We start from the raw sequence: 112643 nt of genomic DNA on the forward strand, positions 1-112643 counted from the left end.
GTGAGCGCGACCGCGGACCACGCGGAGACGAGCCCTGCCGTGAGGCTGGGGTTCCAGCCCGAGCAGGTGGTCCAGGAGATCGGCTACGACGAGGACGTAGACCAGGAGCTCCGCGAGGCCATTGAGCAAGTGATCGGCAGCGACCTTGTGGACGAGGACTACGACGACGTCGCCGATGCCGTGGTGCTCTGGTTCCGCGACGAGGACGGCGACCTGACGGATGTGCTGGTGGATGCCATCACGTACATCGAAGAGGGTGGCTCGATCCTGTTGCTGACGCCGAAGACCGGCCGCGACGGCTACGTGGAGCCGAGCGACATCTCTGAAGCCGCGACCACGGCGGGGCTGTCCGCGTCCAAGAGTGTCAGCGTGGGCAAGGACTGGAGTGGCAGCCGGCTGGTGACGCCCAAGGCCGCCAAGTCCAAGAAGTAACCCGGCCTCGTCCCGAACGACGGACGGGCTGAATGAATTCACTCAGCCCGTCCGACGGCCCGCGGTGGACGCTGCATAGGGTGTTCTCACCACCCGAACAGCCCCATCGAAAGGGTTCTACGACGATGGCGATCCAGGTCGGCGACAAGGCCCCCGACTTCGAGCTCAAGGACAACCACGGGGCGACCGTGCGGCTGTCCGACTTCCGCGGCAACAAGAACGTGGTGCTGCTCTTCTACCCGTTCGCCTTCACCGGCGTGTGTACCGGTGAGCTGTGCGAGCTGCGCGACAACCTGCCGAAGTTCACCGACCGCGACACCCAACTGCTCGCCGTCTCCAATGACTCCATCCACACCCTGCGCGTCTTCGCCGAGCAGGAGGGCTTCGAGTACCCCCTGCTGTCCGACTTCTGGCCGCACGGCGAGACCTCGCGCGCGTACGGCGTGTTCGACGACGGCAAGGGCTGCGCGGTGCGCGGGACCTTCGTCATCGACAAGGAAGGCGTCATGCGGTGGACCGTTGTCAACGGCCTGCCCGACGCACGTGACCTGAACGAGTACGTGAAGGCGCTCGACACCCTGTGATTGTTAGGTTCCAGGGCCTGCGAGGTCCGGGAACCCGTCACTAGGATCGAGTCGTTGATCCGATACCAGCGCACAAATGGGGCTGACCGCCCCTGGACACCATTTTGGGAGGACTCGTGGGAGTCAGCCTCAGCAAGGGCGGCAACGTATCGCTGAGCAAGGAGGCACCTGGCCTCACCGCGGTCATCGTCGGTCTGGGGTGGGACGTCCGCACCACCACCGGCACCGACTTCGACCTGGACGCCAGCGCCATCCTGACGAACTCGGAGGGCAAGGTCAGCAGTGACGCCAACTTCGTGTTCTTCAACAACCTGAAGAGCCAGGACGGCTCGGTCGAACACACCGGTGACAACATCACCGGTGAGGGCGAGGGCGACGACGAGCAGATCAAGGTCAACCTCGCCACGGTCCCGGCCGACGTCGAGAAGATCGTCTTCCCGGTCTCGATCTACGACGCCGAGAACCGCCAGCAGTCCTTCGGCCAGGTCCGCAACGCGTTCATCCGCGTCGTGAACCAGGCCGGCGAGGCGGAGATCGCCCGGTACGACCTGTCCGAGGACGCCTCGACCGAGACCGCCATGGTCTTCGGCGAGCTGTACCGGCACGGTGCGGAGTGGAAGTTCCGCGCCATCGGCCAGGGCTACGCCTCGGGCCTGCGCGGCATCGCGCAGGACTTCGGAGTGAACGTCTGAGCCGGTCAGGCGACCTCACGCGCCCGGCGCCGCACCGTTTGCGTGCGGCGCCGGGCGCGCAGGACTCCGTACAACCGAACATGCATCACCGGGGAGGGACCAGCATCATGGGCGTCACGCTCGCCAAGGGAGGAAACGTCTCCCTGTCCAAGGCCGCACCGAACCTCACTCAGGTGTTGATCGGGCTCGGCTGGGACGCGCGCTCCACCACCGGAGCCCCCTTCGACCTCGACGCCAGTGCGCTGATGTGCAACAGCGGACGGGTCATGGGCGACGAGTGGTTCGTCTTCTACAACCAGCTCAAGAGCCCGGACGGCTCGGTGGAGCACACCGGCGACAACCTCACCGGTGAGGGCGAGGGCGACGACGAGTCGCTGCTGATCGACCTCTCCAAGGTGCCGGCCCAGTGCGACAAGATCGTTTTCCCGGTCTCGATCCATATGGCCGACGAGCGCGGCCAGACCTTCGGTCAGGTCAGCAACGCGTTCATCCGAGTGGTCAACCAGGCCGACGGCCAGGAACTCGCCCGCTACGACCTCAGTGAGGATGCCTCCACCGAAACCGCCATGATCTTCGGCGAGGTCTACCGCTACCAGGGAGAATGGAAGTTCCGAGCCGTGGGACAGGGGTACGCGTCAGGGCTGCGGGGCATCGCTCTAGACTTTGGAGTCAACGTTTCGTAAAGCCGGGTGCGGCGCGGGGGAGACCCGTACACCCCGTACACAAGGGATTGGGTAGCCAGTGGTTCTGAAAACCTTCGGCTGGTCGTTCGCGGTCACCGCGCTCGGCCTCGTCGCGGCGGTCTTCTACGGGGGGTGGACCGGCTTCGGTATCGTGGCGATCCTCTCCATCCTTGAGATCTCGCTGTCCTTCGACAACGCAGTGGTCAACGCCGGAATCCTGAAGAAGATGTCGCCTTTCTGGCAGAAGATCTTCCTCACGATCGGCGTGCTGATCGCCGTCTTCGGTATGCGGCTGATCTTTCCCGTCGTCATCGTCGCCGTCAGCGCCAGCATGGGTCCGATCGAGGCCGTCGACCTCGCGCTGAACGACAAGGACCGGTACGAGCAGCTCGTCACCGACGCCCACCCGTCGATCGCGGCCTTCGGTGGCATGTTCCTGCTGATGATCTTCCTCGACTTCATCTTCGAGGACCGCGACATCAAGTGGCTCGGTTGGCTCGAGCGGCCGCTGGCCAAGCTCGGCAAGATCGACATGCTGTCGGTCTGTATCGCGCTGATCGTCCTGATGGTCTCCGCCATGACCTTGGCAACCCAGGCCCATCTGCACGCCGGGCATGCGGACAAGGCGGAGACGGTACTGCTCGCCGGTGTCGCCGGTCTGATCACGTACATGATCGTCGGCGGTCTCTCCGGCTACTTCGAGGACAAACTCGAGGAAGAGGAGGAACGCGAGCACGAGGAGGAGGAAGAGGCCGCACGCAAGGGCAAGCAGCGCCCGGCGATCGTCATGGTCGGCAGGGCCGCGTTCTTCATGTTCCTCTACCTCGAGGTCCTGGACGCGTCCTTCTCCTTCGACGGCGTCATCGGCGCCTTCGCCATCACCAACGACATCGTCCTGATGGCCCTCGGCCTCGGTATCGGCGCCATGTACGTCCGGTCGCTCACGGTCTACCTGGTCCGCCAGGGCACCCTCGACGACTACGTCTACCTGGAGCACGGCGCCCACTACGCCATCGGGGCCCTCGCCGCGATCCTGCTGATCACCATCCGGTACGAGATCAACGAGGTCATCACCGGCCTCGTCGGCGTCGTCCTGATCGGCTGGTCCTTCTGGTCCTCCGTCCGTCGCAACCGCGCCATCGCGGCGGCCGAGGGAAAAGCCGCGGGCTCGGACGAGAAGACTGAGGTCTCGTCCGGGGTGTGACACCCCTGCGGGTGAGGAACGCTCTGTGCGGGGCGGTGTCGAGGACGACTCCTCGGTGCCGCCCCGCCGTACTGTGATGTGAAGGTGGGGGCGGGAATGGACTGGTTGGACGGACTGCTCTGGCGCGGCCGGCGCGAGGCCCGGTTCGACTCGGGCAGCGCCTCGAGCAACTCGATCGTGCTGACCAAGCGGCACAGTCAGGTCTCACTGACCAAGCAGGACGCGGCCACCGGTCATCTGCGGATCAATCTGAACTGGCGGATGCGGACCTCCGACATCTCCGGCTCGCAGCGGGAGAGCCTGCTGCGGCACCCCTTCAAGGCACTCAAGCCGCCGGAGGTGATGGGCCACAGTCAGAGCATGGTCAACGTCGACCTCGACCTGGGCTGCCTGTATGAGCTCATGGACGGCACCAAGGGCGTCGTCCAGCCGCTCGGCGGCTTCTTCGGCGACGTGAACGCCGCGCCGTACGTCAAGCTCAGCGGTGACGACCGGTTCGGTTCGGCGTCCGGCGAGACGATCTACGTCAACCTCGACCATCGCGAGGCCATCAAACGCATCCTGGTCTTCGTCTACATCTACGACCAGACGCCGGCCTTCGACCGTACCCATGCCATCGTCACCCTCTACCCCAGCAACGGCCCGCGGATCGAGATAGGCCTCGACGAACGCCACCCGCAGGCCCGCTCGTGCGCGGTCGTCATGCTGGAGAACGTCAAGGGGGAGATGATCGTCCGCCGTGAGGTGAAGTTCGTGTATGGCTTCCAGGCGGAGTTGGATCGGTTGTACGGGTGGGGATTGCAGTGGGGGCGCGGCTACAAGACCAAGGCGGAACGCTGACGGTGGGTTCTTGGCCGGTGCGCCTATGAGCTCGGGGCTTCAGGTGTATGCGCGGCCGCGGGCCCGTCGTGGCTGATCGCGCAGTTCCCCGCGCCCCTATCGGGGCGCCTGCCGTCGCCCGGCTGCGGGTGCCCCGCCCAGTTGCGGGCAGCCCCTCCCGCCCCAGCTGCGGGCATTCGTGCCGCCTAGGGCGGCACGGGTGGGCGCAGGCGGCACCCCGTAAGCGCCGGGCTGCGCGACGCCCCCCGCCCAGCCTCAACGCCAGCGGCAGGAAGCTACCGCCCGATGAACTGCGGCCCCTGCGGTGGCAGTCGGAAGTCGCTGTCCGGCATCGCCGTCATCGGCTGCGGGTACCCGTACGCAGGCTGACTGGTCGGGTGGGGATAGCCGTAGGCCGGCTGAGTTGCGGCGGCAGCCGGCTGCTGCTCCGGCGGATAGCCGTACGCAGGCTGCGCAGGCACCGCGGTCGGCTGCTCCGGAGGCAACGGCTGCGCCGAAGCCACGGCGGAGGCCTGGAGGGTCGCCGCGGCGGATGCCGCCGCCGCTTCTTCCGCCGCCTCCGACTCGTCCACCAAGATGCCGTAGTCCGAGGCCAGCCCCTTCAGCCCCTCCTCGTAGCCCTCGCCCAGCGCCCGGAACTTCCATCCCTCCCCGCGCCGGTACAGCTCACCGCAGATCATCGCGGTCTCCTCGCCGGTCTCGGGCTTGATGTCGAAGTGGGCCAGCGGCTCACCGTCGGCGACGGCGGCGTCGTACAGCGCGATGCGCAGCCCCCGTATGCGGTTGAAGGTGACCCCTTCGGCCGATGCGACCAGAAGAATCTGGCTGACGTCGGCCTCGACACCGGAGAGATCTGTCTGGATCGTGTCGGTCAGGCCCTCGGCACCCCGCTTCTTGCCGAGCCGCCAGACCTTTCCGGAGGGGTGCCGGGGCTGGTTGTAGAAGACAAAATCCTCGTCGGAACGCACACGTCCGTCGGGGCCGAGGAGCAGCGCCGAGGCGTCGACATCGGGGACCCCCTGCCCGGGCGCCCAGCGCACCACGGCACGTACCGTGGTGGCTTCGAGTGGGACGTTCGACCCCTTCAACATCGCGCGCGTCATGCGGTCATCCTGCCCTCTCGGTCCTGGTCACGACAATGCGGGGGTACCTGATTCCCTACCGGCTGTGTCAGCCCGCGTTACCTGAAATTCATGCCCGGCGGGAACCTATGACATGGGCCTCTACGTACTATTACCGGCCACCTTTCACAATCCACAGGTTGCTCAGCCGTAACGGGGGATTCCCTATGCATCATTTCGGGCACATCGCCCCGGAGGTCCGGCAGCGCCTCTTCCATCAGGAGCCGTGCGAGTTCACCGCCGACTCCTCGGCCCGGCTGCTCTCCGCGGCCCTGGGCGCCACCCTCTACAGCCCGGCCACCCGGCCGCGGCTCGCGGACGACATCGTCAAGCAGACCGGGCGCGGCGTGGTCTCGATGGTGCTGTGCCTGGAGGACTCGATCGACGACGCGGAGGTCCCGGACGCCGAGGAGAACCTCGTACGGCAGTTCACGGACCTGGCCGGCCGTGCCGGCGCGGATCTGCCCCTGCTCTTCATCCGGGTCCGCACCCCCGAGCAGATCCCCGACCTGGTACGACGCCTCGGCCCCGCCGCCCGGCTGCTGTCCGGATTCGTGATGCCGAAGTTCAACGAGGAGCGCGGCATCCCCTTCCTGGAGGCGCTGGACAGCGCCTCGGGTGCCAGCGGCCGGCGCCTGTTCGCCATGCCGGTGCTCGAATCGCCGGAGCTGCTGTACCGCGAGTCGCGGGTGGAGACCCTTGAGGGCATCTTCCGCGCGGTCGACAAGTACCGCGACCGCGTGCTCGCGCTGCGCCTCGGTGTGACCGACTTCTGCTCGTCGTACGGCCTGCGCAGAGCCCCCGACATGACGGCGTACGACGTCCAGATCGTCGCCTCCGTGATCGCCGACGTGGTGAACATGCTGGGGCGGGCCGACGGCACCGGGTTCACGGTGACCGGGCCGGTGTGGGAGTACTTCCGCGTACAGGAACGCATGTTCAAGCCCCAGCTGCGCCGCAGCCCCTTCCTGGAGGGACAGGCCGAGGAACTGCGCGAGGCGCTGCTCGAGCACTCCATGGACGGACTCCTGCGCGAGATCACCCTCGACCAGGCCAACGGCCTGCTCGGCAAGACCTGCATCCACCCCTCGCACGTGCTGCCCGTGCACGCACTCTCCGTGGTCAGCCATGAGGAGTTCAGTGACGCACAGGACATCCTCCGGCCCGAGCGGGGCGGCGGGGGGGTGCTCAGGTCGGCGTACACGAACAAAATGAATGAAGTGAAGCCGCATCGCGCATGGGCCGAGAGGACCATGCTGCGCGCCGAGGTCTTCGGTGTGGCGAACGAGGACATCGGCTTCGTCGAGCTGCTCGCCGCCGGGATCCCCGGCTGAACCGGGCCGGATCCCGCTGAACACCAAGGGACGCATGAACAAGGCAGTGAACAACGGGGGGCCGGACCAGGTGTGGACCGGCAGCTGGGTCGCCGAGCGGCTCGGCATCGAACTCGTCGGCGACGACGGGCTGACCGGTCTGCTGGGTCTCGCGCTGCGCCGCAACCCCAAACGGGCGCATCTGCTGGTCTCCAACGTGCTCGGCAAGCACGTACCGCAGTCACCCTCCGTGGTGTACGGCTCCGGCTTCGCGCTCGGCCGCCGGGTCCGCGAGCTGCTCGGCGACGACGAGGCCCGTGCCGCGGTGGTCCTCGGGTACGCCGAGACCGCCACCGGCCTCGGGCACTCCGTCGCCGACGGCCTGGCCCTCGCCCCCTACCTGCACTCCACCCGCCGCCCGGTCCCCGGCATCGCCCTCGCCGGCGGCTTCGAGGAGTCCCACTCCCACGCCACGTCTCATTTGTTGCTGCCGGAGGACCCGGAGCTGCTCGTCGGTGACGGTCCGCTGGTGCTGGTCGACGACGAGTTCTCGACGGGGAACACGGTGCTGAACACGATCCGTGACCTGCACGAACGCTATCCGCGCGGCCGGTACGTCGTGGTCGCCCTGGTCGACATGCGGTCGGCGGCCGATGCGGGGCGGCTGGAGGACTTCGCGAGGGAGATAGGCGCGAGGGTGGACCTGGTGGCGGCCGCCTCCGGGACCGTACGGCTGCCCGAGGGGGTGCTGGAGAAGGGGCAGGAGTTGGTGGCGCGGTACGAGGCGGAGAGTGCCGCGGGGGGTGCGTCGTCGTCTGCGGCATCGTCGGGGCTGGTCGCGCAGTTCCCCGCGCCCCTTAAGGGCGTTGCAGGGGCCGCAGGCCTTGAAGCAGACGGTCGGACCACCCACCCAGGGGCGCGGGGAACTGCGCGACCAGCCCCCACCGGCCCGCAGACACACCACGACCGAGTCACACGTGTGGACCTGCACTGGCCCCACGGCCTCCCCGACGGCGCCCGCCACGGCTTCACCCCGCAGCACCGAATACGGCTGGAGGGCGCCCTCCCCGCGATGGCGGCAAGACTCGCCGAGGCGCTGCCCGCAAACGCACACCGCGTGCACATCCTCGGCTTCGAGGAGCTGATGTACGCCCCGCTCAGGCTGGCCCGTGAGCTGGAGCAGATCGCGGACACCGAGGTCCGCTACTCCACCACCACCCGTTCACCCGTCCTCGCGGTCGACGACCCCGGCTACGCGATCCGCACCCGCCTGGTCTTCCCCGCCCACGACGCCCCGGCCGACGGCCCCGGCGAGCGCTACGCCTACAACGTGGCCGGCGCCGGTTTCGACGCCGTGATCGCGGTGGTCGACTCCACCGCCGACACCCCCGAACTGCACGCGCCCGACGGCCTGTTGGCCCGGCTCGCCGAGCACACCCCGCACGTCCTGCTCGCGGTCGTACCGTCGTACGTCCCCGAGCCGCTGCTCGTACCCGAAAGGCCAGCCATGCTGCCCGAGCCCCTTCGCGGCCCCGCCTTCTCCTCGTACGCGCCCGAGGAGGTCGGCTGGCTGCTCCAGGACCTCTCGGACGTGACGCTGGAGGCGCCGACGGAGGAGCGCGAGGAGGCGATCCAGAGCGGCGGTGCGCACTACGCGGAGTCGCTGCCGGTGGAGTACCAGCCGAGCGAGCAGTACCAGGAGCTGTTCCTCGCGGCGCTGGAGGTGTCCGCGGCGCGGATCGCGCAGGCGGTCGGCGCGGTGACGGAACTCGTGCTGGCCGACCGGTCGCCGCAGCCGGTGCTCGTCTCACTGGCCCGCGCGGGTACGCCCGTCGGTGTCCTGATGCGCCGCTGGGCCCAGCACCGGCACGGCCTCGACCTGCCGCACTACGCGGTGTCGATCGTGCGCGGCCGGGGCATCGACGCCAACGCGCTGCGCTGGCTGGCCGCCCACCACGACCCCGCCGACGTCGTGTTCGTCGACGGCTGGACAGGCAAGGGCGCCATCACCCGCGAACTCGCCGACGCCCTGCGGGAGTTCGAGGAGTCCGACGGAGTGTCCGGCTTCAACCCGGAGATCGCGGTGCTGGCCGACCCGGGCTCGTGCGTGCGGACGTACGGCACCCGCGAGGACTTCCTCATCCCCTCCGCCTGCCTCAACTCGACGGTGTCGGGCCTGATTTCACGTACGGTGCTGCGCGCCGACCTGGTCGGGCAGCACGACTACCACGGAGCGAAGTTCTACCGCGAACTCGCCGGTGCGGATGTGTCGGTGGACTTCCTGGACGCGGTGGCCGCGCGCTTCCCGGAGGCGGCGGACTCGGTGGACGCGCTCGCCAAGGAGCTGCTGTCGGCCGACCGTTCACCGACCTGGGAAGGCTGGGCGGCGGTCGAGCGGATCAGCGAGGAGTACGGCATCCACGACGTGAACCTCGTCAAGCCCGGCGTCGGCGAGACCACCCGCGTGCTGCTGCGCCGGGTGCCGTGGAAGATCCTGGCGCGGGCCGGGGCGGGCGCCGACCTCGACCACGTACGCCTGCTGGCCGAACAGAGAGGTGTCCCGGTGGAAGAGGTCGCCGAACTCCCGTACACCTGCGTGGGGTTGATCCACCCCAAGTACACGCGCGGTGCGACGGGCGCCGACGGCAGGGCGGTGACGGTCTGATGCCGGTGCTTGTCGCGAGCGACCTCGACCGCACGCTGATCTACTCCACGGGAGCCCTCGCCCTGACCATGCCGGACCCGCGGGCGCCCCGGCTGCTCTGCGTCGAGGTGCATGAGAGCAAGCCGCTGTCGTACATGACGGAGACGGCGGCCGGGCTGCTGACGGAACTGGGCGACGCGGCCGTGTTTGTGCCGACGACCACCCGGACCCGGAAGCAGTACGAGCGCATCAACCTGCCGGGCCCGGCGCCGAGGTACGCGATCTGCGCGAACGGCGGGCATCTGCTGGTGGACGGGGTCTCCGACCCGGACTGGTACGCGCAGGTCACGGCTCGTCTGGCGGACGAGTGCGCATCGCTGGCGGAGGTGCGGGAGCACCTGATGGAGACGGCCGATCCGCTGTGGGTGCGCAAGCACCGGATCGCCGAGGATCTCTTCGCGTACCTGGTCGTGGAGCGTGAGCTGCTCCCCGAGGATTGGGTGAAGGAGCTGGCGGTCTGGGCGGAGAACCGCGGCTGGACGGTGTCGCTCCAGGGCCGCAAGATCTACGCCGTCCCGAAACCGCTGACCAAGAGCGCGGCGATGCGGGAGCTGGCCCGCCGCACGGGCGCCGATCTGACCCTCGCGGCCGGCGACTCCCTGCTCGACGCCGACCTGCTCCTCGCGGCCGACCAGGGCTGGCGGCCGGGACACGGCGAACTGGCCGACAGCGGCTGGTCGGCGCCGGCGATCACCGCGCTGCCGGAGCGCGGGGTGCTGGCGGGGGAGCGGATCCTGCGGGAGTTCCTGGGGGCGGTGCGGGGGCCGAAGTAACGGCTGAGCGGCTCTGACGAAGCCGGCAGCGCCCCGAAGGGGCGCGGGGAACTGCGCGACCAGCCACGACGGCGCCGCAGCCGATCGACGGCCCATCGCGGCTATTCCCGCGGAGCGCATCGCGTCAGCCGCAGCAACCCCCGCCGCAGCACCCGCCGCCCGCTTGGGGCGCGGAGGCCGGTGATGCCGCCGTACCTCCCACCGCCACCGTCGACAGCAGCTTCACTGTGTCGTCGTGGCCCGAGGGACAGTCGGCCGGGGCGGAGGAGTCGGCCATCGGGCGGCTCAGTTCGAACGTGTCTCCGCAGGTGCGGCAGCGGTACTCGTAGCGAGGCATGCGCACAGGTTAACCGGCGGCCCCGGAGTGTCCCAGGGCGTCAGTGCCCCGCACCCCGCTCCTCCCGGATCTGCGCCACCACCCGAGCCACCGTCTGCCGCACCGCCTCCGTCTCCGTCAGGAAGTGCCAGTAGTCGGGGTGCCGGCCCTCCAGCGTGGTGATCGCGCGCTCCAGCCGGGCCACCGAGTCGTCCAGCGGGCGGGCGTGACGCGGATCGGGGGTGTTGCGGCCGGCCATGGCGAGCCGCTGGGCGTCGCGGATGGCGAAACGGGTGCGGTCGATCTCCTGCTGGGGGTCCTTCTGCACGGCGTTCAGCCGCCGCAGCCGGTCGCCGGCGGCGGAGACGGACTCATCGGTGGTGTTCAGCAGCGCCCGCACCGTCGACAGCAGGGCGGTCGCGTCCGGCCAGCGCTGTTCGTCCCGCGCGGTCTGCGCTTCCTTCAGCTTCAGCTCGGCCTGCCGTACGTTCTCGGTGGCCTCCGCGGGCACCTGCTGGAGGTCCTGCCAGCAGGCCGCCACGAAGCGCCGCCGCAACTCGCTCAGCACCGGGTTCACCTGACCGGACCGGGTGGTCAGCGCCTGTGCGCGGGTGCGCAGCGAGACCAGCCGGTGGTCGATCTCGGCCGCCCGCTCGGGGAGCCGCTCGGACTCCACCTTGATCGTTTCGGCCTCGCGGGCGACCCGCTCGGCGCGCTCCAGCGTCTGGGGGACGCCGTGCTGCCCGGCGCCCTGGTTGAGCTTCGTCAGGTCCGAGCCGAGGGCGGCGAGACGGGCGGCGAGGTCGTCCGCCTTCAGCCCTGATTCCCGTACCGCATCCAGCGCATTGGACGCGGCGAGCAGTCCCTGCCGGGCCCGCTCGACCGCGGGGGCGAGCCGGGCGAGCTGGGTCTCGGCCTTGCCGAGCAGCGGGCCGAGCCCGTCCGCGAACCGGTCCAGGTCCTGCTTGACCCGGCCCAACTCGTCCTTGGCGGCGGTCAGCTCGGCACGCGCGCGTGCCGCCACCGAGGCCTCCAGGTCGTCGCGGTCGAGGTCGTGGGCGTCGACGGCGTTGATGTACTGGTGGCTGGCCTCGTCGATGCGCCGGCCGAGCGCGTCGAAGTCGCCCACCGCACGCTGGGCGGCGGTGGAGTCGTCGACCGCGGTGATCGTCTCTATCGAGATCCGCAGATCGCGCTGGGCGGTGTCCAGTTCGTAGAACGCGGCGGCCGCGGCGTCCTTCGCGGCCTGCGCCTCCGCCCGCTGGTTCTCGGAGCGTCCGCCGAACCAGCGCCGGGTGCCGCCGCCCGCGAAGGCGGCGGGCAGCGCCAGCGCCGCGAGGAGGGGCAGGCTCACGAGAGTGAGTGCGTCACGCAGCGCGGAGGGCCTGAGCCGCGCTGGTGAAGTCGGCTGCGGGCCTGTAGACGAGCGACGGCCGATCTCTGCACTTCCCGCGGAGCGCTCGGCTCGGGGACGGCGAACAGGTTGTGCGCACGGCACCACCGGTGAATACGGCTGCGATGGTGTCGCCGTCACATCCCTCTCCCGTGCCGTGGTCCGCCTTGCCCGGTGTCCCCGTGTCATTCTCCCACCGGTTAAGGACGAACACACGGGCCGGTTAGTTCGCGCTGCGGACCGTGACTTTCCCGTCGCCGGTCTGCGCGGACACGACATGCGCGCTGGACTCGTCCCGGGGCACCGACACATCGACCCCGCCGTCGCCCGTCTCGGTCTTCACCTGGTACGTCGCCCGCGGCAGCACCATCGTGACGGAGCCGTCTCCCGTACGGGACTCCACCAGGTCCGGTACGGCGCCCAGTTCGAGGTGGACCGAGCCGTCGCCGGTCCGGGCGCGCACCCGCTGCGAGGTGACGTCCGCGCGGATGGATCCGTCGCCGGTGCGCAGGTCCAGCGGTCCGCTGCTGTCGCTGACCCGGACCGAGCCGTCGCCCGTACGAATACTCAGCGCGTCCTCGAAGCCACGCGCGCGTACGCTGCCGTCGCCCTCCTCGACCTTGACCGTGATCCCGCGCGGTACCTCGATACGGTGCTCGGACGCACAGTCGGCGACCACGCCGGAGCACTTCATCCGCAGCTTCAGCCGGTCGTCCTCCATGGACCAGGTCACCTTGGGATCGCTGCCGAAGGCGACGGAGCCCTGAAACCACCGGGTGACCTCGATCCGGCCCTCCGGGTTGTCGTCCGCGGCGACGATCTCCAGCGCCGAGTCGTCGGAGTCGATGGTGAGCGTGCTGCCCTTCAGGTCGAAGGACCGGCGGTCGGGATCCTTGTCGTCCCCGGCGGAGGCACCGCAGGCGGTGGCGCCCGCGACGAGAAGCGCCACGACGCCGGTGACGGCTGCCGCGCGGACAGGAACGGTACGGGCCATGACGGTCTCCCCCTGAGTCGGAGTACAAGGACTCTGTTACGACCCTTCGACCGTACGGAGCACGAACCCACCCGGGGATCCGGGCCGCTCCCGGATCTGTCCGGGGGTTAACCCCAGGATCCCCGTGAGGTAGGGGCCTCTTTGGCTCGCCCGGGTGTTCTTTCGTCGAATGTGTGACCTTTGCGGGTGGTGCTCGTTGGTGGGGTGACGGGATCTTCGGGGCGGGCAGGGGGTGACGGGGTGGGCGAGCTGCGGGCAATGGCCGAGCCGTTCGTCGCGACCGGCCCGAGTGGTGTGGCGGTCCGCACCCGCCTGGGGCGCCTGACCCCGCAGGACGAGAAGGTCCTTGAGCTGGTCGGCGCGCATCTGGGCTCGCTCGCCTCGAAGGATCTCAAGGCCCGTTGCGCGGATGGTCTGGAGCACTCCGCAGACACGTGGGCGGTGCGGAAGCGGGAGCTGACGGCGGTGTCGTCGTCGCGGTGGGCAGGCAGCATCACCAAGGCCACCCATGATCAGTGGGCGCTCGCCCGGCGTGGGCAGCTCGCGCACATCCAGAGCCTCGAAGCGGGCATCAAGACGATCACGCGGCGGCTGTCGCGCCCCGTGGGCGAGGAGGGCAACAAGAAGGCGCCGGGTGGCTACTGCTCCCGTCAGGAGTGGCACGCCAAGACCCGCCGCCTGCACGTCCTCCAAGACGACTGGAGCACGAGCGCGCTGACCGCGAGGCTGGAATCGTGCACGTGGTGCGCGGCGGCAAGCGCCTTGCCCGCACGCGTCACCACCTTGAGGCCGCCCAGCTCACCGAGGACCAGTGGCGCCGTCGCTGGGAAGCCGAACGCCGGCTCCTGCGGGCAGACGGCGAGTCGGCAAGCGATACGGCAACGAGACCATCCGCGTCAGCTCCGACGGCGAGGTGAGCATCAAGTTGCCGGCGCCGCTGGCAGACCTAGCGAACGCCAAGCACGGCCGCTATGTCCTCGCCGCGCGGGTTACGTTCTGGCACAGAGGGCCGGAGTGGGCCGACCGCATCGAGGCGAACCGGGCGGTCGCCTACCGTATCCACCTGGACGTGGCACGCGGCCGCTGGTACCTCACCGCCTCCTGGCAGTACCAGCCGACGCAGACGATCCCCCTCGAAGCCGCGCTCGCGCACGGCGTGATCGGTGTCGACACCAACGCCGACCACCTCGCCGCCTGGCGTCTGGACGTCCACGGAAACCCGACCGGCACCCCGCGCCGCTTCTTCTACGACTTGACCGGCACCCGCGAGCATCGCGACGCCCAGGTCCGGCACGCTCTCACGCGGCTGCTGAACTGGGCGAAGGTCTGCGGCGTCACAGCGATCGCGGTCGAGGATCTCGACTTCGGTGCGGAGAAGACCCGGGAGAAGCACGGACGCAAGAAGCGCTTCCGGCAGCTGATCTCCGGCATGCCCACAGACAGGCTTCGTGCCCGGCTGACCTCGATGGCCGACCAGACCGGTGTCGTGATCATCGCCGTGGACCCGGCCTATACCTCCCGATGGGGCGCACAGCACTGGCAGAAGCCCCTCACCTCGAAGAACCGCAAGACCACTCGCCATGACGCGGCAGCGGTGGCGATCGGACGGCGCGCCCAGGGATACCCGATCCGGCGACGGACGGCACCGCCCCACGACGACCGGAGTGATCGTCGTGGGCATCGGACGGTCCAGGCCAGGCCGGGCGCCTCTGGGCGTGAGGGAACCCGCCCCCGCATTCCCGGACCACGGACGCGATCCGCCGGCGCCGACTGCGGAGCGTATGCGGGGGACCAGCGTGCCCAACACCGCACGGGGCACGCGGCTGAGCATGCGTGCTGGCAGCAGGACGCACTCCCGCTCAGTCTCCAGGAATGGGGCTGACCTCCTGTCCGAGCCGAGATACCGGTTTGCGGGACAGGGCCCTGGACAATGTAGGCTGTCGCCTTGTCCCGGGTGCGTAGCTCAGTGGTAGAGCGCCTGCCTTACAAGCAGGATGTCGGCGGTTCGAAACCGTCCGCGCCCACCGATAGGTAAGGCCTGGCTCAGCCAGACTTGCGGCCCCTCGGAGTGATCTCCGAGGGGCCGTTTCCGTGATCGAAGTCCACAAAGAGTCCACTGATGGGCCGTGGCCCTGCCGTCACGGGCGGGCAGGGCCACGGTGTCGGGGATCAGTAGTTGGCGTTGGCGAGGATCTCGCCGTTCTTGTCGTACACGGTCACGAGGCCGTTGTCGGACTCGTAGCAGGACGTGAAGGCGGAGGCGATCAGCTTGCCCTCGCCTGCGTGCGGGCCGACCAGACCGCCGGTGAAGTCGGTGAAGACCTCGGGCGCGTCGAGAATGTCGTTGCGCTTGTCCGCGCCGGTCACCTTCGTGACGTGCTTGACCGCGGCCTTCTCCGTGTCCGTGCCGGACTTTGCGGCGCAGGCCTGGAAGTCCTCGGCCTGGGTCGTGGTCTCCTTGGCCGGCTCCTCCTTCGCCTCGCCCTCGGTCGCGTCGTCCTTGGCCGTGTCGTCCTTGGCGTTGCCGTCGGCGGTGACGGCTCTGTCCTTGCTGCTGGTGTCGTTGGAGTCGTCGCCTCCACCGCTGGTGGCGACGGCCGCGATGACGATGAGGGCGAGGACGCCTGCGCAACCGAGTCCGGCGATCTTCGCGAAGCCGCGCTTCTTCGGCGGTTGCGGCGGGGGCGGGTAGCCGTAGCCCGGCTGTTGGGGCGGGTACGGCTGATTCGGCTGCTGCGGGTGTTGCTGGCTCATGTCGTGCCCCCTGAAGGTGATTCATGGATTGCGGGTGTACGACTCGTGAAGTACTTGTGTAGTTGCCCCGGTTCGGGAAATTCACCCGAACGTGACGAACCGGCAGGCGACGGGGGCTGCCTGCGTGTTCTACAGCCTGGGCGCAGAGTTCGGCATGGACACCGACTGAGCGGAACTATGCGCTGGGGATCCTCGAATGACGCTCCGGTCTTCCCCTGCCGCAGCCCGCGCTGACCACGGAAGCAAGGTTCTCGACAGGTGCCCGTCCGTATGTGCGCCACATTGTGGGTGTCGGCCAGTGGGCCGTTCGACCACGAACGGAGCTCGGGTGACCCGTCCTTCGGCAGTCGCAGCGCAGCCGCACAACAGCGTCCTGAACCCAAGATCTGGCAGGGCCCACGGACCCAACCACTGGACAGTGGCGCCAAGTACGAAATGAGGGCACTGCGGAAGCCCAACTCCCTCTGTGAACATGCGTAATCGAGTGCCAACGCCCACACCAGGAGAAGGCCCCGGCCGATCCCGGCCGGGGTCTTCTTGTTGTGTCTCGGGGGCGCATGCCCGTTCAGGGCGTCTCGGCCTCCTCCGGGATCTCGTGGGCGTGCTTCAGCTCCATACGGGCGTCCACGCGCTCCGCTGCCGCGACCTCGGCCCAGAAGCGGTGGCCGCTGACGAACACCGCGAGCTCGTGTTCGCGCTGTCGGAGCTTCTCCACCTCGGCCTGTTCGTCGGCCGTCCAGCCGGGGGACGCGGGGCGCTCCACCTTGCGCCAGCCGCCCGTGTCACTGAAGCCGTCCAGGGGCTCGACCGACCAGGGCAGCCGCTTCAGCAGGGCCGACAGCTCGGCCCGGACCTGATGCAGCTCCTCCTGACCGGCGCGGAGGTCACTCGGAAAGTCATAGGTCGTAGCCACGCGGCAATGCTACGCCTGTTCGATTTTGGGTTGCGAGTCTCTTTGGGGGGTTCATACGGACGGGTGTGACGGCACAACATGGCGAGCGCTGAAGTCACATGGCGCACCATGGCTCACAGGGGGCGCCGGATCGGGCGCCTACGGGAAGAGGAACGGTGGGCGGAGATCAGTTGAAGGCGACGGTCGTGGAGATGCGGGAGGCCGTGCGCGCGTTGGTGTCCGTGCTGGAGCCGGAGCAGGTGCGCGAGCTGCGTGCGGGGCCCGCCCGGCTGGACGCGCCCGAACTGCGGGAATGGACGTATCTGCCGGGCCCGCGCCCCGGGCTGTGCACCGAGGGCCTCGGCGGCGAGCAGCGCGAGGCTGTCGACGCGCTGCTGGCCACGGCACACAGCGCACCCGGAGCGGAGCTGGCGCGCGGCGCGATCGAGGTGGAGCGGCACCGCCGCGCCGTGGTCGGCGCCACGGGTGCCGACCGCTACTGGGTGCGGCTGCTGGGCGACCCGGACGGCGACGGACCCTGGGGCTGGCGGATGAACGGTCACCACCTCGCCGTGCACATACTGATCACGGCGGCCGGGATGCGGGTGACGCCGCACTTCATCGGATCGGAGCCGGCGCGGATCGCGGACGGTCCGCAGGCCGGCCGCCGGCTGCTGGGGCCGGAGGAGGACCTGGCCCGGGAGCTGGTCACGGACCTGGACGCCGGCCGACGGGGGAAGGCGGTCTTCGCCGGCGCGCCGCCGGACGACATCCTGACCCGCGCCGACCCGTTCGCCGATCCGGACCTGCTGCCGGCCGGGCTGCCGTACGGGGACATGACGCCCGGTCAGCAGCGGCTGCTGGAGCGCCTGGTGCGCCGCTACCTCGACCGCGCGCCCGCCGCGTACGCGCAGGACTGCTGGTCCGATGCCGTGGCGCGAGGACTGGACGAGCTCGCCTTCGCCTGGGCCGGCGGTCTCGTTCCCGGGGACCGGCACTACTACTGTGTCCGGGCCCCGGACTTCCTCATCGAGTACGACAACACCCAGGACGACGGCAACCACGCCCACTCCGTCTGGCGGCACGTCCGCCACGACTGGGGCGCCGATCTGCTGCGCGGGCACTACACGGAGCAGCACCGGTAGCCTCCGGCCGAGCGGCTCGGCCAGTCCGACGATGATGGACATCGCCGGTCCGGCTCAGCGGCCGGGCCTCAGCCGAGCGAGCCGGCGGAGCAGCCCTCGTCGTGAGCGGCGAGGACGTGGGCGATGGGGACGGCGATCCTCCGTGCCGGCCTGACCGGCTTCGCCGGCGCCTCGCCTCCAGTGGCCGTCCGGCGACAGGAGCGGCGCCTTGCGCTCTGCTTGCGCTCGGATCTCGACGTAGGACTCGTGGGCAGTGATCCGGTACGCCTCTTCGAAGGAGGCCAGGGCTGCGCTCATGGCGGCACCTGCGAGGCCCCGGCGGCGAATGCGCCAGGCCAGCCAGGCGAAGGAACCCATGACCGCGGCAAGGCCGCCGACCAAGATCAGGAACGGTAAGAACGCGTCCACGGGCATGAGGCTAGCGGACGACCGTGATGCCCGAAGTGGCCAACCGGCGTACGGGCCGGGCCGGCTGGTCGCTACGCGGCCGGTGCGTCGATGATGTTGCCGTCCTTGTCGAGGGTGTGGGTGCGCCAGTAGACGTCCCACTTGTCGTCGACCTGCTGCGGCACCTTGCCCTCCGGATACCGCGTGTATCCCGCCGGGGGCTTTTCGCCGTCGGTCACACACGCCGAACCGGTGCCGTTCACGGTCAGGACGGGGTACTCGCCGCTGCCACAGGTGTTCTCCTGGTATCCGAGAGAGCATCCGGTGAGTGCCACGACCGCGGCCGCGCCGACGAGAGCAGCACCGGCGGCCCGGAACCTGCCGGGGCGGAACGCGGTGGTGGGTCCGCTGACCCTGCGGGACATGGGCACGATCGTCTCCTGTCGTTCGGTCTGTCTCCACTCTCGCCGCCGATGATCGCCGTGCCCTGAGTACGCGTACTCAGGAACGCCCGACGCGGATGCTCAACACCATCGATGAGTTTCCGCTGCGCGCCGGGTCTACGTTCCGGACAGCAGCGGCGTGCAGCCCTCGGTCTCCGGAGGAGATGGCATGAGCAAGGTAGTGATGCACAACGTCGTTTCCGTGGACGGCTTCATCGCCGACGCGGACGACCAGGTGGGCCCGCTGTTCGACTGGTACGGCAACGGCGACGTCCACCTCAGCGAGTTCGCGCAGATCTCGAAGGTCTCGGCCGAGTACGTCGAGCCGATGCTGGCGAGCATCGGGACACTGGTCGTCGGGCGGCATGTGTTCGACATGACCAATGGCTGGGAGGGCAAACCGCCGACCGGTGCACACATCGTCGTGGTCTCGCACCGGCCCAGGCCCGAGGGATGGCACCCGGAGGCGCCGTACCACTTCGTCGACGATGTGGCACAGGCGATCGAGCTGGCCAGGGAACTCGCGGGGGAGCGCAACGTCGGCGTCGCGGCGGGCGACGTGGGCGGGCAGGCGTTCGCCCTCGGCCTGGTGGACGAGGTGGCGATGGACGTCGTACCCGTGGTCTTCGGCTCGGGCAAGCGGTACTTCGGTTCGGTCGACGCCCAGCACCTGCTGGAGGACCCGCACACGGTGATCCAGGGCGACCGTGTGCTGCACCTGCGCTACCGCGTCCGCCGGTAGCGCGCGACCCGTACCGCCTACCCTCGCCGCATGGTGCAGAGCAAGGCGACCGACGTCGACGGCTACCTCGCCGAGGTCTCCGAGGACCGCGGGACGGGGTCGCCGAGATCGCCTTCGCCGGCCAGAAGCAGTACATCTCCTTCTATCTGATGCGCACCGACGTCCGCGCGGCCTTCGAGGAGCGGCTGGCCGGACAGGACATGGGCAAGGGGTGTCTGCGGTTCCGTAAGCCGGAGGCCGTCGACCTCACTCGGGCAGGTCGTCGAGCCAGGCCGTCAGACGGTGGTTGACCTCGTCGGGGCGTTCCTGCTGGATCCAGTGGCCGCAGCCCTCCAGCAGGTGTGAGCCGCGCAGGCCCGGGAGGGTCGTGGAGTACGCGTCGATCGCGTCGGCCAGCCAGGTCGTGGAGGCGTCGAGCGTGCCGCCCAGGAAGAGGGACGGCTGCGGGACGGGGGCGCCGGCGAAGGACTGGAGGTCCTCCCAGTCGCGGTCCATGCAGCGGTAGCGGTTCAGGGCGCCGCTCAGGCCCGTGCGCTCGAACTCCGCCGCGTAGACGTCGAGTTCGGCCTCGCTGAGCCAGGACGGCAGCCGGCCTGCGGGGAAGCGGTCGCGCAGGGTTTTGCCGGGGCTCACGAAGTGCGGGTCGGGGGCGCCCGGCGCGGGCATCGTGTCGGCGGAGAGGGCGGCGTAGAAGCCGGCGAGCCAGCCCCGTACGTCCGGTTCGATCTCGCGCTCGGCGTGGCCCGGTTCCTGGAAGTAGGAGACGTAGAACTCCTCCTCCCCGCCCATGCCCGCGAACACCTCGCTCGGCCTGGGGCCGCCGGGCGGGGTGTACGGGACGCTCAGCAGACCGACCGCGCGGAAGACGTCGGGGCGCAGCAGCGCGGAGTGCGCGGCGATCGTCGCGCCCCAGTCGTGCCCGACGATCACCGCGGACGTCTCGCCCAGCGCCTCCACCACGGCGACGTTGTCCTCCACCAGCTCGACCGTCCGGTACGCCTCCACCGCCTCCGGCCGCGACGAACGCCCGTAGCCGCGGACATCCACGGCGACCGCGCGGTATCCCGCCGCGGCCAGCGCCGGCAGCTGGCGGCGCCAGGAGTACCAGGACTCAGGGAAGCCGTGCACCAGCAGGACGAGCGGGCCGCTGCCCTGTTCTGCCAGGTGGATCCGGCCGGCGGGGGAGGGGACGAGTCGGTGCGTGACGTTCGGGAGCGTGTCCGGGTGGGGCATGGATCCGATCCTCCGTGCGTGGGGTGAATTGCGCTCGTACGGCGATCCTGCGGGGGCCGGGCGGACGCGGGCGAGACTTGTTGCCGGTTCGGCAAACAGCTGCGGAGACCGCGGCTCGGGGCGATGTCAGACCCGGGGCCTACTGTGATCGGTATGGATGCGGCGAGCGCGGAGACGGTGCGGCTGGTGCCCTGGGCCGAGGGGGACTTCTGGCTGCTGCGGAGGAACAACAGCCCTGAGATGACCGAGCACTTGGGCGGACCGGAGACGGAGGAGAAGCTGGTCGCCCGGCATCGGCGGTATGTCGATCTGGCGACCGGCGGGATGTTCCGGGTCGTTCTGGCGGACGGCGGCGAGAGCGTCGGGGCCATCGGGTTCTGGGAGCGGGAGTGGCAGGGGGAGACGGTGTGGGAGACGGGGTGGGCGGTGCTGCCCGAGTTCCAGGGGCGGGGGCTTGCGGCGGGGGCCGCCCGCGCAGTTGTCGAGACCGCGCGAGCGGCCGGCCGGAACCGATATCTGCACGCCTTTCCGAAGGCGGACCATGCCGCGTCGAACGGCGTCTGCCGAAGAGCCGGCTTCACGCTCGTCGGGCAGTCGCGGTTCGAGTACCCGAAGGGGCACTGGATCACGTCCAACGACTGGCGGGTGGACCTGGGGGAGGTCCTGGAGGGGCCCGGCTAGGCGCTCCGCGGGAAGTGCCGGGAGCGGCCGTCGGTCGGCTGCGGGTCCGTCGTGGCTGGTCGCGCAGTTCCCCGCGCCCCTTCGGGGCGCTGCCGAACCGCAGCCGACTTCGCCAGGGCCGCTCAGTGACCGGCGTCCCCCAACTCCCTTACCACTCTTGTCGCCACCGGCACCGGCACCTCGTGCCGCTCTGCCGCGCGCAGCAACGCACCGCCGATCGCGTCGAGTTCCAGCGGACGGCCCGCCTCGGCGTCGCGTTGCATCGACGACTTGGTCGGGGGCGGGAAGGCGTCGTAGAGGGCGAGTGACTGGGCCGGGTCGGCGGGGCCGCCGCAGGCGTGGCTGACCGCCGCCGTCTCCTCCACCAGGGCGGTCAACTCCTCGCGATGGCTGGTGCGTACGTCGCCGAGCGGGAGTCCGTAGCAGGTGGTCAGCAGGGCGAAGGGTGCCAGGAAGGACATCTTCGCCCAGAGGGTCGCCGTCTCGTCGGGCAGGACGCGGGTGGTCGGGCCCGCGGCGGTGAGCGCCGCGGCGAGCGTGTCGAGGCGGTCCGGGGGTACGTCGGTGCCGGTCAGGTCGATTTCGGCGAGGGGGCTGCCGTGCTCGATCTGCCCCGCTGCGACGCGTGTCGACTCCGTGCGGATGACGGCGGGGGCGACCCGGTCCGGGCGGTAGCGGGCGCGCAGGGTCGCGGGGTGGTCGACGCCGTTGAGGAACGGCACGAGCAGGGCATCGCCGAGTGCGGCGGGCGGGATGCGGTCGAGGGCTGCGTCAAGTGCCGTGTGCTTGACGGCGATCAGACAGGCGTCGACCGGTTCGCGCAGTTCGGTGTAGGCCTCGACGCGGGCCGTGAAGTCGCCGAACAGTCCGCTGCTGACCTGGATTCCGGCCGCGTTGAGCGTCTTGGCGGTGTCCTCTCCGGCCAGGCAGATCACCCGGTGCCCGGCACGGGACAGAAGCGCGCCGAGCAGGCCGCCGATGCCGCCCGGGCCGAGTACGGCCACGGTGAGTTCGTCGTTCGCCATGTGTGTCCCTTCATCGGTCGGCCCCGTAGCGGTGGCCGCCTCGGGGCGATCATCGCAGGCGCCACCCGTGCCACCCGCGCCATCAGAGGCTTGTGGTCATGAACTGCACAATCGGGAGGGGGAGAGCGGTATTCCCGGCGGATTCGCTGCGGATTCCCTGCCGGTCGTCCCGTGCGGGGTGAGACTGGGGTTATGTGCCGCAGTATCAAGACGCTTCGTCCGCCGTTGTTGGCCGAGGAGGCGACCGAGGAAGAGATCCGGGCCGCTGCCTTGCAGTATGTGCGGAAGGTGTCCGGGTTCCGGGCGCCGGCCGCCCACAACCAGGAGGTGTTCGACCGCGCCGTGGAGGTGATTGCCGAGGCAACGGCCGAGTTGCTGGACGGCTTGGAGATTCGGGGGGCGACGGCTCGACGGGCCGGATAGGGCCGGCTAAGCAGGTCGGCTGCGGTTCGGCAGCGCCCCGAAGGGGCGCGGGGAACTGCGCGACAAGCCCCCACCGGCCCGCGGCGAACGAACCGCAGATCCAACCGCATATCCAGCGGAGCGCTACGCCGGTCTTCGCCGCATCAGATACCCGGCGACCGCGCCCGCCGCGAACAGCGCCGCCACCGACACCGCCGTCGCCAGCCAGGTCGCGCCCAGCCAGTGCGCGCCGAAGTAGCCGAGGGCGACGCTGTAGGTGGCCCAGGAGAGGCCGGCCAGGGCGGACCAGGGGAGGAAGTCCCGGGCGCGGCGGTGGGCGGCGCCTGCGGTGAGGGAGACCACGGAGCGGCCGGCCGGGGCGAAGCGGGCCAGGACGACCAGGGCTCCGCCGCCGCGGGAGAGGGCGGTGCCGAGACGTTCCTGCGCGGTGCTCAGACGTCGGGAGCGGGCGATCGCGCGGTCCAGGCGAGGGCTGCCCGCCCAGGCCAGGCGGTAGGCGACGAGGTCGCCCAGCACGGATGCCGTCGTGGCGCACAGCGTCAGGGCCAGGATGTCGGGGACCTGGTGCGGTACGTCACCCGTCGCCGCGCTCGAACCCGCCGCGGCCGCCGTCGCCGCCGTGATGACCAGGACCCCGCTCGGCAGTAACGGGACGAAGACGTCCAGCAGGATGGAAAGGGCCACCACGGCATAAATCCATGGACTGGCCGTCAGCGACCCCACGCTCTCGAACACCGCTACTCCCGTGACTCCCCCGTTGGCCGGCCCAACCGTGCCGCGATGTCGCGGGGGAGCGGCAGGGGCGGCCTGTAACAGCCATACAGCGTACGCCGGGGGTGTGACAGGGGATTCACGGGGGGCTCGTGGGTTCGGCACGGCTTGTTCACCCGGGTGCCGCTTCCCGGGGGCGGCCCCGGCCGGTGTCCCGTAGCACGGACAGAGGGCAACACATCACTCTGAACGTGAGGAACGGTACACATCATGGTGGCAGGAATATGCGCGGGTGCCGTCGCCGCGGCCGTGCTCGCGGTGGCCGGCACCGGTGGCGCCGAGGTCTGCTCGATGCGGGAGGACGGGCGTTTCGTGCCGGCCTCCGCGGCTGTCGCGTCGCCGGCGGTGACGTACGACAAGAAGCTGGTGCCGGTCGGATCGTGGATCGAGATCGACCAGCAGACCAAGGAGAACACCGGCGCGACGACCGTGAAGCTGCGGGTCAAGGGCATGAAGCCCGGGCACGCGTACGGCGTCCATGTGCATCAGAAGCCCTGTGCCGCCGACCCCGCCGCGGCGGGCGGGCATTACCAGAACAAGGTGTCCACCGACCCGGCCGACGTCAACGCAGAGAACGAGGTCTGGCTGGACTTCACCGCCGACGCGCGCGGCTCCGGCCGGGCGACCGCCTGGCACTCCTGGGGATTCCGCGAGGGCGAGGCGAACTCGGTGGTGATCCACGACGTGCCCGGCCCGAGCGGGGCCCGCGTGGCCTGCTTCACGGCTCCCTTCAAGTAGGGCGCCGGTGCGGGCCTGACGGACGCAACGGCGCCTTCCCGCACGGGCGGGAAGGCGCCGTCGTACCGCTGGGGAAACCGCTACCGGTCAGGCGGCCACCGGCGTCTGCCGCGAGGCCGGCTGCTCCTTCTCCGCCGAGCGCTTCGCGAAGAGCTGGTCCAGGCCGAGCGCGCCGGAACCGGTGAAGACCAGCAGCAGGAGGGCCCAGCAGAACATCGCCGAGGCCTCGCCGCCGTTCTCCATCGGCCACAGGGCGCCGGGCTGGTGCACCTTGAAGTACGCGTACGCCATGGAGCCCGAGGCGATGAACGCGGCGGCGCGTGTGCCCAGGCCGAGCAGTACCAGGGCGCCGCCGACGAGCTGGATCACGGCCGCGTACCAGCCGGGCCAGGTGCCGGCCTCGATGGTGGAGCCGTCGGTGGCGGCCGCGCCGCCGAGCACGCCGAAGAGCGAGGCGGCGCCGTGGCAGGCGAAGAGCAGGCCGACGACTATGCGGAACAGGCCGAGGGCGTAGGGCTGAGCACTGTTGAGACGTGCGGTCAGTCCGGACATGTGGGGGGTACTCCTTCGGTCGGGCCGGTCCATGGGGCGGACCGGTCTGGGGACAGAACCGAGTGAGTGACCCAGGTTAGGTGTGCCTAATCAATACTTGCAAGTTCAACATTCGGCCATGGCGTGCGTTCCGTTTGCGGCTCCGTTTCGGTCGTCACCGCACGTAGAACCGCTCTCGCCACCGCGTCGGCGTCCGAAAGCGTGACCGAATCCACGCCCGGTCTGGCCCCCGCCGCCGTCACCCAGTGCACGCCCTCCGTCGGCACCCCGAACGCGAACCGCCTTGCGTGTACGCGTCCTTGACGGTCGATCAGACGGTACGGGCGGGGTGTTACGTCCAGTCCTCCGGTTTCGTAACCGTCGACGGTGTGTGGCCGGCACTGCCCGGTCTTCAGCAGCCGGGCGAGGAGGTCGTCGGCCGTGCGCCGCAGATCGGGTTCCGGAAGCCGCGCCTCTATGAGCGTCGTCACATGTACGGCGGACCCCGGCACGTCGGGTGAGTGTGCGAGCCACGCCCCCTCGCCCTCCCGCACCTCCAGCCGCGGCCCGAGCACCTCCACCACGCCCGCCTCCATCAGCGCGGCCAGCTCCTCGATCCGGCGCCGGGGCGGGCCGATGGAGAGGAACGCGTTGAGCGGCGTGTACCAGCGGTCCAGATGGTCGCGGCGGGAGGCGCCCGCGATGCCGCCGTGGTCGACGATCTGCCGCAGCTCGTTGCGCAGATCCCGCAGCACGTCGAGCGCCGCCTTCACCGGACCGGCGACATTGCCGAGGGCGGCCTGGGTGGCGTCCTCACGGAGATACGTCAGCAGCCAGCCGCGCCAGGCGTCGGGGCCGGCGAAGTCGCATCCCGCGTACGGGCGGGAGATACGGTCCCAGGACCAGCGGGCAGCCTCCGCTATCCCGAACTCGTCCAGTACGGCGGCCTCTTGGGTGCTGCGATGCGGGACGGCGAGGAATCGGTCGCGGAAATCCGGCTTGCCCAGAAGGGTTTCGTAATAGACCGTCTCCACCTCCTTCGCCACCAACGGCCATATCTCCGTCAGGAAGTCCGGTGCCTCGCCGGAGTCGGCGCGTTTGCGGAAGCGGGCGATGGTCTCGTCGGTGAGGACGAGGGGGAGGTGGCGGCCGTAGGGGCCCTTGGCGTTGTCGCCGCGGGCCTGGTACGGGATGCCGCGGCGGGAACCGGCGTACAGGCGTGGCTCGCTGCCGGACGGCAGGTAGCGCAGGCGCCCGTCCTCCGCGCGGGCGAAGCGGCCGCCGCGGCCGGTGGTCAACAGGGCCATGTGGTCGAAGAAGTTGAGGCCCAGGCCGCGCAGCAGCACCGGTTCGGCGGGGGCGATGGCGGAGAGGTCGACGTCGGCGGGGTTGGCGGGGGGTACGTGGCGCAGGCCGTGCGCTTCGGCGTACGCCGCGTGCCGTCGCTGTGCCGTGTCCGTGGCCGTCGGCAGATGGCCCTGGGCGAGGACGACGGCGGACAGGGCGGAGAGGGTGCGGCCGTCGTCGAGGGTCAGGGTCTGACGGTCGTCGGGGGCGTCGTCGAGCCGTATGGCGCGTGCCGTGTGCGTCTCGACGCGGATCGCCTGCGGTGCCTCGCGTACGACCTTCGCGAACACCCACTCCAGATAGCGGCCGTAGTGGGCGCGGGTGGGGTACTCGTCGGGGCCCAGGTCGCCGTCCGCCCAGTCGTGCAGGCTGGGGCCGGGGCGGACCGGGCCCGAGCAGTCCACGCTGTCGTCGGTGAACAGGGTCACCTGACTGGCCACGGTGTTCATCAGCAGCTCGGCGGACTGCGCGGAGCGCCAGACGCGGCCGGGGCCGGGCGGCGCCGGGTCGATCACATGGACGGTCAGCCGGGTGCCGGGAGGGAGGAGTTCCGGCGCGGAGGCGCAGAGGCGTTCCAGGACGCTGGTACCGCGCGGCCCTGCGCCCACCAGGGCGACCCGGACCTCGGCGGACTCGGCGTGCGCTGCGGATTCCGCGGGCGGTGCAGACAAAGCGGTGACTCCCGGGCGTGTGGGGCGCGTTGGGGCGAACCGCCCAGGGGAAGCGGACGGTCCGCCTCATCATGCCGTCGCCGGTACCGGGAGCCGAGACCCGGGCGGAAGGATTGACGCCCACTGTGGGATGCGTCACGAGCATCATGGGCCACGGGCGCAACAAACGTACGGAACAGGTGTATCGCGGGTGAACCAGGACGGCTCACGGCGTCAGCTGCGATTCCTCCACCGTCTTCAGCCGCGCCCCGCCCGTTTTCTCCGCCCGCGCCTGATCCAGCCGCAGCCGGGCCGAACGCCCGCGCAGCGTCAGTGTCATGAGCTGGTTGCCGAACCACGGCCCGCCCGTCCGGCGCCAGTCGATCGGCGGCCGCGGCACCCTGCCGTGCCCGGCGAACCGGCGGCCCAGGACACGGGCGGCGGCGGACCAGCCGAAGCGGAAGCCGATGCGGATGGACATGGGGATGGAGTTGTGGACGGGGGAGCAGGTCAGCTGGAGCACGCGGGCGTCCGGAGCGTCCGGAGCATCCGCGGGCCAGCTCGGCTCGGCGACGTACGCGTGGTGCACGTCCCCCGACAGCACGCACACCGTCGCCGGCGCCCGGTCCCCCGAACCGGCCTCGGCGATCAGCGCCGTCAGCGCGTCGAAGGACGCCGGGAACGCCGCCCAGTGCTCCAGGTCCGCCCGGCGCCGCAGGTCCTCCCCGAACCGCGCCCAGCGTGCGCCCTTCTCGCCCCGGCACAGCGCCGCGTTCCACCCCTCGGCGTCGTGCACCAGGTGCGGCAGCAACCAGGGCAGCGAGGTGCCGATGAGGAGGTGGTCGTACGAACCCGGTTCCTCCAGCGCCTGTTCGCGCAGCCAGTGCGCCTCGCCGGGGTCGAGCATCGACCGGCTTCCCTCGTCGAGGACCCGGGCCGCCCGGGTGTCCACCATCAGCAGCCGTACGCGGCCGAAGTCGCGCCGGTAGCTCCAGCGGACGGAGGTGGGATCGGCGTCGGCCTTGGCGGCGAAGGCGCGCAGGGCGTCCGTGCCGTCGGGCGTCTCGCGTACGGCGGCGTACAGCGGGTCGTCGGCGAGCTCGGCCGGGGAGAGGTTGCCGAGGTGCTGGTGCACCCAGTACGACATCAGGCCGCTCAGCAGCCGCTCGCGCCACCACGAGGTGGCCCGCATGTCCTCCAGCCAGGAGGCGGAGGTGTTCCAGTCGTCTATGACGTCGTGGTCGTCGAAGATCATGGAGCTGGGCACGGTGGACAGCAGCCAGCGGATCTCGGGGTCGAGCCACGATTCGTAGTAGAGCTGGGTGTACTCCTCGTAGTCCGCGACCTCGCTGCCGGGCGGCTCGCGCAGATCGCGGCGGGCGGCGAGATAGCGGCGGGTGGCCTTGGAGACCCCGTCGGCGTAGACCTGGTCGCCCAACAGCAGCAGCACGTCCGGGCGTTCGCCGCCCGGGTCGCCCGCCATCCGCGCGGCCAGCGTGTCCAGCGCGTCGGGGCCCACCGGATCGGCCTCGTCGGCGGGCGGGGCGGCCCAGCGGCAGGAGCCGAAGGCGACGCGGACGGTGTCGTCCTCGGCCGGCGTGCGGATCAGTGAGGGCGGGAAAGGGGAGTCGGGCAGCGGCCACACGCGCGCGCCGTCGAGGAATACCTCGTACGACTGTGAGGTGCCCGGCACAAGGCCGTTCACCTCGACGAGCGCGTAGTGATGGCCCGCGATCTGAAAGGTGGGGGACTCGCCGCGGGCACCGTCCGCGCAGCGCACCTCGGCGGTGCACGGCCGGCTCGACTCGACCCAGAAGGTCGCCGACGAGCCGTCGGTGTACCTCAGCAGTGGACCCAGGCGCAGACTCGCCAAAATGATCGCCCTCCTCCGTCGCCCCGTACGGTACGGAACGACGGAGGTCAGCGGGGAGGTTCCTTTACAGAATCCGCGCTATCGGCCCGTGGGCTTCAGCAGCCGGACAGGTAGCTCGTCAGCGCGCTCTTCTCGGCGGAGTCGACCGAGAGGCCGTAGTAGTACTTCACCTGGACCCAGGCGCGGACGTAGGTGCAGCGGTAGGACGAGACCGACGGCATCCACTCGGCCGGGTCCTGGTCGCTCTTGGACTGGTTCACGTTGTCCGTCACGGCGATGAGCTGCGGACGGGTCAGGTCGTTGGCGAAGGACTGGCGGCGGGAGGTGGTCCAGCTGTCGGCGCCGGAGTCCCAGGCCTCGGCCAGCGGGACCAGGTGGTCGATGTCCAGGTCGGAGGCGACGGTCCAGGTGGCGCCGTCGTAGACGGAGTACCAGGTGCCGCTGGTGGCGGCGCAGGCGGAGTCCTGGACGACGTTCGTGCCGTCGCGCTTCAGGACGACCTCACGGGTGTTGCAGGTACCGGACTGGGTGATCCAGTGCGGGAAGAGGTCACGGTCGTAGCCGGTGCGGTCTTCGGTGGCCACGGTGAGCTGGGCGAGGTAGCTGCGCGCGGTGGCGCCGCTGACGGGCGTGGGGAGAGCGGCGGAGGCGGTCGGGCTGTTGAAAAGCGCGACCGAGGCTATGAGCCCGGTAAGAGTCGCGAGTATGCTGAGGCGTCGACGCGCGTAGAACTTCGGCATGCGAACTCCCTGGAGTCGTGGGGGTGTTGGGCGCGAGCGGGGAAATGCTCGCGGTGCCGTGTTGCGCTCAGGTGTTCGTTCGGTAAGAAGCTAATGACGCGGACATGACACATCAAGGTTGAGAGCGGAACTTTCTGGTCCGTTGTCGAACGCGTACGCTGAATGACGCAGAAGGGGAGTAGCTCTTCGCCGGACCGTCGACATACTGCTCAGCTCGTCTGAGCCGGCGCCCGGAGGCGGGCCTCATGCGTGAGGCCGGCCAGCGAGACCTTCGGCAAGCAGTGCACCGCCCGTGCCGTACGGCACGGGCGCCACGTGTGCTGCCGTGCCGAGGTCTCTTGTGATGTACGACTCTCGGTGGGGCAGACCCGACCGATTGAGGAACCTTGATCAGCTTCAGCGTCCTGGCGCTCACGTTCGGCGTCGTCTTCCTCGCCGAACTGCCGGACAAGACCGCGCTCGCCGGCCTCGTCCTCGGCACCCGCTATCGCGCCTCGTACGTCTTCGTCGGCGTCGCCGCCGCCTTCGCGCTGCACGTCGCCCTCGCCGTCGCGGCCGGGAGCGTGCTGACGCTGCTGCCGCAGCAGATCGTGCATGCGCTGACCGGTGTGCTCTTCCTGGCCGGCGCCGCGGTGCTGCTGCTGAAGAAGGACGAGGACGAGGCGGAGGTCCGCAAGCCGGAGAACCAGTCCTTCTGGAAGGTGTCCGGGGCCGGGTTCATGCTCATCCTGGTCGCCGAGTTCGGTGATCTGACGCAGATCATGACCGCGAATCTCGCCGCCCGGTACGACGACCCGCTCTCCGTCGGGCTCGGCGCGGTACTCGCGCTGTGGGCGGTCGCCGGACTCGGCATCCTCGGCGGAAAGGCCCTGATGAAGCGGGTTCCGCTGGCGCTCATCACCAAGGTCGCGGCGCTGCTGATGCTGGCACTCGGGGTGTGGAGTCTCTGGGAAGCCGTGACCGGGTGAGCTGAACGGTCGGTGAACCCTTCTCGAAACCGGTGGCGGGAACGGGTCCACGTTTTGTACCGTAGAGAAACAAACTGGCTCCGCCCGTTTACCCTGACCGGCGGGCGGGCCCGGTTTGTTTCTGTGGGCCGAGGCCCTACTTCCGCGTTTTGGAGCTGCCGATGACGGCCACGACCGTGCTCACCGCCCGTGCCCTTCTGCTCGACATGGACGGCACCCTCGTCAACTCGGACGCCGCCGTGGAGCGGATCTGGCGACGCTGGGCCGAGCGGAACGGGCTGGACGGGGACGAGGTCCTGAAGGTCGCCCACGGCCGGCAGGGGTACGCCACCATGGCCCTGCTGCTGCCCGACCGGCCCGTGGACCGGAACCACGCCGACAACGCGCGCATGCTCGCCGAGGAGACCGCCGACACGGACGGCGTGGTCGCCATCCCCGGCGCCTCGGAGTTCCTGGCCTCGCTGCACGGCCTGCCGCACGCCCTCGTCACCTCCGCCGACATCGCCCTCTCCGCGGCCCGGATGACCGCCGCCGGCCTCGCCCTGCCCGACCTCCGCATCACCGCCGAGTCCGTCGGCGCCAGCAAGCCCGACCCCGAAGGCTTCCTCAAGGGCGCCGCCGAACTGGGCGTCGACGCCGCCGACTGCATCGTCTTCGAGGACTCGGCGGCCGGTATCCAGGCGGGCCGCGCGGCCGGGATGCGGGTCGTGGGCGTCGGGGAGAGGGCCGGGTTCCACGGGCCGGACGCGCTGGTGAGCGACCTCACGCAGGTGCGGGTGGAGGGCGCGGAGGACGGGACGATTCGGCTGTACGTCACCGGCTGATCAGCCGATCCCCTACGGCTCCTGCGTCTCCGACTCCAGCCGCTCCCGCGTTTCGAGGTCGTAGACCCCGTAGTCCTCCGGCACGACTCCCCGCGCCACCTGATACCGGGTGACCGCGTCCTCGACGCCCTCGTTGTAGTTGCCGTCGGCGTCCCTCGTGTAGAGGTTGAGCTCCGTCAGCCGTAGCTCGAGTTCCACGACCTCCGGGCCCTTGTCGCCCCGGCTCAGCACCGGGTCCTCGATGTCGCGGCCACTTTCCGGCGGCCCGGTGGAGCCGGTCGCGCTCGTCGTGGGTGCGGTCGTCGTGGGCGTGGAGGTGGGCGTCGCGGTCGGGGAGGCGCTCGAGCGGGTCGGGGTCGGTGAGGGTGCGCGGCTCGCGGTGGCCGACGAGGAGGGTGCCGCGGACGTCGGCGCGCCGGATGTGGCGCTCGCGGACGGGGACTCTGCGGCCGCGCCGGTCGTGTTGTCCGGCACGCTCGCCCGGACCTCTTCCGGCAGCGCACGGTCCCGGGTCGGCGTGTCGTACGAGAAGAGTCCGCTCGCCAGCCCGGCCGCCGTGATGACGGTGACGAGGGCGCCCGCCACCCCGTACATGAGCGTGCGGCGGGGACGACGGGACGGTTCGTCGTCCTCGTCGGCGTGCGGATCGCCGGGTCCGGGGCCGAAGGGGCCGCCGGCGTCCGGCTCGACGTCGTAGGGAGCGGCATCACCCGCGAACAGGCTCAGGTCGGCGGTACTGGGCTCGTTCGCCGACGGCCCCAGCGGGGTCGGCAGTGCGGGAGCCTCCGGGGGCACGGCAGGGATCGGCATCGTGGCGTCGGGGTCCGCGCTTCTCGGCGAGTCCTGCGGTGCCGGCTCCGATGCGCCGTCCAGTTCGACGTAGGGGCGGATGCGTAGCGGATCGAAGTCCTCCGCCGCTGCCGCCTCCGCCGTACGCGCATCGCGCAGGGCGTCGGCCGCGCGCTGGGTACAGCCGCAGGACGGGCTGCTGTCGGCCCCCCTGGGTGCCCCGCACTCCGGGCATTGGTGACCCTTCGGCTCTGCCACGCGTTGGTTCCCTCCCCTTGCGAACTCCAGCGATTATGCAGACCCTTCCTCCACACGTTCCACACACGCCCCGGAATAACGGATTCCAACTGGATTGAACAGGCCATAACCGGTCACACCGGCCAGGATGGAGGAGTAACAAGAGCCTCGGGAGGTCTTCATGGCCGGGGATAGGCACGGTAGGACGGGGAATGTGCGAGACGGACAGCCCCCGGAGCGGCCCCCGAAGAAGGGGGTCGCCGCGCGCGAGAACGTCTCCGGGAGCGTCCTCGTCCCGATCGGCGCCCTGCTCCTCGGGATGCTGCTCGCCGCCCTCGACCAGACCATCGTGTCGACCGCGCTGCCCACGATCGTCAGCGACCTCGGCGGCATGGACCACCTGTCGTGGGTGGTCACCGCGTACTTGCTGGCGTCGACGGCCGCGACTCCGTTGTGGGGCAAGCTCGGTGACCAGTACGGACGGAAGCGGCTGTTCCAGATCGCGATCGTGATCTTTCTGATCGGATCGGCGTTGTGCGGAATGGCGCAAAGCATGTCCGAGCTGATCGCGTTCCGCGCTCTCCAGGGTCTCGGTGGCGGCGGGTTGATCGTGCTGTCGATGGCGATCGTCGGCGATCTCGTGCCACCGCGCGAACGCGGGCGCTATCAAGGGCTGTTCGGAGCGGTCTTCGGCGCGACCAGCGTGCTCGGGCCGCTGTTGGGCGGCCTGTTCACCGAGCATCTGAGCTGGCGCTGGGTGTTCTACGTCAATCTGCCGATCGGCGTCGTCGCCCTCGCCGTCATCGCGGCCGCCCTGCACATCCCGCGGCGGACCGAGAAGCATGTCATCGACTACCTCGGCACCTTCCTCATCGCGTCCGTCGCCACCTCCCTGGTGCTGGTGGCCTCGCTCGGTGGTACGACGTGGAGTTGGGGCTCGCCGCAGATCGTCGGGCTGGCGGTCCTGGGCGTCGTACTCGCCGTCGCCTTCGTGACCGCGGAGCGGAAGGCGGCCGAACCGGTCCTGCCGCTCAAGCTCTTCCGGGTCCGCACGTTCACCCTCTCCGCCGTCATCAGCTTCATCGTCGGCTTCGCGATGTTCGGCGCGATGACCTATCTGCCGACCTTCCTCCAGGTCGTACAGGGCGTCAGTCCGACCATGTCCGGGGTGCACATGCTGCCGATGGTCTTCGGCATGCTGCTGGCCTCGACCGCCTCCGGGCAGATCGTCAGCCGCACCGGACGCTGGAAGGTCTTCCCCGTCGCCGGCACCGGCGTCACCGCGCTCGGCCTGCTCTTCCTCCACCAGCTCGACGAGCACAGTTCCACCGCCGAGATGAGCGCCTACTTCTTCGTCTTCGGTCTCGGTCTCGGCCTGGTCATGCAGGTGCTGGTGCTCATCGTGCAGAACGCGGTGCCGTACGAGGATCTGGGCGTCGCCACGTCCGGCGCGACCTTCTTCCGGTCCATCGGGGCGTCGTTCGGCGTCGCCATCTTCGGCACGATCTTCGCGGGCCGCCTCGGCGACAAGCTCACGGACGCCTTCCAGGGCACCCAACTCCCGCCCGGCGTCTCGGTGGACGCCCTGGAGTCCGACTCGCGCTCCATCGCGGAACTGCCCGCGGCACTACGCCCACCGGCGCTCGACGCATACGCATCGTCCATCACGGACGTCTTCCTGTACGCCGCTCCCGTCGCCCTCCTCGGCTTCGTCCTGGCCTGGTTCCTCAAGGAGGACAAGCTGCGCGGCTCGGTGACGGCGCCCGACGTGACGCAGACGCTCGCCAGCAATCCGGTCCAGCGGTCCTCGTACGACGAGGTGTGCCGTGCGCTGTCGGTGCTCGGCACCCGCGAGGGCCGCCGCGACATCTACCGCACGATCACCGAACGGGCGGGGTACGACCTGCTGCCCGCCGCCAGTTGGCTCCTGCTGCGCATCAAGAAGTACGGCTGGGCCGAACCCGGCGTCCTCGCCGAGCGCAGCTCCATACCGCTCACCGTCATCCTCGAAGCCGCCCGTCAGGTCGAGGGGCGCGGGCTCGGCGTCCGCGAGGGCATCGACCTCGTGCTGACCGAGCGCGGACGCGAGGTCGCCGAACGGCTGTCGCAGGCCCGTGAGGAGTCCCTCAGCGAACTCCTCGGCGACTGGTGGAGCCCGGACCGGCCCACCGACCTGACCCAGCTGGTCAGGGAACTCAACGAAGAGCTGTGCGGCTCGGAACGGGAGCGGCCGTCTGCGACGCGGGACGGTTGAGCGGTTTGTGGGGGGTGGTTTCGGCGCGTCGGCGGCTGCGGGTTGTCTGTGGCTGATCGCGCAGTTCCCCGCGCCCCTTCGGGCTCGTCCACTCATCCGGTTGCCGTTTGAGAGGCGGGTTGCGGGCTACCCGGCCTTCATGTCCACAGGCGTGATCATCGTTCTGATCGTGATTGTGGCGGCCGTAGTTATTGGCGCGGCCGTCCTCCTGACCCTGCGCGGCCGGATTTCGTTCGGTGGTGGCAGGGATCTGAAGAAGCGCTTCGGGCCCGAGTACGAGCGGACCGTGGCCCGGCACGACGGCGACGCGCAGGCTGCTGAACGCGAGTTGGCCGAGCGGGTCGAGCGGCATGGCGGGCTGAAGGAACAGCCCTTGGAACCGGCCGCGCGTGAGCAGTACGCGGCCCGTTGGACCGCCGCGCAGGAGCGCTTCGTCGACTCTCCGCGCGAGGCGCTCACCGAGGCGGACGGGCTGCTCGCGGAGCTGGCCGGCTCCCGAGGATTCCCGGACGGCGAGCACTACGAAGAGCAGCTCGCCGCGCTGTCCGTGCACCACGCGGACCATGTGCACGGCTACCGGCGCGTTCATCGCCTCGCGCACGCGCGCGGGGCCGCCGACGGGGACGGCCGCGCCAACACGGAGGAGATGCGCGAGGCGCTGATCGAGGCCCGGGCGCTCTTCGCGGACCTGGCCGACACCAAGCAGCTGCAAAGGAGTTGAGAACATGCCGGAAGCGACACCCCCGCTCCTCCCGCACGACGAGCGCGACAAGCTCGAGGAACGCCTTCAGCACGCGGTCTCCGGATTCATCGACGCGCCCCGCACGTCCGTCGAGGAGGTCGACAAGGTGGTCGAGGAGATCACCGGGCGCATCTCCGACGCCCTGACCCAGCGCCGACGTACTCTGCGCAGGTCCTGGCAGTCCACCGAAGCGTCCACGCCGTCCGCCGAAGCGTCCACAGAGACCTCCGCGCCCGACACCGAGCAACTCCGCCTGGCCCTGCGGGACTACCGCGAGCTGGCGGATCGGCTGCTACGCGTCTGAACCGTCCGCCGCGTCCGCTGCCCGGCGCTCCCGCCACTGCCGTACGACGTCCTCGACGTCGTACGGCTTCATTCCGAGCGGAGGTCCTGGCGGCGGCTTGAACATCATGTCGCGGAGCCTGACGTTGACGTCCGTGATGATCTTCCGGACGATCCGCTCCGACGGCGCGACCAGAGCGGCCGCCAGGGCGTCCTCCGCCTCCTTGCGCAGCGCGAGTGACGGCGGCAGCACCGACCATCCCTCGCGGGCCATCTTCCGCTTGATCCACCACAGTTCGTCGTACGCCGTGTCGGCGCCCGGCGGGAACGGCTTCCCCGCACCCGGCAGTCGGTCGAACTCGCCGCGCCTCTCGGCGTCGCGGATCTGCTTGTCGACCCAGGACTCGAACGGCACACCCGGTGGCTTTCGCTCGGTCATGAGTCCATTGTGCCGGACGCGGTGAGGCCGGGCGATTTATCATGCGGCGGCTACGTAGGGACACTTTCAGAAGGAGCGCACGTGCTCGAACTCACCATGGCCGCCGTCTCCGCGGCGGACGCGGGCGCCACGGCCGGCATGCTCATGGCCGACGCGCCCAGTGACCCGGGCGCCGTGCTGCGGGTGGGCCGGGACAAGTCGGTGTGCCGGCTGTCGACGCCCGACGAATGGCTGTTCGTCTCCCGGGTCCATCTGGAGTTCCTGTGCGGCCCCGACGGCACCTGGCAGGTGACCTGGCTGCGCGGCTCGCAGCCCGATCCGTCCTCCGAGGTGCGGCTGACGGTCGGCGAGCACGCGCAGCCGCTGGCCTACGGCGGGACGGTGCCGCTGCCGAGAGGCGGCAGCGGCGAGATAGTCATCGTGGACCGCACCGCCCCCCGCAGCGTCAACGTCGGCTTCTATCACGAGGTCTGACGCCGGACAGGCCCTACGCGAGCACGCGGGCGAGCGCGAAACCGTCGTATCCCTTGCTGCCGACCGTCTGGACCGCGGTGCCGCTCAGCCTCGGGTGGGTGCCGATGAGTTCGATGGCGGAGCGGGTGCCCCGGACGTCCGGCGAGGTGTCGTCGGGGTCGGCGACGCGCCCGCCGCGGACGACGTTGTCGATGATGATCAGGCTGCCCGCGCGGGTGAGCTTGAGCGCCCACTCCACGTAGTCCGGGTTGTTGACCTTGTCGGCGTCGATGAAGACCAGGTCGAAGGGGGCCGGGTTCTCGTCGGCGAGCTGGGGAAGCGACTCCAGCGCCGGGCCGACCCGCACCTCGACGACCTTGTCGAGGCTCGCGCGGGCGATGTTGCGGGTGGCGACCTCGGCGTGCTTGGGGCTGTACTCCAGTGAGACCAAGCGGCCGTCGGAGGGGAGCGCACGCGCCATCCAGATGGTGCTGTAGCCGCCCAGGGTGCCGATCTCCAGGATGTTGCGGGCGCCCTGGATCTGGGCGAGGAGCTGGAGCAGCTTGCCCTCGGACGCTGTGACACTGATGTGCGGGAGTCCGGCGGCCTCGCTGTCCCGCAGGGCCGCCTGCAAGTCGTCGTCGTCCGGTGAGAGATGGGCGGCGAAGTAGAAGTCGACGTCGTCCCAGAGCTGCGACTCGCTCATGCGCCTGTGCCTTTCGTATGGCTAGTTAGAACCGCTAACTAGTTGCACTAACGAAGGTACTCGCCTGTGGGTTCCCTGTCAGCGTGGCCTGTTGGCCGGTTTCAGTCGATCGGCCCAGGCGCGTGGGGCGGCAGCGGGGGCGCGTCCGGTGGCAGTGGCAGGGACCGCTGCCTGGACCGTCGTACGAAGATCACCGTCGCCGCCGTGACGGCCGCGGCCAGACCGCCGACGACGGTCAGCAGCCAGGCCGGGATGCCGACGGCCGTACGGAGGTGGTCCTCGTAGATGACCTGCTGGAAGGGGGTGTCGGCCGGTGCCCGGCGCAGGACGTGGTCGCCGGAGATGGCGGCGGGCCGCGGGAACTCCTGGCCGATGGCCGTCAGGAACGGAGTGCCCGCGGCGAGCTCGGCGAGCGGACCGCTCCGCGCGCTGACACGGCCGGCGTAGACGACGCGGGGGCGTGCGCCGCCGATCGAGGACTCCGGTTCCATGCGGTGGGCGGCGAGGACGTACAGGCCCAGTGACTGCGAGGTCGCCGCCTGCCGGGACAGGCGCATCGGGTAGACGGGCTCGTCGGCGGCGAAGGTGAGGTGGAGGGGGTCCAGGACGCCGCCGAGCGGGATGCCGGCGGTCTCGGGGGTGAGGCGGACCGCGACGTACTCCCAGCGGCGGTCGACGTACGGGCGCAGTTCGCTCTCCAGGCGGGCGGGGAGGGTGAAGCCGTTGGCGCCCAGCCAGTTGCCGAGCGCGTCCGGATCGCGGGCGGTCAGCCGGGCCACGTCGAACGGGCCGAGGCGCTGACGGCCGACCACGCCGACGCCCGGAGCGCCCGGCCCGGCGCCCGGTGGCGGGGGGCCGCCGGCTCCGTTGCCGGAGACGAGGGGCCAGTCGCCGTCCTCGGGCCAGAAGTGGTAGCGGTCGCGGTGCACGGGGGCCGTGGTGCGGTCCAGTTCGTCGAAGAGGGCCGGGTCGCCGAGGCGGACGGTCGCGCGGGCCGGAACGGGCATGATCCAAGCGGCACGCTCGGCGTCACCGGCGACGGTCAGCCGCATCACGATCTGCTCTTGCCGGCCGTCCCAGCGGACGACGGAGACCTCGCGGTCGACGGCGACATTCTGTTGGGCACCGGGGATCACCGCCCCACAGCCGCAGGCGTACGCCGGGGCGAGCAGGGAGCCCAACTGGACGGCGAGCAGGGCGAGTACGACGGTGAGGACGCGCGCTTTCGCCCCTCCTCGTGGATGAACCGCCATTCCCTGTGGCCCTCCTCTGTCCCGGCAGGGATCAGACGGTACGGCAGAGGGGCTGGTTCCGGAGGTGGAGATCCAGCTGTAGTCGTCTGCGGGTCCGCCGTGGCTGGTCGCGCAGTTCCCCGCGCCCCTTCGGGCGCTGCCGAACCGTACGTGACAGCCGAAGAGCAGCGCCCCGTAAGGGGCGCGGGGCTGTGCCGATATGCGGCTCCGCCGCGTGGGCGCGACCAGCCCCCACCGGCCCGCGGTAAAAGATCTAACCCTCCACCGACGGCGGCGAGCCGGGCAGCGGCCTGCCCGCCGACTCCGTCATCCTCCAGACCGCGAAACCGCCGATGACGGCCGCCGCCATCATGTAGTACGCGGGCATCATCATGTTCCCCGTCGCTCCGATCAGGGCCGTCACCACCAGCGGCGTGGTGCCGCCGAAGAGGGACACGGAGACGTTGAAGCCGATCGAGAGGGAGCCGTAGCGGACGCGGGTCGGGAACAGGGCGGGCAGCGCGGACGGCATCGCGGCCGTGAAGCAGACCAGGAGAAGGCCCAGTGCCGCCATGCCCAGGCCCACCGCGGCCAGGCTGCCCTGGCGGATCAGGAGCAGGGCCGGGACGGACAGCAGGAGGAAGCCCGCGCAGCCCGCGGCGATGAGCGGGCGGCGGCCGATGCGGTCGGTCAGGGCGCCCGCGAAGGGCTGCGCGATCATCATCAGCGCCATCACGACCAGCACGACGAGCAGACTGTGCGTCTCGTCGTACTTCAGCTCGCTCGTGAGGTAGCTCGGCATGTACGACAGAAGCATGTAGTCGGTGACGTTGAAGACCAGCACCAGGGCCATGCACAGCAGCAGGGCACGCCACTGACCGGTGATCATGTCGCGCAGCGGCACCTTCGGGCGGTTGGTCTCCGCCTTCTCCAGCTCGGCCGCGAACGCCGGGGTCTCCTCCAGCCGCATCCGCAGATACAGACCGATGATGCCCATCGGGCCCGCGATCAGGAACGGGATGCGCCAGCCCCAGGAGAGCAGGTCGTCCTGCGAGAGCAGCGCGGTCATCAGCGTGACCAGGCCCGCACCGCCGATGTAGCCCGCCAGCGTGCCGAACTCCAGCCAGCTGCCGAGGAACCCGCGCCGCTTGTCGGGCGCGTACTCGGCGATGAAGGTGGACGCGCCCGCGTACTCGCCGCCGGTGGAGAAGCCCTGCACCAGCCGGGCGGCCAGCAGCAGGACCGGGGCGCCGACGCCGATCACCGCATACGAAGGGATCAGACCGATCGCGAACGTGCCCGCCGCCATCATGATCATGGTGACGGCGAGGACCTTCTGACGGCCGATCCGGTCGCCGAGCGGCCCGAAGACCATGCCGCCCAGCGGACGGACCAGGAACGCCGCGGCGAACGCGCCGAACGTGGAGAGCAGCTGGGCCGTCGGGTTGCCCGACGGGAAGAAGACCTTGCCCAGCGTCACCGCGATGTAGCTGTAGACACCGAAGTCGAACCACTCCATGGCGTTGCCCAGCGCGGCGGCCTTCACAGCACGCCGGATCAGGGCCGGGTCGGTGACGGTGACGTCAGGGGTGGTTGCGGGGGACGGGGGAATCGCTACTGCGGCGGTCGCCAACGCTTCGCTCGCCTGCTTTCGACGGGGACATGGACGCGGCCCGCGCGGCGACGGTGACGGCGGGCCGAAAATCGACCATAGGTGCAGGTCAGCCGCTTACGTACCGTGCCCGGGTCGATGCGCGATGCAGTTAAACGGGGCATATGCAGGGACGTATGTCCATCGCGCAAGCGCCTTGACCGGATCGAGTTGTGATCCTTCTCGCGCCCTGCGGAGGCAACCTACCCACCCCCGCACTATCGTCTTCCGGACAAAAGGAGAGCGGACGTCAGGTGAAGACGGGATGGCCTGCGTCCTACTCCGGGGGTGGTGCGAGCCTCATAGGGTTCGCATAGTGATCTCACGCGTGGTGACGCGTGGGGCGAACGGGGCGGGAGGCCGACGAGGCGTGGCGAATGCGGAACACAGCGGGCGACCGGCGGGTGCGTTCGGAGCGACGTCCATCGGCACGGCCAGGGCACGCCTGCGCGCGGCCCGCCTGGGACTGTGGCTGGTCGCCGCGATCCTCGCCGTACGGCAGGTGGCCGTTGTCCTCGGCACCCCGCGCGGAGAGCGGCTGACGGATCTCGAGACCTGGGTCGGCCCCGACGGCGTCCTCCATGTGAAGGGCTCGCTGTACGACTCGACGCAGTTCACCGGCACGCCCTTCGGCGGGCTGGTGCTCAAGCCCCTCACCCGTTCGGCCGAACAGGCGCTCGGCTGGGGCTGGACCTTCGGCACCCTGCTGCTGGTCGTCGCGCTCGGCCTGGTCGTGGCCGGCGCCCTGCCCAAGCCCGTGACCTGGCGGGCCTCCATCCTGGCCGCGCCCGTCGCGATCAGCCTGCTGATGCTGTCGCTGCCGGTGCGCAACGCCTTCTGGTCCGGCCAGACCGGCATCATCCCCGTCCTGCTCGTCCTGGCCGGCTGCTTCGCCGTCCGCGGCGAGCGCGCCAGCGGCGTCCTGATCGGCGTCGCCGCGGCCCTCCAGCCGACCGTGCTGCTCTTCGCCCCGCTGCTGTGGTTCACCGGCCGGCGCCGGGCCGCCCTGTCCACGGGGATCACGTTCGCCGCGTGCACGGTGCTCGCCTGGCTGGCGATGCCGCACGACTCGTACACCTACTGGGTCCACCACATGGCGGGCACCGGCCTCGGTGGCGCGGCCGACGACCTCGCCAACCAGTCCCTGCACGGCGCGCTGCTGCGGCTGGGGCTCTCCGGTCCGCTGGAGATCGGCCTGTTCCTGGCGCTCGGCGCGACCGTCGCCGTCCTCGGCCTGCGTCGCGCCGTGCGCTACGCCCAGGACGGCCAGCTGCTGCTCGCGGTCGCGGTCACGGGCTGCGCGGCGATCGCGGTCTCGCCGACGACCTGGCAGCACCAGTTGCTGTGGGTGCTGCTCGCGGTCGTCGGCCGGGTCGGCAAGCGGGCCTCCGACCGCTACGTCTGGCCGGTGGCCGTCGTCATCGTGATGACGCTGCCCGCGAAGATGGTGCTGCCGAACATGTCGGCGGTGTACACGCTCCGTGACAACGTCGTCCTGCTGGCCGCCGTGGCCGCCGCCACCGTCATCCCGTTCCTGTCCAGGACGTCCCCGTACTACCGCTCACCCATCCCGACGGAATACGCCCCACCGGTCCCGGCCCGCTTCAGGCACATTCCCCTGCTCCCGTTCCTGCGCCGGGTCCTCACCCGCCCGAACCTCCTCCTGGAGCTCCTGCTCATCCGCGTCACCTACGCCGCGTACCAGAAGGTCCGCCTCGCGGCGACCGGCAGCAGCAACGCGGACGCGGAGGGCCGGGCGACGGCCGAGCACCACGGTGACCAGATCCTGTCGCTCGAACGGTTCCTGCACATGGACGTCGAGCACTGGGCGAACCACGCCGTGGTCAAGGTCGACTGGCTGCGGGGCTTCTTCGACTTCTACTACACGTCCTTCCACTTCGTGGTCCCGCTGAGCGTGCTGGCCGTGCTGTATGTGCGCCGCCCGGTCGACTACCGCTGGGCGCGTGCGTCCCTGGGCCTGACGACGCTGCTGGCGCTGGTCGGCTTCTGGCTCTACCCGCTGGCACCCCCGCGCCTGATGCCGGGCTTCGGCATCATCGACACGGTCCACGGCGTCCAGGACTTCACGAAGCCGGACTACGGCACCCTGACCGCCCTGACGAACCAGTACGCCGCGATGCCGTCCCTGCACTTTGGGTGGTCCCTGTGGTGCGGCCTCGTCATCGCGATCATCGCGCCGAGATGGTGGATGAAGGCGCTGGGGCTGCTGCATCCGTTCTTCACGCTCACGGCGATCGTCGTGACCGGGAACCACTGGATTCTCGATGCGGTGGGCGGGGCGATGGTCGTGGGGGCCGGGTTCGGGCTGGCTTATGCGTTCCAGGGGCCGCGGGCCCGGACGGTGACTGCGGTGGCGGTCGGCGCGGAGCGGGAGTTGGCGCCTTCCGGCGGCATCACCGGCCCCGGACCAGGACTCCCACCTCGTGCTTGAGGAAGGCATCCTGGCAGAACTCGAAGTGGTCCACCCTGCGCAGGTCGAAGACCTGCCGGATGCCCCGCTGACGGGCCAGCGCGACGACGTCGTTGAACCTCTGCTCGAAATGAATGGAGAAGAACACGCGGGTTCTGTCGCTGACGGACCTGACGCGGTCGATGCGCTGGAAGAAGAGGTCATAACGGCCGTCCGGCTCCCAGTAGCTCCATAAATCCGCCGCGTGGCGCTGGACCTGTGCCAGATTCTTTCCGCTGATCTTGTGGAGGTATTCGCAGACGTTCTGGAACTCGATGAGTGCTTCCGGAATCTGCGTGATGCGCTTCAGCTCGGCCAGCGGCTGTTCCGGGTTGAGGTGGGCTATTTTCCCCGAGATGACCATCGTGGAGTGGTTGATGTTCGGGTCGAGCAGCAGCACCGACTTGAGCTTGGGCTGCCGCTCCGGGTGATCCCGCCACAACTCGGCCAGGCGGAACAGCATGTCGCAGCCGACCGAGAAGCCCACGAGGGTGATCCGCTTGTACGGGTACTGCCGCTGGAGATTGTTGATCGCTCCGCTGATGAGGTCCGTGTGGGCGGCGATGCCGATCGGGCGATAGCGATGATCCCTCGCCTCCTCGACGTTGTGCCCGAACAGGGTGATGGCGGCGGTGTGCTGCCGGGCGACGTTCATGAACGGACGGAAATCGTCCGCGTCGAGGCCGAGTCCGTGCAACAGGATGATGAGATCGGAGGATTCCGTACGACGCTCCAGGTACCAGAGCTGTCGGCCTATCACGGCATTGTCCGAGGGAAGGTCCTCCTCGAAGTCGTCCGCGTGGATGTCAAAGGAATGCCGCACCACTTCGCGGCGTAACTCGCGGCGGCGTTCGGCGAGTCCGCGGGCCCACCAGGCGACCGAGAAGACGGCTGCCACGGCCAGGATCACCAGGGTTCCGCCGGCCACCACATGACTCCACGTCCAGCCGATCACGGACCGTGCCTCGTCGCTGTAGATACCGATGGCGGTTCCCAGGACGGCACCCACCAGCGTCACGGACGCTTTGTGCCGGGCGGCGAATCCGGCCGCCCTTTCGACCAACTGCGAGCTGTGGATCATTGCCCCCCACCCTGCCCCACAAGCTCCGTCAAGCCATTGCGTACGGTCACCGTTCCCATGAAGTGGCCGTCGGACACATCGGCGACATGCAACGGCCGTGTGCTGCCGTCCTGATAGGCGTGTACGACACAGCCCATTCGCGCCAGCGCATGGCTGGGCTCCATGCTCAGCAGCATGCCCGGGGTTCCCAGCGCCCCCATCACCGTCTCGACGATCCGGTTCCTGGTGTCGTCGTCGTACTGATAGAGCACGAAGCTGCACGTCACTACGTTGATGTGATGGGCGCGCAGGAATGCGGCAAGGGCAGGGAAGTCGAGGATGTCGAGCGGCCGCAGCGCCATCCGCGTGCCCGCCGTCTCCGCCTGGCCCAGCGACCACTGCACTTCCTCGAAGCGCTGCTCGTAGTAGTCCGAGGGGCCGTGGCAGGTGCGCACCCAGTCGAGCGTCGGCAGCGGCGGACGGTCGACACCGCCGACGAACTCCAGCGGGATGATCCGGAACGGCAACGGCGCGGGGTGCCAGCGCAGATCTCCCGCGAAACGGTCGTAGACCACCTTGTTGTTCAGCTGGCGGGGCAGCAGCCCGACGCTGGTTCCGAGGTCGAGGAGACGGACCCGCCGGATGTTCCGGAACGCGGCGAAGGCTCCGATGACGAGTTGCGGCAGCAGGAACCGACGTGCTCCGGTGTACGAGTTCGAATGGCTGTCCATCAGGCGCAGGACATCGAGGGCCTGTTCCGACAGGGCACGCGCGAGGGCGGGCACCCGACGGGAGGCGGACAGCTCCGCACGGAAGACGTCCGCCAACCCCCTGTCCTGGAGCGCCAGTTGTCGGACGGCGATGCCGAGCAGGGTGATGGCGTGGGCGTCGCTGATGTGCGGGCGCCGTTGCCACATCGCGGACAGCAACTGGTCGAGCCCGGCGGAGGCTTCGGACCGGGCCACCTCGCTCAGGCACTCGTGGAACAGGGACCAGCCGTGGTTGCCCTGCTGGTGCTGCCGCATCTCGGCCAGGGCCGTGAGCAGCGACTGCTTGCGCGTTGAGAGCACGGGCCTGCACTCCTTCGCAGACGGAGGACGGGAGGTCACGCAACCGCCATGCGGTTCGGCAGCCGCAGCTGCGCGGGGGAGAGCCCGCGCAACGTGTAGTCCGCGGCGAAGCGCTCCACCGCGCCGAACACCTCCGGGGCCACGCCCAGTCGCCATAACCCTCCCAGGGCCAGCCGGATGACCGTCCGTGCGAGGGCACGCAGATGGGGGTCGGTCAGACCGTGTCGTGCGGCGTCGATCCAGTCCTGACGTGTGGGCGCCGAGGCGAAGGGGCCGATGAGCGAGGCGACCGCGTCGGACGTGGCCTCGTCGTCCATGAGCGCGGCCACCACCGCGACGGGCACCACCCAGTCGTCGCCCCTCTGGGCGTCGAGCATGCGCAGTTCCAGATGGCCGCAGGCACGAACCGGCGGAACCAGTGACTTCAGGTGATGGAAGACATCGTCGACCCCTACCGCCCGTGGGCCGGTTCCGCGCAGCCACCGTCTGAGGGACAGTCCGGCGGGCGCCGGCTCCCAGACGGCCGCACGGTCGTCGGCCGGGTCGGAGTCCGTCCGCTGTATGGCCACGACTTGTGCGTCCAGGGCGTACCGGGTCCATACGCTGCGCGGATCACTGCCCGACGGCAGCGGTCCGCTACGGAACCGGTCGGCATGGAAACGCAGCAGCTGCCGCCCCGAGAGCGCGGCCGGCTCGCGGGGGCCGTGTGCCTCCAGCACGGGGGAGTTGGCGAACATCGCCATCAGCAGCGGACCGAGCGAGTTGGCGATCAGCCACCGCCGGGACCGCCCCCGCCACCCGGCGGAGCCGTCCCCGGCATCCACGTTCACCTGCACGGAAGCGGTGTTGCACAGCAGAGTGTCACCGGCGCTTCCGAGGTGAGCGTAGTAGCGCTTCAGCGCCTGGTAGCGCGGCAGCGGGACGCTGAAACGAGGAGGCCGATGGTCCAGCCCGGCTCCCACCAGCCGCATCCCGGTCTCCCGCGCCCGCCCTCGAAGGACCGCGAGATCGGCGGCCACGGAATCGACGCAGCCCTGAAGCGACGGGTACGGCAGACCGCTCAACTCCAGCTGCCCGCCGGGCTCCCAGGAGACCTGGCCTCCGTCCGGGAGGGTCCGCCCGGCCACGCGATCGACCTCTGCAAGTTCCTCGGGACGGGGTCGGCGTGCCGGGTCGTCGACCGGCTGAAGAAACCATTCAAGCTCCACTCCTATCCGCCCCACCCGGTTTCGCGACAGCGAATGCTCGAAGATCATTCGTTTCGCGTCCGACTCACTCAACGCACTCAACGCACTTTCCAAGAAGCACGCCCCCGGTCGATGGCTGGTCAAGTCGTACAGCCATCATTACGCCAGATCCTTTTTACCCGCGTCCAGGGTGCGAGGCGTGGGGGTATGGCCCGGGTCAAGAAAAAGCTGGATTCCTGCCCATGTGGGCCGGGTATTGGACTATGGTCTTGGGTCTCCGGCAACGGGGTCCATCATCTACCCATGAAGAGAGTGACTGATTCCATGGCTAGCGTTTCGTCCTCCGGCCACTTGGCGCACAAGCGTTTCGGTCAGTTGACCTATTTGGAGCGAGTGGCCGATTCTCATGGGATCAGTATGTTCTTTCATGGGCTGGGACTGGACGAGCGGGATTATCAGGAGTACCTGGAGACCCACGACACCCATGGCATCGCCGTCAGCCTGGCCGGCTATGCCCCGGGGCACCCGGATCCGCTGCCTCCGGTGCCCGCGAGTCGGCATGTCGAGATGGTGGCTGACCTCGTGGAACAGGTCAGCCGTAAGAATCCGGACAAGCGGATCGACCTGGTCGGGTTCTCCCTGGGGGCCGATCTGGTGCTCCAGCTCGCGGAGTTGTGGACGGCCGAGCCCGGCCGCAGGCGCCCGCCGGTCTCCGGTGTTCTTCTGCTGGACCCCAACGTGAATCAGTCGACCATGACGATCTCCCGCCTTTTCGCATCCGCCGACCGCCGTGATCCCACGCCCGCGCTGAAAGAGCTGGTCGGTCTGGCGCAGGATCGTGAAGTGCTGCGTTCGCTGTGCAGCTATGTCATCAAGATTTCGTCGAAGGATTTCGGCCAGGTGCATCGGCTCGCCAACGACATGATCCGTTACTGGGAGCCGGTTGGATACGATCAGTTTGGTGCCCGTGTCGCCCGTGTTGCCGAAATCGCTGATGTGGTGAATATCGTTCTCTCCGCCGATTACGGGAAGCACCTCCCGGGGATGAAGAATGCGGTGCGGCGATATCATTCGCACGCGACGGATGTCTCCCTCAACATCACAGAACTCGATCATTTCGAGCTCATTGAGAACGAGTTTCTGTCAAGGGAGTTGAAGGAGATCGGGTGACGACGGGCTCCTCGTCACCCGCACTCGAACCACACGGTCTTGCCGGCCTCCCCCCTCCGGTCCACCCCCCACTTGTCGACCACCGCGTCCAGCAGCGCCAGCCCCCGCCCGTCCTCCGCCTCCAGGCACAACGCACCGCGGGCGTGGGGAAGTTGGGGTGACCCGTCCGACACCTCCACCCGCACCCCCGCCGCCAGCCGCAGCACCAGCACGCCACACCGCCGGTCCGGAACATGCCGTACGACATTGGCGACCAGCTCGGTCACGGCCAGTTCGGCGGCGTCGGTCAGTTCCGCCAGCTCCCACTCGCGCAGCAGCGAGCGGACGATACGGCGGATGTGCCGCGCCGAGTGTTCGCCGACGGTGAGGCGCATGGCGTACCGGGCGGGGCGGGCGCCCAGCAGGGTGGGCGGCAGGGCGGGGGGAATGTGTTCGTTCACACTGCAAGGCTGGCCTGGCGCAACTACTCTGGGCTACCGAACGGATACAACTGGTTCTGGAGTGGGGGCTGTTAGTGACGCACATCAACGTCCTTGATCCGGGAGCGTCGCCGCTCGACTACTACGGCTTCGAGCTGCGCCGCCACCGGGAGGCGGCCGGGCTGACGCAACGCCAGCTCGGGGACATCCTCAACTACACCGGCTCACTGGTCGGCCAGATCGAGACGGCACGGAAGCTGCCGACGCCGGAGTTCAGCCAGCGGGCCGATGCGGCGCTGGAGACGGGCGGGTTGCTGTACCGGCTGGTCGACCTGGTGCTGCGGAGTCAACTTCCGGCGTGGTTCAGGCAGACGGCGGAGCTGGAAGCGCGGGCGACGGAGATCTGCACCTTCCAGACCCACATGGTGCACGGCCTCCTCCAGACCAAGGCCTACGTCCGTGCCGTCCTCGGTGTGCTCGACGAGACCAACCTCGACGACCGCACCGCCGTACGGCTCGCCCGCCAGCGCATCTTCGAGAAGGAGGAGCCGCCGGTCTTCTGGATGATCCTGAGTGAGGCCGCGCTGTACCAGGAGATCGGCGGCCGGGAGGTCATGCGGGAGCAACTCGTGCATCTGTTGGGCTTCGAGAGCAATCCGCGGATCAATGTGCAGGTGTTGCCGTTCTCGGCGGGGGCGCATGCGGGGCTGCAAGGCTCGTTCAACGTCTACCGCTTCCCCGGTGACCCGACCATCGTCTACACCGAGGGCTACGGCAGCGGGCACCCCAGCGCCAACCCGGACACCGTGAAAGACTGCTCGCTCCGTTACGATCATCTTCAAGCCGCCGCGCTCTCCCTCAGGGACTCGGCGGAGCTGATCCGGCGGGTAATGGAGGAACGCTATGGCGAGCAACGCGATTCCGGCGGAGATCCAGTGGCGTAAGTCCAGCTACAGCGGCGACCAGGGCGGCGATTGCGTCGAGATCGCCGAGATGCCCGCCACCATCGCCGTACGAGACTCGAAGAAGACGACGGGCCCGGTGCTCACCTTCCGGCCCGCCGCCTTCTCCACCTTCGTCGACTGGACGACGACGGCTACAGCCGCTGAATGATCGTGCCGGTGGCGAGCCCGCCACCCGCGCACATCGTCACCAGCGCGAACTCCTTGTCCGCGCGCTCCAGTTCATGCAGTGCGCTGGTGATCAGCCGGGCCCCGGTGGCGCCCACCGGGTGCCCGAGCGCGATCGCACCGCCGTTGACGTTGACCTTCGACAGGTCCTGTTCGAAGACCTGGGCCCAGCTCAACACCACTGAGGCGAAGGCCTCGTTGATCTCGACGATGTCGATGTCCTTGAGCGACATGCCCGCCTTGCCCAGCACGGTGCGCGTGGCGTCGATCGGGCCGTCGAGGTGGAAGTGCGGGTCGGCGCCGACGAGCGCCTGAGCGACGATCCGGGCCCGGGGCCGTAGCTTCAGCGCCCGTGCCATCCGCTTGGACGCCCACATGATGGCGGCCGAACCGTCGGAGATCTGCGACGAGTTGCCCGCCGTATGGATGGCCGTCGGCATGACCGGCTTCAGGCGGGCCAGCGCTTCCATGGACGTGTCGCGCAGCCCTTCGTCCTTGTCCACGAGCCGCCACATGCCCTGCCCGGCCCGCTGCTCGTCCTCGGTCGTGGGTACCTGGACGGCGAACGTCTCCTTCTTGAACCGCTCCTCGGCCCAGGCGTTCGCGGCCCGCTCCTGGGAGATGAGCCCGAGGGAGTCGACGTTCTCGCGGGTCAGACCGCGATGCCGCGCGATCCGCTCGGCGGCCTCGAACTGGTTGGGCAGGTCGACGTTCGACTCGTCGGGGAACGGCTTCCCGGGCCCGTGCTTGGACCCCGAGCCCAGCGGCACGCGCGACATCGCCTCGATGCCGCAGCTGATGCCGACGTCGATGACGCCGGCGGCGATCATGTTGGCCACCATGTGGGAGGCCTGCTGCGAGGAGCCGCACTGGCAGTCGACGGTCGTGGCGGCCGTCTCGTACGGCAGCCCCATCGTCAGCCACGCGGTGCGGGCGGGGTTCATGGACTGTTCGCCGGCGTGGGTCACCGTGCCGCCGACGATCTGCTCGACGCAGTCGGCGGGGATGCCGGTGCGGCCGAGGAGTTCACGGTACGTCTCGCCCAGGAGATAGGCGGGGTGGAGGTTGGCGAGCGCGCCGCCGCGCTTGCCGATGGGGGTGCGTACGGCTTCGACGATCACGGGTTCCGCGGCCATGGGGGTGGGTCCTCTCCTCGGGTTACCCGCGCGGCGCGGGGGCGTCCCGGCCCTGCCCGCCACGCAGAACTAGTACGCGTTCTAGTTCTGCTTGCAGTCTGCTGACAGGATGTCCACTGCCGCAAGGGTCGTGCAGCCTCCGAAGTTGCGATCTGCACGAACTCCGCACGCAATTGGGAGTGCCGTACCCCTTGCGACTTGTAGAACCCGTTACTACCTTCACGGCGATTCCCCGTTACTGATGGACCGTCAGATGGCCGGAGCCGCCGATGTCCTGTCCAGCGCTTCCCGACGGGTTCGACTTCACCGACCCCGATCTGCTGCAACACCGAGTCCCCCTGCCGGAGTTCGCGGAACTACGGCGGGCCGAACCGGTCCGCTGGATCCCCCAGACGTCCAACCTGGCGGGATTCCAGGACGAGGGGTACTGGGCCGTCACCCGGCATGCGGACGTCAAGTACGTCTCCACGCACCCCGAGCTCTACTCCTCCTACCTCAACACCGCGATCATCCGCTTCAACGAGCACATCGAGCGGGACGCGATAGACGCCCAGCGTCTGATCCTCCTGAACATGGACCCGCCGGAGCACACGAGGGTCCGCCAGATAGTCCAACGGGTCTTCACGCCGCGCGCGATACGGGCGCTGGAGGAGCGGCTGCGGACCAGGGCGGCATCGATCGTGTCGGAGGCGCGCGCCAACCCCGGCCCCTTCGACTTCGTCACGTCCGTCGCCTGCGAACTGCCCCTCCAGGCCATCGCCGAGCTGATCGGCATCCCCCAGGACGACCGGACCAAGATCTTCGACTGGTCCAACAAGATGATCTCGTACGACGACCCGGAGTACGCGATCACCGAGGAGGTCGGCGCCGAGTCGGCCACCGAACTCATCGCGTACGCGATGAACATGGCCGCCGATCGCAAGCAGTGCCCGGCGAAGGACATCGTGACCACGCTGGTGTCGGCGGAGGACGAAGGGAACCTCCGCTCCGACGAGTTCGGCTTCTTCGTGCTGATGCTGGCGGTGGCGGGAAACGAAACGACCCGCAACGCCATCACCCACGGCATGCACGCGTTCCTGACCAACCCTGACCAGTGGGACCTGTACAAGGCGGAGCGTCCGGCGACGGCGGCGGAAGAGATCGTCCGCTGGGCGGCCCCGGTCAACTCCTTCCAGCGCACGGCGACCCAGGACACGGAGTTGGGCGGCAAGCAGATCAAGAAGGGCGACCGGGTCGGCATCTTCTACGCCGCGGCCAACCACGACCCCGAGGTCTTCGACAACCCCGACAGCTTCGACATCACCCGCGACCCGAACCCGCACCTCGGCTTCGGCGGCGGAGGCCCGCACTACTGCCTCGGCAAGTCCCTGGCCGTGCTGGAGATCGACCTCATCTTCAACGCGATAGCCGAGGCGATGCCGGACCTACGGCTGGTGGGCGACCCACGGCGGCTGCGCTCGGCGTGGATCAACGGTGTGAAAGAACTCCAGGTCACCCTGGCCTGACCCATCGACCCGGGCCGGCGGCAGCTCCCGGCGCGCCGCCGGCCCGTCCCGAAGGGGAGGTCCCGGCACCGAGCCTGTGGCTCGGTGCCGGGACCTGTTTTTCTGCTCCCGGCCGCCTGTGCGGCCGTAACCCGCTCAGAAGGCGGTGTTGTCGCAACCCATGGTCGAGCCCAGGTGCTTGCCCTGGCCGCCCGAGTTGCCCTCGCCGTTGAGCCCGTTGCCCAGCAGGCCGTCGAGGATCCCGATCTGGCCGAGGATGTCGATGTTCAGGTCGTGCGACTTGCACTCGGTGCTCTGCTGGACGTTGTAGTTGCCGCCCTTGCCCTTGCCGCCGTCGTCGCCGTTGGCGCTGGCGGTGCCGGCGCTCAGAGCGCCGACGCTGCCGAGGATGGCGACCAGGACGGCAGCCTTGCGAAGCTTGTTCATGTCATCTCCGGTGGGTGAGGTGTGTGGGATCTGTAAAAGATCCGCTTCATACCGTTATGGGAGGTTAGTAACAGATGTGAAAGAAAGCTCGGTTTGACGCGCCGGGTTTTTTGTGGTTGGCGTCGCGTGCCGTCACTCCCGGCCCGATGCCGTCACTGCCAGCAGGGCGACCAGCACCGCCGTGATCAGCAGGGGGACGCCCAGGTTCACGTGGATCACCAGCCACGCGCCCAGTGCCGCGCCCGCCAGCATGGCCACGACCGAGGCGGTGCGGCGCGGGGAGTGCACGCCCGTGCCGCCGCCGGCGCGGGAGTCGGAGGCGAGGCCGGTCAGGGTCATCGTCAGGACCGTGGTGGTCAGATCGGGGATGCCGAGCTTGCGGACGGTCGCGTTGCGCAGGCCCATCGCGAAGGCTGTCACTGCGATGAGGGTGTACTTCGTGGCGGTGGCGTCCGGCGCCGCGAAGGCGACCGCGGCTGACGCGCCCAGGAGTAGTGCCTCCGCGGCGAGGGTGAGCCGAGTCCAGGTCCTGCGCGAGCCGCCGCCCCGCCAGGCCGCGATACGCCCGCCCGCCACCGCGCCCACCAGGAAGGACGCCAGTGACGTCAACGTGTGCGCAATGGAGAACCCGGGTGCCCCCGCCGCCGCGAAGCCGAGGACCACCACGTTGCCGGTCATGTTCGCCGTGAAGACGTGCCCCAGCCCCAGATAACTCACCGCGTCGATCAGCCCGCTGACCACCGTCAGCAACAACAGCACCGGCACCAGCCGCAGTCCGCGCGCCTCGGGGTCGTACGGCTGCGTCTCGGCCTTCTGCGTGCTCATGGAATCTCCGGTAGGAGTGGGACGGGTGGGGCGCTACGGGCGGTCACTCCGTGCCGAGCCCTCGCAGAAAGGTGTCTACGACCATGTCGGCGGCCTGCGCCGCGCTGAGTTCGGGCAACTCCTGTGAGGCCAGGTGCATGAGCTGTGGCAGCAGTGAACTCGCCCATGCCGTCGGGGTGTCCGCCCGGAGGAGTCCCTCGTCGGTGGCGCGCTGGAGGAAGGTGTCGACCTCCCGTATCAGGCCGTCACGCCGTTCGCGGATCGCCTCGTCGGCCTTCATCCGGGTGAGTTCCACGGGCCACTTGCGATTGACGCCGATGATCCCTTCGACGTACCGGTGCAGGGCCACGGCGACGGGAGCCTCGCGCAGCCTGGAGTCCTCGACGACCCGCTCGACGGCGTCGTATCGGGCCTCGTAGATGGCCGCCAGCAGTTCCTCGCGGGAGGCGAACCGCCGATAGACGGTGCGTCGGTCGACACCGGTCTCGGCGGCGATCGCGGCGACGCTCGCGCCCGGGTCGGCGGCGAGCATGCGCGCTCCGGTCGTCAGGACGGCTTCCAGGTTGCGGGCTGCGTCTGCTCTCACGTGGCGAGCATAGCTGGTGGTGTGGAACCTAGCCGCATTTATGCCTCATCATCGAGGTCGTAGGTATCATAAGTGCTACATTGAAGTGACAGTTAGTGGAGGCAGGGCAGTCCAGTCCTCAGGTCTTGGGAGAGAGCAAATGATCACGTACGACCGACTCTTCATCGCGGGTTCCTGGACCGCGCCGACCAGCCCGGAACTGCTCGACATCCTGTCGCCGCACGACCAGGAGGTGATCGGCCGTGCCGCGCAGGCCCTGCCCGCCGACGTGGACCGTGCCGTGGCCGCTGCCCGTGCCGCCTTCGACGAGGGGCCCTGGCCCCGCATGGCACCGGCGGAGCGCATCGACGTCGTCCGGCGGCTGAACGCGCTGCGTGAGGCGGGCGCGGAGAAGATCGCCGCCCTCATCTCCGCCGAGAACGGCTCGGCCGGATGGTTCACGCTGGCCGGGCAGCCGGGGCTCACCCGGCAGGCGGGGGCCTACCTCAAGGCGGCCGAGCAGTTCGGCTGGGAGGAGACCCTGACGCCGTCCGACTCCGCCTCCCCGACGCGGAGCGTGGTGCGCCGCGAGCCCATCGGCGTCGTGGCCGCCGTCATCCCGTGGAACTCGCCGTTCTCCGCGGCCCTGGCCAAGATCATCCCGGCACTGCTCGCCGGCAACACGGTCGTCCTCAAGGTGTCCCCGGAGAACTCGCTGAGCATGGGATTCCTCGCCGGGCTGCTGGAGCGGGCCGGTCTGCCGGAGGGAGTGATCAGCGTCCTGCCCGCCGACCGGGAGACCAGTGAGTACCTGGTGTCACACCCCGACGTGGACAAGATCGCGTTCACCGGCTCGACCCGGGCCGGCCGCAGGATCGCCGCCATCGCGGGCGAGCAGCTGAAGCGGGTCAGCCTGGAGCTGGGCGGGAAGTCGGCCGCCGTCATCCTGCCCGACGCCGACGTGCAACAGGCCGTGCAGGGGCTGAAGTTCGCGTCCTTGATGAACAACGGCGAGGCGTGCATCGCCCAGACCCGCATCCTCGCCCCGCGCGGCCGGTACGAAGAGGTCGTCGCCGAACTCAAGGACCTCGTGGAGTCGCTCAAGGTCGGTGACCCGAACGACCCCGACACGTTCATCGGCCCGATGGTCCGCCGCGACCAGCAGCAGCGCGTGCGCGACTACATCGAACTCGGCATCAAGGAAGGCGCCCGGCTCGTCACCGGCGGTCCCCAGGTTCCGCAGGGACTCGAGAACGGCAACTACGTCACCCCGACCGTGTTCGCCGACGTCGACAACTCGATGCGGATCGCCCAGGAGGAGATCTTCGGCCCGGTCCTCGTCGTCATCGCCTACGACGACGAGGACGACGCCGTGCGGATCGCCAACGACTCCGAGTACGGCCTCTCCGGTGGCGTGTGGTCCGCCGACCAGGCCCATGCGCTCGACGTCGCCCGCCGCCTGCGGACCGGCACGGTCACCGTGAACGGCGCACCCATCGCCTTCGACGGCCCGTTCGGCGGCCACAAGGCCAGCGGGATCGGCCGTGAGTACGGCGCGGTCGGGCTCACTCAGTACGTCGAGTACAAGACCGTCACCCTGTGACCCGGCCGGGGAATGGGTGAAGGCGGCGGCCCCGGGGATCGGGGGCCGCCGCCTTCACGTGCTGTGGGCCGGGATCAGTACCAGCCGTTGGCCTGCCAGAAGTTCCAGGCGCCGACCGGGCTGCCGTAGCGGTCGTTCATGTAGTCGAGACCCCACTCGATCTGGGTCTCGGCGTTGGTCTTCCAGTCCGAGCCGGCCGAGGCCATCTTCGAGCCCGGCAGGGCCTGGACCAGGCCGTAGGCGCCGGAGGAGGCGTTGGTGGCGTCGACGTCCCAGCCGCTCTCGTGCTCGACGATCTTGCTGAAGGCGTTGTACTGGGCGGTGCTCGGGATCATCTTCTTCGCGATCGCCTGCGCCTGGGTGGCGGAGGACGTGGACGCCGCCTGCGCCGGGGCCGCGGTCAGGACCAGGCCGGTGGCGGCAGCGGCCACGGCGGCGGTCGTGAGGGCCTTCTTCGGGGACGCGATGCGGCGGGCGATGCGGGAGACAGACACGGAGAACCTTTTTCTTCGGGGACAGTGCGTCGCGGGCAAGCCGGTGCCGCACGGAGGCGGTGGGGGCATGCATGGGCGCCGTGGCCCTGAGGGCACATCGGCGCCGTGCGACGTCATCCAGAGAAACAGGCCGGGAGGTGGTCCGCAATGACCCCTTTTACTAGTTGTGGTCGCATCTGGGGGGAAGGTCGCTTGTGTGACGTGGCTCTCAACGCGCAGGTCAGGGGCGGTTATGGCATGCGCATGGCGTCCGAATTGCCCGACTAAGCTGGATCGTAGGTGATGTGGGTCATGTGGGGTGGTTCACCGCGCTCCTGACAATCGGTCCACGCCCTCTCACGCAACGGGTGCGTCGAATGTGACCGGCGCCTCGAAAGCCGCCCGCCGGGTGGCCCGGCGCAGCGCCTTGAGGATTGCCGGGCCGAGGGTGACCGTGAGGACGACGGTGACGATCGCGCGACCCAGGTCCCAGCCGAGCGAGGTGGCGACGCAGTACGCGATGAAGCGGGCCAGGTTCGCGGGGACGGCCGCGTCCGGGTCGAAGGCGATGTTCGAGGCGAGGGCGCCCATGAAGGGCCAGCCGGCCAGGTTCATGACCGTGCCGTAGGCGAAGGCGGCGAGGAAGCCGTAGGCGGAGAGGAGGGCGAGTTCTGTACGGCCGCGCAGGCGGTCGGGGCCCGGAAGCAGGCCCGCGCCCATCGTGAACCAGCCCATCGCCAGCATCTGGAACGGCATCCACGGGCCCACCCCACCCGTGAGCAGCGCCGACGCGAACATGGTGACCGAGCCGAGGACGAAGCCGAAGCCAGGACCGAGGACGCGGCCGCTCAGCACCATGAGGAAGAACATCGGCTCCAGGCCCGCTGTCCCGGCACCCAGGGGACGCAGGGCGGCGCCGGTCGCGGCGAGTACGCCCAGCATCGCGACCGCCTTCGGGCCGAGCCCCGACTCGGAGATCGTCGCCGCCACCACCGCGACCAGCAGCACCAGCAGGCCCGCGAACAGCCAGGGGGCGTCCTGGGCGTGTGCGCCGACCTGGGAGGTGGGCGGGGCGAGGAAGGGCCAGCCGAAGGCGATCACGCCCACCGCGCTGACGAGGGCGAGGGCGGTGATGGAGCGGGGGCCGAGGGGGACGGCTCGTGTCATGCCAGGGCCTCCTTCACCTGCGCGACCGTGAGCCAACGCTGTGGGGCCAGGATCTTCGTGACCTGCGGGGCGAAGGACGGGGACGACACGACCACCTCGGCCGTCGGGCCGTCGGCGATCACCTCGCCCTCGGCCAGCAGGATCACCCGGTGGGCGAGCTCGGCGGTCAGTTCCACGTCGTGGGTGGCCAGGACGATGGCGTGGCCCTGCGCGGCCAGCTCACGAAGGAGCGCGACCAGGCGGGCCTTCGCCGCGTAGTCGAGGCCGCGGGTCGGCTCGTCGAGGAGGAGGAGCGGTGGGCGGGCGGTGAGGACGACGGCCAGCGCGAGGGTCAGGCGCTGGCCCTCGGAGAGGTCGCGCGGGTGCGTGTCGTCCTGGATGCCCGGCAGCAGCTCGGAGACGAGGGTTCGGCAGGTGCCGGGGGTGGCGCCCGCGTCGGCGTCGGCGGCCGTGCATTCGTCTCCGACGGTGTTGGCGTATAGGAGGTCGCGGGGTTCCTGGGGGACGAGGCCGACTCGGCGTACGAGGTCGCGGGGTGGGGTGCGGTGAGGTATGGCTCCGCCGACGTGAACTGAACCGGCGGACGGTTCGGCGAGGCCGACGAGGGTGTTGAGCAGGGTGGATTTTCCGGCGCCGTTGCGGCCCATGAGGGCGATGGTTTCGCCGGGGGTGACGGTGAGGTCGATGTGGTGGAGGGCGCGGATGTGGTCGCGGGTGACGGTGAGGGCTTGTACGTCGGCGGCGTAGGCGGAAGTTGGGGTGGAGCTGCGTCGGAACCATCGGCGGTGGGTGGCGCCCAATAGCTCGGGGGGTGCGGATGGGGGGCGGCTGCGGATGCGTTGTGGTTGATCGCGCAGTTCCCCGCGCCCCTTAAGGGCGTTGCTGTCCCGCTCGCTGAGTTGTGCCCGTAGGTCTGTTGCCCGTCGTCGCGCGTCACGGACCGTTAGTGGCAGGGGGGTCCAGTCTGCCAGGCGGCCCAGGGCTACGACCGGGGGATATACCGGGGATACGGCCATCACCTCGGCCGGGATGCCCAAGATCGGGGGTGTGCCGGGGGCGGGCAGCAGGGCTACCTGGTCGGCGTACTGGATGACGCGTTCCAGGCGGTGTTCGGCGAGGAGGACCGTGGTGCCGAGGTCGTGGACCAGGCGTTGCAGGACTGCGAGGACCTCTTCGGCGGCCGCGGGGTCGAGGGCGGAGGTCGGCTCGTCGAGGACGAGGACCCTCGGGTGCGGGGTGAGGACCGAGCCGATGGCGACGCGTTGTTGCTGGCCGCCGGAGAGGGTGGCGATGGGGCGGTGCCGCAGGTCGGCCAGGCCGAGCAGGTCCAGGGTCTCCTCGACGCGGCGGCGCATCACGTCCGGGGCGAGGCCCAACGACTCCATGCCGTAGGCGAGTTCGTCCTCGACGACGTCCGTCACGAAGTGGGAGAGCGGATCCTGTCCCACCGTGCCGACCACGTCGGCCAGTTCACGCGGTTTGTGCGTACGGGTGTCACGGCCGGCGACCGTGACACGGCCGCGCAGGGTGCCGCCGGTGAAGTGCGGGACGAGCCCGCTGACCGTGCCGAGGAGGGTGGATTTGCCGACGCCGGACGGGCCGGCGAGCAGGACCAGTTCACCTTCGGGCACCTCGAAGTCCACGCCCTGGACGGTGGGTTCGGCCGCTCCGTCGTACGTCACGGAGACATCGTCGAAGCGGATCATGACTGTTCCTTCGGGTTGGGCGCGATGAAGGCGGGGAGCAGGCCGAGGAGTACGGCCGCCGCGGGCCAGAGGGGGAGGGTGGGGGCGACCAGGGGGACCAGGCCGGGGTGCAGCGCGGCCGGGTTGTGGGTCGCGGCGAGGGTGAGGGCGGCCGCTACGGCCGCGCCGGACGCGGTGACCAGCCAGGCGCGGGCGTTCCAGGGGTCCGGGCGGTAGCGGGTGCGCAGGGAGCGACGGCCGCCGAGGTGGAGTCCGGCGAGGGCCGCGGCGAGTCCGGCGAGGAGGACCGGGAGGCCGTACGTGCCGCCTTCGGCGGTGAGGAGTCCGTACGTTCCCGCGCAGACGCCGAGCAGGCCGCCGAGGGTGAGGGCGGTGGTCGTACGGCGGACGGCGGGCGGGACGTCGGCCGTACGGCCGTAGCCGCGGGCGTCCATCGCCGCGGCGAGGGCGACGGAGCGTTCCAACGCGCCCTCCAGGACCGGGAGTCCGACGTGGGCGAGGCCGCGGATGCCCCTGTCCGGGCGGCCGCGCAGACGGCGGGCGGCGCGCAGACGCTGGACGTCCGCGATGAGGTTCGGCGCGAAGGTGAGGGCTACGACGACTGCTACGCCGGTCTCGTACAGCGCGCCCGGGAGGGACTTGAGGAGCCGGGACGGGTTGGCGAGGGCGTTCGCCGCGCCTACGCAGATGAGGAGGGTGGCGAGGCGCAGGCCGTCGTAGAGGGCGGCGAGAAGGGATTCGGCGGTGACCTTGCCGCCCAGGCGGATGCCCTGAGCCCAGTCGGGGAGGGGGACTTCGGGGAGGGTGAGGAGGGTGTGCGTGCCGGGGATGGGGGAGCCGAGGGCGATGGCGAAGAGGAGACGGATGGCTATGACGACGAGGGCGAGTTTGACGAAGGCGGTGTAGGAGCGGGCGGTGGGGGTGTTGGGGCGGCAGGTGGCCACGACGTAGGCGGATGTGGTGATGAGGAGGGCGAGGAGGAGGGGGTTGGTGGTGCGGGTGGCGGCGATGCCGAGGCTTATCGACCAGAGCCACCAGGTGCCGGGGTGGAGTTGTGCGCGGGGACGTGAGTGCAGTTCCCCGCGCCCCTTCGGGGCGCTGCCGGACTGTAGCCGACTTGGCCGGGGCCGCTCAGTCATGCCTGCGCCGCCGTGCTTGCCACAGTGCCGCCGTGCCCAGCGCGGCCACCGCCGCCGCACCGGCAAGCAGCCCCACCGATGGGCCTCCGTCCGCCGACTTCTTCTCTGTCGCGGTGCCGTTCTTCTTCGTCACCGGCTCCCCGCAGCCCGTCTCCGGATAGCCCGCGATGGCGCAGAGGAGGGCGTTGGTGTTGTAGCGGAGGGGTTTGGCGACGGTGGCCAGGGCCTCGGCGGATGTCGCGTCGGGGGAGATCGCCGCGCAAGCCGTACGGGGCTGGGGTGGGGTTTCTCCCCCGGGAGCGTCCGTCGGCGTACCGAAGTCGATGACCAGGGCGACCCGCTTCTTGCCGTCCGCCGGTGGGGTGTTGGCGCAGATGGCGGCGAAGTCGGCCTTGCCGCGGGGCTTGGTGGCGTCGGCCGAGTCCTCGCTCACCGCGAAGCGGAAGCCCTGGACGTCGCCGTCGGAGGGGCGGACGAGGGAGGGTCCCTGGGTGGCGTAGGTCCAGGTGGTGCCGGTGCGGTCCCAGAAGGACCAGTAGCGGTAGCCGACGGCGTGCGCCTGGCCGGCGGTTCCCAGGAGTCCCAGGAGGACCGACGCGGCCAGGAGCAGGGCGGCGGACCGGCGGCGGATCACGGCTGTCGCCTCTTGTTGCGGCCGCTCAGCAGGAAGCCGATGCCGATACCGGCGACGAGACCGACGCCGACGATCCACCAGACGTTGAGGGAGGAGGAGTCGTCGTCGCTCTTTTCGGTGGATGCGGTGGCCTGCGGGGCCGGGCCCGTCGCGTTGAGCTGCTCGACCAGGTTTGCGCCGCCGAAGTCGCGCGGGTCGGCGCCGGTCGCGGCGGCGGCGAGGATCAGCTGGGCGTAGGCGGCGGGCCCGCTCTGCTTCGCCCAGTCCGCGGTGTTCTCCTCAAGCCAGGTCAGCGGCTTCTGCGCCGCCTTCGGACCTCCCGTCACGGCGAGTGCGACGACCGCGTCCGCGGTGTTGCCGTAGTCGGGCTGGTCCTCGGCACCGGCGAGCGCGGACTTCAGGTAGCCGTCCTTCCGCACCGTCTCGGCCAGGTAGGAGGCGCCGTTGGCGGCGGCCCGGTCCGGGTCGGGGTGGGTGGCGTCGGCGCAGGTGAGGTCCGTGTCGGCGGCGGCCTTCGCCGACTCCATGCTCATGCCCTTCAGACCGAGCACGGCCGCCGCGGTCGCATCCGCGTTGGCGGCCAACTTGCCCTTCTTGTCCGGCTGGTAGGCGAAGGCGCCGCCGTCGGCGCACGGCAGGGCCAGCTCGCGCAGGGCGTCGTAGGGAGACTTGCCGTCGTTCACCGCGGTCTCGGGGCCCTGGCCGATGGCGTTGAGGGCACCGATGACGACGGAGGTCGAGTTGGCGTCGCTGGGTCCGCCGGGGGTGTAGCCCCAGCCGCCGTCCTTGTTCTGGAGGGACTTCAGCCACTGCGCCGCCTTCTTGGCGACGTCCATGTGGTTGCCGTCGCCGGCCAGGGCCAGGGCTTGGGCCGCGGCGGCCGTGCTGTTGGTGTCGACCATGACCTTGGCGTCACAGGCCTTGGCGGGCTCGGCGCGGAAGGGCGCGAACGCCCCGTTCTCGCACTGCTGTCCGAGCAACCAGTCGACGGCCTTGGCGGCAGGCTTCACGTCCGACCTGATCTGCGCGACCAGGGCCAGTGACTGGCGCCAGACACCGTCGTACGTCGGGTCGGTGCTGCCGTACAGCCCGTCGGGTATCGCCACCGACGGGGAGGGGGACGGGGCGGCGACGGCGGGCGCGGCCGTGCCGATCACGGCGAGGGCGGCCAGGACCGCGGCGCTGCGGCGGACGTTCATGATCGGCGGGTGCCTCTCCCTGAGGGAGCCGGGCAGCACGGGACACCCCCGGGCGGCTCGGCTCCGTATACCTCGACGGTGCCGCGCACCGGCCGGTCGCCGATGCGCGTGAGCCGGTCACGACCGTGTGGGGCAGTCCGGCTCACCGCCTTCTGGGAGCGGCTCACGGTTGCGGGTCAGCGCCGGAATTGCACCGGCTTCCCCCCGTACGGGTGTGATGACGACCCGGCCACTCTACCGGCCCGTCGTCGAACGGCTGGGGGGTGGCTGTGAGCGGGGCCGAGTGCTCCGTGGGAGGTGTGGTTTGCCTGCGGGCCGGTGGGGGCTGGTCGCGCAGTTCCCCGCGCCCCTACGGGGCGCTGTGCGCACCGGGCTTCATCAGTCCTGCTCAGGGCCGAGTGCTCCGTGGGAGGTGTGGTTCGGCTGCGGGTCGGTGGGGGCTGGTCGCGCCCACGCGGCGGAGCCGCATATCGATACAGCCCCGCGCCCCTTCGGGGCGCTGTGTGCACCGTGCTTCGCCGCCGTGCGGTCAACCCGGAGGGCGAACTTCTCGGTGGGGCCGAAGAGTTGGTCCGGGTGGTCGTTTTCTAGGTGGTGGGGCGCAAGGCGACGTCGACGGCCGTGGTGAGTTTGTCGACGAATGCCGGGCGGTCGGCGACGCGGTGCTTCCACCCTTCGCCGGCGGCCTCCAGGACCTCGGCGATCTGGCGTGCGGTGACGGTTCCCGTGGGCCGGCCGGAGGTGGCGACGGCCTCGGTGAGTGCGTCGACGAAGGCGGCCCGGTAGTCGTCGTACATGTTCTGGAGCTGTGCGGTGCCGTGCTCCAGCAGGTCGTCGACGCCCTCGTTGATGTGCGTGCCGACGTATCGGCCCAGATTGGCGTCGAGCGCGGCCACCAGACGCGCGTTGAGGTCCGCGCCGGGCGCGGCCAGTGCCGTGCGGACGTCGCCCAGGGCCTCGTCCAGCGCCTGCCGCATGGTCTCGCGGAACAGCTCCTCCTTGCCGGAGAAGAGGAAGTACAGGCCGGGACGGGAGATGTCCGCCGCCTGCGCCACCGCGTCCATCGATGTCTTGCGGTAACCGAACGTGGCGAAAACGGTCAGTGCCGCCGCGAGCACCTGTGTGCGGCGTTGGGTGTCCCCACGGGTTGCTGCCATAGACGCACCATACCGAGTGAGCGTGCTATACATGTTTTGTAGATTCTGTTTAGTACCACGAGAGAGGGCATCATGCGTAAGACCGTTCTGATCACCGGCGCTTCCACCGGCATGGGTGAGGCGCTCACCTTCGAATACGCGGGGCGCGACTGGAACGTCGTGGCCACCATGCGGGACCCGGCCAAGGCCAATCCGGCCTTCGCCGGCCTCGACAACGTCCTGGTCACGCGCCTCGACGTCACCGACACCGCCACCATCGAGCGGGCCGTCGAGGAGGCGATCGACCGCTTCGGCGCCCTCGACGCCCTCGTCAACGCCGCCGGCTACGGACAGCTCGGCGCGGTCGAGGAAATCAGCCCCGACCAGCTGCGCGACCAGTTCGAGACCAACGTGGTGGGCCTCGTCCAGGTGACCCAGGCCGTGCTCCCGCACATGCGGGAACGTGGCTCCGGCCACATCCTCAACGTCGGCTCCATGGGCGGCCACGTCAGCCTGCCCACGATGGCCGTGTACTGCGCCTCCAAGAGCGCCGTGCAGAACCTGACCGAGGGACTGGCCAAGGAGGTCGGCCCGCTGGGCATCCACGTCACCCTGGTCGAGCCGGCGGGCTTCGACACCAGCTTCGGGACCAGTTCGAAGCTCCCCGCCACGTCCATCCCGGCCTACGCGCCCTCCTACGCCGAGATGATCGAGTTCGACAAGCAGGCGGTGCGGGGCGACCTCGTCAGGTCCATGGCGGCCGTCGCCGGCATCACGGGCATCGACGAGCCCCCGCTGCACCTCGCGGTGGCCACCGCCGGCCTGGAGATGGTGCGGGGCCGGTTCACCGAGCTGATGGACGAGTACGCCCGCTGGGAGCGGGTCACCGTCGGCACGGACTGACGGTGAGGAGAAGGTGACGCCGGGGCCTGACCGCTCCGCGGGGAAGTGCCGCGATGGGTCGTCGATCGCCTGCGGGCCCGTCGTGGCTGGTCGCGCCCACGCGGCGGAGCCGCATATCGATACAGCCCCGCGCCCCTTCGGGGCGCTGTATGCACCGGGCTTCACCAGTCCCGCTCAGTCCACCGCCACGTACGTCACCGGATCCGTCCCCGTCACCGCCTCTGCCCGTCCCAGCTTCACCAGCCGGCGCAGATGGGCCTCCGCCTCCGAGACGGCGATGTTCCTGGAGCCGTAGGGGATCTGGGACCAGGGACGGTTCCACTCCATGCGTTCGGCGAGCTGCCAGGGGGTGAGGGGTTCGGCGAGGAGGGTCAGCAGGCCGGTGAGGCGGTCCTCGTGGTGGGCGAGCAGCTCCCGTACCCGGGCGGGTGCGTCGGTGAACGCGTGCTGGTGGGCGGGGAGCACCTCGGCGGGGGCCAGGCGGCCGACGCGCTCCAGGGAGTCCAGGTAGTCGCCGAGGGGGTCGGTGACGTTGGCGTCGCCGGGATCCTCGTACAGGCCGATGTGCGGGGTGATCTGCGGGAGCAGGTGGTCGCCGGAGAACAGGCGTCCGTGGCCCGGGAGTTGAGAGGGGTGCTCCTCTTCCAGGTGCAGACAGACGTGGCCCGGTGTGTGGCCCGGCGTCCAGATCGCGCGCAGGCGGCGGCCGGGCAGGTCGAGGAGTTCGCCGGGGACGATCTCGCGGTCGGGCAGGGCGGGGGAGAGGCCGGGAACGCGGGCGAGGGGGCGGGCGGTACGCAGGGGCGCGATGTGGTCCTCGGGGGCGCCGACCGCCGTGAGCTTGCCGGTCATGTACGACATCCAGCGCCCGGGGCCGGTCGAGCGGGCCCGCCGGACCAGCGCCGCGTCCGCCTCGTGCATCGCGATCCACGCGCCGGACGCCTCACGCACCTTGCCCGACAGGCCGTGATGGTCGGGATGGTGGTGGGTGACGACCACGCCGTGGATCCCGTCGGGCGAAGTCCCGCACGCCGCAAGCCCGTCGGCGAGGGTGTCCCAGGACGTCGGGTCGTCCCAGCCCGTGTCGACCAGGACCGGTCCGCGGTCGGTGTCGACGAGGTACACGAGCGTGTGGCCGAGGGGGTTGTCCGGGATGGGCACCTGGATCGACCGTACGCCACCGCCGTGATCGGACACCTGCGCCATGAGCTCCCCCATCGCCGTCTCCCGGTCACTATAACTAGAACGGGTTTCGACGGTAGCCCGAGTCACCCGACTCCATGGGACGAGTGATGTGAGGTCCCTGGACTCCTCCGAACGGAACTGTTATCAGTTTTCGTACCCGAAGTATCTGATGGTTCGTCAGAGAGGCTCCGGAGAGAGTCCCTGGGAGGCAGTCGCCATGACCGAGCTCGTGGAACACGGACAGCTGTTCATCGGCGGGGAGTTGACCGACCCCCTGGGCAAAGACGTCATCGAGGTGATCTCGCCGCACACGGAAGAGGTCATCGGACGCGTGCCGCACGCGTCCCAGGAGGACGTCGACCGGGCCGTCGCCGTCGCGCGGGCCGCGTTCGACGAGGGACCCTGGCCGCGGATGAGCCTCGACGAGCGGATCGCCGTGGTCACCCGGATCAAGGACGCGATCGCCGTACGGCACGAGGAGATCGCCCGCGTGATCTCCTCCGAGAACGGGTCGCCGTACTCCTGGAGCGTCCTCGCGCAGGCGCTCGGCGCGATGATGGTGTGGGACGCGGCGATCACCGTCGCGCGGGACTATGTGTACGAGGAGACGCGCGCCGGCGTACTCGGCCGGATCCTCGTGCGCCGCGAGCCCGTCGGGGTCGTCGCGGCCGTCGTCCCGTGGAACGTCCCGCAGTTCGTCGCCGCCGCCAAGCTCGCGCCCGCGCTGCTCACGGGGTGTGCGGTGGTGCTGAAGCCCTCGCCCGAGTCGCCGCTGGACGCCTACATCCTCGGCGAGATAGCGAAGGAGGCCGGGCTGCCGGAGGGCGTGCTGTCGATCCTGCCCGCCGACCGCGAGGTCAGCGAGTACCTGGTCGGGCACCCCGGCATCGACAAGGTCTCCTTCACCGGCTCGGTGGCCGCGGGCAAGCGGGTGATGGAGGTGGCCGCGCGCAACCTCACCCGCGTGACACTGGAGTTGGGCGGCAAGTCGGCGGCCGTGGTGCTGCCGGACGCGGACGTCGAGGCAGCGGTCGCCGGGATCGTCCCCGCCGCCTGGATGAACAACGGACAGGCCTGTGTCGCCCAGACCCGCATCCTGCTGCCGCGCTCCCGCTACGACGAGTTCGCCGAGGCCTTCGCCGCCGCGGCCGGCGCGCTGGTGGTCGGCGACCCGCTGGACACGTCGACCCAGGTCGGCCCACTGGTGGCCAAACGCCAGCAGCAGCGCAACCTCGACTACATCCGCATCGGCCAGGAGGAGGGCGCCAAGATCCTCACGGGCGGCGGCCGTCCGGCCGGCCTGGACCGCGGCTGGTACGTCGAGCCCACGCTCTTCGGCGATGTCGACAACTCGATGCGGATCGCCCGCGAGGAGATCTTCGGCCCGGTGATCTGCCTGCTGCCCTACGGCGACGAGGACGACGCCGTGAAGATCGCGAACGACTCCGACTACGGGCTGTCCGGCAGCGTGTGGACGGCGGACGTCGCGCGCGGCATCGACGTCGCCCGCCAGGTCCGTACCGGCACCTACTCGGTCAACACCTTCAGCCTCGACATGCTCGGACCGTTCGGCGGCTACAAGAACAGCGGACTGGGGCGGGAGTTCGGCCCTGAGGGCTACGGCGAGTACCTCGAACACAAGATGATCCATCTCCCGGCGGGCTGGGAGGCGTAGCGCCATGGGCGACCGCTGGCAGGTCGAGGTCGACCGCACCGTCTGCATCGGCTCCGCCCAGTGCCTCCACCATGCCCCGGACGGCTTCCGCCTCGACACCGGACGGCAGTCCCACCCCGTCGACCCCGAGACGGACGCCAACGAACGGATCCTGGAGGCGGCGGAGGGCTGCCCGGTGGAGGCCATCATGATCACGATGCTGGGGAGCGGGGAGCCGGTGTTCCCGCCGGAGGAGTAGGGCCGCGCCAGACCCGCTCGACCTCCTGGAACTCGGCCTCGTGGGCGCCCTTCGGCAGCACCGCCCGCAGCGGGCGCAGGTCCGAGGGGCGCAGGAGGCCGAAGGCCTCGGAGGGAAGGGCGCCGAGGATCTCGGGAGCGTGGGCAGCGAGCCAGTCGCGCAGGTCGAGCTCGGATGCGAGGCGGAGGAGTCCGATGAGGGCTTCGGGGCGGGTTGCCGCGGTGTGCGGGAGGTCGAGACCGGCGAGCTGAGTGTCGAGCTCGCGGGCCGCGGCATCGCCGTGCAGGGGGCCTGTCCATCGCCAGGTGTGTGTGGAGTGGCTCAGGCGCGTCAGGGCTTCGTGGGTGAAACTCCGGCTGTCCTGCGGGTCTTCGGTGCCGACGAAGAACCTGCGGAGGGAGTTGAGTACATCTGCCAAGAGAGTGTTTCGGCTTCCACGCTTCAGGGCGTCGCGGATACAGCGCAGGACCAGCTGCCTCATCGCGTTGGTGGCGAGGCCTGTTCTGTCGAGGGGCCATTTCAGGCTGGAAAGCACCTGAGCCAGGGCGTCGTCGGGCATCGAGGGGGCGTCGTGGACCAGTTGACGCAGCAGCGCCTCCAGATAGACGACTGCTTCGAGGCCTCCCGGGACGGCCAGTTGGTTCAGGCACGTGCTGTACAGCTCAGGAACGGTCAGGGGTATCTCCGGGTCCCTGATGAGCAGAGCGACAAGAGTCTGAGCCGGCGTCCGGGTGGTCGGCTCGATCCCGTCGGCGGCAGTGGGGAACTGGACGAGCAGCGGATAGCTGGTGTGCAGGAGCAGCTCGATGTCGGCGTCCCCCGTGAACATGGCACGTCTGATCACCGCGTCGACGTGACTCGTGGGGTAGACGAACAGCGGCTTGCTCCAGCGGAGTTCGTGGTGGGCGAGCGGTTCCCACTCCATGCTGATGAGCATGTCCGGGGTGTGTACGACAGGCCGGTTCGGCGCGGGTGGTGGATTGCGGCTGAGGTTGAGCGTCGAGCACAGCAGATCCCATGACTTCGGGGACATCTGCGCCTGCCACCCCAACGTATGCCGACGCCAGGCGGCGACCAGGTCCCCTGCGGACCTGAGGAGTTGCGAGGCATAGACCTCGCCGGCCGCGAGCACCGCGATCAGCAGCAGGTTGGCCTCGTACACCGCGTCCCGGTACGTCCGCTTCTGCCGGACCGGTGCATACCCCACCTCTGTACGGTGCGCGGGACCGTCCCACGCAGCTGCCCTGAACAACTCGAAGAGCAGATCCGCCAGTTCGGTCCTCGCCCGCTCCCCGGGCCAGGCCGTCAGCATGCTCCTCAGGTTGTGCATGATCTGTGCCCGGTCGGTGAGCGGGGTGAACGACAGCAGGGCGTACAACTCACCGTCATCCAAGGGGACTTGCGCGACGAGCCGTCGTAGCGCCTCGTCGATCAGCCGCGCCGCCAGATGCTCGCCGAAGGTCGCGTGCATGAACTCGTAGCTGCGCAGCCGCTCTTCCGTGACGACGGCCTGCGCCTCGTGCACGAAGAAGAACCGCCCGAAAAGCAGCCCTGACCCACAGTCCGACGAGCCTTCGCCCAGCGCCCGCAGGTCCCGGTCCGCTTCCTCGCCGCCGATGGACTGGGCGCCTCGGTGGAACATGCCGAGTGCGATCACGGACAGCCGGTGCAGCTCGCGGTCGACGGCAACCGACCGCTCGGTCGGCGGCAGCGGGCCGTCCTTGTCGACCTGGCGGCGGACGAACTCCGTGAGCAGCCGGTCGTACAGCTGCGTGCGGCTGATGTCCTGGTCGCGCAGCCGGTGCAGCGCGTTGCCGACCGAGTCGTACAGCGAGAGCATGAGCAGCAGCAGGGGCTGGGCCGCCAGGTCCCGGTGCGGCAGGACGGTCTGAAGCGTCAGCGGCTTGAGGCCGTGCAGGTCCTGGTAGTCCGCGTTCGTGGTGTTCCAGATCGCCAGCCACCGCTCGATCTCCGGCTCCGCGAACGGTTCCAGGCGCAACACCTGGCTGTTGCGGGGGATGTCCGCATGGTCGGCGACCACCGTGCGGCTCGTCACGATGACGATCAGGGGGCGGCCGAGTTCCGACTCGCGTTTCTGGAAGTCTTCGACCTCGCGCAGATACCCCCACTTTCGACTGGAATCGAGGCGCTGCGCGCCCGCCTGGAGCAGCTCGTCGAATCCGTCGAGCAGCACCACCGGGATCACCCCGGGCTCGGCCTCCGACCATTCCGGCCAGCTCACCGACCGTCCCGTGGACCGCTTCAGGGCGTGCTCCAACTGCGTCTGCACGTCCGCCTCGGCAGGCGTGTACTTCAGCTCGATCCGGAGCGGACGGAATTCGCCGACCGGAAGCCGGGCCGCCAGGAGCCTGGTCAACAGCGACTTGCCGGCGCCGGGGTGGCCCAGCACGAGCAGCGGGGAGAGCAGGGCGGGGAGACCGAGCAGGTACGCGGCGAAGAAGTGCTCGATCGTGTCGTACAAGGGCTGCTGCGCCCACCACTTGTCCGAGGCGACGCCCTGCGCGAAGCTGTCCGGCCGTTGCGGAGGGGCCAGCCGGAAACGCGGATTGACGTACCCCTGCGCGAGGCTCGGCAGCGGGGGGCCTGAAGAGTCGAGGGAGGCGATCGGGTCGCGCAGCCGAGCACGGGCGGCCGAGAAGGGCGTGCCCCGGCCCGCGCATTCGGCCAGCAGAGTCTCCAGCCCGGCCAGCCCGATTCCCTCAGGTCCGTCCGCCGTGGCCCGCACGGCGGTGCCGCGCGGGGCGAACGTGAGGGCGAACTCGGGGCAGTGCAAGGACAGTTGAGTGATCAGCCGGCCACAGTGTTCGTAGCGGTCCCGTTGTTGGGAATCACGGAAGTCGGCTTCGTAGCCGGCGTGTGATGGCGCAGGGGCCGGCGGCTCCTGAGGCTGGAGCGCATTGCGCGTCAGGAGCCGGACGAAATCCAAGGCGCCCATCTGGGACAGATGATGGTCCGCGCACTGGGTCAGCGCCTCCGCCAGCGCCACCCGGGCGGCCCAGAGCAGGGCGCTGCGGGCGAGGCCGTGGGCGGCCCGCACCCGTTGCGGGAAACCGTCCAGCAGGGCGTCCAGGACGAAGGGCTGGCGACCGTCCGAGTGCGCCGGCTCCAGCAGCGCGTCCGCCGTGTCCAGCAGCTCCGAACGGCCGTCGGCCAGCAGGTGCACCGCCGTGTCCGCACCCATGTCCAGGCAGGCGGCTGCGTCGAGGTCGGGCGAGGCGGCGGGGACGGGAGGAGGAGACGCGACGAACGGGGCGGGCAGGTGTCCGGGTGTGGGCGCCGTACGTGTGCGTTCCACGGCACGTTCCAACTCGGCGTACCGCCCCCGCCACCACTCCACGTCCAGGCGGAGCCCCACTACCGGCCCGGATCGCGCGGCGTGCCGCTCGGCGCACAGGCGGACGATCAACCGTACGTCGTCCAAGTCCGGAGCCGTCCGTCGTCTCCCGCCCAGCAGTTCCGAAACCGAACTTTCGCCCCGGCGGAGGGTCTTCGCGATGTCCGCCTGCGGGACACCGCAGGCGCGCACCAGGTGGCGCAGTTCGGCGCAGAAGTCCGCGACGGGACCCGTGGGGGGTGCGGTCAACTCCTGGCCCCTTCGGTGCGGTTCGGCGGACACCTCAGAAGCGTAGGGCCTGACCTGTGTCTTCCGCCGTGAGTTCGGCGGGAGCCGGGATCGGACCGGGGTGCGGTGCGGGCGGGCGATGGTCATGGCGCAAGCCGCCCGCCGACCGACCTCTACCCGGAGGAAACCCCCATGCCATTTCAGGCCGTTCATCAGGCCGTTCAGCTGCCGGTCCTGCTCGCCGTCGTCGTCTTCCTCGCCGTCTACGTCGGTGTCGTCCTGCCCGCCGTATGGTCCCGGCGGTCGGCCCGCCGTACCGCGGCCCTCAAGGTGCTCACCCAGCTGCTCGGCGCACTGCGCCGCTGGAGGAGCCGGTGACAGCGCCGGTGACCGCGTCGGTGACTACGGCTTCTCGCCCGGGTCCGTCAGGTCGATCAGCCTGCACACCGTCTCGATGTCGATCTTGACCTGGGCGATGGAGGCACGGCCCGAGAGCCAGGTGATGAGGGCCGAGTGCCAGGTGTGCTCGATGACGCGGACGGCGGAGAGCTGCTCGGGGGTGGGGTTCTCCAGGCCCATCGCGTCAAGAATGATCACCGTCGTCTGGCGGGAGACCTGATCGACCTCGGGAGAGACACTGCGGTCCGCGAAGGTCAGGGCGCGGACCATCGCGTCGGCGAGATGGGGCTCGCGCTGGAGTGCGCGGAAGGCCCGCATCAGGGTCTCCGCGACCCGCTCGGCCGCCGTCTCCCCGGCCGGCGGCTTCTTCCGCAGTGTGCCGTGCATGTGCTCCAGCTGGTCCTGCATCGTGGCGACCAGCAGATGCACCTTGGACGGGAAGTACCGGTACAGCGTGCCGAGAGCCACCTGCGAGGACTCCGCGACCTCGCGCATCTGCACCGCGTCGAACCCGCCCCGGCTGGCCAGCTGCGCGCTCGCGTGCAGGATGCGGCGACGGCGTGCCTCCTGCCGCTCGGTGAGGGGCGGGGAGGCGGGGTGCGAGGTACTGGCATCCGCTGGCATGGTTCCCGTTCCGTGACAGTCCGTGAGGGCGTGCGGTCAGACAGCATGGCAGGCCTGGTGCCTGTCCGGCGGGGTGGTGCCGCCGTGGCGTGAATCACCTGATCCACCGCTCACAGCAGCCCTACCTGCCGGTAGATTCAGAGCCTCTTGAACGATCAAGTCTGAAACTTGTTCTAGATTAGCGTCCCGGCGTAATCTCGCGGGACAGTGCAGTGGAGAAGGGGGCCCAGAGTGACCGCTGAGGCCAGTCAGGCGGGGTCCGAAGAGGATCCGGCAGCCGACGGCGGGCGACCGCTCCGTATCGCGCTCCTCACCTACAAAGGGAACCCGTTCTGCGGCGGCCAGGGCGTCTACGTACGGCACCTCTCCCGTGAACTCGCCCGCCTCGGTCACCGCGTCGAGGTCATCGGCGCCCAGCCGTACCCGGTACTGGACGAGGGCCACGGCAACCTGAGCCTCACCGAGCTCCCCAGCCTCGACCTCTACCGCCACCCGGACCCCTTCCGGAACCCCGGACGCGACGAGTACCGCGACTGGATCGACGCGCTCGAGGTCGCGACGATGTGGACCGGCGGCTTCCCCGAGCCGCTCACCTTCTCCCTGCGGGCCCGCCGCCATCTCCGCGCCCGGCGCGGCGAGTTCGACGTCGTCCACGACAACCAGACGCTGGGCTACGGCCTGTTGGGCGACGTGGGTGCGCCCCTCGTCACCACCATCCACCACCCGATCACCGTGGACCGCCGGCTGGAGCTGGACGCGGCGATCGGCTGGCAGCAGCAGTGGTCCAAGCGGCGCTGGTACGGCTTCACCCGCATGCAGAAGCGCGTCGCGCGCCGCCTGCCGTCCGTGCTCACCGTCTCCGGCACGTCCCGCCAGGAGATCGTCGACGATCTCGGCGTCCGCGACGACCGCATCCACGTCGTCCACATCGGCGCCGACACCGACCTGTTCGCGCCGAATGCCGCGGTACGGCAGGTGCCGGGCCGCATCGTGACCACGTCCAGCGCGGACGTTCCCCTGAAGGGCCTGGTCTTCCTGGTCGAGGCCCTGGCGAAGGCCCGTACGGAACACCCCGAGGCCCACCTGGTCGTCGTCGGCAAGCGCCCTTCGGAGGGGCCGGTCGCCCAGGCCGTCGAGCGCTACGGCCTCGAAGGCGCCGTCGACTTCGTCAAGGGCATCTCCGACGCCGAACTCGTCGACCTGATCCGCTCCGCCCAGGTCGCCTGCGTGCCGTCCCTGTACGAGGGTTTCTCCCTCCCCGCCGCCGAGGCGATGGCCACGGGGACGCCGCTGCTCGCCACGACCGGCGGCGCGATCCCGGAGGTCGCCGGACGCGACGGAGACACGTGCCTCGCGGTACCGCCGGGCGATTCGGGAGCGCTGGCCGCCGGCCTGAACCGCCTCCTCGGTGACCCGGAGTTGAGAACACGCCTCGGCCGCGCCGGCCGCGAGCGAGTACTCGCACACTTCACCTGGGCGCGAGCCGCCGAGGGAACGGTCTCCCACTACCGCAAGGCAATCACCCGCTCCGCGGGCCTCGACTCCACCCGCTCCGCGGCAGGCCCCCAGCGCTCCGCGCCCCAGAACCTCGGCCACTCCGCGGCCGCAGAGACGAGCGGGGCCGACAAGGTGACCGCAGCCGGCTCGGCGGGTGTGGCCGGGACGGCGGGCGTGGCCGGATCGGCGCCCGCGCCCCGCTCAGCGCCCACGGCCACCGCGCCCACCGCCACCCCGCCCCCAGAAGCTGCTGCCTCACCCGGTGTTCCAAGTGCCTATCCCGAAAGCAGGGCCACGTGCTGACCGTCGACTTCTCCCGGTTCCCGCTCGCCCCGGGCGACCGTGTGCTGGACCTCGGCTGCGGGGCGGGCCGGCACGCGTTCGAGTGTTATCGGCGGGGCGCGCAGGTCGTGGCGCTGGACCAGAACGGTGAGGAGATCCGCGAGGTCGCGAAGTGGTTCGCGGCGATGAAGGAGGCGGGGGAGGCCCCGGAGGGGGCCACGGCGACCGCCATGGAGGGCGATGCGCTCGCACTGCCCTTCCCGGACGAGTCCTTCGACGTCGTGATCATCTCCGAGGTGATGGAGCACATCCCGGACGACAAGGGCGTACTCGCGGAGATGGTGCGCGTGTTGAAGCCCGGTGGGCGGATCGCGGTCACCGTCCCCCGCTACGGCCCCGAGAAGGTCTGCTGGTCCCTGTCCGACGCCTATCACGAGGTCGAGGGCGGCCACATCCGCATCTACAAGGCGGACGAGCTGATCGGCAGGATCAGGGAGGCCGGCCTCAAGCCGTACGGCAGTCACCACGCCCACGCCCTGCACAGCCCCTACTGGTGGCTGAAGTGCGCGTTCGGCGTCGACAACGACAAGGCCCTGCCGGTACGGGCGTACCACAAGCTGCTGGTCTGGGACATCATGAAGAAGCCCCTCGCGACGAGGGTCGCCGAGCAGGCGCTGAACCCGCTGATCGGCAAGAGCTTCGTCGTCTACGCGACCAAGCCGCACCTGCCGCGTCTGTCGGAGACCGAGGTGGCCGCCAAGTGACCACCCCCCGGACAGAACACCTCGTCCTGCCCGGGGTCCTCACCGCCGAGCAGGCCGCCGCGACCGTGACCGGCATCCTCGCCGTGCAGCGGGAGGACGGCGCGATCCCGTGGTTCCGGGGGCATCACCTCGACCCGTGGGACCACGTCGAGGCGGCGATGGGCCTGGACGCGGCGGGCGAACACGAGGCCGCCGAGCGGGCGTACACCTGGCTGGCGACGCACCAGAACGAGGACGGTTCGTGGTACGCGGCGTACCACGACGGCGATCCCGCCGCGGTCACCGACCGCGGCCGCGAGACGAACTTCGTCGCCTACCTGGCCGTAGGCGTGTGGCACCACTACCTCGCGACCGGCGACGACATGTTCCTGGACCGCATGTGGCCCACCGTGTACGCGGCGGTCGAGTTCGTGCTGTGCCTCCAGCAGCCGGGCGGGCAGATCGGCTGGAAGCGCGAGGACGACGGCAGGGGCGTGAACGACGCGCTGCTGACCGGGAGTTCGTCGATCCACCACGCGCTGCGCTGTGCGCTGGCCATCGCCGAGCAGCGTGAAGAGCCGCAGCCGGACTGGGAGTTGGCGGTCGGCGCGCTACGGCACGCGATCCGCCGGCACCCCGAGCGGTTCCTCGACAAGGACCGCTACTCGATGGACTGGTACTACCCGGTGCTGGGCGGCGCGTTGACGGACGCGGAGGCCAAGTCCCGTATCGAGACGGACTGGGACCGCTTCGTCGTGCCCGGCCTCGGAGTGCGCTGCGTCGTCCCCAACCCGTGGGTGACGGGCGGCGAGTCGGCCGAACTCGCCCTGACGCTCTGGGCGATGGGCGAGTCCGACCGCGCGCTGGACATCCTCCAGTCGATCCAGCACCTGCGGGACCCGGAGACCGGCCTGTACTGGACGGGCTATGTGTTCGAGGACCGGACCGTATGGCCCCGGGAGCTGACCACCTGGACGGCCGGCTCCCTTCTCCTCGCGGTCGCCGCACTCGGCGGCGACGAGGCGACCTGTGCGGTGTTCGGCGGGGAACGCCTGCCGAGAGGGCTGGACCCCGACTGCTGCGGCTGAGCGGGCCGCCGTTCGCTCAATGCCGCCCGATCCGGCCGGCCAGGGCGTGTCCCACGAACAGGTACACAACCGCCGCGAGGCCGTACCCGCAGACGACCCGCGCCCATTGCTCGTCGAAGGTGAACAGGTCATGGGACCAGCCGGCAAGCCAGCGGGCCGCGTCATGGATGAACTGCACGAAGTCGTTCGCGCCGTTCGCATCCAGCAGATACATCAGGATCCACAGGCCGAGGATGCCGGCCATGATGTCCGCGACGATCGCAATGACCGACCCGGCCTTGTTGGAGCCAGAGCTAGGAGACATACCTTCCGGGTTGCCCTTGAATTCTGAATCAAACCCGGTGGCCGGCAAGCCGAGGTGGGTGGCCCTCAAGCGCCTGGCTGCCGACCGCCGTTCACCTCCAGTTCCGCCGGCTTGCAGGACGAGGAGTCCCCGGCGACCTGCCTGGGCAGGGTGCGCACCTGGAACAGCGCGACGGGCGAACTGACGCTGGACCCGGTCTCCATCTTCCAGTGAGGCTACGAGCTTCCAGTAGGGCTACGAGTTGAGTTCGGCCAGCACCCGCAAGGACCGCCGGTCCGGCGACAGCGCCAGCAGGTCCGTCACCGGCCCCTTGCGCCACAACTCCAGCCGCTCGGCGATGCGTTCACGTGGCCCGACGAGGGAGATCTCGTCGGCGAAGGCGTCCGGGACGGCGAGCACGGCTTCCTGCCTACGGCCGTGCAGGAAGAGGTCCTGAATCCGCCGCGCCTCCTCCTCGTACCCCATCCGTGCCATCAGGTCGGCGTGGAAGTTACGGGAGGCGTGGCCCATGCCGCCGATGTAGAAGCCGAGCATCGTCTTGACGGGGAGGAGCCCTTCGGCGAGGTCGTCACAGACGTGGACCCGGGTCATGGGGGCGACGAGGAAGCCCTCCGGGAGATCGGTCAGGGACGCCTCGTACGCCTCGGGGCGGGTCGGCGACCAGTACAGCGGCAGCCAGCCGTCGGCGATACGGGTCGTCTGCGCGACGTTCTTCGGCCCTTCCGCGCCGAGCAGGACGGGGAGTCCGGAGCGGAGGGGATGGGTGATGGACTTCAGGGCTTTGCCGATACCGGTGCCGTCGGCGCCGCGGTAGGGAAGGGAGTGGAAGCGCCCGTCGAGCGAGACGGGGGCTTCGCGGCGCAGGACTTGGCGTACGACATCGACGTACTCCCGGGTCGCGGTCAGCGGCGACTTCGGGAACGGACGGCCGTACCAGCCCTCCACCACCTGGGGACCGGACAGCCCGAGCCCGAGCATCATCCGCCCACCGGAGAGATGGTCGAGCGTCAGCGCATGCATGGCGGTGGTGGTCGGTGACCGGGCCGCCATCTGCGCAACGGCCGTACCCAGCTTGATCCTTGAGGTCTGTGCGGCAATCCAGGTGAGCGGCGTGAAGGCGTCGGAGCCCCAGGACTCCGCCGTCCACACGGAGTCATAACCGAGCCGCTCGGCCTCCTGGGCGAGCGGCACGTGATCCGCGGAGGGGCCGCGCCCCCAGTAACCGAGTGCAAGACCGAGCCGCATACGAGCTCCTGTCTGACGGCGTGTCAGTTATGCCGGGTCGGCTGCGACTGTACGACAACGGCCCCTCACCGGGAAGGGTGAGAGGCCGTCGTACGGCTACTGCGGCTCAGCCGCGCTGGATGCCGCTCGTGTCCTGAAGCACGCCCCGGCGGCCGTCCTGCGTCTGCGCGACGAGACCCGGACCGCGCTGCTCGACGGCCAGGTACCAGGTGCCCGGCGCCAGTTCGGCGATCGGCGTCTGCGAACCGTCCTCCGCGAACAGCGGCCGCGGCACGGGCACAGCGAACCAGAACGGCGAGAAGTCCCCACCGGGCTGGGCCTGCGGTGCCTGCGGCTGCTGCGGGGCGCCGTAGGCCTGCCCCGGCTGCGGCTGACCGCCGTAGGGCTGACCCGGCTGACCCGGCTGGCCGGGCTGCGGGGCGCCCGCGCCCGGGTAGCCGTAGCCGGTGGGGGGCTGGGCGCCGCCGTAGGGCTGCGGGGCTGCGGGGCGGGGGGCCGGGAGGAGGGCGGCCTGGAGGGCCGGGACCAGCGGCGTGGCGACGGCGGCGCCGGCCATCAGCAGGGTCGCGACGAGGGCCAGGATGAGGCCGATGCCGGCGCTGGGACCCTCGGCCGCACCTTGGATGTTGTCCACGCCGCCGATCGGGTCGAAGATGTTGCCGAGGGCGCTCCACGCGGCGAAGACCGTGAAGGCGGCGCCGAACTGGGCGAGATCAAGCCCTGCGACCTTGAGCGGCTGCGGCATCGCCCGGGTGACGACGACGAGCGCGGCACCGATCAGCCCCGCCAGCACGACACCGAGCATCACCGGCCCGCTCCCCCAGAGGCTCGGGAGATCACTGCTGTCGGCACCGTCGATCGAGTAGAGGCCAAGGAACGACGCGATCAACAGCAATACCGCTGCTCCGATCACCACGCCGTCGCCTCGAGTGAGGGAGCGGATATTCACTTCAGGTCCTTCGTCAGTCGTCTCATCGTCGGCATCGCTGGAGGCGTCGCTGTCACCATGTCGCCGTAAGGCCCCGGTGTGAAGCGCGGGGGTGGCCCCTCATCGTACGGACGACACTATCGTCCGCCCGAACAGGGTGTCCGCCCGGATCGGCCCGTCGATCACTACTCGCGCAGGAAACTCACGATCCCCTCAGAAATCCCTTGCGCCGCTTTCTGCCGCCAGGCGCCACTTGTCAGCTGTGCCGCGTCCTTGCTATCGCGCATGTTGCCGCACTCGATGAACACCTTGGGAACCGTTGACAGATTGAGACCGCCAAGGTCCGCACGTGTGTCAAGTCCGGTGCCGTCGCCGATGTAGTTGGAAGGCGCACTGCCCGTGAGGCGCAAGAAGTTGCCCGCGATGCGTTCGCCGAGATCGCGGGAGGGGGCGACGATCGGCCCGGTGTCGGCGGCGCCTTTGTCGACGGGCGCCGGAAGGATCACGTGGAAGCCGCGGTTGCCGGTCCCGGAACCGTCCGCGTGGACGGAGACGACGGCGTCGGCGTGGGCGTTGTTGCCGATGCGGGCGCGTTCGTCGACGCAGGGGCCGTAGGGCCGGTCGCCGTCCTGGGTGAACTTCACCGTGGCGCCCTGCTTTTCGAGGATCGTCCGCATGCGGTGGGCCACGTCGAGCGTGAACTTCGCTTCCGTATAGCCCGCGTTGGTCGATGTGCCCGTTGTGTCACATTCCTTCCGGCCTGTCCCGATATCCACCTTGCGGTTGATCTCGGTCGTGTGCTGGAAGTTGCCGGGGTTGTGGCCCGGGTCGATGACGACGACCTTGCCCCTGAGGGGACCGGAGGCGGCGGGCGCGGAGGAGGTCGCGGAGGGGGAACGGCTCGGCTTCTCGTCGTCCGTTGATGCGTCTGATCCGTCTGATGCGTCTGATCCGTCCGCGCCGGAGGCCGCCGTGCTCGACGTCACGGACGCGCGCGGGACGGCCGTATCCGAGCCGTCCCCGTCGCCGCCGGTACCCCCCACCGCCTCGTACAGCAGCCACCCGAGCAACGCGCCCGGCACGAGGGCGGCGACGGCGATGGTCAGGGGCCCGCGCCTGGAGCGGCGGGGGCGGGGCGGTTCGAAGCCAGGGCCTGCGTACGACACGTCTGCGACTCTAACCGGGCCCTCAGATCCCTGCGCCCGTTCGCCGCAGCACGCGCAGCGAGTCGGTCACCGAGACCTCCGTGAAGGCGCCGGACGCGAGAGCCCGGAGGTAGACGCGGTACGGGGCCTGGCCGGTGAACTCGTCGGCCGGGTTCGGGAACACGTCGTGGATGAGGAGCAGCCCGCCGTCGGCCACCTGGGGGGCCCAGCCCTCGTAGTCGGCGTTGGCGTGCTCGTCGGTGTGGCCGCCGTCGATGAAGACCAGGCCGAGCGCGGAGTTCCAGATCTTCGCGAGCTGCGGGGAGCGGCCGACCAGGGCGACCACGTGCTCCTCCAGCCCGGCGCGGTGCAGGGTGCGGCGGAAGGTGGGCAGCGTGTCCATCACGCCGAGCTCCGGGTCGACCGTGTCCGGGTCGTGGTAGTCCCAGCCGGGCTGCTGCTCCTCGCTGCCGCGGTGGTGGTCGACGGTGATCGCCGTCACTCCCGCCTCGCGGGCCGCGGCGGCGAGCAGGATCGTGGAGCGCCCGCAGTATGTGCCGACCTCAAGGAGAGGCAGGCCTAGTCGTCCGGCCTCCACGGCCGCCGCGTACAGAGCCAGGCCCTCGCCCGTGGGCATGAACCCCTTCGCCGCCTCGAACGCGGCCAGGATCTCGGGCTTGGGTGCGGGGGGCATCGAGGGCCTCTCGGTCGTACGACTTTCTGAGCGCCCTATGCTCCCGTACCCCCCGTCACACAGCGACGGGGGGTACGGGGATCACGGGATTCACGGGATTCACGGGAATCACGGGATTCACGGGAATCACAGGAATCGCAGGGTCAGGCCGAGACCGTCTCGCCCGGCAGCGGCAGGTCCACGTCGACCGGGCGGTCGTCGCCCGAGTGGGTCGCCGCGGAGGCGAGCGGGGCGTGTCCCAGGGCGCGGGCGGCGAGGACGTAGGCGCCCTGGGCCGGGACGGCGAGGGTGTAGCTGCCGTCCTCGGCGGAGAGGGTGGAGCCCGCCTGGCGGCCGCGGCGGTCGATGAGTGTCACCTTCGCCCGGGCGACCGGCGTGCCCTCGGCGTCGAGGACGCGGCCGCGGAAGCCGCGGAGCGCCTCCTCCGCGAGGGCACGGGCGACCGGCGTGCCCTCGGCGTCGAGGACGCGGCCGCGGAAGCCGCGGAGCGCCTCCTCCGCGAGGGCCAGGTTCTCGTCCTCCTCGCTGCTCGCGCGCAGCTGCGGCGCGCGGTTCGGCTTCGGCAGGAACAGTGCCATCAGCAGACCGACGGCCACGGCGCCCGTGGCGATCAGGAAGGAGACGCGGAAGCCGTGCATGGTCGGGACGGCGATGCCGTTCACGTTGTTCGCGGTGTTGGCGAGGACCATGCCGATCACGGCGCTCGACACCGACGTACCGATGGACCGCATCAGGGTGTTCAGGCCGTTGGCCGCGCCGGTCTCCGACGCCGGGACCGCGCCCACGATCAGCGCGGGCAGGGACGAGTACGCGAGGCCGATGCCCGCGCCCAGGATCACCGCGATGACGAGGCTCTGCCAGGCGGCGCTCATCAGGCCGAGGCCGGCGCCGTAGCCGATCCCGATGATCACCATGCCGAGGATCAGGGTGACCTTGGGGCCGTACTTGGCGGAGATACGGGCGTACACGGGGGCCGTGAACATCATCGTCAGGCCGAGCGGTGCGACGAGCAGGCCCGCTACGACCATCGACTGGCCGAGGCCGTAGCCGGTGGACCTGGGCAGCTGGAGCAGCTGGGGCAGGACGAGGGAGACGACGTAGAAGGAGACGCCGACCATGATCGACGCGAGGTTGGTGAAGAGGACGGCCGGGCGGGCCGTGGTGCGCAGGTCCACCAGGGGGGCCTTCAGGCGCAGCTCCATCACGCCCCACAGGACGAGGATGACGGCCGACGCGGCGAACAGACCGAGCGTGGTGCCGGACGTCCAGCCCCAGTCGCTGCCCTTGGTGATGGGGAGGAGGAAGAGGACCAGACCGGCGGACAGGCCCAGCGCGCCCGGCAGGTCGAAGGAGCCCTCGGCGCGCATCGGGGACTCCGGTACGACGATGAGGGTGAGGGCGATCGAGAGGGCACCGAGGCCGGCGGCGACGTAGAAGAGGGCGTGCCAGTCGGCGTGCTGTGCGATCAGGGCCGCGAGCGGCAGTGCGAGTCCGCCGCCGACGCCGATCGAGGAGCTCATCAGGGCCATCGCCGAGCCGAGCTTCTCTCGGGGCAGCGTGTCGCGCATCAGGCCGATGCCGAGCGGGATCGCGCCCATCGCGAAGCCCTGGAGCGTACGGCCGGCGATCATCGGCAGCAGGGTGCTGGTGAGGGCGCTGACCAGCGCACCGACCACCATCACGGAGAGGCTGAGGATCAGCATCCGCCGCTTGCCGAACAGGTCACCGAGCCGGCCCATGATCGGCGTGGCCACGGCTCCTGAGAGAAGCGTCGAGGTCAGGACCCAGGTGGCGTTGCTGGGTGTGGTGTCCAGCAGCTGCGGCAGATCCTTGATGACCGGGACGAGCAGGGTCTGCATCACCGCGACCACGATGCCCGCGAAGGCGAGCACCGGGACGACGGCCCCGCCGGCTCTCCGGGCGGTCTGGTCGGTCGGCGTGTGCGTCATGGAAAGAGGCCTCCAGGCCTGAGGAGAGGGAGGGCGAGCTTTCGGGATTCGTGCGAGACAGCGGGATTCGTGCGAGCCTGCGGGATACGTGCAATCTGAACCCCGTGTGCCTGGGCAACTATTCCGATGCTTTGGCGTACTAACGAATTCTTGACCGTCCCATGGGGATCTGATCGCCCGTCAGCGGTCCTACGACCTACGGCCGAGGGGCGGGTGGCGCGAAATCCCGATGCAAGGGGCGTAACCCGGTTGAGAGCATGACGCCCATGCTCCGAGCCGCTGACACCGCCCCGATATCGAGCCGAACCTCGCCTCCCGTCTGGCTGGTGGTGGCGCTCGCGTGCGCCGGGCAGTTCCTCGTCGTGCTCGACGTGTCCGTCGTGAACGTGGCGCTGCCCTCGATGCGGGCCGATCTGGGGCTGAGCCCTTCGGGCCTCCAGTGGGTGGTGAACGCGTACGCCATCGCCTTCGCCGGGTTCATGCTGCTCGGCGGGCGGGCCGGCGACCTCTACGGGCGCAAACGGATGTTCCTGGTGGGACTCGGCCTGTTCACGCTGGCCTCGCTGGGCGGCGGGCTGGCCCAGGAGAGCTGGCAGCTGCTGGCGGCGCGGGCCGCGCAGGGCCTGGGGGCGGCGGTGCTGGCGCCCGCCACGCTGACGCTCGTGACGTCGGCGGTGCCGGAAGGGGCGGCGCGGGCGAGGGCGATCGCGACCTGGACAGCGGTGGGCGCGGGCGGGGGAGCGGCGGGCGGGCTCGTCGGCGGGGTGCTGGTGGACACGTTGTCGTGGCGGTGGGTGCTGCTGATCAATGTGCCGGTGGGCGCGGTGGTGCTGATCGGTTCGCTGCGGTGGCTGCCGGAGAGCCGGGCCGGGGACCGGCGGCGCCTCGATCTGCCGGGCGCGCTGCTGGTGACGGCGGGACTGGCGAGCCTGGCGTACGGAATCTCGCAGACGGAGGCGTCGGGGTGGACGGCGGCGGCCACGCTCGTCCCCCTGCTCGCCGGCTTTGCGCTCCTCGGGCTTTTCCTGCTCGTCGAGAGGCGTACGGCGGCTCCGCTGATGCCGCTCGGACTGCTCCGGGTGCGGTCGGTGGCCGCGGCGAACGTGGCGATGTTCCTGAGTGGTTCGGCGATGTTCGGCATGTGGTTCTTCATGACGCTGTACGCGCAGAACGTACGGGGCTACTCGCCGCTGGACGCGGGGCTCGCGCTGGTGCCGAGCTCCCTGGCCGTGGTCCTCGGCTCGAAGATCGCACCTCGGTTCATGCCGATGGTCGGGGCGCGGAACCTGGCGGTCCTCGGCACGCTGGTGGCGGCCGCCGGGTACGGCTGGCAGTCGACGCTGAGCACGGACGGGCCCTACCTCACCGAGATCATGTTCCCGGGGATCCTGATGATGCTAGGTGCGGGCCTGGCGATCACCCCACTCGCCTCTCTGGCCACCGCAGGGGCGGAGCCCGGGGAGGCCGGGCTGGTCTCCGGGCTGGTCAACACCTCCCGCACGATGGGGGGTTCACTGGGGCTCGCGGTCATGTCGACGGTCGCGGCGGCGCGTTCGGCGGGGAGCGATACGCCTCAGGCGCTGACGGAGGGGTACGGGCTGGCGTTCCGGGTGAGTACGGGGGTGCTGGTGGCGGGGGCGGTGCTGATGGTGGTGTGGTTGCCGGGGAGGAAGGCCGGGCGCTGAGAGGTTCGGGGCGCCGAGAGAAATTCCTGCTCGCAACGGGGCAACGGTTCGGGCGGTTCATGGACTCCTTCTTGTATCTAGGAGGTGCCCATGGGGGATCGCAAGGAGGCTCGGGACACGGAGTTCCAGAGCTTTGTCATCGGCCGCTGGCCGCGGCTGATGCGGACGGCATTTCTCCTCACGGGGGAGCAGCACGCCGCGGAGGACCTGGTCCAGTCGACCCTGGAGCAGGTCTATGTGGCCTGGCGCAGGGTCGGGTCGGCCGATGACCCGGAGGCGTATGTACGACGCGTGATGATCAACGCGCATGCGCGCAGACACCGACGGCGGCTGAAGGAGTTCCTGGCGCCGAAGGACGACTCGGGCCTGGTGCGCGAGGTGCCCGACAGGGGTGACCGCATCGCCCAGGCCGAGGACCGCAACGCCCTGCTGACGGCGCTCGCCCAACTGCCGCCACGGCAGCGGGAGGCGGTGGTCCTGCGGTACTGGGAGGACCTGACCGAGACCCAGACGGCCGAGGCGATGGGCTGTTCCGTCGGCGCGGTGAAGAGCAACACGGCGAAGGGGATCGCGAAACTCCGCGCCATACCCGGACTCGCCGAAATGGTGACGCAGGGAGGGTGGCAGCGATGAGCGCGGACCGGGAGACGAACCACAACATGACGAACACGGACATCGCCCTCCTGCTGGCCGACGCCGCGGACGAGGTCGAGATCGGTATAGCCCCCTACCAGTCGGTGATCCGGGGTGGGCGGCGGCGCCGGGCGCGGCGCTGGGCGGTGGTCGCGGCGGCGGCGCTGGTGCTGACCGGTTCGGCGGGCACGCTGGCGATCGCCGGGATGCCGGGCGGGGACCGGGACCGGGGTGCGGTGATGGCGAGCGAGCCGCCGCCGACCGAGGCTCGAAGCGTGGTCGCGCCCCAGCGGACCCTGCTGGCGACCGGTGACGACCAGGGCAAGGCCTGGCAGATCACCATCGACGTCTGGGCGGCGCCCCGCGATGCGATGGAGGCACAGCTCCAGGTGAACGCGATGACCGAGCACGAGGAGTTCCCGACGGGCCTGCGCCAGGACTCCGAACTCGTCGGCAAGAGCATGTACTTCGTGCACCGGGTGATTGGTGACGGCGACCCGGAGCTGATCATGGAGGGAGAGTTCACCAAGGCCGACACCAAGTCGGGCACGGACATCGAGTTCGGCGCGATCCGCCTGGGAACCGACTCCAGCGACGCCCACCGCCTGGTCATCGGCCAGGTCGCCCCCACCGCCCAACACGTCACCTGCACCTGGGACGACGGCACGACGACCGACCTCCGCCGGGTGCCCAAGGGGTACGACATCAACACCGACGACCAGGTGATCCGCCCGGCGGACGGTTCACCCGACAACTGGTTCGTGTGCGTGGCACCGGCGGGGACGGCCAACAAGGGGGCGGCGGTGACGAAGTAGGGGGCAGGCCGGGAGAGTTGGGCAGGGTGACCCCCTGTCCGGCGCCGGAGGGCGGTTGAGCGGAAAAAAGGGCGGTCGGCTGCGGGCTGAGCGGTGCCGTGGTGGCCGTTGGACAGGGGATCGACGGTCTTTCTCCCCACCCCCGGTGTGATTCCTGCGGGGCTCTCCTCCCGCAGGCAGACACGGCCGCAGCCGGGCGCCCGTCGCGCCCCTCCACCCCCGCTGACCTGCACGCTTCACTCCCTCGGGCCTACGATCACGGCACTGGAAAGGGGGGACCGGATGGACCGGAACATACGCACCGTGGACGATGTACTCCAGCTCCTGGACGGGCTGTTCGCACCGGACGCGGACCGGTGGACGGGCCGGGGCGCGTCGTGGTGGGACGGGTTCTATGCGGACCGCTCCAAGCCGGTGCCGTTCTTCGTGGCGAAGCCGGACGAGAATCTGGTGTCGTACCTCGACCGCGGGCTGATCTCCGAGGGCGGCCGTGCTCTCGACCTGGGCTGCGGGCCGGGGCGTAACACGGTCCATCTCGCAGCGCGTGGGTTCCGGGTGGACGCGGTCGATCTGTCGCCGGCGGCAGTCGACTGGGCGCGGGAGCGGTGCCGGGAGGCGGGCGTCGAGGCGAGGTTGCACTGTGGGGATGCGTTCGCGCTCGGCGGTACGGAGCTGGTCGGGCCGTACGACCTGGTCTACGACTCCGGCTGCTTCCACCATCTGCCGCCGCACCGCCGGATCAGCTACCTGGCTCTGCTCGACCAAGTCCTCGCCCCCGGCGGCCACTTCGCCCTCACCTGCTTCGCCGCGGGCGAGATGGGGTCCGAACTGTCTGACGCCGACTTCTACCGCGAGGCCGGACTGCAGGGCGGGCTCGCTTACACCGCCGAGTCCCTGCGCTGGATCTTCTCGGAGCTGTCGGAGGTGGAACTGCGCCCTATGTACGACGAGCCGGACGAATCGGCGTCCTTCGGGGAGGACTTCCTGTGGACGGCGTTGTTCCGGCGGGACATGGCCTAGAGCCACCCCTGCTGACGGGCCTCCCGCAGCGCCTCCATGCGGTTTCTGGTGCCCGTCTTGCCGATAGCCGAGGAGAGGTAGTTGCGGACCGTGGACTCGGAGAGATGGAGCGCCGCGGCGATGTCGGCGACCGTCGCTCCGTCCGCGGAGGCCTTGAGGACGTCGCACTCGCGGGCGGTGAGCGGATTGGGTCCGGCGCTGAGTGCGGCGGCGGCGAGGGCGGGGTCGATCACCGTCTCTCCGGTGAGCACCCGGCGGATGCAGGCGGCCAGTTCCTCCACCGGACCGTCCTTCACCAGGAAACCGGCGGCGCCCGCCTCCATGGCCCGCCGCAGGTATCCGGGACGGCCGAAGGTCGTGAGGATCAGGACCCGGCAGTCGGGCACCTGGTCACGCAGCTCGGCGGCGGCGTCCAGACCGCTCTTGCCGGGGAGTTCGATGTCCAGCAGGGCCACGTCCGGACGGTGGGTGTGAGCCGCGTCCACGATCACGTCACCGGCTGACACCTGGGCCACCACCTCGATGTCCGGCTCCATCCCGAGCAGCAGGGCGAGGGCGCCGCGCATCATGCCCTGGTCCTCGGCGAGGAGGACGCGAATGGACTTGGCAGGCCGATGATCCCGCGGCATCTCGTTCACGGGGCAAGGGTAGGGCGCGCACGGGTCACGCGGGTTGTTCGGTCGGTGTGGGCGATGGGGTGCGCAGGCTCCTCGGTCGGTGTGGGCGATGGGTCGCGAGGGTTGTTCGGTCGGTGTCGGCGATGGGCCGCGCGGGTTGTCCCGCGGGTCTCGGCAATAGTCACGCGGGTTGCGCGGTCGGTGTGGGCGATGGGGTGCGCAGGCTCCTCGGTCGGTGTCGGCGATGGGCCGCGCGGGTTGTGCCACCGGCCTCGGCAATAGTCGCGCGGGTTGTTCCGCCGGTCCCGGCAACACGTCACGCAAGCTGTCCCACCGCTATCGGCAGTCGTGCCGCCGACACATCCACCGGCAGCTCCGCCGTCACCACAAAGCCCCCGCGTGTCCCCGGGCCTGCCGTCAGTGAGCCGCCTGCCTTGGCGAGGCGTTCCGTGAGGCCCTTGAGGCCGGTGCCGCCGACGCCCGCGCAGAGGTCACCCGTCCCTGTCCCCGTCCCGTCATCCGTCACCGTGAGCCGAACCCGTTCCGTCGCCCCCGACACCGTGATCTCACAGCGGCCCGCGTCGGAGTGCCGTACGACGTTCGTGACCGCCTCGCGTACGACCCAGCCCAGCAGGGCCTCCGTCTGTGGGGGAAGGGGTGGGCCGGAGCGGTGGACCGTGGAGTCCATGCCGGCCGCGGTGAGGGCGGAGCGGGCCCGGTCGAGGTCTGTCGTCAGGCTGCCCTCCCGGTAGCCCGTCACCGCCTCGCGGATCTCCGTCAGGACCTGGCGGCCCACGGACTCGATGTCGGTGATCTGGAGCAGGGCCGCGTCGATGTCGCGTGCGGCCAGCCGGCGGGCCGCCTCCGACTTCACCACGATCACCGAGAGGGTGTGGCCGAGCAGGTCGTGCAGGTCGCGGGAGAAGCGCAGGCGCTCCTCCTCGACCGCCCGGCGGGCCAACTCCTCGCGGGCGGCGCGCAGTTCGCGTACCGCCTCGGACAGGGAGAGGATCGCCGCCGTCACCATCGTCGAGATCCAGGTGGCGTACGCGGTGTCCAGGCCGCCCCAGCCGTCGCGGATCACGGAGGCGACGCCGGCGAGCACGGCCACGGCCGTACCGGCCCACCGCAGGTGCGGCATCCGTACGACCGCGCCCGTCGCGAGGCCGAGCAGAGGGAAGAAGAGGACCCAGGTGCCGCCGTAGCCGAAGGCCAGGGCGCAGGTCACCAGGCCCAGCAGCACCAGCGCCACCCGGGTTGACGTCGCCTCCCGCGTCCGCTTCCCGAACGCGCGGAACGTCACATAGATGTAGAGGGAGTTGAAGGTGAGCAGCCCAAGACCGCCGATCCACGGGTTCGGGGTCTCGTCCTGGAAGAGGTTGGACAGGGCCCCCATTCCGAGCAGCAGCCACGGCAGCAGACTGAAGCCGGTCGGGGGCGGGCCCGGGTTCGCCGGGAGTTGCCCGGGCTTCCGCTCGGCCCCGTTCTCGTACGGCTGACTCTCCTGCGTGTGCTGATACGCCAGCTGCCACGCGTCCATACGGCACGAGGTCTTCCGCAACCAGGACATGTCCCTGCCCCCCGATCAGACGGTCCCGGCGTTACGCCGGAACGACAACAAGAGCCTACGGATGAGGGCCGGACCGGCGGCAGATGCGCATGTACGGCGACCGGCAGGACAAATGTCATGGCCCACATGGCTTCCCACGCGCCTGACACCCTGTCAGGAGCCTTCACAACTGCGGAGCCCTGGGCTATACAGATGGCGCCGGACTGGAACGCGTTCTAGGTCGGCCAGTGAACGACCTCGGTGCGGCCGACGGTGCGGACGGCCGCGCCGAGGTTTCTCTGCCCGGGACAGTCGTCAGGAGTCCAGAGCCCTATGCCCATCGACGCAGCCAAGGCGCTCGCCGCCGAACCCCGTTCCGGCGAGATCGCCTGGGACCACAAGGACGTGCAGCTCTACCACCTGGGGATCGGTGCCGGCGCGAACCCCGACAAGGACACCCCCGCCACCGACCCCGACGAACTGCGCTACACCCTGGAGTCCAGGCTGCACGTCCTGCCGAGCTTCGCCACCGTCGCGGGCAGCGGCGCGCCCGGCGTGATCAGTGGGCTGTCCCTGCCCGGCATCGAGGTCGAACTGGCCCGTGTCCTGCACGGCGGCCAGACACTGACCGTCCACCGTCCGATCCCGCCCAAGGGCACGGCCACGAGCGTCGGCCGCATCGCCGCCGTCTACGACAAGGGCAAGGCCGCCGTCCTCGTCATGCGCACCGAAGTCGCCGACGCCGAGGGCCCGTTGTGGACCAACGACGCGCAGATCTTCGTACGGGGAGAAGGCGGGTGGGGTGGCGACCGTGGGCCGTCCGCACGCCTCGAACCGCCCGTCGGCGAGCCGGACAAGGTCGTCGAGCGGCCGGTCCGCGAGGACCAGGCCCTCCTCTACCGCCTCTCCGGCGACTGGAACCCGCTGCACGCCGACCCGGAGTTCGCCAAGGTCGCCGGGTTCGAACGGCCCATCCTGCACGGGCTGTGCACCTACGGCATGACGCTCAAGGCGGTCGTCGACACACTGCTCGGCGGCGACACCACCCGCGTGCGGTCGTACGCCACACGGTTCGCCGGGGTCGTGTACCCGGGCGAGACCCTGCGGATCCGCATGTGGCGGCAGGAGGACACCGTCCGGGTCGCCGTGAGCGCGGTCGAGCGGGACGACGCGCCCGTCCTCGCCGACACCACCGTCCAGCACTCGTAAGCCCAGAGCCTTCCGAGGGGAGCCGCACCATGCGCGCAGCCGTACTGCACGAGATCGGCCAGGACAAGCTCGACGTCCTCGACGACGTCGAGGCGGTGGGCTTCGGCCCCGGACGGGTCAAGGTCCGGGTGCGGGCCACCGGGCTCTGCCACTCCGACCTGTCCGCGATGAACGGCGTACTGCCCCAGCCCGCGCCCTTCGTGCCCGGGCACGAGGGTGCGGGCGAGATCCTCGAAGTCGGGGACGGCGTAAGCAATCTGAAGGCCGGCGACCGGGTGGTCCTGTGCTGGCTGCCCGCCTGCGGAACCTGCCCCGCCTGTCGGCGCGGGCAGACCGAGCTGTGCATGGCCGGGTTCATGAACGCGGGCACCCCCAACTTCAAGCGCCCCGGCGGTGACGTCTTCGGCATGGCGGGCACCGGCACCTTCACCGAGGAGGTCGTCGTCGATGCCCGCTGCGCGGTGCCGATCCCGGACGACGTGCCCTTCGACATCGCCGCGCTCATCGGCTGCGGAGTGACGACCGGGCTGGGCGCGGCCCTCAACACCGCTGATGTGGAGGCGGGTTCGACGGTCGCCGTCATCGGGTGCGGCGGCGTCGGCATCTCCGCCATCCAGGGCGCACGCCTCAAGGGCGCCGCCGAGATAGTCGCCGTCGACCCGGTCGCCTCGCGCCGCGAGGCCGCGCTCAACTTCGGTGCCACGAAAGCCGTTTCGCCGGACGAGCTGCCCGACGCCAAGCAGCAGGTCACCGCCGGCGAGGGCTTCGACTACGTCTTCGAGGTCGTCGGCAAGTCGGCGACCGCCCGCACCGCGTACGAGAACACCCGGCGCGGCGGCAGCCTCGTCGTCGTCGGCGTGGGCGCCATGGACGACTTCCTCCAGCTCAACATGTTCGAGCTGTTCTTCGACGAGAAGCGGATCCTGCCGTCCATGTACGGCGGCGGCGACGTCCTGCGCTCCTACGAGCGGACGATCTCCCTGTGGCGCGCCGGCCGGATCGACCTGGAAGGGCTGATCACCCACCGCGTCCCGCTCGCCGACATCAACGAGGCCCTCGACCAGATGCGGACGGGAACCGCGCTCCGCACCTGCATCGAGATCTGACCCCCTTCGCGAAAGGACCTTGATGTCACTGCCACTTGAGGGACTGTCCGCGATCGTCACCGGCGCCGGACGGGGCCTGGGCCGGGTCGAGGCGCTGGAACTCGCCCGGCTCGGCGCGGCCGTCGTCGTCAACGACTACGGACAGCCCGGCCGCGACGGCTCCGGCGAGGCGTCCGCCGCCCCCGCCGAGGAGGTCGCCGCCGAGATCCGCAAGGCGGGCGGCACGGCACTCGCCCACACCGGGGACGTCGCCGACTTCCCACAGGCCCGCGCGCTCGTCGAGTCGGCGATCGAGGAGTTCGGCAAGCTGGACATCCTCGTCAACAACGCGGGCATCCTGCGCGACCGCATGGTCTTCTCCATGACCGAGGGCGAGTGGGACTCGGTGATGCGGGTCCACCTCAAGGGCCACTTCAACACCACCCGCTTTGCGTCCGCGCACTGGCGCGAGCGGTCCAAGGCGGCCGGCGGGCCGGTGTACGGGCGGATCGTGAACACCTCCTCGGAGGCCTTCCTCGCCGGCTCCGCCGGACAGCCCAACTACGCGGCCGCGAAAGGCGGAATCGTCGGCCTCACCACCTCCACGGCCCTCGCGCTGGCCAAGTACGGCGTCACGGCCAACGCGATCTGCCCGCGCGCCCGCACCCGGATGACCGAGGACGTCTTCCCCGAGGACCCCTCCGAGGGCCTCGACCCCCTCGCCCCCGAACACGTCGCCCCCCTCGTCGGCTACCTGGCCTCACCGGCCGCGGCCCGCGTCAACGGCCAGCTGCTCGTCGTGCACGGCGGCATGGTCGCGATCGTCGAACGGCCGCGTGTCCAGGCCCAGTTCGACAGCAGGCAGGAGGCATTCACGTACGAGGAGCTGGACGCCGTACTCACGAAGCACTACGCGGACACGAAGGACGAGACGTTCGCGGCGGCGGAGGTGCTGGGGCTCAAGCGCCGGTGAGCCCGTCCCACGGCCCCGAACTCCCCCTACGACAATGGCCCCGCCCGTCCACTGGACGGGCGGGGCCGATCGACGTACCGTCAGGCAGCCGTCTCGGTCTGGTGCTCCACCGGCTTGCGGTGACGGCCGCGTGGGGCAGTCTCACCCTCGTGGGACGAGACCGGACCCCGGTGCTTGCCGTGACCGGCGGACTCCTGGGCCTGGGCAGGCTGCTGGGTCGTAGTGGCGTCGCTCATCGGAAGAAATTCACCCCGTCAACATGATCCTTCTTACAGCCGGGCGAGTGTAACCGGCACACCACGTACCGAATCCACCCGCACACGCCAACCGCCACTACTTCGTTACCTGGTCGCCATACGTCCCGTCAGGGGCGCCTGTTGCAACGGGATGGGGCGTTGTGGTTTCGCCGGTGGTGTGGGGTTCTGTTGGTGGTTGTCGGCCGCGGCGTCGTGGTTGTCTGCCGTGCCGTCGTGGTTGTCCGCCGCGCCGTCGTGGCTGGTCGCGCAGTTCCCCGCGCCCCTTTGGGGCGCCTCCCATTGCGTCAGTCCGCAGGGCACCGCCTCCGTCGAGTACGGCAGTTGCAGCGTGCCCTCCCTCGTCCAGAACCCGGTGCCTGTCAACCATCCCTCCGGTGCCGCGAGATGTCGTACCTGACGGTCGGCCGGGCGCCATACGCCCACCCACGCGCTCACCGGACCCTCGATCCGCAACGCCACCGCACAGTTCTCCGGCATCAGCATCTGCCCCGGCTGGACGGCGAACGGGGTGACCGTGCAGTCCTCCACCCGCAGGACTTCCGGAAACCGCACCGGCCGCGTGCTGCCCACCACACCCCAGCCCAGCCGGGCCTGCCCCGGCGACGGCGCGTCGGAGCTGATCAGCAGCAGCCCGCTGTCCGGGTCGGCGAGCAGCAGCCGGTCGTCGCTGTCGGCGGCGATCTGGAGCAGCGGTGACACCTCACCGCCGCGCTCCAGGTCGACCACGACCGTCTTGGTCCGCCCGCCGACCTCCCGGTCGAGGGCCAGCATCCGCCCCGTACGGTCCAGCCACACCCCGCCCGAGCAGCGCCCGGGGATCTCGGCGAGGTGCTCGGGCCCGAAGGCGCCGCCCGCCACCAGCCACACCGCGCTGGAGCGCCGGCCCACGGCGAGGGCGTACGCCTTGTCGCCGCCCGGCGCGGGCGGCAGCAGCCGCAGCCGGGTGCCGGGGTCCGGGCACTCGACCGCGCCCAGCGGCAGCTCACCGGTGCCGGGCCCGGTCGGGTACAGCAGCGAGAAGACATGGCGTCCGTTCGCGAGGCGCCGGATCAGGACCCGGCCGTCGCCCATGGGCTGCACCTCGGTGCCGGGCTCCTCGGGCTGGTTGCCGGGCAGCGGCACGGCGTACGGCTCCGGCCCGTCCAGGGTCCAGCGCTCCGGGAACAGGGAGTCGCCGTCCCGGGCGAGGCGTGCGGCGTAGCAGCCGTCCACGGTGATCGCGCATCCCGCCGGCGGGGTCGGGTCGTCCTCGTCCTCCGCGGTGGGTTCGATCGCACAGGCCGTCATCGGTCGATCACCTCCAGCGACGAAGCTAGTTTTCGCACGCACACACGGGGGACCGCCGGACACCCACTTCACACATAAGGGTGGCCGCAGTTCGATTCGCCTGAGGAAACGGAGGCGTATGTGCTGAGCGGGGACAGCGGCCCAGGTGGTGCTTCGGCGCAGGTTCAGCGGCACAGAACCTCCAGGTAGCCTTTAGCCCGTGCCCCGTCTGTCTGAAGTCATCGCCGCGCTGGAGAGCCTGTGGCCCGCCGAGCGGGCCGAGTCCTGGGACGCGGTCGGCACCGTCGTGGGCGACCCCGACCAGGAGGTCGCAAGGGTCCTCTTCGCCGTGGACCCGGTCCAGGACATCGTCGACGAGGCGGTGAAACTGGACGCCGACCTGCTGGTCACCCACCACCCGCTCTACCTGCGCGGTACGACGACGGTCGCGGCGAGCCACTTCAAGGGCCGCGTGGTGCACACCCTCATCAAGAACGACATCGCGCTGCACGTCGCCCACACCAACGCGGACACCGCCGACCCGGGCGTCTCCGACGCGCTCGCCGGCGCCCTGGACCTCCGAGTCGTACGACCGCTGGTGCCGGACCCGACCGACCCGTCCGGGCGTCGGGGCCTGGGCCGGATCTGCGAGCTGGACCACCCGGTCCCCCTGCGTGAGTTCGCTCTTCAGGCCGCCGAACGGCTGCCCGCCACCGCGCAGGGGATCCGCGTCGCCGGCGACCCCGAGGCGGTCGTACGGACGATCGCCGTGAGCGGTGGTTCGGGTGACGGCCTCTTCGACGACGTACGCGCGGCCGGTGTCGACGCCTTCCTCACCGCGGACCTGCGCCACCACCCGGTGTCCGAGGCCCGCGCCCACAGCCCCCTCGCGCTGCTCGACGCGGCGCACTGGGCCACCGAATGGCCCTGGTGCGAGCTGGCCGCCGCCCAGCTCGACGAAATCTCCGACCGCAACGGCTGGGACCTGCGCGTCCATGTGTCCAAGACGGTCACCGACCCCTGGACCAGCCACTCCCCTTCACCTGGAGCCCCCAACTGAACGCCGCGCCCGCCGACCAGATCCGACTCCTCGACGTCCAGGACCTCGACGTCCGTCTCCAGCAGCTCGCGCACAAGCTCCGCTCGCTCCCCGAGCACGCCGAGATCGAGTCGCTGACCAAGGACCTCACCCAGCTGCGCGACCTGCTCGTGGCCGCGCAGACCGAGGAGAGCGACTGCGCCCGCGAGCAGACCAAGGCCGAGCAGGACGTCGACCAGGTGCGCCAGCGCGCCGCCCGCGACCAGCAGCGCCTCGACTCCGGCGCCGTCACCTCCCCGAAGGACCTGGAGAACCTCCAGCGCGAGATCGCCTCCCTCGCCAAGCGGCAGGGCGACCTCGAAGACGTCGTCCTGGAGGTCATGGAGCGCCGTGAGTCCGCGCAGGAGCGGGTCGCCGAGCTGACCGAGCGGGTCTCCTCCGTCGAGTCGAAGATCGACGACGCCACGGCCCGCCGGGACGCCGCGTCCGAGTCGCTCGACGGCGAGGTGGTCGCGGCGACTAAGGAGCGCGAGGTCATCGCCGCCTCCGTCCCCGCCGACCTCCTGGGGCTCTACGACAAGCTGCGCAAGCAGCAGGGCGGCATCGGCGCGGCCAAGCTCTACCAGCGCACCTGCCAGGGCTGCCGCCAGGAGCTCGCCATCACCGACATCAACGAGATCCGCGCGGCCGCACCCGACACGGTGGTGCGGTGCGAGAACTGCCGCCGCATTCTGGTGCGCACCTCCGAGTCTGGTCTGTAAGGGGCTTACGGCGTGCGGGAGTTCATCGTCGAGGCCGACGGCGGATCACGGGGCAACCCGGGGCCCGCGGGCTACGGGGCCGTGGTGTCGGACGCGGCGACGGGGGAGACGCTGGCCGAGGAGTCCGAGTACCTCGGCGTCGTGACGAACAACGTCGCCGAGTACCGGGGCTTGGTGGCGGGCCTGCGCGCCGCGCACGCCCTCGACCCGAGTGCTTCTGTTGACGTCCGGATGGACTCCAAGCTGGTCGTCGAGCAGATGTCGGGCCGCTGGAAGATCAAGCACCCCGACATGAAGCCGCTGGCCGCGGAGGCGGCGCGGGTGTTCCCGCCCGGGCGGGTGACGTACGAGTGGATCCCGCGGGAGATGAACAAGCACGCGGACCGGTTGGCCAACGAGGCGATGGATGCGGGGACTTCCGGCTCCACGCACGCTGCGAAGGCCGATGCCGACGTCCGTGCCGCGCGTAACGTGGCGACGCCGACTGTCGGTTGGGGTGCCGCCGACCTCGGTGCGCCCGCCACCTTCGTGCTGCTGAGGCACGGCGAAACGCCGCTGACGCCGCAGAAGCGTTTCTCGGGCAGTGGCGGTACCGACCCTTCGCTCTCCGACGTCGGCAGGGAACAGGCCGAGCGGGCGGCGGCCGCGCTTGCCCAGCGCGGGACGATCCAGGCCGTCGTCGCGTCCCCGCTCGCCCGGACCCGCGAGACCGCCGGAACCGTCGCCGCCCGTCTCGGCCTCGACGTCGCCATCGAGGACGGACTCATCGAGACGGACTTCGGCGCGTGGGAGGGCCTCACCTTCGCCGAGGTCCAGGAGCGCCACCCCGACGACCTGACGGCCTGGCTCGCGTCCCCGGATGCCGAACCGACCGGCGGCGGCGAGAGCTTCGCGGCGACCGGCGCCCGGATCGCCGCCACGAGGGACAAGCTGGTGGCGGCGTACGCGGGCCGTACGGTCCTGCTGGTCACGCACGTCACGCCGATCAAGACGTTCGTACGGCTCGCCCTCGGCGCCCCGCCCGAGTCCCTCTTCCGCATGGAACTCTCGGCGGCCTCGCTGTCGGCGGTGGCGTACTACGCGGACGGCAACGCCAGCGTCCGCCTCCTCAACGACACGTCGCATCTGCGCTGAGCGCCGCCGCCTCGCGGGCCAGCGACTCGATCCGCACCCAGTCCCGCGCGGCCACCGCATCCTCCGGCAGCATCCAAGTCCCGCCCACACAGCCGACGTTGGGCAACGCCAGGTACTCGGGAGCCGACGCGAGCCCGATCCCGCCGGTCGGACAGAACCGCGCCTGCGGCAAGGGCCCGGCCAGCGACTTCAGATAGGCCGTACCGCCGGCCGCCTGCGCCGGGAAGAACTTCATCTCCGTCACCCCACGCTCCAGCAGCGCCACCACCTCCGACGTGGTCGACACCCCCGGCAGGAACGGCACCCCGGACGCCCGCATCGCCTCCAGCAGTACGTCCGTCCAGCCCGGGCTCACCAGAAAACGCGCTCCGGCGGCTATGGACTCGTTCACCTGCTCCGGCGTGATCACCGTGCCGGCCCCGACCACCGCGTCCGGCACCTCCCCGGCGATCGCCCGGATCGCATCCAATGCGACCGGCGTCCGCAACGTCACCTCGATCGCGGGCAGCCCACCCGCCACCAGCGCCCGCGCCAGCGGAACGGCGTCGGCGGCGTCCTGCACGACGACCACGGGGACGACGGGGGCGAGATCAAGGATGGAGGCGCTCATGTCCCACATCGTGCCGTCGGGGAGCATCATGCGCAAAGGTCGTTGCGCATGATGCAATCGACGCCTGGTGTGGCCTGGCGAAGTCCGCTGCGGTCCGGCAGCGCCCCGAAGGGGCGCGGGGCTGTTTCAATATGCGGCTCCGCCGCGTGGGCGCGACAAGCCACGACGGGCCCGCAGTCGATCGACGGCACATCCCGCGGAGCGCTCAGTGAACCTCGTCCACCAGCACATCCAGCGCCCACGCCGCCCCCGCCTTCTTCGGCGGCTCGACCTCCACCACGTACCCGAGGTCCCGCAACGCCTCCACCAGCTCCGCCGGCCCCTTCGGTCCCACCCCGGCCGACAGCAGACTCCGTACGATCCGCCCCTTCGTCGCCTTATTGAAGTGGCTGACCACCTTCCGGGTCGGCGCATGCAGCACCCGCACGGTCGCCGTCCGCCCGGCGACCTCGCCCTTCGGCTTCCAGGCGGCCGCGTACGCGGCGGACCGCAGATCTAGCACCAGCCCGCTCCCGGCCACCTCGGGCAGCGCGTCCGCCATCGGTGTCCGCCAGTGCGTGCCCAGCGCCCCGAGCCCCGGCAGCTTCACGCCCATCGAGCAGCGGTACGAGGGAATCCGGTCCGTGACCCGGACGGCACCCCAGAGCCCCGAGAAGACCAGCAGGGAGCGTGCGGCACGCCGCTTCGCGGCCGCGTCGAGGGAAGCGAGCTCCAGGGCGTCGTACAGGACCCCCGTATAGATCTCCCCGGCGGGCCGCGCCCCCGCCGTCCGCAGCTCCGTGTTCTTGGCGACCTCGCCCCGCAGCCCCTCACTGAGCCCGAGTACGTCCCGTGCCTTGTCCTCGTCGGCGGCGCACAGCTCGACGAGTTCGTCCAGGACGGCGGCCCGTGATTCCTGGAGCGCGGGCAGCGACAGCGACTCGAGCTTCAGCGGGGCGCCGCGGCCGGAGGAGGCCTTGCCTTCAGAGGGCGGCAGCAGGACGAGCACGGGTTCTCCTTGTGTATGGGCTTCGCGACAGCGTACGGCGTGCTTGGGCGGGGCTCCGCAACGGAGTACGGCGTACTTCGGGAGGGCTCCACAACGGCGTACGGGCTGAATTGTGCCTAGGCTCAGTGGTATGCCCCGCCGCCACATCCGCGTGACCGGCGCCCCCGAAGCCCCCCTCCGGGCCGCCCTCACCGCGCTGCGTACCGAACTCGGCGTCTCCGAGCGCTTCCCGCCCGAGGCCGTACCCGCCGCCCCCACCCTCCCCGAGTACGACGCCACGGACATCCCCCTCTTCACCATCGACCCTCCCACCTCCACCGACCTCGACCAGGCGATGCACCTCTCCCGCAGGGGCACCGGCTACCGCGTCCGGTACGCCATCGCCGACGTCGCCGCCTTCGTCGTACCCGGGTCGCCGCTGGACGCCGAGGCCCACCGCCGGGTGACCACCCTGTACTTCCCGGACGAGAAGACCCCGCTGCACCCGCTGTCGCTGAGCGAGGGCGCGGCGAGCCTGCTCCCGGACCAGCCCCGTCCGTCGGCCCTGTGGACCATCGACCTCGACGCGGACGGCCGTACCGTCGCCGTAGACGTCCGCCGGGCCCTCGTCCGCAGCCGCGCCAAGCTCGACTACGCGGGCGTGCAGGGGCAGATCGACTCCGGTGCGGCAGAAGAGCCGCTCGCGCTGCTCAAGGAGATCGGCGAGGCACGGGAGCGCCTCGAAATCGAGCGCGGCGGCATCTCACTCAACGTGCCGGAGCAGGAGATCACCGAGCACGACCACACGTACGAGCTGAACTACCGGGCCCCTCTCCCCGCGGAAGGCTGGAACGCCCAGATCTCCCTGCTCACGGGCATGGCCGCGGCGGATCTGATGCTGGAGGGTGGCACCGGGGTGCTCCGCACCCTGCCGGCCGCTCCCGACGGCGCGGTCGGCCGCCTCCGCCGTACCGCCCACGCCCTGCACATCGACTGGCCGCACCACGTCTCGTACGCGACCCTCGTCCGCTCCCTCGACCCGCACCGCCCGCACCACGCGGCGTTCCTGTTCGAGTGCACGACGCTACTTCGCGGCGCGGGCTACACCGTCTTCCGGGACGGACTCCTGCCGGACATCACCACCCACTCCGCCGTAGCCGCCCCCTACGCCCACTGCACGGCCCCACTCCGCCGCCTGGCCGACCGCTACGCCTCCGAGATCTGCCTGGCGACGGTTTCCGGAGGTGCTGTGCCCGACTGGGTACTCGCCGCCCTCGACACCCTCCCCAAGGAGATGGCCGACGGCACGCGGCGCGCGGGCCAGGTCGAGCGCGCCTGCGTCGACATCGTCGAGGCGGCACTGCTCAAGGACCAGGTCGGCGACTTCTTCGACGGGTACGTGGTGGAGGTCGAGGAACGCCGACCCACGGTGGGGAAGGTCCAGTTGGAGTCCCCGGCGGTCGTAGCCCCCATCGAGAGCGCCATGGATCCCCTCCCCCTCGGCGAACGCCTCCGCGTCCGGCTCATCCAAGCGGATCAGGGAGCGGCTGCGAGGGTGCGGTTTGCACCTGCGTGACTGCTTGCCTGATTGCTTGTACGAGGGTGCTGGCGTCGTCGGCGTGGAAGCGGACGAGACGGATGTCCCGTCGGCGCCCGAAGAAGGTGAAGTGGGTGATGGGCTCGGTGAGTTCGAGGGTGACATCGGTCTGCGAGCCCACGGGGATGTCGAGTTCACCGTCGGTGCGCGTGTGCGTGATCCGCAACTCCCGTCGTACGGAGGCTATCTGGGTGACGGGGATGCGCAGATCGATGTGGGCGGCGTTACGGACGCGGAGTGAGCCCGAGTCGAGCACGTGGGGCCGTACGACCGAGGCGGCGTGCAGGCCGATGACGAAGACGATGGTGTAGACGTCCAGGATCAGCACCACGCCGTGCACGGTCGGCAGATTGCGCAACAGCACCGACATCATCACCGTCTCGATCACGCACACGAACGCGAACCCGAACATCATCGCGCCCTGCCCGCCCGCATACCCGAAGGCCTGCCCGCCGCCGATCCCGTGCCGCCGCCGGCCCACCCACATCGCGAGGCTCACGAGCAGTCGCAGCTCGTGCCGGGCGAGGGCGAGGACTGTCTTCATCGTTCCTCCCGGGTCACGATCCGCAGCGCACGGCGGATGGCCTCCGCCTGGGCCGGGGCGAAGTCGGCGTAGAAGGCGCGCAGGAAACTGTCGTCCTGATCGATATCGACGTCCGCGGGGAGCAGCTCGCGGGGGATGCAGTCGGCGAGGGCACGGGCGGCCTCGTCCACGCGTGGGTCGTCGGTGGGGGCATCGGCGAGGGCGTCGAGGAGTGCGTACACGGCGAGCACGCGCTCGGCGCCGGCCGGTGTGCCCAGAACGCCGCCGACCAGACTCATCAGCCGCGCCCGTTGCTCCGGGTCCGCCGTGGTCTCGATGAGCGCGAGCATCTCGCGGTCCTTGGCGGCCATGGGGGAGTCGTGCGGGATGTGGGCCATCTCGGCGAACAGCGCGGCCAGTTCCGGCGAGACGGGCCCTTCGGCGGGCAGGTCCTCCTCGGCGTCGAGCAGCGCGCGCAGCCGGGCCCGCCGCTCCCGAATGGCTTCCTCCTGCCGGGCAAGGTCCTCGTCGAGCTCGGTCAGCACCTCGACGAGGTCCCGCCCCGCGTCGTCCGCAAGGACATCCCGCACCTCCGACAGCCCGAGCCCCAGCTCGGTCAGCCGCCGAATCCGGGCGAGCACGACGGCGTGCCGCAGCGTGTAGTTCCGATAGCCGTTGGACAGCCGCTCCGGCTCCGGGAGCAGACCCAGGTGGTGGTAGTGCCGCACGGTCCGCGTGGTGACGCCGACGGCTGTGGCGAGTTCTCCGATCCGCATGGGTTCAGTAGAGACGTTGACGTTGCGGCAGGGTCAAGCGTGGGCCTGCGGCGCGTGTCAGGACGTACCGGGATGGGGGGGAGGGCCCCTCCTTCGAGCTGGAGCTGGACACGACGGACTCCCTCTGATCCCCTCGGCGTGAGGGGGTGCGAGGTGAGCACAGGTGAACATGCCCGCTGGACCAGGGCACGGCTGGGCCGCTGCGGGCCCCCGCTCGACCTGCTGACCGCCCGCTTCAACCGCCACGTCTACGCCCCACACGCGCACGAGGAATTCACGGTCGGCGTCTGCGTCGGCGGCGAGGAGGTCATCGACTACCGCGGCGGCCGCATTCGTCCGAGCCCGGGCTCCATCGTCGTACTGGCCCCCGGAGAGCCCCACACAGGCGGCCCGGTGGCATCCGACGGTTACGCGTACCGGGCCCTGTACGCCGAGCCGACCCTTCTCACGGAAGGCACGAGCGGCGGCATCCCGCACTTCCGAGAGCCGCTCCTGGACGACCCGGAACTGGCCGCCGCCCTCCACGCCGCGCACACGGATCTGAGCGCCTGCCCCGACCCGCTGGAGGCGGAATCCCGCCTCCCCTGGCTGCTCACGGCCCTGGCCCGCCGCCACTCCACGGCCCGCCCGACGGAGGACGCACTCCCCGGCGCGGACCACATAGCGCGGACGGTACGAGACCGCTTGGCCGACGAGCTACAAACCCCACCATCCCTGGCCGAACTGGCCGCGGAACTCGACCTCTCCCGCTACCAGCTCCTACGCGCCTTCCGCACGACGATGGGCATGCCGCCGTACGCCTGGCTGGCCCAGCACCGGGTACACCGGGCCCGACGCCTACTGGAGTGCGGGCTGCGACCGGCCGAGGTGGCGGGGATGGTGGGCTTCGCCGACCAGGCACACCTGACGCGCTGGTTCCGCCGGGTGCTCGGGGTGACGCCGGCGGCGTACCGCAACAGCGTTCAAGACGGCAGACGCTGAGGCGACTGAGACTGCGCGCATGACTGCACGCGGCTGGATGCTGTTCTCGATGATGAGCGTGGTGTGGGGCATCCCGTACCTGTTGATCAAGGTGGCGGTGGATGCGGACCTGTCCCCGTCGGTGGTGGTGTTCACGCGGTGTGCCCTGGGCGCGGCGCTCCTTCTGCCCTTCGCGTTGCGGCAGGGCGGACTGACCTGGACGGTTCGTGCGCACTGGCGCCCGATGCTTGCCTTCGCGTGCATCGAGATCATCGGCCCGTGGTGGACCTTGACGGACGCGGAACGTCATCTGTCCAGCTCGACGGCGGGTCTGCTGATCGCGGGCGTACCGATTGTGGGGGTCGCTCTGGCGCGCTTCTTCGGGGCGGGGGAGCGGCTAGGGGTGCGGAGGGTGGCTGGCCTGACGCTGGGTTTGGCGGGGGTCGCGGTCCTGACCGTCCCGCACCTGACGGGCGGCGATGCGCGGTCGTTGGGGGAGGTGCTGCTGACGGTGCTGGGGTATGCGACGGCGCCGTTGATCGCGGCGAGGTGGCTGAGGGAGGTCCCGTCACTACAGCTGACGGCGCCGTGCTTGGCGCTGGCGGCGGTGGTGTATGCGCCGGCGGCGGCGGTGAGCTGGCCGTCTTCGGTCCCGTCGGTATCGGTGCTGGTGTCTCTGGCCGCCCTGGGGGTGGTGTGCACGGCGGTGGCATTCGTCGCCTTCCTGGAGCTGATCAAGGAGGTGGGGCCGACGCGGGCGACGGTTTTCACGTACGTGAATCCGGCGGTGGCGGTGGGGGCGGGGGCGGTGTTCTTGGACGAGCGGCTGACGATGGGGATCGCGGCGGCGTTCGCGTTGATCCTGACGGGGTCGGTGCTGGCGACGGCGGCGGCCGGACCGAGGAAGGCTGCACGCCCGGTGCTGCGTCATCCCGGGGGACAACCCCCAGACCCCCGGCCGGACAAAGGCGAAGCTCGCGCCCGGTAACATGGTCGACACGGCAGACGAGCCGGGCGGACGGCCGCGTGGAGGTTCCTATGGACCTCCCCGAGGAACGTCCGGGCTCCACAGGGCAGGGTGGTGGCTAACGGCCACCCGGGGTAACCCGCGGGACAGTGCCACAGAAAGCAAACCGCCGGGGACCTCGGTCCTCGGTAAGGGTGAAACGGTGGTGTAAGAGACCACCAGCGCCTGAGGCGACTCAGGCGGCTAGGTAAACCCCACCCGGAGCAAGGTCAAGAGGAGCGCCGTAAAAGGCGCTCTGCGCGGACGTTCGAGGGCTGCCCGCCCGAGTCCGCGGGTAGACCGCACGAGGCCGGCGGCAACGCCGGTCCTAGATGGATGGCCGTCACCCCGGGCTCCGTGAGGAACCCGGGGAACAGAACCCGGCGTACAGCCCGACTCGTCTGCCGGCCACTGCCGCCCGAAAACCCGAGTGACAATGACCTACGGGGTGTGCCGCCCGTTGATCACGCGCGGCATTGGCCGGGCTGACCGCACTCTCCACGGCGCTCGGCGTCCCTGCTTGATCATGCTGTGGGGCGGATGTCTCATGACGTATCGGCGAGATGCTGCTGAAGTTCGACATGGCGGAACTCGTACGAACCGCCGACCTGCCGCAGTACACCTCGTCGGTGCGCGTCTTCCAGGAACGCAAGCAGGCGGAAGGGGGTTCGTCCGAGAAGTCCATACCACAGGCAGGCCAGGGCGAAGGGGCCGCAAGCGGTTCGGAAGAGGGCTGCGGCGACGCCGATCGAACCGCCGATTGCCGCGATCGGGGCCAGGAATAGCAGGGCAGCCGCCAACATGTCGCCGACGGCGACTGCTGCTGGCAATGGCTCGCCGAAACCAATCAAGAACCCAAGGAGCAGCGCCACGACGAGAGTCAGGGCCAGGCTCCAGCTCGTGGCGTAGGTCAGGAACGTACGGAGATCCTGCCGCAGCAGGGTGCGAGGGGTAACCGGACGGTCCAGGTCGGCTGTGCGCGGACTCCACGAGAACGCCGCTCCACCGACCAGCGCGAAGAGGACGCTGCAGACAACGTATGGCATCGGTGCGAACTCCAGGGAACCAGCCTGTACTTGGGATTCTGTTATGCCGGCTCCAGCCAGAGCGCCGACTGCGGCGGCGACCCAGCGCCAGCGCCAGCGCAGGCCAGCGGCAGGAGTGCGGCTGAGCGAGAGCTCGCTGAGGATGGAGCGGGTGAGCAGGGAGATGAGGGTGAACATGATCGTGGTGGCGATGAGGGCCTTCGGGCTGGTCGTGCTGACTAGGAGCCAAGGTGTGCCGAGTGCCAGGGCGAGACACCACTTGACGCGGTTGCGGGCCCGGGAGGTGGGACGGAGGAGCCGCCACCACGAGAGGTCCGTCCCCGCGCCGACAACGTCCTCCGTATTCCGCCGGTGGCGAGCGAGGAATCGCAGTGTGCGGTCGGCCGTGGCAGCCGACCACTGGGGGCGGTCACCCGTATCCGTACTGCGGTATACGGCCGGTATGAATGCGGTGAACAGGTGCGCACGTATGGTGTCTTCGCTGGGAAAGCGCTGGTGTTCGCAGAGATCGGCGGGGGCTGGAGTCGCGCCGTCACCCATCCTCCGCGCATAGACGGTACGACACAGGAAGAGCGTCAGCGGTGTGCTCAGGGCGCGGCCGACGGGTGTGTCCGTACCGAGGTGGGCGCACAGCTGGTCCCAGTCCCCGTCCTTCTGGCGCAGGTACTGCTCGGCCTGACGCGGAGCCACCGGCTGGAGGGTGATGCCAGCGGCCCCGTTGAGCTTCAGACGTACCCCGTCGGCGCCGTTCACCGCCGTTCGGTACTCGGCCGGGCGGCTGGCGAGGATCAGCGGACGTCCTGCCCTCAGGATGCCGTTGATCATCCGCAGCACATTGGTACGTGCCCCTGCAGGCAGTTCGTCGAATCCGTCCAGGACCGGGATGACCAAGCCCTCCCTCAACAGGGCTTCGGCCCGGTTCGCTTCTTTCCTGAAGCCGGGCGGCGCGGTTTCCCCCAGTGTCGGTTCGAGGCCAACCAGGTAGGAGGCCATCCAGGCCTCCAGCCCTGGTCCCATGCGGGGCCAACTTCCCAGCGGGAAGCGTATGCGGACGGCGCCGCCGGCCTCACGCTCAGCGAGCTTGCCCTGCACCAGCCGCTCCAGGAGCACGGTCTTTCCGGATCCGCCATTGCCTAGCACCACGAGTCGGCCGGTGGGAACATGCTCGCGCAGAACGGTCCCCAGGGAGGCACCCTCGCCCGCGAGAGTGTCCGTCGCTGAGTCCGGACCGCTCGTATGCACGGGGACGGGCCAATGGGCAGCCATGGTGCGAATGGCGGGCAGGTCGTCGGTCAGCCCGTCGTTCTCAGCGTGCCACGCGACGGACAGGGCGTAGTCGTCGTTGAGACGGTGGAGATCCTCGGCGGCTTCCCCCAGCTGGCGAATGCGCCGGGCGAGCGTGTCAGCGGCTTCGGTGAGTGGTCGGTCCCGGTTTACGTCCCGGCTGCTGGCGAGTGGCGTCCAGAGCGCCACGAGAAGGGCGGCGAGGCCGATGAAGAGCCCGAGACGTGCGGCAAGAGCCTCGTCGTCGATTCCGTCCGCGTAGCCCTTGTATGCCCACATGGCAGAGGCCAGACAGGCGGCGGCGGTTGGTGCACAAGCGAAGAGCAGTCCCGGTTGTCTTCTACGCATGCCAGTGATGTTGCCAGTTCGTTCGATCCTCCCCGGGGACTGTGACGTCTTCGGCAGTCACTTCGTGTGGGCCTCGACCTGTGCCGGAGCGGGCTGCGCCATCTCGCAGGCGCCCGTTCGCGCTCTCGCCTGGCGGAGTGGCAGTCACCCGGCGTCGGCTACGGCGAGAAACGGGCTAGGGTTGCCGTGCCACGAGACACGCAGTGCCTCACGTGCCCGGGTGCAAGCGACGAAAAGTAGGCTCAACTCGCCCAGCAGGTCCTCTCGGTGCTGCTGAGAGTCGATCTCCTCCGCGGTGACCGCGCTCCGCATGGGTACTACCCCGGCATTTACCCCGGCGACGGCCATACAACGGAACTCCAGGCCCTTCATTCGGTGCATCGTCCCGATACGGACCCCGTCTCCTGCGGCTGATGACGTGCCAAGAACGGTTGCAGGCAGCCCAACTTGTCCCAGGGACTGTGCGATGTCCTTGCCCAGTTGAATGAAGCGAACGGCGACCCCGATTTCGCGCGGTGCCACACCGGCTTTGACCCAATCTTCAATCTGCGCAACCAGACCTGCGATCTCTTCAGGTTTGTTACCGGAGCCGCTAGTCTGCGGCTGCGCACCATGAAAGGTGGATCGATACCCGGTGAGTACTTCGTCCCCGCCGTCCATGTCGTCGACCCGCTCTCCGATAAGGAGGGCCATGGACCAGGCCAGGATTTCCTGAGTGGTGCGGTAGTTGATGCGCAGACGGGTTGACCGCCCGGTCACTGAAATTCCGAGGCTGCGCAACGACACCTTGTTTCCGTAGATCCGCTGATGGGTGTCACCTGCGATGAACAGGTCGTCTGGCCCTGAGGACACCAGAGCTCGCAGCAGCAGCCACTGTGCTGGGTGAAGATCCTGTGCTTCATCAATCACCACATGCCGGTAGGGGCGTGCAGCGCCTTGTCCATCAAGGAGACGAGCAGCCTCTGAGCACACTTGGAGGAAGGTCCACTCATCCGCCTGGCGCAGCTCGTTGTTGAAGGCATCGATCGCACGCCATACCTGAGCACGCTTCAATGGGCCGAGGGCAGCGCCACGTCCACTGCGCGACGCTTTGAGGTAAGCCTCGGGGGAGCGCAGGTCCTGCGCGAGGACGACGTGCCGCCACTCCTGGTCGAGGAAGACATCGGTGAAATCGATGGCGAGTCGACGGGCGATGCGTGCCCAGCGCGCGGTGATTTCTTTCTGGTCCGTGACGATCTTCAGAGGGGCTTTGTGAGTTGCGCGCACGATTTCGTTGGCTAGCGCGTCCACATTGACGACACGGATCTTCCTCCGTAATTCCTCATCGGGAATCAGTAGTTCAAGGCTGTTCCGGAGGTCGGTGGCGAGATCGCGGGTGTAGGTGGTCAGCAAGATCGATTCGTCCGCGGCGCCCCTCGGTAGCTGCCTTGCAAGGTGCAGCGCGCGATGCAGGGCAACCACGGTCTTCCCTGTTCCCGGACCACCGATAACACGGGCGGGTCCGTTGTACGTGGACCGGTAGGCCACCCGCCGCTGACTTGGGTGAAGGAAGACCCGCCACGCATCGAAGGGCTTGGCGAGAATCTCCATGAGCTCGTCGGGCCCGGAGACAAGGGCGATCCTTCCCTGCGAGCGGGCCATGGCTACAGACAGCTCGTCGTCACCCAACGGCGGAGCCGACTCGTCACCACCCGCAGCGACGCTGACCTGTTGGGTGACGCTCGGAGAAGAGCGCTCCAGTTGGATCTGGACCACTTCCCGCCACACGTCCTCTGGTTCCATTCCGGCGGCGAGGCCGGCCAGGACGTCGTGTTGTTGCTCGGGAAGGATTTTCTGCAGCGCATCGAGATGGGCTTCGGTGCCGAGATGCCTCACGAGAGGCAGGAGGTCGGCATCGATCCCCAGTCGGATCAGGTCCGTATCGCTGACGTGTCCGAAGAGGCGATTGGCGTCCGGCGAGGTGAGGTGCTGTACACCGGCGGTCGCACGTTCCAGGGCGACGTCGTTGCGCAGTTCGATGCCCTGAGTCGCGGAGTTGATGGTGGCGCGGTGCTTGACGGCCCAGGCGATCGCGTCGTCATGTGGCATGACCTTGAGCAACAGGAAGCTGTCCCCGGACTCGGGAGCGAGGACTACGCCGCGCATGAACTGGTTGATGCGGATGGTCCGGATGCGGGGGTCACGGGCCTTCTCGAGCTTTTCGAGATGCAGTCCGGCGTGGCGGTGCGCCTGGAATTTGTCGAACACTTCATGGACGCGCCTTTGGACCGGTTTCTCCAACTTGGCGAACTCCATCAGGAAGTCCTTGTGGATTCCCAGCGTCGCCATCAGCGCCCCCGCTCGTGCGGTCCGTCAGTTCTCCTGATCACCGTACCCGGATGGGGAAGAATGGCGGCCTGGTCCGGTACACCTTGGGGGAGAACAAGCGCGTGCATGCTCAAGAGACCACGTTCAGCAAGCTCGTTCAGGGCGAGAAGCAGTTCCAGGTTCCGCTGTACCAGCGCACCTACAGTTGGCAGCGGGAGGAGCTGCAACAACTGTGGGACGACGTACTGGAGCTGGTCGAAGACCAGTTGGAGGGCAGGCCGTCTGCGGCTCACTTCCTGGGCTCCGTGGTGCTGGCGCCGGGGCGGATCACCGCGGGTGGCATGCAGCGCTGGCTCGTTGTTGACGGTCAGCAGCGGCTCACCACGTTGATGCTCGCCTTCACGGCATTGAGGGATCGTCATCGGGAGCGGGGCACGGACAAGAAGGCCGCCCGGATCCACGATCTCCTGCTCGTTAACAGCTACCGGGATGGAGAAGACCACTACCGTCTGTTGCCGACGCAGGCGGACCGGGACGCCTTCACCGCTTGTGTCGAATCTTCGCCGAAGGCTGGCGGACCCGGAAACGTGGGCGGCGCTTACCGATTCTTCCTGGGAGCGCTCGCCGCGGGCGAGGAGAGTGGCGGCGAGGTGTGGACGGACGCCGTGGAGACAGCGCTGAGCAGTCTGCTGTCCATCGTCGAGATCACTGCGGCCGAGGGTGACAACGTCTACCGGATCTTCGAGTCGATCAACAACACCGGCGTGGGCCTGAGCCAGAGTGACCTGCTGCGAAACTACCTCTTCATGTGTTTGCCGACCCGTGGCGAGTCCGTGTACCGCAACCTTTGGCTGCCTATGCAGGAGCAGCTCGGCCCGGAGAATCTCGAACTGCTCGTCTGGCTCGACCTGGTCGTGGGCGGCAACAGTCGGGCCAAGCAGAGCGAGATCTACCGTGACCAGAAGAAGCGTCTGGAGCCGTTGAGCGGCAATGAGACGGCGCTGCAGGCTGCCATCGACGCGCTTGCTCAGCGAGCCGGACGACTGAAGCGGATCCTGGAGCCCGAGCTTGAGAGGGACCCGGAGCTGCGGGAAGTGCTGGAGAGGCTCACGCGGTGGGGCGGCCAGACCCACTACCCTCTCGCTCTTCATCTGCTCGACCTGGTCGACGCCGGTCAAGCCACGGCGCATGAGGCGGCACAGGCGTTGGCGTACGCCGAGAGTTACATGGTGCGACGGCTGTTCGCCGGGTTCTCCACGACCGGCAGCAACCGAGTTTTCATGGAGATTCCCAAAGAGCTGGAGAAGGAGCTGGGCAAGGACGGCTTCCCGGCAGAAGCCGTACGCCGGTTTCTGTCGAGGAACAAGACGGGAGCGCGGGCCTGGCCAGGAAACGAGGCTGTCCGGGAGGCGATCCGAACCCGGCCGTTCTACAAGTTCGGACGGAGCAACCAGCGGTTCCAGGTCCTTCGCAGACTGGAAGAGAGCTACCGTCCGAGCGAGCCGGTCGACTACGCCAAGGCGAAACTCACGGTGGAGCATGTGCTGCCGCAGAGTCCCGCACAGCAATGGTTCGAATTGCTCGCCGAGGAGGCCGAGGACGGCCAGAGCCCCGACGAACTGCATGCGCTGCTCGTTCACACGCTGGGCAATCTGACGCTCTCCGCCGACAACGCACGGCTCTCGAACCACCCCTTCCGGCGCAAGCAGGAAATCCTCGACTCCAGTGCTCTGCGCATGAACCAGGGGATCGCCGCGCAGGAGCGGTGGGGCAGAGCGGAAATCCTCACGCGCGCCGATGAACTGGCCGAACGGGCGGTGCAGTTGTGGCCCGGTCCCATCGAAGGCATGGTTCACGCCGACGACGAGTGGGTCGGCTGGAAGGAGCTGAGGGCCGCGCTCCTGGCCATGCCTGCGGGGACGTGGACTACATATGGGGACGTCGCCGCGCTGATCGGTACCCATGCCGTTGCAGTGGGCAGTCATCTGGCGTCCAACGCGGGACTGCACGGTGCTTACCGAGTCCTGACAGCCGATGGCCGTATCTCGGAAGGTTTTTACTGGGCCGCCGATGGCCAGTCAGCGGACCCGCAGACTCTCCTGGAAGCAGAGGGCGTCCCTTTCGACGATGCGCGTCGCGCTCGTCGGTCTCATCGGCTGACCACCGCAGACCTGGCCACTCTCCTCGGCAAGGAGGTCGTCGGCGATACCCCGCCGACTCACGATCTGGACGAGGAACAGCAGGCAGCCGCCGGCCGTTTCGAAGCACAACTGCGCGACAACCAGACCCCGGAGACAGCCAAGGGCGTAGGAGACGCATTGCGGTTCTGGGAACAGCAGGGCGGCTATCGCGCCTACGGCAAGGCAAGCGAGACGAGTTGCCTTCCCACTCTCGATGCTGGCAACGCTCTGGAATCTCGGCGGCTATGGCCGTTGGCGATCTATCCGGTCACGGGCACAGTCGAGGCTGTCTTCGAGCATCTGAAGCGGCGGCAGCCCTTCGACGACGAGCCTCTGCGGCGCGAGCTGATGGCCAGGCTGAACAAGGTCGATGGGATCGATCTCGCTGAGGCGAAGTTGGACCTGCGTCCCTCCTTCCCGGTGGAGGTCTTCGCTGGCCGCAGCGACGAGATCTGTGTGGTTCTGGAATGGTTCGTGCACACAGTGGCCTTGGCGGAGGCCCGACGGCCGATGCCGGCCGATGACTGATCCGCCATGGTCTGACACCAGCGGCTGGCCGGAACTCGACCTTTCTGGAAGATCATTGCTCGAGTAACCTGCGCGGACAGTGAACGGTGTGTCACTCCGGGCGTGGGGCGCGTGACGGGTGGTCTGCGACTGGAGCGCGGGGGCGCATGGAGCTCAACAACCACCAGGGCTGGTACGGGGAGACGTTCGTGGCGGCCATAGCCGCCGCGGCCGGTTTCCAAGTGGCTGTGCCCTACCCGGACATCGGCAAGGACCTTATTCTCGGCCGGGACCACGAGATGCCGGAACGGGATGTCCAGATCGCCCTCCAGGTGAAGTCCCGTCGAGTCGGTGAGTTCACCCCTACCGACTCCGGTTTCAAGATCTCCCTGCCGATTGAGCAGTTCAAGAGGCTGCGGGGCCGTAGGCAGGTTCCGTGCTACCTGGTGATGGTGGTGGTCCCCGCCGATCCGCAGAAGTACATCCGCCTCGATGAACAAGCTCTGGTCCTCCACCACTCGGCGTTCTGGCTGTCGCTGGAGCACCACTCCATGCCGGTCCAGGAGGAGCAGAAGACCCTCACTGTCACTGTGCCGCGCGACAATCTGCTCACAGTCGATGCTCTGCACGACTTCTTCGACCTTGCGTGCGAGGGGGTGCCCGTGCCATGACAGCAGTCGGAGTGCCCGAGCACGAGTTGGAGCGGCTGCGTCCGCGGGATGTGGCGCACTACTTACGCAGCAGAGGATGGACACCGGGCAGCCAGATCCGCTACAGCCGCCGCTGGGAGCTGGAATGGGGAGGGCAACGCCACCGTGTGCTCCTCCCTCTGGACAGTGACCTCGCTGACTACGCGGACCGGATGGCAGAACTGATCGGTGCGCTGTCCGCCACGGAGGGGAGGCCGCCGTCTGTCGTTCATCAGGACCTGACGCTGACCGGCCTTGACGTGCAGTACATCAGGACCATGCCGCGCACACCGTCGGGCACGATCCCGGTGCAGGACGGTGTGCTGGCCGTGACCAGCGCCCGGGATCTGCTGATGGCCGCGGCCTGCGACACGGTCGCGGAGGAGCACCGCCTTGTGCAGCCGCGACGCAAGCCACAGAGAGCGAAGGACTTCGTGGAGAGCGCGCGATTCGGCCCCAGCGCTCCGGGAAGCTACATCTTCACGGTCCAAGTACCCCTGCCCGAAGCCACATCGGAAGGGTCGCTCTTCGAGGATGTCCCCGAATTGGACGTGGCGCCCGAGCCGTTCGGCCGTCAAGTGTCGCGAAGGATGTACGAGGCGGTGACAGCTGCACGTACAGCGGCCGATCGAGCGGCGGTGGCAGACGACTCCGCCCCTTTCTCGGAGGGGGTGGAGCAGGGCATTTCCGCCGACCTGTGTGAGGCTCTGGCCGGAATCGGTGGCCAGGACCCCCGTAGCTCCCAGCCGGGAAACGGCAATCGCCAGGTAGGGCACGGCTTCTCGCTCGACTTCGCCTGGTCGCCACGTTGGCCGGTGCCGTACGAGAGTTCAGTTACGGAATTCCCTCAACGCCTCGTGTCTGTGTTGCGGGAAGGCGCCCAGGACCTGCGGCGCCAGGAACCGGACCGGGGCGTCACCATCGTCGGCCGTCCGACCAAGCTCAAGCGTGTCGCTGACTTCGGGCCCGGCGAGGTCACAGTGGAGGGCCGGCTGATGAAGGAAAACGGAGACCTCGTCGGCCAGCAGCGCCAGATCCACCTTCACCTCACGGAAGAGGACTACGACCGAGCGACCGATGCCCACCGCACCCGGCGTGACCTGAAGATCGAGGGCGATCTCACTCGGCGCGGAAACTTCCACGAGCTGATCAACCTGACCGGCTTCGACGTGCTGTGACGAACCCTGTACTGCCCGTGTCAGCCGGTGCCACAGTAGGCGCAGTGATTTGGGCCCGGGCAGGGAGCGCCCGGGCCCCGTCCGGGTGCGTGTTTGAATTGCTGTGTTTGACGGGATTCGCCCAGGCCGACGCGGTATCGGGCCAGGGCGGTGTGAGGAGCGCGGAAAGCCGATGACGACATCGTCGACCACCGACCTGGCGGGAGTGGCACAGCGGGCGGTCCGCCGCCGTGGCGATGCCCAGGACCCGACGGCAGTCCCCGAGATCAGCGACCTGGTCGAGGTTCGGGGCCAGCGCTGGGTGGTGGCCGACGTGGACCTCGGCGAGTCGGCGAAGCCTGACGGTGGCGCAAGCCGGGGCACCACACTTGTCACGCTCAATAGCGTCGAAGACGGCCGCTACAACGACACCCTCTCGGTCATCTGGGAGGTCGAGCCGGGGCGGCGCAGGCTGCCTGCTGGCTCCCTCCCCGATGTGACCGCCGGAGGCTTCGACCCTCCCGAGCGCCTCGCCGCTTTCCTCGACGCGGTCCGCTGGTCGGCCGTGACTTCTGCGGACGTACGCACACTCCAGGCGCCGTTCCGCTCCGGTGTCGCCGTGGAGCCGTATCAGCTGGAGCCCGTCTCCCGAGCCGTCGCCGCCCCGCGCGTGAACCTGCTCCTCGCTGACGACGTCGGTCTCGGCAAAACCATCGAGGCGGGTCTCGTCGCCCTGGAGCTGATCCTCCGGAACCGCGCCCACAAGATCATGATTGTCTGCCCGGCCGGCCTGACCGTGAAGTGGCGTGACGAGATGGCCGAGAAGTTCGGCCTGGACTTCACGATCATCGACTCCGAGCGCAGCGCCGAGGTGCGCCGCAGCCACGGCAGCGCGGCCAACCCTTTCAACATTTACCCGCAGTGCATCGTCAGCCTGCCCTGGCTGCGCGGCCCCAAGGCGCAGCGCCTGCTCGCCGAAGTGCTCCCCACCGAGGACACCGACGCGACCACTCCCACGAAGCGTGTCTTCGACCTGCTCATCCTCGACGAAGCGCACCATGTCGCACCCTCCGCGCCCAAGCAGCTCTACCCCGTCGACTCCCAGCAGACCAAGCTGATCCGCCGCCTCGCGCCCCACTTCGAGCACCGGCTGTTTCTGTCGGCCACCCCGCACAACGGCTACCAGGAGTCGTACACCGCCCTCCTGGAGATCATCGACAGCCAGCGCTTCGCCCGCGGCGTGGAGCCTGACCCGGCAGCGGTCAAGGACACGGTCGTACGTCGTCTCAAAACCGACATCCGAGAGCCTGACGGAACCCGTCGCTTCCTGGAGCGCACGACCGTCGCCCTGCCTGTCGAATACACCGACGACGAACGCCGCATCCACGGCCTCCTCAAGGACTACGCACAGCTGCGCCGCGCCAAGCTCGGCACCCGGTACAAGGGCGGCCGCAAGGCCGCCGACCTGGTCACGTTGCTACTGAAGAAGCGGTTGTTCTCGTCCCCGGACGCCTTCGCCCGCACCATCGCCGTCTACCTGGACACCCTCGGCACGAAGAAGCAGCAGGCGGCCGAGGAGATCGAGGAATGGCAGGAGACCTTCTTCGCCGACTACGCGGACTACGACGACGAGCCGCTCGCCGAAGCCGAGGACGACGCCATCGCCCGCGCCACCACACTCCAGCCGAGCACCGACAACGATGAGGCCGACCTCCTGGAGCAGATGCAGGAGTGGGCACAGCGCCACCAGGCCCAGGCCGACTCCAAGGCGCGCGAACTCATCGACTACGTCAAGGCGGTGTGCCTGCCCGACGGCAAGCACTGGACCAACGAACGCGTCGTGGTCTTCACCGAATACCGCGACACCCAGATCTGGCTCCAGAACCTGCTGCGTGACCACGGACTCGGCGGCGACCGCGTGGCCCTCCTCCACGGCGGCATGAACACCGACGACCGTGAGCAGCTGCGCCTCGCCTTCCAGGCCGAGCCCGCCGAGAACGAGGTACGCATCCTCCTCGCCACGGACGCGGCCAGCGAGGGCATCGACCTCCAGCGGCACTGCCACCGCCTGGTCAATTACGACATCCCGTTCAACCCCAACAAGCTGGAACAGCGCATCGGCCGCATCGACCGTTACGGC

Annotated in this window: 105 protein-coding genes, 1 tRNA gene, 1 other RNA gene, 2 pseudogenes and 1 riboswitch (1 of these 110 only partly in view); of the genes and pseudogenes, 55 read left to right on the forward strand and 54 right to left on the reverse strand. The window is 69.7% G+C overall.

Annotated elements, in window-relative coordinates; genetic code table 11:
• The 6 genes from KCH87_RS15795 to KCH87_RS15820 all read left to right on the forward strand — a co-directional run bounded on the left by KCH87_RS15795 (position 1) and on the right by KCH87_RS15820 (position 4435).
• Positions 1-432: a DUF3052 domain-containing protein gene (locus KCH87_RS15795; RefSeq protein WP_210586721.1), complete on the forward strand. Its 432-nt coding sequence runs from the start codon at positions 1-3 to the stop codon at positions 430-432.
• Positions 433-557: 125 nt separating this feature from the next.
• Entirely contained in the window at positions 558-1016 is a 459-nt protein-coding gene (locus KCH87_RS15800; protein ID WP_210586722.1) for a peroxiredoxin, read from the forward strand.
• A 116-nt stretch (positions 1017-1132) separates the two neighbouring features.
• Positions 1133-1708, forward strand: a complete 576-nt coding sequence (locus KCH87_RS15805) for a calcium homeostasis/redox stress adaptation protein (RefSeq protein WP_210586723.1) — start codon at positions 1133-1135, stop codon at positions 1706-1708.
• 107 nt (positions 1709-1815) lie between these two features.
• A complete protein-coding gene (locus KCH87_RS15810) occupies positions 1816-2391 on the forward strand; it encodes a TerD family protein (protein WP_067016246.1) in 576 nt (191 codons plus the stop codon).
• Positions 2392-2449: 58 nt separating this feature from the next.
• Positions 2450-3595: a DUF475 domain-containing protein gene (locus tag KCH87_RS15815; RefSeq protein WP_210586724.1), complete on the forward strand. Its 1146-nt coding sequence runs from the start codon at positions 2450-2452 to the stop codon at positions 3593-3595.
• Positions 3596-3691: 96 nt separating this feature from the next.
• Positions 3692-4435: a Tellurium resistance gene (locus KCH87_RS15820; protein WP_210586725.1), complete on the forward strand. Its 744-nt coding sequence runs from the start codon at positions 3692-3694 to the stop codon at positions 4433-4435.
• Positions 4436-4710: 275 nt separating this feature from the next.
• On the opposite strand, the gene KCH87_RS15825 is transcribed toward KCH87_RS15820, so the two are convergent.
• Positions 4711-5538 carry a TerD family protein gene (locus KCH87_RS15825; protein ID WP_210586726.1) on the reverse strand — a complete coding sequence of 276 codons (828 nt, stop codon included), beginning with the start codon at positions 5536-5538 and terminating at the stop codon, positions 4711-4713.
• A 185-nt stretch (positions 5539-5723) separates the two neighbouring features.
• Between KCH87_RS15825 and KCH87_RS15830 the strand changes: the two genes are divergently transcribed.
• The 3 genes from KCH87_RS15830 to KCH87_RS15840 are packed head-to-tail and all read left to right on the forward strand — an operon-like array spanning position 5724 to position 10346.
• Positions 5724-6890 carry an HpcH/HpaI aldolase/citrate lyase family protein gene (locus KCH87_RS15830; RefSeq protein WP_210586727.1) on the forward strand — a complete coding sequence of 389 codons (1167 nt, stop codon included), beginning with the start codon at positions 5724-5726 and terminating at the stop codon, positions 6888-6890.
• Positions 6891-6924: 34 nt separating this feature from the next.
• Complete coding sequence (locus KCH87_RS15835; RefSeq protein ID WP_210586728.1) at positions 6925-9534, forward strand: phosphoribosyltransferase; 2610 nt, start codon at positions 6925-6927, stop codon at positions 9532-9534.
• Positions 9534-10346, forward strand: a complete 813-nt coding sequence (locus KCH87_RS15840) for an HAD family hydrolase (RefSeq protein ID WP_210586729.1) — start codon at positions 9534-9536, stop codon at positions 10344-10346. Before KCH87_RS15835 ends, KCH87_RS15840 begins: the two co-directional genes overlap by 1 nt.
• 124 nt (positions 10347-10470) lie before the next feature.
• Here the strand turns inward: KCH87_RS15840 and KCH87_RS15845 are convergent, their stop codons facing one another.
• The 3 genes from KCH87_RS15845 to KCH87_RS15855 all read right to left on the reverse strand — a co-directional run bounded on the left by KCH87_RS15845 (position 10471) and on the right by KCH87_RS15855 (position 13049).
• Positions 10471-10683, reverse strand: a complete 213-nt coding sequence (locus KCH87_RS15845) for a zinc ribbon domain-containing protein (RefSeq protein ID WP_210586730.1) — start codon at positions 10681-10683, stop codon at positions 10471-10473.
• A 40-nt stretch (positions 10684-10723) separates the two neighbouring features.
• On the reverse strand, positions 10724-12196 hold the full coding sequence (locus KCH87_RS15850; protein ID WP_210586731.1) for a hypothetical protein: 1473 nt from the start codon (positions 12194-12196) through the stop codon (positions 10724-10726).
• Positions 12197-12278: 82 nt separating this feature from the next.
• Positions 12279-13049, reverse strand: a complete 771-nt coding sequence (locus KCH87_RS15855; RefSeq protein ID WP_210586732.1) for a DUF4097 family beta strand repeat-containing protein — start codon at positions 13047-13049, stop codon at positions 12279-12281.
• Between the two features lie 240 nt (positions 13050-13289).
• Between KCH87_RS15855 and KCH87_RS15860 the strand changes: the two are divergent.
• A pseudogene (locus KCH87_RS15860) lies at positions 13290-14931 on the forward strand (IS200/IS605 family accessory protein TnpB-related protein).
• 70 nt (positions 14932-15001) lie between these two features.
• Positions 15002-15073, forward strand: a tRNA-Val gene (locus KCH87_RS15865).
• A gap of 145 nt (positions 15074-15218) precedes the next feature.
• On the opposite strand, the gene KCH87_RS15870 is transcribed toward KCH87_RS15865, so the two are convergent.
• Both KCH87_RS15870 and KCH87_RS15875 read right to left on the reverse strand, forming a co-directional pair.
• Positions 15219-15803 (reverse strand): hypothetical protein, encoded by a 585-nt coding sequence (locus KCH87_RS15870; protein ID WP_210586733.1) that lies wholly within the window; start codon positions 15801-15803, stop codon positions 15219-15221.
• Positions 15804-16368: 565 nt separating this feature from the next.
• Entirely contained in the window at positions 16369-16716 is a 348-nt protein-coding gene (locus KCH87_RS15875) for a hypothetical protein (protein WP_210586734.1), read from the reverse strand.
• Between the two features lie 155 nt (positions 16717-16871).
• On the opposite strand from KCH87_RS15875, the gene KCH87_RS15880 reads away from it, so the two are divergent.
• The gene (locus tag KCH87_RS15880) at positions 16872-17840 is read left to right on the forward strand and encodes a DUF3500 domain-containing protein (protein WP_308298838.1); all 969 of its coding nucleotides are present in this window, start codon (positions 16872-16874) and stop codon (positions 17838-17840) included.
• Between the two features lie 54 nt (positions 17841-17894).
• On the opposite strand, the gene KCH87_RS49060 is transcribed toward KCH87_RS15880, so the two are convergent.
• The gene (locus KCH87_RS49060) at positions 17895-18248 is read right to left on the reverse strand and encodes a hypothetical protein (protein ID WP_308298839.1); all 354 of its coding nucleotides are present in this window, start codon (positions 18246-18248) and stop codon (positions 17895-17897) included.
• Positions 18249-18319: 71 nt separating this feature from the next.
• Positions 18320-18652 (reverse strand): SCO0607 family lipoprotein, encoded by a 333-nt coding sequence (locus tag KCH87_RS15890; RefSeq protein WP_247196297.1) that lies wholly within the window; start codon positions 18650-18652, stop codon positions 18320-18322.
• 187 nt (positions 18653-18839) lie between these two features.
• Here KCH87_RS15890 and KCH87_RS15895 point away from each other — a divergent pair, with 187 nt between their 5' ends.
• Positions 18840-19412 carry a dihydrofolate reductase family protein gene (locus KCH87_RS15895; RefSeq protein ID WP_210586735.1) on the forward strand — a complete coding sequence of 191 codons (573 nt, stop codon included), beginning with the start codon at positions 18840-18842 and terminating at the stop codon, positions 19410-19412.
• 30 nt (positions 19413-19442) lie between these two features.
• Positions 19443-19702, forward strand: a pseudogene (locus KCH87_RS49065) (DUF1801 domain-containing protein).
• Here KCH87_RS49065 and KCH87_RS15900 read toward each other — a convergent pair.
• Positions 19659-20645 (reverse strand): alpha/beta fold hydrolase, encoded by a 987-nt coding sequence (locus KCH87_RS15900; protein WP_210586736.1) that lies wholly within the window; start codon positions 20643-20645, stop codon positions 19659-19661. The pseudogene KCH87_RS49065 and the gene KCH87_RS15900 sit on opposite strands and share 44 nt — an antisense overlap.
• A 153-nt stretch (positions 20646-20798) precedes the next feature.
• On the opposite strand from KCH87_RS15900, the gene KCH87_RS15905 reads away from it, so the two are divergent.
• Positions 20799-21326, forward strand: a complete 528-nt coding sequence (locus KCH87_RS15905; protein ID WP_210586737.1) for a GNAT family N-acetyltransferase — start codon at positions 20799-20801, stop codon at positions 21324-21326.
• A 122-nt stretch (positions 21327-21448) separates the two neighbouring features.
• Here KCH87_RS15905 and KCH87_RS15910 read toward each other — a convergent pair whose 3' ends face one another.
• On the reverse strand, positions 21449-22351 hold the full coding sequence (locus tag KCH87_RS15910; protein WP_210586738.1) for a ketopantoate reductase family protein: 903 nt from the start codon (positions 22349-22351) through the stop codon (positions 21449-21451).
• 192 nt (positions 22352-22543) lie between these two features.
• Here KCH87_RS15910 and KCH87_RS15915 point away from each other — a divergent pair, with 192 nt between their 5' ends.
• The gene (locus KCH87_RS15915; RefSeq protein WP_210586739.1) at positions 22544-22774 is read left to right on the forward strand and encodes a DUF2277 domain-containing protein; all 231 of its coding nucleotides are present in this window, start codon (positions 22544-22546) and stop codon (positions 22772-22774) included.
• A gap of 123 nt (positions 22775-22897) precedes the next feature.
• On the opposite strand, the gene KCH87_RS15920 is transcribed toward KCH87_RS15915, so the two are convergent.
• Positions 22898-23509, reverse strand: a complete 612-nt coding sequence (locus KCH87_RS15920; RefSeq protein ID WP_210586740.1) for a DedA family protein — start codon at positions 23507-23509, stop codon at positions 22898-22900.
• Between the two features lie 246 nt (positions 23510-23755).
• On the opposite strand from KCH87_RS15920, the gene KCH87_RS15925 reads away from it, so the two are divergent.
• The gene (locus KCH87_RS15925) at positions 23756-24283 is read left to right on the forward strand and encodes a superoxide dismutase family protein (RefSeq protein WP_210586741.1); all 528 of its coding nucleotides are present in this window, start codon (positions 23756-23758) and stop codon (positions 24281-24283) included.
• Positions 24284-24370: 87 nt separating this feature from the next.
• Here KCH87_RS15925 and KCH87_RS15930 read toward each other — a convergent pair whose 3' ends face one another.
• From KCH87_RS15930 to KCH87_RS15945, 4 genes are all read right to left on the reverse strand, one after another.
• A complete protein-coding gene (locus KCH87_RS15930) occupies positions 24371-24826 on the reverse strand; it encodes a DoxX family protein (protein ID WP_210586976.1) in 456 nt (151 codons plus the stop codon).
• Positions 24827-24921: 95 nt separating this feature from the next.
• Positions 24922-26832 carry an FAD/NAD(P)-binding protein gene (locus KCH87_RS15935; RefSeq protein WP_210586742.1) on the reverse strand — a complete coding sequence of 637 codons (1911 nt, stop codon included), beginning with the start codon at positions 26830-26832 and terminating at the stop codon, positions 24922-24924.
• Positions 26833-27037: 205 nt separating this feature from the next.
• Positions 27038-28684 carry an alkaline phosphatase D family protein gene (locus KCH87_RS15940; RefSeq protein WP_210586743.1) on the reverse strand — a complete coding sequence of 549 codons (1647 nt, stop codon included), beginning with the start codon at positions 28682-28684 and terminating at the stop codon, positions 27038-27040.
• Positions 28685-28779: 95 nt separating this feature from the next.
• A complete protein-coding gene (locus KCH87_RS15945; protein ID WP_210586744.1) occupies positions 28780-29424 on the reverse strand; it encodes an HNH endonuclease family protein in 645 nt (214 codons plus the stop codon).
• 386 nt (positions 29425-29810) lie between these two features.
• Between KCH87_RS15945 and KCH87_RS15950 the strand changes: the two genes are divergently transcribed.
• Together KCH87_RS15950 and KCH87_RS15955 are read left to right on the forward strand one after the other, a co-directional pair.
• On the forward strand, positions 29811-30392 hold the full coding sequence (locus KCH87_RS15950; RefSeq protein ID WP_210586745.1) for a TMEM165/GDT1 family protein: 582 nt from the start codon (positions 29811-29813) through the stop codon (positions 30390-30392).
• A 161-nt stretch (positions 30393-30553) separates the two neighbouring features.
• Positions 30554-31216 carry an HAD family hydrolase gene (locus KCH87_RS15955; protein ID WP_210586746.1) on the forward strand — a complete coding sequence of 221 codons (663 nt, stop codon included), beginning with the start codon at positions 30554-30556 and terminating at the stop codon, positions 31214-31216.
• Between the two features lie 12 nt (positions 31217-31228).
• On the opposite strand, the gene KCH87_RS15960 is transcribed toward KCH87_RS15955, so the two are convergent.
• Positions 31229-32263 carry a peptidoglycan-binding domain-containing protein gene (locus tag KCH87_RS15960; protein WP_210586747.1) on the reverse strand — a complete coding sequence of 345 codons (1035 nt, stop codon included), beginning with the start codon at positions 32261-32263 and terminating at the stop codon, positions 31229-31231.
• A 160-nt stretch (positions 32264-32423) separates the two neighbouring features.
• On the opposite strand from KCH87_RS15960, the gene KCH87_RS15965 reads away from it, so the two are divergent.
• From KCH87_RS15965 to KCH87_RS15975, 3 genes are all read left to right on the forward strand, one after another.
• Complete coding sequence (locus KCH87_RS15965) at positions 32424-34496, forward strand: MFS transporter (protein ID WP_210586748.1); 2073 nt, start codon at positions 32424-32426, stop codon at positions 34494-34496.
• A 139-nt stretch (positions 34497-34635) separates the two neighbouring features.
• Positions 34636-35217 carry a hypothetical protein gene (locus KCH87_RS15970; RefSeq protein ID WP_247196298.1) on the forward strand — a complete coding sequence of 194 codons (582 nt, stop codon included), beginning with the start codon at positions 34636-34638 and terminating at the stop codon, positions 35215-35217.
• Between the two features lie 4 nt (positions 35218-35221).
• Positions 35222-35542, forward strand: a complete 321-nt coding sequence (locus tag KCH87_RS15975) for a hypothetical protein (protein WP_210586749.1) — start codon at positions 35222-35224, stop codon at positions 35540-35542.
• Here KCH87_RS15975 and KCH87_RS15980 read toward each other — a convergent pair.
• Positions 35531-35959 carry a DUF1992 domain-containing protein gene (locus tag KCH87_RS15980; RefSeq protein ID WP_210586750.1) on the reverse strand — a complete coding sequence of 143 codons (429 nt, stop codon included), beginning with the start codon at positions 35957-35959 and terminating at the stop codon, positions 35531-35533. The two genes, KCH87_RS15975 and KCH87_RS15980, sit on opposite strands and share 12 nt — an antisense overlap.
• 81 nt (positions 35960-36040) lie before the next feature.
• Here KCH87_RS15980 and KCH87_RS15985 point away from each other — a divergent pair, with 81 nt between their 5' ends.
• The gene (locus tag KCH87_RS15985; protein WP_210586751.1) at positions 36041-36433 is read left to right on the forward strand and encodes an FHA domain-containing protein; all 393 of its coding nucleotides are present in this window, start codon (positions 36041-36043) and stop codon (positions 36431-36433) included.
• Between the two features lie 13 nt (positions 36434-36446).
• Here KCH87_RS15985 and KCH87_RS15990 read toward each other — a convergent pair whose 3' ends face one another.
• The 3 genes from KCH87_RS15990 to proP form a co-directional block, all read right to left on the reverse strand.
• Positions 36447-37118, reverse strand: coding sequence for an O-methyltransferase (locus tag KCH87_RS15990; protein WP_210586752.1), 672 nt, complete (start codon positions 37116-37118; stop codon positions 36447-36449).
• Between the two features lie 101 nt (positions 37119-37219).
• On the reverse strand, positions 37220-38371 hold the full coding sequence (locus tag KCH87_RS15995) for a DUF2330 domain-containing protein (RefSeq protein ID WP_210586753.1): 1152 nt from the start codon (positions 38369-38371) through the stop codon (positions 37220-37222).
• 253 nt (positions 38372-38624) lie between these two features.
• Positions 38625-39983 (reverse strand): glycine betaine/L-proline transporter ProP, encoded by a 1359-nt coding sequence (proP, locus tag KCH87_RS16000; protein ID WP_210586754.1) that lies wholly within the window; start codon positions 39981-39983, stop codon positions 38625-38627.
• A 388-nt stretch (positions 39984-40371) separates the two neighbouring features.
• Here proP and KCH87_RS16005 point away from each other — a divergent pair, with 388 nt between their 5' ends.
• The gene (locus tag KCH87_RS16005; RefSeq protein WP_210586755.1) at positions 40372-42453 is read left to right on the forward strand and encodes a bifunctional glycosyltransferase 87/phosphatase PAP2 family protein; all 2082 of its coding nucleotides are present in this window, start codon (positions 40372-40374) and stop codon (positions 42451-42453) included.
• On the opposite strand, the gene KCH87_RS16010 is transcribed toward KCH87_RS16005, so the two are convergent.
• Genes KCH87_RS16010 through KCH87_RS16020 form a run of 3 tightly spaced genes read right to left on the reverse strand, consistent with a single transcriptional unit; the run spans position 42416 to position 45857 of the window.
• Positions 42416-43552, reverse strand: coding sequence for a hypothetical protein (locus tag KCH87_RS16010; protein WP_210586756.1), 1137 nt, complete (start codon positions 43550-43552; stop codon positions 42416-42418). The two genes, KCH87_RS16005 and KCH87_RS16010, sit on opposite strands and share 38 nt — an antisense overlap.
• On the reverse strand, positions 43549-44601 hold the full coding sequence (locus tag KCH87_RS16015; protein WP_210586757.1) for a hypothetical protein: 1053 nt from the start codon (positions 44599-44601) through the stop codon (positions 43549-43551). Before KCH87_RS16015 ends, KCH87_RS16010 begins: the two co-directional genes overlap by 4 nt.
• Before the next feature lie 35 nt (positions 44602-44636).
• On the reverse strand, positions 44637-45857 hold the full coding sequence (locus KCH87_RS16020) for a glutamate-cysteine ligase family protein (protein ID WP_247196299.1): 1221 nt from the start codon (positions 45855-45857) through the stop codon (positions 44637-44639).
• 234 nt (positions 45858-46091) lie between these two features.
• On the opposite strand from KCH87_RS16020, the gene KCH87_RS16025 reads away from it, so the two are divergent.
• Entirely contained in the window at positions 46092-46958 is an 867-nt protein-coding gene (locus KCH87_RS16025) for an alpha/beta fold hydrolase (RefSeq protein ID WP_210586759.1), read from the forward strand.
• 14 nt (positions 46959-46972) lie between these two features.
• Here the strand turns inward: KCH87_RS16025 and KCH87_RS16030 are convergent, their stop codons facing one another.
• A complete protein-coding gene (locus KCH87_RS16030) occupies positions 46973-47398 on the reverse strand; it encodes an ATP-binding protein (protein WP_374199002.1) in 426 nt (141 codons plus the stop codon).
• A gap of 74 nt (positions 47399-47472) precedes the next feature.
• On the opposite strand from KCH87_RS16030, the gene KCH87_RS16035 reads away from it, so the two are divergent.
• Positions 47473-48321, forward strand: coding sequence for a helix-turn-helix transcriptional regulator (locus tag KCH87_RS16035; RefSeq protein ID WP_210586760.1), 849 nt, complete (start codon positions 47473-47475; stop codon positions 48319-48321).
• A complete protein-coding gene (locus KCH87_RS16040) occupies positions 48281-48490 on the forward strand; it encodes a DUF397 domain-containing protein (protein WP_210586761.1) in 210 nt (69 codons plus the stop codon). Before KCH87_RS16035 ends, KCH87_RS16040 begins: the two co-directional genes overlap by 41 nt.
• On the opposite strand, the gene KCH87_RS16045 is transcribed toward KCH87_RS16040, so the two are convergent.
• The gene (locus KCH87_RS16045) at positions 48474-49643 is read right to left on the reverse strand and encodes a steroid 3-ketoacyl-CoA thiolase (RefSeq protein ID WP_210586762.1); all 1170 of its coding nucleotides are present in this window, start codon (positions 49641-49643) and stop codon (positions 48474-48476) included. The two genes, KCH87_RS16040 and KCH87_RS16045, sit on opposite strands and share 17 nt — an antisense overlap.
• A 269-nt stretch (positions 49644-49912) precedes the next feature.
• Between KCH87_RS16045 and KCH87_RS16050 the strand changes: the two genes are divergently transcribed.
• Positions 49913-51148, forward strand: coding sequence for a cytochrome P450 (locus KCH87_RS16050; RefSeq protein WP_210586763.1), 1236 nt, complete (start codon positions 49913-49915; stop codon positions 51146-51148).
• Between the two features lie 135 nt (positions 51149-51283).
• Here the strand turns inward: KCH87_RS16050 and KCH87_RS16055 are convergent, their stop codons facing one another.
• The 3 genes from KCH87_RS16055 to KCH87_RS16065 all read right to left on the reverse strand — a co-directional run bounded on the left by KCH87_RS16055 (position 51284) and on the right by KCH87_RS16065 (position 52931).
• On the reverse strand, positions 51284-51574 hold the full coding sequence (locus KCH87_RS16055; RefSeq protein WP_210586764.1) for a hypothetical protein: 291 nt from the start codon (positions 51572-51574) through the stop codon (positions 51284-51286).
• A gap of 132 nt (positions 51575-51706) precedes the next feature.
• Positions 51707-52399, reverse strand: a complete 693-nt coding sequence (locus tag KCH87_RS16060; protein ID WP_210586765.1) for a YoaK family protein — start codon at positions 52397-52399, stop codon at positions 51707-51709.
• Between the two features lie 43 nt (positions 52400-52442).
• Positions 52443-52931 carry a TetR/AcrR family transcriptional regulator gene (locus KCH87_RS16065; protein ID WP_210586978.1) on the reverse strand — a complete coding sequence of 163 codons (489 nt, stop codon included), beginning with the start codon at positions 52929-52931 and terminating at the stop codon, positions 52443-52445.
• Between the two features lie 193 nt (positions 52932-53124).
• Between KCH87_RS16065 and KCH87_RS16070 the strand changes: the two genes are divergently transcribed.
• A complete protein-coding gene (locus KCH87_RS16070) occupies positions 53125-54567 on the forward strand; it encodes an aldehyde dehydrogenase (protein ID WP_210586766.1) in 1443 nt (480 codons plus the stop codon).
• A gap of 74 nt (positions 54568-54641) precedes the next feature.
• Here KCH87_RS16070 and KCH87_RS16075 read toward each other — a convergent pair whose 3' ends face one another.
• From KCH87_RS16075 to KCH87_RS16105, 7 genes are all read right to left on the reverse strand, one after another.
• Entirely contained in the window at positions 54642-55061 is a 420-nt protein-coding gene (locus KCH87_RS16075) for a transglycosylase SLT domain-containing protein (RefSeq protein WP_210586767.1), read from the reverse strand.
• 336 nt (positions 55062-55397) lie between these two features.
• A complete protein-coding gene (locus tag KCH87_RS16080; RefSeq protein ID WP_210586768.1) occupies positions 55398-56207 on the reverse strand; it encodes an ECF transporter S component in 810 nt (269 codons plus the stop codon).
• A complete protein-coding gene (locus KCH87_RS16085; RefSeq protein ID WP_210586769.1) occupies positions 56204-57913 on the reverse strand; it encodes an ABC transporter ATP-binding protein in 1710 nt (569 codons plus the stop codon). The genes KCH87_RS16080 and KCH87_RS16085 overlap by 4 nt, the downstream gene beginning before the upstream one ends.
• The gene (locus KCH87_RS16090; RefSeq protein WP_210586770.1) at positions 57910-59052 is read right to left on the reverse strand and encodes an energy-coupling factor transporter transmembrane component T; all 1143 of its coding nucleotides are present in this window, start codon (positions 59050-59052) and stop codon (positions 57910-57912) included. Before KCH87_RS16090 ends, KCH87_RS16085 begins: the two co-directional genes overlap by 4 nt.
• Positions 59045-59686 (reverse strand): SCO2322 family protein, encoded by a 642-nt coding sequence (locus KCH87_RS16095; protein ID WP_210586771.1) that lies wholly within the window; start codon positions 59684-59686, stop codon positions 59045-59047. The genes KCH87_RS16090 and KCH87_RS16095 overlap by 8 nt, the downstream gene beginning before the upstream one ends.
• A complete protein-coding gene (locus KCH87_RS16100; protein WP_210586772.1) occupies positions 59683-60885 on the reverse strand; it encodes a prenyltransferase/squalene oxidase repeat-containing protein in 1203 nt (400 codons plus the stop codon). The genes KCH87_RS16095 and KCH87_RS16100 overlap by 4 nt, the downstream gene beginning before the upstream one ends.
• A gap of 130 nt (positions 60886-61015) precedes the next feature.
• Positions 61016-61089, reverse strand: a riboswitch (cobalamin riboswitch).
• 383 nt (positions 61090-61472) lie between these two features.
• Positions 61473-62042 (reverse strand): TetR/AcrR family transcriptional regulator, encoded by a 570-nt coding sequence (locus KCH87_RS16105; RefSeq protein WP_247196301.1) that lies wholly within the window; start codon positions 62040-62042, stop codon positions 61473-61475.
• Between the two features lie 72 nt (positions 62043-62114).
• On the opposite strand from KCH87_RS16105, the gene KCH87_RS16110 reads away from it, so the two are divergent.
• Positions 62115-62924 (forward strand): SDR family NAD(P)-dependent oxidoreductase, encoded by an 810-nt coding sequence (locus tag KCH87_RS16110; RefSeq protein WP_210586773.1) that lies wholly within the window; start codon positions 62115-62117, stop codon positions 62922-62924.
• Between the two features lie 174 nt (positions 62925-63098).
• On the opposite strand, the gene KCH87_RS16115 is transcribed toward KCH87_RS16110, so the two are convergent.
• On the reverse strand, positions 63099-64130 hold the full coding sequence (locus KCH87_RS16115) for an MBL fold metallo-hydrolase (protein WP_210586980.1): 1032 nt from the start codon (positions 64128-64130) through the stop codon (positions 63099-63101).
• A 196-nt stretch (positions 64131-64326) separates the two neighbouring features.
• Between KCH87_RS16115 and KCH87_RS16120 the strand changes: the two genes are divergently transcribed.
• Together KCH87_RS16120 and KCH87_RS16125 are read left to right on the forward strand one after the other, a co-directional pair.
• Complete coding sequence (locus KCH87_RS16120; protein ID WP_210586774.1) at positions 64327-65784, forward strand: aldehyde dehydrogenase; 1458 nt, start codon at positions 64327-64329, stop codon at positions 65782-65784.
• Positions 65785-65788: 4 nt separating this feature from the next.
• Positions 65789-66022, forward strand: coding sequence for a ferredoxin (locus tag KCH87_RS16125; RefSeq protein WP_210586775.1), 234 nt, complete (start codon positions 65789-65791; stop codon positions 66020-66022).
• Here the strand turns inward: KCH87_RS16125 and KCH87_RS16130 are convergent.
• A complete protein-coding gene (locus KCH87_RS16130) occupies positions 65976-69659 on the reverse strand; it encodes an NACHT domain-containing NTPase (RefSeq protein WP_210586776.1) in 3684 nt (1227 codons plus the stop codon). The two genes, KCH87_RS16125 and KCH87_RS16130, sit on opposite strands and share 47 nt — an antisense overlap.
• A 138-nt stretch (positions 69660-69797) precedes the next feature.
• On the opposite strand from KCH87_RS16130, the gene KCH87_RS16135 reads away from it, so the two are divergent.
• Complete coding sequence (locus KCH87_RS16135) at positions 69798-69983, forward strand: hypothetical protein (protein WP_210586777.1); 186 nt, start codon at positions 69798-69800, stop codon at positions 69981-69983.
• A 24-nt stretch (positions 69984-70007) separates the two neighbouring features.
• On the opposite strand, the gene KCH87_RS16140 is transcribed toward KCH87_RS16135, so the two are convergent.
• Positions 70008-70628 carry a TetR family transcriptional regulator gene (locus KCH87_RS16140; protein ID WP_210586778.1) on the reverse strand — a complete coding sequence of 207 codons (621 nt, stop codon included), beginning with the start codon at positions 70626-70628 and terminating at the stop codon, positions 70008-70010.
• Between the two features lie 231 nt (positions 70629-70859).
• Between KCH87_RS16140 and KCH87_RS16145 the strand changes: the two genes are divergently transcribed.
• The 3 genes from KCH87_RS16145 to KCH87_RS16155 are packed head-to-tail and all read left to right on the forward strand — an operon-like array spanning position 70860 to position 74238.
• Positions 70860-72428 (forward strand): glycosyltransferase family 4 protein, encoded by a 1569-nt coding sequence (locus KCH87_RS16145; RefSeq protein WP_210586779.1) that lies wholly within the window; start codon positions 70860-70862, stop codon positions 72426-72428.
• Positions 72422-73171, forward strand: coding sequence for a class I SAM-dependent methyltransferase (locus tag KCH87_RS16150; protein ID WP_210586780.1), 750 nt, complete (start codon positions 72422-72424; stop codon positions 73169-73171). The genes KCH87_RS16145 and KCH87_RS16150 overlap by 7 nt, the downstream gene beginning before the upstream one ends.
• Positions 73168-74238: a prenyltransferase gene (locus tag KCH87_RS16155; RefSeq protein ID WP_210586781.1), complete on the forward strand. Its 1071-nt coding sequence runs from the start codon at positions 73168-73170 to the stop codon at positions 74236-74238. The genes KCH87_RS16150 and KCH87_RS16155 overlap by 4 nt, the downstream gene beginning before the upstream one ends.
• Before the next feature lie 16 nt (positions 74239-74254).
• Here KCH87_RS16155 and KCH87_RS16160 read toward each other — a convergent pair whose 3' ends face one another.
• The 6 genes from KCH87_RS16160 to KCH87_RS16185 form a co-directional block, all read right to left on the reverse strand.
• On the reverse strand, positions 74255-74542 hold the full coding sequence (locus KCH87_RS16160; protein ID WP_210586782.1) for a hypothetical protein: 288 nt from the start codon (positions 74540-74542) through the stop codon (positions 74255-74257).
• Positions 74543-74776: 234 nt separating this feature from the next.
• Entirely contained in the window at positions 74777-75787 is a 1011-nt protein-coding gene (locus tag KCH87_RS16165) for an LLM class F420-dependent oxidoreductase (RefSeq protein ID WP_210586783.1), read from the reverse strand.
• A 106-nt stretch (positions 75788-75893) separates the two neighbouring features.
• Positions 75894-76736: a DUF5336 domain-containing protein gene (locus tag KCH87_RS16170; RefSeq protein WP_210586784.1), complete on the reverse strand. Its 843-nt coding sequence runs from the start codon at positions 76734-76736 to the stop codon at positions 75894-75896.
• Positions 76737-76900: 164 nt separating this feature from the next.
• A complete protein-coding gene (locus KCH87_RS16175; RefSeq protein ID WP_210586785.1) occupies positions 76901-77881 on the reverse strand; it encodes an N-acetylmuramoyl-L-alanine amidase in 981 nt (326 codons plus the stop codon).
• Positions 77882-77903: 22 nt separating this feature from the next.
• Positions 77904-78554 carry a class I SAM-dependent methyltransferase gene (locus tag KCH87_RS16180; protein ID WP_210586786.1) on the reverse strand — a complete coding sequence of 217 codons (651 nt, stop codon included), beginning with the start codon at positions 78552-78554 and terminating at the stop codon, positions 77904-77906.
• A gap of 143 nt (positions 78555-78697) precedes the next feature.
• Positions 78698-80503, reverse strand: a complete 1806-nt coding sequence (locus tag KCH87_RS16185) for an MFS transporter (protein WP_210586787.1) — start codon at positions 80501-80503, stop codon at positions 78698-78700.
• A gap of 257 nt (positions 80504-80760) precedes the next feature.
• On the opposite strand from KCH87_RS16185, the gene KCH87_RS16190 reads away from it, so the two are divergent.
• From KCH87_RS16190 to KCH87_RS16205, 4 genes are all read left to right on the forward strand, one after another.
• On the forward strand, positions 80761-82188 hold the full coding sequence (locus KCH87_RS16190; protein WP_210586788.1) for an MFS transporter: 1428 nt from the start codon (positions 80761-80763) through the stop codon (positions 82186-82188).
• A gap of 90 nt (positions 82189-82278) precedes the next feature.
• Entirely contained in the window at positions 82279-82821 is a 543-nt protein-coding gene (locus KCH87_RS16195; RefSeq protein ID WP_210586789.1) for a SigE family RNA polymerase sigma factor, read from the forward strand.
• Entirely contained in the window at positions 82818-83636 is an 819-nt protein-coding gene (locus KCH87_RS16200) for a hypothetical protein (protein WP_210586790.1), read from the forward strand. Before KCH87_RS16195 ends, KCH87_RS16200 begins: the two co-directional genes overlap by 4 nt.
• A 282-nt stretch (positions 83637-83918) precedes the next feature.
• The gene (locus tag KCH87_RS16205) at positions 83919-84656 is read left to right on the forward strand and encodes a class I SAM-dependent methyltransferase (protein WP_210586791.1); all 738 of its coding nucleotides are present in this window, start codon (positions 83919-83921) and stop codon (positions 84654-84656) included.
• Here KCH87_RS16205 and KCH87_RS16210 read toward each other — a convergent pair.
• Both KCH87_RS16210 and KCH87_RS16215 read right to left on the reverse strand, forming a co-directional pair.
• A complete protein-coding gene (locus KCH87_RS16210; RefSeq protein WP_210586981.1) occupies positions 84653-85285 on the reverse strand; it encodes a response regulator transcription factor in 633 nt (210 codons plus the stop codon). The genes KCH87_RS16205 and KCH87_RS16210 overlap by 4 nt on opposite strands.
• Before the next feature lie 304 nt (positions 85286-85589).
• Positions 85590-86843, reverse strand: a complete 1254-nt coding sequence (locus KCH87_RS16215; RefSeq protein ID WP_210586792.1) for a sensor histidine kinase — start codon at positions 86841-86843, stop codon at positions 85590-85592.
• 312 nt (positions 86844-87155) lie between these two features.
• Here KCH87_RS16215 and KCH87_RS16220 point away from each other — a divergent pair, with 312 nt between their 5' ends.
• From KCH87_RS16220 to KCH87_RS16230, 3 genes are read left to right on the forward strand one after another with little or no spacing between them, the layout of a single operon-like run.
• The gene (locus tag KCH87_RS16220; protein WP_210586793.1) at positions 87156-88031 is read left to right on the forward strand and encodes a MaoC/PaaZ C-terminal domain-containing protein; all 876 of its coding nucleotides are present in this window, start codon (positions 87156-87158) and stop codon (positions 88029-88031) included.
• A 29-nt stretch (positions 88032-88060) separates the two neighbouring features.
• On the forward strand, positions 88061-89137 hold the full coding sequence (locus tag KCH87_RS16225; protein ID WP_210586794.1) for a Zn-dependent alcohol dehydrogenase: 1077 nt from the start codon (positions 88061-88063) through the stop codon (positions 89135-89137).
• Positions 89138-89159: 22 nt separating this feature from the next.
• Entirely contained in the window at positions 89160-90089 is a 930-nt protein-coding gene (locus tag KCH87_RS16230) for a 3-oxoacyl-ACP reductase (RefSeq protein WP_210586795.1), read from the forward strand.
• Between the two features lie 80 nt (positions 90090-90169).
• Here KCH87_RS16230 and KCH87_RS16235 read toward each other — a convergent pair whose 3' ends face one another.
• On the reverse strand, positions 90170-90325 hold the full coding sequence (locus KCH87_RS16235; RefSeq protein ID WP_210586796.1) for a hypothetical protein: 156 nt from the start codon (positions 90323-90325) through the stop codon (positions 90170-90172).
• A gap of 105 nt (positions 90326-90430) precedes the next feature.
• Positions 90431-91633: a hypothetical protein gene (locus KCH87_RS16240; protein WP_210586797.1), complete on the reverse strand. Its 1203-nt coding sequence runs from the start codon at positions 91631-91633 to the stop codon at positions 90431-90433.
• A 199-nt stretch (positions 91634-91832) separates the two neighbouring features.
• Here KCH87_RS16240 and KCH87_RS16245 point away from each other — a divergent pair, with 199 nt between their 5' ends.
• The 3 genes from KCH87_RS16245 to KCH87_RS16255 are packed head-to-tail and all read left to right on the forward strand — an operon-like array spanning position 91833 to position 94546.
• Positions 91833-92672 (forward strand): Nif3-like dinuclear metal center hexameric protein, encoded by an 840-nt coding sequence (locus KCH87_RS16245; RefSeq protein WP_210586798.1) that lies wholly within the window; start codon positions 91833-91835, stop codon positions 92670-92672.
• Positions 92669-93412, forward strand: coding sequence for a zinc ribbon domain-containing protein (locus KCH87_RS16250; RefSeq protein WP_210586982.1), 744 nt, complete (start codon positions 92669-92671; stop codon positions 93410-93412). Before KCH87_RS16245 ends, KCH87_RS16250 begins: the two co-directional genes overlap by 4 nt.
• Positions 93413-93424: 12 nt before the next feature.
• Positions 93425-94546: a bifunctional RNase H/acid phosphatase gene (locus KCH87_RS16255; RefSeq protein WP_210586799.1), complete on the forward strand. Its 1122-nt coding sequence runs from the start codon at positions 93425-93427 to the stop codon at positions 94544-94546.
• Here KCH87_RS16255 and eda read toward each other — a convergent pair.
• Positions 94521-95156 carry a bifunctional 4-hydroxy-2-oxoglutarate aldolase/2-dehydro-3-deoxy-phosphogluconate aldolase gene (gene eda, locus KCH87_RS16260; RefSeq protein WP_210586800.1) on the reverse strand — a complete coding sequence of 212 codons (636 nt, stop codon included), beginning with the start codon at positions 95154-95156 and terminating at the stop codon, positions 94521-94523. The genes KCH87_RS16255 and eda overlap by 26 nt on opposite strands.
• A gap of 205 nt (positions 95157-95361) precedes the next feature.
• Positions 95362-96144, reverse strand: coding sequence for a peroxide stress protein YaaA (gene yaaA / locus KCH87_RS16265; protein ID WP_210586801.1), 783 nt, complete (start codon positions 96142-96144; stop codon positions 95362-95364).
• Between the two features lie 130 nt (positions 96145-96274).
• Between yaaA and KCH87_RS16270 the strand changes: the two genes are divergently transcribed.
• Positions 96275-97699, forward strand: a complete 1425-nt coding sequence (locus KCH87_RS16270; protein ID WP_210586802.1) for an RNB domain-containing ribonuclease — start codon at positions 96275-96277, stop codon at positions 97697-97699.
• On the opposite strand, the gene KCH87_RS16275 is transcribed toward KCH87_RS16270, so the two are convergent.
• Positions 97647-98264 carry a hypothetical protein gene (locus KCH87_RS16275; RefSeq protein ID WP_210586803.1) on the reverse strand — a complete coding sequence of 206 codons (618 nt, stop codon included), beginning with the start codon at positions 98262-98264 and terminating at the stop codon, positions 97647-97649. The two genes, KCH87_RS16270 and KCH87_RS16275, sit on opposite strands and share 53 nt — an antisense overlap.
• Positions 98261-99019 (reverse strand): MerR family transcriptional regulator, encoded by a 759-nt coding sequence (locus KCH87_RS16280; protein ID WP_210586804.1) that lies wholly within the window; start codon positions 99017-99019, stop codon positions 98261-98263. Before KCH87_RS16280 ends, KCH87_RS16275 begins: the two co-directional genes overlap by 4 nt.
• Before the next feature lie 153 nt (positions 99020-99172).
• Here KCH87_RS16280 and KCH87_RS16285 point away from each other — a divergent pair, with 153 nt between their 5' ends.
• The 3 genes from KCH87_RS16285 (at position 99173) to rnpB (ending at position 101389) form a co-directional block, all read left to right on the forward strand.
• Complete coding sequence (locus KCH87_RS16285; RefSeq protein ID WP_308298840.1) at positions 99173-100000, forward strand: AraC family transcriptional regulator; 828 nt, start codon at positions 99173-99175, stop codon at positions 99998-100000.
• 19 nt (positions 100001-100019) lie between these two features.
• Entirely contained in the window at positions 100020-100967 is a 948-nt protein-coding gene (locus tag KCH87_RS16290) for a DMT family transporter (protein WP_247196303.1), read from the forward strand.
• An 18-nt stretch (positions 100968-100985) separates the two neighbouring features.
• Positions 100986-101389, forward strand: an RNA gene (gene rnpB, locus KCH87_RS16295) — RNase P RNA component class A.
• A 141-nt stretch (positions 101390-101530) separates the two neighbouring features.
• Here rnpB and KCH87_RS16300 read toward each other — a convergent pair.
• Positions 101531-103297, reverse strand: coding sequence for an NACHT domain-containing NTPase (locus KCH87_RS16300; protein WP_247196342.1), 1767 nt, complete (start codon positions 103295-103297; stop codon positions 101531-101533).
• Here KCH87_RS16300 and KCH87_RS49070 point away from each other — a divergent pair.
• On the forward strand, positions 103286-103708 hold the full coding sequence (locus KCH87_RS49070; RefSeq protein ID WP_247196373.1) for a hypothetical protein: 423 nt from the start codon (positions 103286-103288) through the stop codon (positions 103706-103708). The two genes, KCH87_RS16300 and KCH87_RS49070, sit on opposite strands and share 12 nt — an antisense overlap.
• A 99-nt stretch (positions 103709-103807) precedes the next feature.
• Here the strand turns inward: KCH87_RS49070 and KCH87_RS16305 are convergent, their stop codons facing one another.
• Entirely contained in the window at positions 103808-105991 is a 2184-nt protein-coding gene (locus tag KCH87_RS16305) for a UvrD-helicase domain-containing protein (protein WP_210586807.1), read from the reverse strand.
• A gap of 50 nt (positions 105992-106041) precedes the next feature.
• Between KCH87_RS16305 and KCH87_RS16310 the strand changes: the two genes are divergently transcribed.
• The 4 genes from KCH87_RS16310 to drmD form a co-directional block, all read left to right on the forward strand.
• A complete protein-coding gene (locus KCH87_RS16310; protein WP_247196304.1) occupies positions 106042-108678 on the forward strand; it encodes a DUF262 domain-containing protein in 2637 nt (878 codons plus the stop codon).
• 146 nt (positions 108679-108824) lie between these two features.
• On the forward strand, positions 108825-109328 hold the full coding sequence (locus KCH87_RS16315) for a DUF4365 domain-containing protein (protein ID WP_210586808.1): 504 nt from the start codon (positions 108825-108827) through the stop codon (positions 109326-109328).
• A complete protein-coding gene (locus KCH87_RS16320; protein ID WP_210586809.1) occupies positions 109325-110524 on the forward strand; it encodes a hypothetical protein in 1200 nt (399 codons plus the stop codon). Before KCH87_RS16315 ends, KCH87_RS16320 begins: the two co-directional genes overlap by 4 nt.
• Positions 110525-110696: 172 nt before the next feature.
• Positions 110697-112643, forward strand: partial view of a DISARM system SNF2-like helicase DrmD gene (gene drmD / locus KCH87_RS16325; protein WP_210586810.1) — the 5' portion only. 1302 nt of this gene lie beyond the right edge of the window; 1947 of the gene's 3249 nt are visible here — the first part of the coding sequence; the start codon lies at positions 110697-110699; the stop codon falls past the right edge of the window.

It is taken from the genome of Streptomyces sp. GESEQ-35 (assembly GCF_017948485.1).
Lineage (GTDB): Bacteria > Actinomycetota > Actinomycetes > Streptomycetales > Streptomycetaceae > Streptomyces.

Coding starts and splice junctions, on each gene's coding strand:
- KCH87_RS15800 (WP_210586722.1), top strand. CDS start 558: ATGGCGATCCAGGTCGGCGACAAGGCCCCCGACTTCGAGCTCAAGGAC.
- KCH87_RS15810 (WP_067016246.1), top strand. CDS start 1,816: ATGGGCGTCACGCTCGCCAAGGGAGGAAACGTCTCCCTGTCCAAGGCC.
- KCH87_RS15820 (WP_210586725.1), top strand. CDS start 3,692: ATGGACTGGTTGGACGGACTGCTCTGGCGCGGCCGGCGCGAGGCCCGG.
- KCH87_RS15825 (WP_210586726.1), bottom strand. CDS start 5,538: ATGACGCGCGCGATGTTGAAGGGGTCGAACGTCCCACTCGAAGCCACC.
- KCH87_RS15830 (WP_210586727.1), top strand. CDS start 5,724: ATGCATCATTTCGGGCACATCGCCCCGGAGGTCCGGCAGCGCCTCTTC.
- KCH87_RS15835 (WP_210586728.1), top strand. CDS start 6,925: ATGAACAAGGCAGTGAACAACGGGGGGCCGGACCAGGTGTGGACCGGC.
- KCH87_RS15840 (WP_210586729.1), top strand. CDS start 9,534: ATGCCGGTGCTTGTCGCGAGCGACCTCGACCGCACGCTGATCTACTCC.
- KCH87_RS15845 (WP_210586730.1), bottom strand. CDS start 10,683: ATGCCTCGCTACGAGTACCGCTGCCGCACCTGCGGAGACACGTTCGAA.
- KCH87_RS15855 (WP_210586732.1), bottom strand. CDS start 13,049: ATGGCCCGTACCGTTCCTGTCCGCGCGGCAGCCGTCACCGGCGTCGTG.
- KCH87_RS15870 (WP_210586733.1), bottom strand. CDS start 15,803: ATGAGCCAGCAACACCCGCAGCAGCCGAATCAGCCGTACCCGCCCCAA.
- KCH87_RS15890 (WP_247196297.1), bottom strand. CDS start 18,652: ATGTCCCGCAGGGTCAGCGGACCCACCACCGCGTTCCGCCCCGGCAGG.
- KCH87_RS15895 (WP_210586735.1), top strand. CDS start 18,840: ATGAGCAAGGTAGTGATGCACAACGTCGTTTCCGTGGACGGCTTCATC.
- KCH87_RS15900 (WP_210586736.1), bottom strand. CDS start 20,645: ATGCCCCACCCGGACACGCTCCCGAACGTCACGCACCGACTCGTCCCC.
- KCH87_RS15905 (WP_210586737.1), top strand. CDS start 20,799: ATGGATGCGGCGAGCGCGGAGACGGTGCGGCTGGTGCCCTGGGCCGAG.
- KCH87_RS15910 (WP_210586738.1), bottom strand. CDS start 22,351: ATGGCGAACGACGAACTCACCGTGGCCGTACTCGGCCCGGGCGGCATC.
- KCH87_RS15915 (WP_210586739.1), top strand. CDS start 22,544: ATGTGCCGCAGTATCAAGACGCTTCGTCCGCCGTTGTTGGCCGAGGAG.
- KCH87_RS15925 (WP_210586741.1), top strand. CDS start 23,756: ATGGTGGCAGGAATATGCGCGGGTGCCGTCGCCGCGGCCGTGCTCGCG.
- KCH87_RS15945 (WP_210586744.1), bottom strand. CDS start 29,424: ATGCCGAAGTTCTACGCGCGTCGACGCCTCAGCATACTCGCGACTCTT.
- KCH87_RS15955 (WP_210586746.1), top strand. CDS start 30,554: ATGACGGCCACGACCGTGCTCACCGCCCGTGCCCTTCTGCTCGACATG.
- KCH87_RS15965 (WP_210586748.1), top strand. CDS start 32,424: ATGGCCGGGGATAGGCACGGTAGGACGGGGAATGTGCGAGACGGACAG.
- KCH87_RS15970 (WP_247196298.1), top strand. CDS start 34,636: ATGTCCACAGGCGTGATCATCGTTCTGATCGTGATTGTGGCGGCCGTA.
- KCH87_RS15975 (WP_210586749.1), top strand. CDS start 35,222: ATGCCGGAAGCGACACCCCCGCTCCTCCCGCACGACGAGCGCGACAAG.
- KCH87_RS15980 (WP_210586750.1), bottom strand. CDS start 35,959: ATGACCGAGCGAAAGCCACCGGGTGTGCCGTTCGAGTCCTGGGTCGAC.
- KCH87_RS15990 (WP_210586752.1), bottom strand. CDS start 37,118: ATGAGCGAGTCGCAGCTCTGGGACGACGTCGACTTCTACTTCGCCGCC.
- KCH87_RS15995 (WP_210586753.1), bottom strand. CDS start 38,371: ATGGCGGTTCATCCACGAGGAGGGGCGAAAGCGCGCGTCCTCACCGTC.
- KCH87_RS16010 (WP_210586756.1), bottom strand. CDS start 43,552: ATGATCCACAGCTCGCAGTTGGTCGAAAGGGCGGCCGGATTCGCCGCC.
- KCH87_RS16020 (WP_247196299.1), bottom strand. CDS start 45,857: ATGATCTTCGAGCATTCGCTGTCGCGAAACCGGGTGGGGCGGATAGGA.
- KCH87_RS16025 (WP_210586759.1), top strand. CDS start 46,092: ATGAAGAGAGTGACTGATTCCATGGCTAGCGTTTCGTCCTCCGGCCAC.
- KCH87_RS16040 (WP_210586761.1), top strand. CDS start 48,281: ATGGCGAGCAACGCGATTCCGGCGGAGATCCAGTGGCGTAAGTCCAGC.
- KCH87_RS16045 (WP_210586762.1), bottom strand. CDS start 49,643: ATGGCCGCGGAACCCGTGATCGTCGAAGCCGTACGCACCCCCATCGGC.
- KCH87_RS16050 (WP_210586763.1), top strand. CDS start 49,913: ATGTCCTGTCCAGCGCTTCCCGACGGGTTCGACTTCACCGACCCCGAT.
- KCH87_RS16055 (WP_210586764.1), bottom strand. CDS start 51,574: ATGAACAAGCTTCGCAAGGCTGCCGTCCTGGTCGCCATCCTCGGCAGC.
- KCH87_RS16060 (WP_210586765.1), bottom strand. CDS start 52,399: ATGAGCACGCAGAAGGCCGAGACGCAGCCGTACGACCCCGAGGCGCGC.
- KCH87_RS16065 (WP_210586978.1), bottom strand. CDS start 52,931: ATGCTCGCCGCCGACCCGGGCGCGAGCGTCGCCGCGATCGCCGCCGAG.
- KCH87_RS16070 (WP_210586766.1), top strand. CDS start 53,125: ATGATCACGTACGACCGACTCTTCATCGCGGGTTCCTGGACCGCGCCG.
- KCH87_RS16080 (WP_210586768.1), bottom strand. CDS start 56,207: ATGACACGAGCCGTCCCCCTCGGCCCCCGCTCCATCACCGCCCTCGCC.
- KCH87_RS16085 (WP_210586769.1), bottom strand. CDS start 57,913: ATGATCCGCTTCGACGATGTCTCCGTGACGTACGACGGAGCGGCCGAA.
- KCH87_RS16090 (WP_210586770.1), bottom strand. CDS start 59,052: ATGACTGAGCGGCCCCGGCCAAGTCGGCTACAGTCCGGCAGCGCCCCG.
- KCH87_RS16100 (WP_210586772.1), bottom strand. CDS start 60,885: ATGAACGTCCGCCGCAGCGCCGCGGTCCTGGCCGCCCTCGCCGTGATC.
- KCH87_RS16105 (WP_247196301.1), bottom strand. CDS start 62,042: ATGGCAGCAACCCGTGGGGACACCCAACGCCGCACACAGGTGCTCGCG.
- KCH87_RS16110 (WP_210586773.1), top strand. CDS start 62,115: ATGCGTAAGACCGTTCTGATCACCGGCGCTTCCACCGGCATGGGTGAG.
- KCH87_RS16115 (WP_210586980.1), bottom strand. CDS start 64,130: ATGGCGCAGGTGTCCGATCACGGCGGTGGCGTACGGTCGATCCAGGTG.
- KCH87_RS16120 (WP_210586774.1), top strand. CDS start 64,327: ATGACCGAGCTCGTGGAACACGGACAGCTGTTCATCGGCGGGGAGTTG.
- KCH87_RS16125 (WP_210586775.1), top strand. CDS start 65,789: ATGGGCGACCGCTGGCAGGTCGAGGTCGACCGCACCGTCTGCATCGGC.
- KCH87_RS16135 (WP_210586777.1), top strand. CDS start 69,798: ATGCCATTTCAGGCCGTTCATCAGGCCGTTCAGCTGCCGGTCCTGCTC.
- KCH87_RS16140 (WP_210586778.1), bottom strand. CDS start 70,628: ATGCCAGCGGATGCCAGTACCTCGCACCCCGCCTCCCCGCCCCTCACC.
- KCH87_RS16160 (WP_210586782.1), bottom strand. CDS start 74,542: ATGTCTCCTAGCTCTGGCTCCAACAAGGCCGGGTCGGTCATTGCGATC.
- KCH87_RS16165 (WP_210586783.1), bottom strand. CDS start 75,787: ATGCGGCTCGGTCTTGCACTCGGTTACTGGGGGCGCGGCCCCTCCGCG.
- KCH87_RS16180 (WP_210586786.1), bottom strand. CDS start 78,554: ATGCCCCCCGCACCCAAGCCCGAGATCCTGGCCGCGTTCGAGGCGGCG.
- KCH87_RS16185 (WP_210586787.1), bottom strand. CDS start 80,503: ATGACGCACACGCCGACCGACCAGACCGCCCGGAGAGCCGGCGGGGCC.
- KCH87_RS16190 (WP_210586788.1), top strand. CDS start 80,761: ATGACGCCCATGCTCCGAGCCGCTGACACCGCCCCGATATCGAGCCGA.
- KCH87_RS16195 (WP_210586789.1), top strand. CDS start 82,279: ATGGGGGATCGCAAGGAGGCTCGGGACACGGAGTTCCAGAGCTTTGTC.
- KCH87_RS16200 (WP_210586790.1), top strand. CDS start 82,818: ATGAGCGCGGACCGGGAGACGAACCACAACATGACGAACACGGACATC.
- KCH87_RS16205 (WP_210586791.1), top strand. CDS start 83,919: ATGGACCGGAACATACGCACCGTGGACGATGTACTCCAGCTCCTGGAC.
- KCH87_RS16210 (WP_210586981.1), bottom strand. CDS start 85,285: ATGCCGCGGGATCATCGGCCTGCCAAGTCCATTCGCGTCCTCCTCGCC.
- KCH87_RS16215 (WP_210586792.1), bottom strand. CDS start 86,843: ATGTCCTGGTTGCGGAAGACCTCGTGCCGTATGGACGCGTGGCAGCTG.
- KCH87_RS16220 (WP_210586793.1), top strand. CDS start 87,156: ATGCCCATCGACGCAGCCAAGGCGCTCGCCGCCGAACCCCGTTCCGGC.
- KCH87_RS16225 (WP_210586794.1), top strand. CDS start 88,061: ATGCGCGCAGCCGTACTGCACGAGATCGGCCAGGACAAGCTCGACGTC.
- KCH87_RS16230 (WP_210586795.1), top strand. CDS start 89,160: ATGTCACTGCCACTTGAGGGACTGTCCGCGATCGTCACCGGCGCCGGA.
- KCH87_RS16235 (WP_210586796.1), bottom strand. CDS start 90,325: ATGAGCGACGCCACTACGACCCAGCAGCCTGCCCAGGCCCAGGAGTCC.
- KCH87_RS16240 (WP_210586797.1), bottom strand. CDS start 91,633: ATGACGGCCTGTGCGATCGAACCCACCGCGGAGGACGAGGACGACCCG.
- eda (WP_210586800.1), bottom strand. CDS start 95,156: ATGAGCGCCTCCATCCTTGATCTCGCCCCCGTCGTCCCCGTGGTCGTC.
- KCH87_RS16270 (WP_210586802.1), top strand. CDS start 96,275: ATGCCCCGCCGCCACATCCGCGTGACCGGCGCCCCCGAAGCCCCCCTC.
- KCH87_RS16275 (WP_210586803.1), bottom strand. CDS start 98,264: ATGAAGACAGTCCTCGCCCTCGCCCGGCACGAGCTGCGACTGCTCGTG.
- KCH87_RS16280 (WP_210586804.1), bottom strand. CDS start 99,019: ATGCGGATCGGAGAACTCGCCACAGCCGTCGGCGTCACCACGCGGACC.
- KCH87_RS16290 (WP_247196303.1), top strand. CDS start 100,020: ATGACTGCACGCGGCTGGATGCTGTTCTCGATGATGAGCGTGGTGTGG.
- KCH87_RS49070 (WP_247196373.1), top strand. CDS start 103,286: ATGGGCAGCCATGGTGCGAATGGCGGGCAGGTCGTCGGTCAGCCCGTC.
- KCH87_RS16300 (WP_247196342.1), bottom strand. CDS start 103,297: ATGGCTGCCCATTGGCCCGTCCCCGTGCATACGAGCGGTCCGGACTCA.
- KCH87_RS16305 (WP_210586807.1), bottom strand. CDS start 105,991: ATGGCGACGCTGGGAATCCACAAGGACTTCCTGATGGAGTTCGCCAAG.
- KCH87_RS16310 (WP_247196304.1), top strand. CDS start 106,042: ATGGGGAAGAATGGCGGCCTGGTCCGGTACACCTTGGGGGAGAACAAG.
- KCH87_RS16315 (WP_210586808.1), top strand. CDS start 108,825: ATGGAGCTCAACAACCACCAGGGCTGGTACGGGGAGACGTTCGTGGCG.
- KCH87_RS16320 (WP_210586809.1), top strand. CDS start 109,325: ATGACAGCAGTCGGAGTGCCCGAGCACGAGTTGGAGCGGCTGCGTCCG.